The organism is Halostagnicola kamekurae (genome assembly GCF_900116205.1).
In the GTDB taxonomy this organism is placed as follows: Archaea; Halobacteriota; Halobacteria; order Halobacteriales; family Natrialbaceae; genus Halostagnicola; species Halostagnicola kamekurae.
In genome coordinates, this window is the sequence record NZ_FOZS01000005.1 from 1 (window position 1) to 92,418 (window position 92,418).

The following is a 92,418-nucleotide window of genomic DNA, read 5'->3' on the forward strand; positions in this document are numbered from 1 at the left end:
AACGCGCTGCTGGGATTGAGAAAGTCCGATCCTCACGAGTATCGCCATCGTAGTTTGCGAGCTCGTACGTGCCAGTGACTGTATAGCTGTAATCAATTTCGAGTGGGTCGCCCGACGAGACAGAGCCCTCCTCGAGGACTGTGATCCCGCCATCAATTCCGTTGAGTTGGCTCTGGTGAATCGCTAGACTCCGGCGACTTTCAACTCTATATCAGGTGCTCGATGCACTACTCTTGGACAATTCTGGCTTCAGTTTCCCCCGAATCTCTGCTGGCGAAACGATTGGACTCATTCACAGTGCCACTATGTAGGTCCAACCCAACGCCCTATGGCGATTCACCAGAGCCGAAAGTTTCGATCCTATACAGAAGAAAATAGGGTGTTAGTTGCACCCGGTTCGGCGAATCTCCGGGATTCGGAGAGTACAGCCCCCATAAGCAATGATCCGTTTCAACACGGGTGATTACTCTGTCGGGTGTATTTGGAAACAAATACCATAGAATAACTACGACGGCGAACTCGATCGGGTTCAGAACAGTCAAATCAGTACCCCTTGTGTAGCACATTGTTGATACGGAGCCGCCCTGCGATTCTGCGGCGAGTACGATAGATCGCGAACTTACATTTCAGTGGCTCTGCCGGACAGATCTTGACTCGGGCCTACGACCGGAATCTGTATCAACAATCTTCGCCACAAGAGCGTATCGGGTCAGATTACATTGTGACCAGCACTTCTTTCGTACATAAGCACACCTTAGCGTCGTTTCAATCCCGTTTCTGGGCGTGATTACGTTGTGACCGACGTGAATCAGAGTACCGTATCAAATTCTTCGGGCAGTACATGAACCGGCCAGAAAATGAAAAGATCCTGAATAAGCATACAATAGCATATGCAATTGATCACTGGGATGAAGAGGAGGAGCTGTGGAAGGAATGTGAGTTTCATCTTGGAACAAGTGAAGATCGAGAATGGTTCGATTAGCAAGAGCGCGTCACTGTTCGAGTAGCAATTGGAGAAGCACCCGGGTACGATCCAGAACGTGATTTCGCGGATCTGATCAGCACTGGCCTGTCGCCTGCAGAAGCCATTGACTACTGGATGGTTGATATCCAAAATAGATCCCAACAAGACTGGGCTGAGACGCGTGGGAAAACTCAACAAGCAATTTCAAAGAATGTTCGGAAGGGACGGGAAAAGCTTGGGAAAACCAACTGAGGGTGGGACACCAAGGCAATAATGCAAAAGAAGGCGATTAGAGTAGACCAAGTACTATTACCAGCCTATCTCAATTCAAGATAGAGACCCAGGATGCCATTTATTGCAGAACATAATAATGAACTAGTGATCCCTGAAGCAATGGATGATGGGGAGGATCTCATATGTACTGAATGTCAGGAAGTAATGCGGCCACGAGGCCCGTTCAAAGACGGAACAGCGCGGCATTTCTATCATCTTGGAGCAACCGATTGTTCTGGCGGTGAATCGGATACCCATCGGAAGTGGAAATCACTGGCTGTTTCAGCGCTCCGACAACGGTTCTCTGAGGAGCTCTTGTATTGTGCTCCAGAAGCTACACTTGAGTGTGAATGGACGCTCACAGTAGCTGATTCACGAAGGGCGGACGCACTCGTCTCCTTCTCAGAAGCAAATCCCTTCTTCGGGGAAGGAGTCATTGTTGAGGTCCAGTGGAAAAACGAAGGAAAAGACGTGGCGGCAGCTACGCACGACTATCTGGCTCTCGGGTACAGCGTGTACTGGGCAGATGAGAACGATTTCGAGTCAGACCGCTTCCTCATAGATGACATGCTCACCGCGTTTAACAACCGCTCAGATGATGCTTTTGCCCCATACTACGCGGACCCGCCGTCTGGATTGGAAGGATCAAGCGCTGAAGGTGGGTTGCTCAACTACATACTCACCCATGACTCTGATCGCGTCGTCTCGTACTTAAACCCATTTCCAGATCAAGATCACGACTGGATCAATAGAGCAGGATGGATGTGCCACCGCTGTGGATTAGAACGGTACAAGCAGTCAAATCTTGAACAACCGGTCTACACTTATGATCCAGAAGATACGGAACCACGAGAATTAGAGCGTATTGAACGTGGATTCCGTCCTACTGATCACTCGCATGAGTGGATTGGACGTCGAAGCGGATCTGAAGGTGAGCAGTTGGATTGTGAGTGCGGTGCGAAGCGAACCCACAAGGGAAACTCTGTCATTGTTGACCATGGCCCCAACGCCACTTGGGATGTCACCATCTCTATTCCATCAGAAGAAACCGAGCATTCTGAACGGTTCTGAATAGTCCATCCGGAGGGGATTAGAGGTCATCAGTTGACTTTGCGGTCTTTGCCTCGTACAATGTACTATACAGAAGCCCCTGCATTCGGTGAGATGACTCCCCAAGTGGAATCGTAGTTCTGATGTAGATAGATTCTTGACTTGGTAAGGCGCGGGTCGGATCACATCTTTGTGATCCACTGCTGTTAGGGCTCTATAAGTAGCTACGCTTGTCAGAATCCCGTATGATAATCATATCAAGCGTCTGGAATCGCTAGAGATGTCTCTACAAAGGGTCTGTCTTGGTTACACAGGTATCCTATCGGTTGTACTCGAGGAAAGTAATATTGATTTCAACATCTCGTTTCGCGTAGGCCACAACGAAGGCAACCAGGAGAAACAGACTGAAGACTGTAAATCCAATAAGCGCTGCTGTCGGTGGGAAAGCAGTTGTGAGAATCATTTCTGAGAAAGTACTACTCCGTGAATTCGTGATCGGACTCGTCGTCAATCTCGTTCAGTGCCTTTTCCGCTTCTTTCTCGAGTTCTTCCATTGAGGGTCTGTCTTCGTCTTTGGCGTCCGATTTACAGCCCCTTCTCTGAGCGTCTTCTTGATCGTCGTTTTCTTCATCCTTCCACGGTTCCCACTTCTGGAGCTGCTCGATACGTGTCTGATACTTGTCTGGCACCGCCTCCTTTCTCTCAGTCGGGAGATGTTCCCACCGCTTGGCCATGCTTTCCCAGTACTCTGCAGGCTGCTCTTCCCAGTAGTGGGTAGGACGCTTGTCCGGATGAGTTGGTCCAGGGAGTGCAGGATCCCGTCTAATCTTTTTCTTTCCTTGCGGGATCCTCACATCTCCTTCATCAAGTGCTTCTCTCACCTTCGATTTGATCGTCGATAGGTCGCTCATTGAGACCTCGTGTGACTCACACGTTGACTTGAACTCGTCTGACCAGGCTACCATCTCGTCGAGCGTCTTACAGTCGCGTATGCGTTCATCGATAACAACCGCAACAACACCGAGGATAACTCGAGGAACTCCTTTTTGATTCCCGAACTGCTCGAGGTCGAGATCCTGGACAACGGCCATCACCTTTTCACGCTCATGGGATGCCAGCGGTAGTGCTGAGCAGATTCCTTGGACGAAGCGTTTCTTATCCCGGTGATGCTCACGAATGCTGTGTTCACCGTCGGTTCGGTGACGTCCTTCGTTTAGTTTCCGAAGATACTCTGCCTCTTCGTCAGCAATCCTCTCATCGCCAATTCGTGTTGCTGCTGAACTGTCATACCCTGCGCTGTACAGATGTCCTTCTTGAGTACGTTCCCGCTGTGTGCGTGATGCATCGATACTATCGTCGTGACGTGTTCTACCAGCTGGTTCTAGTCTTTCGTGCCCTCGTCTCATTCTTCTTTCCTCCATTTGATTTTCCGGGGAAGGTGGAACAACATTGTAGTCTGACTCAACAATCTCTTCGGTAGTGATGTCTTGGTGCTCATCAGGTATCGGCTGCAGATTGCGCTCTTCAGAGTTGCTCGGTTCATTGCTTGGCATAGTTACGTCTAGTTAGTTCGTTTCTGTTGTCGATCGAGGGAGGAATTCGACAGCCGATGCTCAAAAATAGATGACCGTTGTTCCCAAAACGACAAGGCAACTGCTCGGAGCAATTACCTGCAGTAGAACGATGGGAACGCCATGGCGCTCCTCCCTTCATATTCACGTGTTGGAACCAGTCTCACTTAAAGGAATTCTCACCTAAGGGAATATCGACCACTAGCAATCAACATGGATGTCTCTATCATGCGGGTTTTGTTAGGGTTACTTGATGATTTTATCTAAACTCAAAGAAGGTGATGTTGATCTCGACGTCTCGTTTTGCGTAAGCCACAGTGAACAGCACTAAGAGAAAGATGCAGATCACTATGACAACACCAACTGCCACTACTACTGTCGGATTGGAACCCGCGAAAACCATTGTTGCTTGTGAAATTTGATTTCCCAATTGCTCTCGCTCAGAGCGAGAGTAGTTTCACGTCTGTACTGCTTGCTCTGCAACGTGGACCTCTAGATACACACTCGGCTCAAAGGGAGCTCACTGTGAGTCTAATAGCAAAAGCTGTATACCCGCCACCTCATCCACCATACTAGTGTCCGTAGTTTGAGCGTCCTTCGTGATCAACGACTGTGATTTACTTACCACTATCTCCCCCAGCATCGCGAACGATGTTGGGGATGTGCATGTGAGTTTACGCAACGCTTCTGAGCCGCCAACGCTTTCAACGTTGGGAGGACGTAATATTCGACTCACACGCACTGCTGGTTCCCCACGCCGCTATGAACGACGTCAGGACAACACAGTGCGTTCCCACAGACATACCTATTGAACCGACGCTGTCAACGCCGGCCTGTATACAACGGATTGATCGCCCAAGGTTACTGGGCAGTCGTAGGTCACCGGTCGTGGCTCTCAATCACCAGTCCATTACTAGGACCTGTCACGGAGAGTGGCGACCTCGTACGGCCATCATCAATCCGTTCCTATCGCAGTTGCTATGGTACAGACACAAGGGGATTACCCTTTGGCCGTTAGCGTTCTGTTCCACATTGTAATCGCTGAGAATGCACGTAGCTGCCAACTACGTACTAGCGGCCATTGCCGCCGCTTTGGGACTGACGCGAGGATAATCCCTCGGGTCATATGCAGCGATGCCGTGGTATCGCCTTACGTGAAATCTACCGATTCCCACTCAGACCGTGAACTATCACTCCTGAGTTTTCCTCTGTAGTGTTCCAAGCAAGACGGATCTTGCTCCGAGTGTGGTATCCCACATTCTATATTACTCCCTCAAAAGCGTTTTGGGGCCGTGAAGGTCTCATAGATCGATGCTTTCAAACGAACATCGAACTGAATACCGCCACGATCCAAATTGTTCTAGTGTTTAAGCGGGGGTTCGTGATGTCAAAACCGGGATGCACCGGTTTAGGGGGCGAAGTCTAGCCTGCTCGAAGAGCGCGCACGTTGCATCCAAAAACCGTCGGCGTGCTCGTCAACGGTGAACTCTTCAGCGTACCCATGGAGTGTTGACGCATCCGGCGCGCTAACGTCGTCGTCAGAGAGCCAGCCAAGGAGATCTGCCCCATTCGCCGGATAGTGATCTTCGAGAGCAGTGTGAACTCTCGTCGGTTTCGGTGACCACGCCAGCGTCTTCGTTGATCTCGAAGTGGGGGTGAAGGCTGATTACCACAGGGTACGGATCCCCGCCAGGCGGAAGCCGATCAAGATTGAATTGGCCAGCGCTGTCTTTGATCCGCTGGAAAAGCGTCTCGAATTGCTCACGTTGGAGTGGTCATTTCTCGTCAGTCTCGGCGAGTTCGATGATGACACGGTGCTCTTAGACATCGCCGATGCTGGGCTGACGCGTACGGCGCACCGGAATGAGTCACTGACCATATATAGCGAGAATAGGCGGGAATGGGAGTATACGGCCGCAAGTGATCTGGTTTTCGAGATTCGAGGGTAGGTTGAAGCGGGGAGACCGGGTTCCAGAGAGAGTTACGGAAGCAAATCGCGGAGGTCGTCCTCGTCCAACGCGTCATGATCTTCAAGATATTGGTTGACATCAGGGACAGTCTCCAGGGCAGTAACTTCCTCTGCTTTCCCCTCTGCGTTCCGACTGTACGTCGCTAATGCCTTGTGCGGATAGTCGTGATTGGGATCTATGAAGAAGAGATAGATGACGTGATACTCTGTATTCCCACGGGGGATTTCATCAACAACCTTGGTATACAATCGCCCTTGATCGCCGACGATGAGTATATCGAGGTTTGCGATGTGCTCATACACGAAGGAACTGGGCGGGGCCTCACTCGTTACGATATTCAGAAGTCGGTTGATAACCTCCTCCTGTTGAGAGGCCTCAAGTTTAGCAAAACCAGCGGCGGCTTCACCAGCAAAGATGACCCTCGTCTCTTCATCCGACAGGGAAACATAGCTCACGTCTATCTCAAAAAATCGGTTAGTACTTCAGTACAGACTCGAGATCCTCTTTGCTCGCTGTATTCCCTTCGGCGATATCCTCAATACCGCGAAGGACACCTTCGGGAACCTCGGGGCGATCCCCGTCCTCAGCGTCATCCTCACGGCCGTCGCCAGCTGGGTGGAGACTCATTGATAGAATATTAACGCTTCTCGGTAATAAGTCTGTGGACAGCTACACGGGTAGTGTTCAGATAAGCTGATTCCATGCGAAGGCGAACGACCTGAGCCACTGATCAGCAGTTTCTGCATAAGCGTTGCTAAAGCAATTTGAGAAGGAAGAGGTTCGTCTTTTTATCTCACGAAATATACGTTCAACACTGTTCCGATTTCCATGGCGTTCGTATCTGAAATCGAGGCCCTGTCGTTGACAGGCATAGTTCAGCGATTTATCGCCATCGACGAGAAACACGGCGTCATTGAGGTCGTGTTTCTCGCGTAATTCCGTGAAGAACGAACTGGCTATAACTTTGTTTCTAGTCGGTTCAAGCTTTGTATGGAGTGATTCGTTTGACTCTGGATCGACAGCGGCGTACAGCCAATACTGTTCATCGTTGAGACGGATCACCGTCTCGTCAACCGCGACGTGATCCGGGTTTCGACAGGAATTGGGCTGTAGATCTGCCTTGTGGACACAGTTATGTACTGTCGATCGAGCCCGGCCAACACCGAATATATCTAGAAGTCGAACAGTATTTGAAAGTGAGAGACCAGCAAGATGGAGTTGAATACTGAGTTTCATCAACAGTCGCGGTGTTGCTTCTCGCTCCACAAAATCCAAGTCGAACTGGCCGATACTAGGACTGAGGCGTGCGTTTTCGGGCATGAACTACTTTGAAAACGCCACGTCTCATTCCTTCAACCTTATCTGAACACCACCCTGCGGCTGGTTGGAGTGCGGTTTCCATCTTGATTGTTGTCGGGTAATCACTTATAATATTGGATTTGATATGGGTATGAATGAGTCAAATACATGTTCTGTGACTCATCCTTCAAAAAGGTCACAGAAGACTTTACAAGAGGGTATATTCGACCATTCTTTGGTGAATCAGACAATCAAAGCCATAAGATAACTAATTCTATTTAAAATGTTGAGAGGATACTCGTTAAGGTGTATCTTTCAGATGGCTTCCTCTTCTAGGGCCGAAGCCATATAATGTCCCATCCGTACTCGCTTCCAAAAGCGGAGATCTTCGGTATTCTCGTTATTGGCTCGTCGACAGAATTCGCAATGGGCTGGGTCCCATAGCTCCCAATCTTCTAACTCTTCGAAGGCGCTTGCATATCCATCTCCTCTAAACTCAAAAACCTGGGATTCAGTTGGGGAGTACTGTCTAATGATTCTGGTGTCGATATTGCCCAATGGTACAGGATTTGGGAACCGAACGTTGATAGCAAAATCACCAAATCCTTCTGCATCTAACTGCCTTGTGATCCGAGGTCCGAAGTTCTGATTCACGCCATCATACGAGCTAAACGCGTTCATGATGATCCTTTGATTTGCATCGAAGAGGTCACAGAGATAATTGAAGTTTTCGGCTCTGGTGAATCGCCATAATGCGTCGGCTTCGACCGGTAGAACTAGGAAGTTGAAGCGGGAAATCGCCGATGCCTATGTCGAAAATCTCCCGCTTCACGAGCAAAGTGGTTCAGTTAGCTCAAAATGCTGTTGGTGGCCGAGGCGAAGTCGCCGCCCCCGAAGGGGGTGGCGGCTTCGCCGACTACGCTGTTGTGTCGCTGCACTGTCTGCGGGTTTACCTAGAGAAATCGTATCGAGAAGCGCTCGATCTGCTGAGCGAGATGCCACATATTCTCGGGGAGATCGGCCTTGAGCCGGTCGATCTCCCTGACCATTCCACACTAGTCAAGTGGTTTGATAAGATTAAGACAGCACTCTGGCGAGTGCTGCTGCGCCTGTCGGCGCAGCTACACGAGCCAAGCGGACACGCCGCTATCGACGCGACGTTTTTCGACCGCGAAAACGCGAGCAAACACTACTGCCGGCGGACGAATTACCGCGTGCAGACGCTCAAAGCAACAGCTCTCGTCGATACAGAAACCCAAGCCATTCTGGACGTTCACTGTACGACAGAGAAACGCCACGACACACAGCTCGGCTGGCAGGTCGCCCGCCGCAACGCGGGCGACCTCGCCAGCCTCGCCGCCGACAAAGGCTACGATTGGATGGAATTACGCGAAAAACTCCGCGACAATGGCGTGAGACCGTTGATCAAGCATCGTGAGTTCCGGCCCATCGATCACGCGCACAACGCGCGGATCGATGGACCTCGCTACCGGCAACGAGCGATGTGTGAGACCGTCTTTTCGACGATCAAGCGCACGCTCGGCGACGCCGTGCGTGCGCGATCCTGGTACGGTGAATTTCGTGAACTCGTCCTGATGTGTACGGTTCATAACATCAAGCAGGCGGTGAAACAGTGAAATCACGCTCCGTCTGGCGATTCACCACGGCCAAGTTTTCATACCCTTGCTCGTCCTCCTCAATCCTACCAACCTCAACAAGATCAAAGAAAACGATATCATCGTCTCCAATCTCAGATTCGATCTTGGCGAGATCATCTTTCTGCTCATGGCTAAATTCTACCGGACGAAGGAAGAGTCTGAGTGCCACAGAATCATAATACGGGGAGACTTCGCGATACAATCGAAGATATTGACGGTAGGTGATCGGGGAACTAAGAGTACCCGATAAGACAGGAATGGGGATTCGATCTTTTTCCTCTTTGAAAAAATCTGCTACACTACCGAAATCGTTGATCACCCCTTCTACCCCCTCAGACAAGCTATTCTTATCTTGAGTGAGATAGCTCGGCAGATCAACAAGCACAAGATCTGCTGAGTTTTGGAAGACGGTCAGATTATTAAGATCGTCTTCATCAGTGATTTCAATAACCGTGTAGAGCTTTCCTTGTTTAGCGTCGGTAAATCGATTTAGACCGCCAAATTCTCTGACAACACTCCTTTCAGACGGCCCATTTCTAAGTATCGGAGCATAGGCTAACGGTTCGGTAGCTTCCTTTCTAGAATTGGAATTTTGTGTGTTCTTTGTCATTGATATGGGTCCTGTTGTTTTCTTCGATGGACCACTTTGACGCGGACAGCATGTCGTGGTGTACTATTGAAATGAACGTCTGACGTTATAAGTCTAGGGTTCGAATACTTCTCTACCCTAGAAGGATCCTCCGCTACAAATAGACCGTATTAGGCAAGTCAATGATTTTCTCCTTTGCTTTTGCTTGTGGCAATCTATGCAAACCCATATTAAATCTGAGTGGGAAAACAGACCGTCTCTAGAAAATATTCGTAGAATTTTCAATATTCCAATACTAGCACATATAGGAACAAGTATAATATCATCACAAGAATATTTACGGTACATGCCCGTATCACACAAGAACTCCAGTACACGCTCATTTGGTACTACTGTAGACTCGACAAAACGCCATCTGTAGGGTGATTTGCATGTAGCGATGTACCGTTCGGAACCCTCAATAGCTGAATTAAACAATGGATACTCATGAAAGGAGGTTGCTTATCGAACTGAACAGCAGGATCAATCAGTCACTGAGACTTCGCGTATGCAACAGCACCGACTGTGAGAACACCAAGAACCGCCACGTCTTTGGCATGGGAACCGGTCGTGACGACCTCGGGTTCACCGAACGGTGGTAGCAGGTCAATCTCGGTCTGGGTATGAGCGTGTCGTTTATTCATTGTTAGAGTTTACCTCAGTCTCGGCTTGTAGCGATGAGCTACTTGAGCAAAAGACTGTTTAATCTGATGAACTAATCCCACTAAAACTTTTTCATATTTATCATTATTAAGATGCTTAATACTTCCACAGATGTTCCGTTTCTATTCCATAATAGCCCTATTTCGTGAATTGATTGTATGAATTATTATATAACGCTCTTGCATAGATATCTGCCCTATTATTAGTCAATCTTAAGGGTGTTCTATACCGAGAGATCGATAGTAAATAATATTCCACTTTCACCATACTTTCTCAACGTCTATTTGTATTGCATGTCTGGAATGAGATATGGGCCAAGACCCATTTCGTGATCTGCATGAAGCATCGCTCTTTACAAATACTAACGTTGGTGCCTTTCGAGAGTTTCATCACCGACGTCTGGATGCTCTTCGAAAGCCCTCATGTGATATCAAGGCCGTTGAACACGGTGCTGTAATTGTTAATGTCGCTGCTCCAGAATTTCTTGAAAACTCGGCTGGAGACCATATCGACCCAGTTGAACTGATGAATAATCATGAGAAATGGCCAACAATATCTCGAGGAAAGCGGACTGGCGAGCATGCATCACTAGATCATTGTGGGATCATTGCAGTCAACAAAGCAACGCACGAGGGCAGGGAATCAGTAACCCGGATTGATCGCCATGGAATCCTCGAGTCGGTTAGTACGACCATTTTTTCGAATAGAAACCAGTCTGGTGATCGATCATTGTTATCTACAAGTAAACTGGAACAAGGACTTGTGGAGGTTGTTGGTACGTATACCGATCGAGTCCGTGATGGTGTGCAAGAAAACACACTTGTGATAGTTTCATACGTTAATTTGGAGAATGCAGGTATTTTCCAGAATAGTGGCCCTAACAGGCATCCTGACATAAAAGGATCAATTATTAGAACACCAGTCACATCGCTCGGAACAGCTAGTATTCGAGATGAATTGATACCCGTTATTAGACCTCTCTGGAACGCAGTCGGTGATCAACAATCACGTCATATGAATAATGGTGAGTGGGAGTACGAGCCGAAACAACAATTTGACTGGTAGTTCAGTAACCTTTACTTTCAGTCTGCTCAGAAAACCATTAAAAAGTACAAGTACAATGTATAAGGTATGGTAGACGATTCAGGCAAAACGGGCAACCCAGGTAATGGAGAAGGATCAGAGAGTGGAAAAGGCCGACAGAATTCTGAGCGGCACGAGCTCACTGGATCGGAATCTCGTAATATTACAGGGAACAGCGAACGAGTAGAAAAGGACAGTGAAGTCACCGACCCTGGAGACGTTCCTGATGGTGGATATACGGTTGCTCCAACCCGGAACAACCCTGACCGAGAACCTGACTCGCAAGACAGTGATGGTGGAGGAGACGACTAACGAACGCCATTATATATTTACACTTAGTAGATGGTTTCCGCAGAGACACTAACGATCGCAGCACTTCTTATAGCACCCGGCGTAATCGCTATTCTGATCGGCATCACATTGGGTGTTGTCGAGAAGGACGTTAGCCGTGATCAGCTCTATCTCACAAGTTTCGTCTCGAGCATCGGTATCGACGTTGTGTTCATTTGGATCGCGCAGTGGCGGTGGGGGATGACAATTACTGACCGGGTTGCAATAGAGACTGTGTTTTTTGGAGATGAACAGTTCAATGTCGGAGCAGCAGCCCTCCTGTTCGTTTTGTCTTGCTTACTTGGAGTTATCTATGGTATCGGTTTGACCTATAACGTATCACATTACTTTCGGGAGAAGATGGCTTTTTTTCGGAGCCATCGCCGAAATCCGTGGCAGCCGTGGGAAGGTAGCCTCAGAGATGCAGAAGAGGTCATGGTTGAACTGAAAAATGGGGACGATGTAATCGGTATGTTAGCTGAATATAGCCGTGTGGAAAAAGAGCGTCAGATCGTGCTACAATCACCACAATTTCTCGACTTCGAAGATAGTCCAAACCGAGAGAAAATCATCATTCCAGAAAATGAGATTGCGCTTGTCCATGTGATGACAACACAGGAGCGCAAAGGAGTCTGGAATCGTGGGAAAGCTTTCCTAAGCCGATCAAAGGGTAGTGTACAAGGGCTATTATTACAGTCGAATGATGATTATAGTGACGAGGGCTGAGTTATGTAGAGGCCACGCCGCTACATTCGAGCCTGTACGATGGAACGAAGAGTGCTGGTTGGTTGTCCAGCACATAACGGCATTATGAATTTAGGAAAAACAGTTAGTGATATGAGTGACTGGAGCCTGCGGAAATATGGTGTGGGGTACGGAACCTCCGGAAACGGTGGTGTTGTAGATATCCGGTTAGCCTGCGGAAACTAACTCCGAATCCGTTGAAGTCTGCCGGATTCCCCGAAGCAAAAACAACTCCGGGAGTCCGAATCTGACGGAGGATAGGAGTACCGAAGGCTTGGCACTCCCAGCAGTCCCACCCGCCACAGTCCGCGAACCCCCGTACGAATTCTCACCGCATTGGGGTTCGGTGGAACTACAAACCTGAAATCTCCAACGCTCAGGATTCCTCTGCGTGAACGCGGAGTGAATGTCAATAACTCTAGCGTTAAGAGAGAGTGAGAGAGTAGATTTCGTGTGCTTTCCATCTCAAAGGTGGCTAGTTTGCTCATGAAGGGAGAGATCGACACTTTCAGATATATGTAGATAGCAAACGAAGCAAACGAAGTTAGGTTTTAAGTAGTAAGAGTGAGTGTCCACTAGTATAGTATGTCAGGGCCATTTGCAGATATTACGGAAACGGTATTCGCTGAGAAGTCCGTACTCAGTGAAAGCTATCAACCAGAGGAGATTCTCGAGAGAGATGAAGAGATCGATGCCTTCAGCCATGCTCTTCAGGACGTTCTTTTTGGACGAGAACCGGAGAACCTTTTTCTCTACGGGAAGGCAGGACTCGGGAAAACAGCAGTGACAAAGTACATGATGGAGGAGTTGAAGTCTGAAGTGAAAACCCGCGACGAAGCGGATGAACTCCACGTCCACGAAATCAATTGCAACGGAAAGACGCTGTTTATGGTTGTTCGGCGTCTTACCAATAATCTCCTTCCTCCGGAAGCAAGTTCGTTTCCAAAGCGGGGGCTCGGAACTGGGGATGCATTTGAAGAGCTTTATCAACAACTCGATCGACTTGGTGGAACCCATTTGATTGTTTTCGACGAAATTGACCACCTTGACGATGTGAATACCCTTCTCTATGAACTTCCTAGAGCACGATCGAATGACCAAATTTCAGACTCGCTAGTTGGTATCATTGGAATCAGTAATAACTACACATTCAGACAGACGCTTTCATCCAAAGTCAAAGATACACTAATGGAGACGGAAATCTCTTTCAGTCCATACGATGCTGGAGAGCTCCGAACGATTCTCCACGATCGAGCTGATCGAGCGTTTGTTGATGGCGGTTGTGATGATTCAGCGATTGCGAAGGCAGCAGCACTTTCAGCACAAGATATGGGGAACGCACGGCAAGCTCTCGACCTCCTTCGAGTTGGTGCCGAAGAAGCTGAGCGACAGGACGACAACATTGTAGTTGATACTCATATTGAGGAAGCACGCACGCTTGTACAACGTGGACGGCTCCGAAACAAGATCCGGGACCAAACTGAACATGCACAGTATATTCTAGAGACGATTGCAAAGCTCGAGAACCGTGGAGAGGTTCCTGCTCGATCAAAGACCATTCAAGATGGCTACGAACAAGTTGCAGAAGCGTACGGAACAACGCCTTTAACGACACTCAAAAGTATTCAGGACCATCTATCAGATTTACATATGCTTGGATTCCTGCTTCGTCACGAGCGGAACCAGGGGCTTAGTGGAGGTCAATACTATGAGTACGAACTCGATCTCGATCCAATGATTGTTCTCGAGACTCGAGAAGATATCATCCAGTCTTCCGAGTGAAAGCACACGAAATGTACTCTCTCACTCCTTCAGTTTCTTGGTGGTTGTTCTCAAATTCTGCGAGAGCACACGAAATGTACTCTCTCACTTCATCTGTTGTTTGCGAGCCTTCACTAACTCTGAACTGAGAGAGCATACGAAATGTACTATCCATCATTGTGACTGATAGTAAATTCACTCATGCGGTTGAGCATGGCGAGTGCTGACTCGAAGGTCGCGTAGTGCTCGAGCATATAGGCGACCGTCTCCTCCCGTGGGGATACTGGGTATCCCTCGACGTGTTCGGTATCGATCGACGACTTGAGGATCGAGGACGACCTGCAGTGGCTCTGGAAGCTTTTCTCTGGGCTGACACCGAATGCGGTGGGGAGGTTGAACGAGTCGAAGAACGTCTCCTAGGCGTCGACGTCCTGCTCGCGAGGCGGGGAGAACGGGTAGTCATCGGGGTCGTGACCGACTTGATAGCCGCCCTGTGTCCACATGTAGACGGCGTCGGTCCGCGTGAACGCGAATGGCCAGTCGCCGAACTGCGGGATGACGGACACTTCGCCGATGGACGGTGGACTGACGCTGGCGCTTGCGGCCACCAGCACGCGTGCTGTTTCCCGCACACGACCGGACAGTGAGGCCGTCGTCATAGGTGACGTAGCCTGCGTCTTTAAGCCGATTGACGGTCTGTCTCACCGTCTCGTACGGTGTGTGGAAGTATTGGGTGACACGGCGGATGGAGTCACCACTGTTGATGGCGAGGATCGTCTGCGCCGCCGTGTCGTCGAGCACCTCGTACATCTGGGGTTACCAATAATCTGGTAACAGTTAAAATTCTCATTCCACTGGCCATGAAGCTACAATCTCTCCATTCGTCTCCAAGGTTGCCGTGGACCCTGTCGAAACAGTATAAACGGGCGATGGAATAAACGAACCAAACGAACGGAACGAGCAAAACGAAGGTAGTGAATGAACTCTTAGGAACGAACTGGTTGAGGATGAACTGGCTGACCCGTACTCAATGAACAGAACGACAGAAACGAACGTAACGAATAGAACGAACGAGCTGATAGCAACGAATGTGTTTGATTCAACGAGTGTAACGAACAATTGGTTTTAACATCATAGTGATCCTCTCACCGAGTGAAACACCCTCACCGAACGAAACGAACGGAACGACCTAAACGAACCCAACGAGGAAAACGAAGAAAATGAGCGACACCAATACCGCACGAATCACCGTGGCGAATCAGAAGGGGGGCGCGGGGAAGACAACCGACGTCATTCATACTGGCGGCGCGCTAGCTGCCCGGGACCACGACGTCCTCCTAGTCGATATCGACTATCACGGAGGACTCACTTGCTCGCTTGGCTACAATGACCTGTACTACGACACTGACCGCACAACGCTGTTCGACGTACTGGATTTCGATCAGATGGAGTCGGTGAATGACATCATTGTTGAGCACGAGGAATTCGACATCCTCCCCGCGAGCGAGAAGCTTGCGAACAACAAGAACATCCAGACATTGCTTGAGGCGCCGAAAAGTCGAGAGCGACTGGAGATGACACTCGACGAACTCGATGAGGACTACGACTACATCATCGTCGACACGCCCCCATCCCTGAACGTCCTCACCGATAACGCCCTCGTCGCGACCGGCAACGTCGTCATCCCTGTAATTCCCGAGAAACTCAATGCCAACAGCCTCCAGATTTTCGCGAAGCAACTGAGCTCCCTCGAACAGGCGTATGGAGACATCAATCGTCTCGCGATTGCCTGCAACCGTGTCGAACAGAACGCCGAGCACCGCGATACCATCGAGGAGATCAAATCGGCGTACTCCCTCCCAATTTTCGAGATTCCGAAGCGTACGGATCTCTCCCAATCGATCGGCGAAGGTGTGTCTGTCTTCGGCTTCGCCAAGGAGAACAAGCGCGTCGAGGATGCACGTGAACTGTTCAACGAAATTGCCGACCTGTTCGACGAGACGTTCGAGAAGACCGTGCCTGAGGAGGTGGAAGCATGACTGACGGCTGGGGCGATGCTTCCGGCATCGAGGGCAACTACGAAGAGGAGGACGATGAAACCGATTCCGGCGATACGAGTGAGGTGAGTGAAACGGTGGAAACCAGTTCACCGACTGAAACGGCCGAATCGACTTCAACGAACGAAACGAACGAAACGAACGAAACGAGCAAAACGAAGACAAACATCAAGGACGAGTGGAACGGGCGGACGATCTACATTCCCGACAATGTCCTCGACGAGATGGAGGATACCTACCTCGAGTCCCAGTTAAAGCTCCGCAAAGCGGGCCAGGACGAGTTCAAGAAGAACCGTCACTTCTACCCGCTACTCATACAGTTCGGTGTTGAGGCGCTCTCTGAGGCGGATGCTGAGGAAATTCAGACCCGGCTTTCGGAACTCGGCGAGGAGTGACGCCGCGCAGAGTGAGGCCGAGTTGAGTTGCGAACGACACGAAACGTTTACCGGAGGGCCACATCCTGACTTGCCACGTAATTATATCCAGATAGTCACTCGGCAGTTTGAGTAGTCATCTGATATTCAAGTCGTAGCTGATTCAGCGCTCGTTAGCCTGAGGCTTCACCGTTTTGACGTCATCAACTTTCCTCTGCAAATGAAATACTGGGCCGCGGTTCCATGGAATACAATTTCTCGAACGACTCGTTCTCGGAGCCTAACAGCTGATTACGAATAATTCGCTTGAGAAGTACCATCACTGCACCTTGTGTAGCGATCAGGTCTCCAATCGGCATATTTGGAGCGCCATGCGACACGTGATTGCGCGCGTCTCTCCAGAAATACTCGGGTATATTCAGGTTGCTTGGTTCTGAAACGACCATTTGGGCAAGATCATTCGTCTCTACATCCAGCTTCGTGATTAGATGCTGGATTTTTTCGCCGGTCGCCTCTGAGATCTGCTCTTCCCGAGCATGCCAGAGGGCAAGCAGTTCGATTGCGCTGCACACGCTGAGGAGTTTGCCCTCTACTGGCCGGTTCGGATCTCGCGCATCAATGTAGTACCCGAGTACCTGTCGAAGGTGAAGATTCTCCCGGACGTACGGCGTATAATTGTCATATGCTTCTTCGACATATTCGGAGAAGTTCGTCCAGATGACTTTGTCTGGGAAGGGAGCGAATGCGGCACTAACATTCGATGTTCCTCCTGATTTTAACACCTCATAGTGAGTATCCATATCGTCAGATGGTGTATTGTCTATCGCGGTGATCTTGGTTCGGATGTATCGCGGGGCCGTCTCTTGAACGAGTTGCGACACTTCGAGAATTTTGGTTACGATCTCTGCTGCGCGCTCAACGCGGTGGGACAGATCCCCCGCCCGCTGTTGTTTGACTCTGATTTTACCGGTTCGAACCGGGCGCTCGGTGTTTTTGATATAGTCAACGCGGTCGGTGGTATCCGTGAATGGGACGCCGAAAACATCAGCAGTGTCTGTCGAGATGTAATGGAACTCTTTCTCGTCAGGGATGTCGAGGGAGGGCCGGTCACCTCCAGAGAGGTGTTCAACAGTTGCTCGTGTTTCGTCGTCAATCTGATTGACTGGCGGGATTGAAGGCTGGAAACAGATCAGATCGAAGTCAATGACGAGTTCTGTCTTCTGTCCGGGTGCGAGATCGGCATTCTTGGTGATAGTGACTTCCGGGGTACTAATCTCGGTGAGAGAGAAATTGTGAAGATTACTGACGGTCGCACGTTCGATAGTCACGTTGTTTCCGTGCACATCTGATCCGTCGATTTGAGCCCAAGATTCGTGTAAGTTCGTATACGGTTCCACTGCCCCGTCGTCGAATCGAACGCTCAAGTCACCACCCTCCGTCAGCACAACCGCCCCTTGGCAGGGGTCATTATCTAAACCAAGATTGAGTTCACACCCTCTCTGGACGAAGAGATCGTCTTTCTCGACCATGTGAAGTGAGTAGTGATTCAGACTGGCTCCACTTAGTACTCAGAGACATCTCTGTTCAATGAGTCACTGCACAACTGTTCCCGCGACTATGCACCTGGGTTATGGAATCCAAATAGATCGTACGCGGCGACAAGGAGTGAAACGGTTGTATTGTACAACTCGATAGCAGTCGGTTGATCAGGGTGAGCGAGTTCTGAAGCCGTTTCTGAGTGAATTATCGTATCACGTTCTTCGACAACTTCGCTAAAATCCTCCCAAAGATCGCCATGGGGCCCATTAGTGAGTCGGGTACCGGTTGCTTGCTCTAAGCCATGCTTTGCGATGGTGATCCGGTTCGGTTCATAGCTGTCCTCGAGGTCCTCAATCCATTCACGTGCGCTATCCTGATCGTGGCCCTCCCAGATCTGATAGATGTACATCTGACGAATCAAGCAGTTATCGACAGCAGATCGAAGGACCGGCAGCGCAGCAAGTGTATTTCCCTGCCTAATTGCCTCCTGTGCTTCTTGGAGGAGGTCAATCCACGGAGGGTTCGTGACGCCGTCTAACTGAGTGGTTGCAGCATAGACAACCTCGAGAGTATCCCCGAACCCAATCGGGAAGCTAGATTCACGATTCTCTTGGAGCGTCGCATTTATCGCAATCTCTGTAGCATCTGTCCTGAGTAGACTAATGAGAACGCTATCACCCAACAGAGCCCGATTCTGGGCGCCTGCCGACTCGAATGACAGCCAGTCGTCTTCGTCAACGCCGTCTCTGTGCGCCCCGAGAAGATAGATAGAGTCATACTCGTATCCGGGTTCAAGCGAGTGCATCTTGACGGGGCGATGCTCTCCGGCCTCAACGTGATTGAGATCTCGTTTCTGTGTCCCTCCGAGCGAGAGTGGCATACCAAAATACTCCTTTTCGACCTTGCCATCTCCGTAGAGTGAGTGCAAGAGTCCGATTTCAGGGTAGTACCACGATGAACAGTACGGACACTGAAAGAGAGCGTCGGGTGTGAGGTTCGACGCGTTGACAGCGCGCATTTCGAGTAGATCGAGGGCAGTATCGCAATGGCGGCATGCGAGGTTTGTACTCCCCATTTTCGCGCCCGAAGGGATGATACTCATCGAGTCGGGATTGTGGCTGATGGTATAATTATGATTCGTACTGGGCAATCTCAAACCGCTTGTCCTAACAAATCCTAATTTAGGACTCGCTAAAATAGATATGATGTCAGGAGGTATAACTTGACACACGATGCCTAAGTCTGGTTCCAAAGAGTCTCTGCGAGCGTTCCTGGTTGGATACAGAGCGGCTTGACCAGCTCCGAGTTCTGCTTAATGAGACTCCGCTTGCGCTCCTCCAGCAGAATTCCCCTCTCACCTCTGAACTCCACGCCCGAGAATTCTATATTGCGCTATATGATTTATAAAATAGTGGATTGGCGGTAGAACGTTCTATACTTGCAGATACAGGCGATAGAGCTGGTACTGATTCTACTTCGTTAAAGGGTAGTTTAACCAAGTGATTTTATGTGGGTCGACACTGTACCCCACAAGTGAATGTCTGGATCCACTGATCGTCGGGCTGCTCGCGGGGGGACGACCGTCGAGGAGGCGGTTTCGCGCTATCTCGGCTCGCTCGACTCGGGTGGCTCTCGGTCGACGATGCGATCGCCCCTGAACGAGTTCGCAAATTTCTGTGACGGCGAGGGTGTGCAGCAAATCGATGCCCTCGAGACGAATACGCTCCGGGAGTACGGGATGTATCTTCGTGAGCGTGCCATCGACCAAGAGCTGGCAGCGTCGACGGCGAATACATATTTCAACTACGTGCGTGCGTTTCTCTCCTTTTGCGTCCGCGACGAACTGCTAGACACCAACCCGGCGAATACACAGCGCGCAGAAGAGTTTCTCCCCGAGGACAAAGGCGATCGCAATCGCCAGTTCTGGGATCCTGAAGACCGCCAGCAGCTCATTAACTACGTCACCGAACGTGTGGATATGGCGCTCGAGGGTACGATTGATGTCTCTCGCAAGATCGCCTATCGCGATCGGGCGATCGTGGTTTTGCTCGCCGACGCCGGCGTTCGTGGCGCTGAACTGTTCCGCGATCCGCGCGACGACGCCCGCAACGGCGTGACTTGGGGCGACGTCGACCTCGAGAATCACTCACTCGAGGTGTTCGGGAAATCCCGTCAGTACGAGCGCGTTGGGCTTCCATCGGCCGCTCGAGAGGCGCTCGAGCGGTATCGTCGCGTTGTTGAGCCGCCGACTGACGCGTGGCCGATCTTTCCAACTGGGCACGCCCCCTCGAAATATGCAGTGTATCGTGAGGTGACTGGGGAAGATCCGGATAAGAATGTAGATATTGACGATGTCCTCCGAACCGCTGAAATCCCACCGCCAGCACTCACGAAAGCTGGCGGCCGGTCAGTGATGAAACGGCTTACGAAGGAAGCTGGTATCGACTTCGAGGATGGCAGCTATCTGAAACCGCATGGCGCGAGGCGAGCGCTTGGAGCTGAACTGTACAAAAAGGGTCATTCCGAACTTGCCCAGTCGGCACTTCGACACAAATCCATCGAGACGACTCACGAATCGTACTCCGATATTCAAGCAAAAGACGTTGCAGAGGGGATTGATGAGGTTCGAGAGTGAAATTACCAATCAGAAACTTCGGCTCTGGTGAATTGCCATCGGGCGTTGGGTTAGATTTTTCTAGTGGCGCTTCGAATCAGCCCAATCGTCTCACCATCGGAGATTAGGCGGAAACCGAACCCAGAATTGCCCGAGAGTAGTGCATTGAGTTACCTGCTATAGAGTCGGAAGTCACCGTCGTCTAGCGATTCACCAGGGCCGAAACTTCGAATAATCATGCTTATCGAAGGCAAATGAATTTGATTTCCATCAGGTGTTGTATGTATTATCATTCCATTCCCTGTTAAATACACGTTCAATTGGTCTGTTCATTAGATTAGATGACGGATTTTCCAAACCTCATGTCTATTACATTCATACCGTTGTAATTTATGACTGGAGATATTATAGAGGAATATATGTGAATGTATGTCTTGGGCTCATATATAACTATAAATTCGATAGAAATATGGGTGTTAGATTAGACCTCTCTAATGGTACTGCGAATGAATCGGCTTTAGTGGCGGATATCGGCCTTGAGAAGGCCTATCTCTCTGCTCACTCGACGCTAGTGAAGGCGTTTGATAGGGTCAAGATGGCTGTCTTGGGGGTGCTGATGCGCCTGTCGGCGCAGCTGCATGACCAGAAGAGTCATGCAGCAATGGACGCGACGTTTTTCGACTGCGAAAACGCGAACAAACACTACTGCCGTCGGACGAATTATCGTGTTCAGACGCTCAAAACTACCACATTCATCAATACTGAGTCACAAGTTATCCTCGACGTTTCCTGCACAACCGAGAATCGCCAAGACACCCAGCTCGGCTGGCAACTCGCCCGACGCGACGCTGGCGAGTTGCACAGCATCGCCACCGACAAAGGCTACGATTGGCAGCAATTACGCGATAAGCTGAGTGAACACGGCGTGAGACCGCTAATCAAGCATCGTGAGTTCCGTTCCCTCGATCACGCGCATAACGCGCGGATCGATGGAGCTCTCTACGGCCAGAGAGCGTTATCCGAGACGGCTTCTCGGCGATCAAGCGCATGCATGGCATCGCCGAGTGTGCGCGATCTTGGCACCGCGAGTTCCGTGAAATCGTCCTGATGTGTGTCGTCTATAACATCAAGCGTGCTGTGAACTAGGAAAATCCAACACCGTATGGCGATTCACCACCGTCAACCATTGTGGCTGTATCCTATTCCTTCTATTTATCATTTATAAAGTTCTCCTCTCCGGAAACTACTATTATTGTCCCGATCCGACCACTGTGCCGCATATAAGCGATATTCGGAGGGTATTCGCAGTATTTCGCATCGAACTACCTATATGATCTCGAGTAAGATTTCTTGTCCTTGTGTGTGAACTACCTTTGTTAGCTAAACAGTCAGTCTTTCTCCTTATTTGCACCTAAGTATTCTCTCCCCAGCTTATTATTGGACGTCTCATATTTTATTCTCTCATGACTACAGTATCGTGAACGTAGCAAATTTCCCCAGAGGCGAATTTACCCTATAGTGAATAACTTATCAAACCTCATCGACAGAAATGTGTCATCGATGACTTTTACCAAAATACTCATTAGATCTCTTTCCAATAACCGTGGTATGGATTTCCAACCGTTTGACGAAAAGCAGTTGATATATCAAAATGCTAGTGAGATTTCGGAAAACAAGTTTGCGGAAGATGCCTTTACGTGGGAGAGCGAGTTCCCCTATCAAATCAAGAGGTCCTTGCTGAACAGGATCTACTTGGAATCGGTCTCCCAATGGAGTATGGCGGCGGTGGCTACTTTCCAGTCGAAGTACTACTCGCTCAAGAGGCAGTTGGTCGTGTCTGCCGGATACGGCTCACATCCTCTCCCGTTCGTCGATGGGACCGCCTCGCGTAATCGCCGAGTTGGGCAGCGAGTGCTTGAAGGAAAAGTACTTGCCGAAGGTTTGTGATGGTGACGCGATTCTTTCCGTTGCTATTTCCGAATCGCAGGTTGGATCCGACGCAGGCAACATGCAAACGAGTGTCGAGTACGACGGTGGCGACCTCGTCCTCAACGGAAGAAAAATGTGGGTGACGAAAGCAGAACACTGCTCTGCATTCCTCGTATACGCACGTTTCCCTGACGATAACATCGGTACGATTGTCGTCGATAAAGACACGGATGGGCTCACGCTCGATAACGGAACGACGAATATGACAGGACATACCCAAAACGAGCTCTACTTTGACGACTGTGTCCTCTCACGAGAGCAGGTGCTTGTCCACCAACCGGAAGCGTTCAAAGAGCTGATGATCGAATTCAACTTGGAACGGTGCCACAATGCAATGATGTGCGTGGCGTGTGGATTGAACTCGATGGACCGAGCGCTTGAGTACGCACAGGTGCGTGAACAGTTCGGTCAACCGATTGAGATTTCCAGGGGATCGAGTGGAAGCTCGCGGATATGGCAATAGAACTGGAAGCTGCTCGTCTTTTGACTTATCGGGCGGCGGCGAACGCACAGGACGGTGATCCATCGCGGTTGGAAACGTCGCTCGCGAAGCTAAAAGCCAACGAGGTCGCACAGAAGGTCGTCGACGAGGCGCTACAGATTCACGGTGCGATCGGCTACATGAAAGAGTCACCGCTGGAGTACATGTATCGGTGCGTTCGCGGGTGGAAGATTACCGGCGGCACAGTCGAAGCGCAGCGCGACGGGGTCGCTTCGTATCTCAAAAAGTACGGGCTTGATACGCGATAGCGAGTTACCTTGTGGGAGGACGAGTAGTTATATTGCGGCTGATGATCCCCTGAATTGCCCCACACAACGTTGCTGCCGAACGGGTGCTCGGTACGGCAGGCATCGATCTCCGGCAATATTTTCTAGGGTACGTAGGTTGATGAGACGCACTCGCGAACGCTCGCGTAGGCCGATCCCATAGATCATGATGCTTGTTTCGAACATACAGCATATCGCGAAAGTACTCTGGAGCGATGGCCGGGGCCTCGTCCTCGTGACCATCGCCGCGGGATGGTTCCTCTCGCTCGGCGTTCGAATGGTCTATCCCGCGTTGCTCCCTCATATGCGCTCTACGTATGGAATGAGTCTCTCAACGGCCGGACTCCTGTTGACGACGCTCTGGTTTGCATACGCGATCGGACAGCTCCCAGGTGGATTGCTGGCCGACTGGATCGGTGAAGGGAGAATCCTGATGATCAGTACGCTCGTTTCCGCGGGTATGATCGGGCTGATCGTCACCGCACGTTCGATAGAGGTCCTCTTCGGTGCGACGATACTGTTCGGGCTTACGACCGCACTGTACGGGGTTGCTCGGTTCTCGTCTATCTCTCATCTATACCCGGAACACGACGGTACTGCGATCGGAGTTACGTTGGGTGCTGGTGATATGGGGAGCGCATTGCTTCCGCCCGCTGCCGGGTTCATCGCAACTGTTTCCGTATGGCAGTACGGGCTGGGACTAGCGATGCCGATATTCGCTATTACCGCGGTCAGTCTGTGGGTCTTTGTTCCGACGAAAACTTCTGAGAAGACGGCTGCAGTCAACTCGTTGTCGGTAGATACCGCTCGCTACGTACTCTCGAGAATAGCCAAACCGACGATTCTCGTCATGGGGGTCGTTCAGGTCCTCCTATATTCCGTATGGCAGGCACTGACCGGCTTTTATCCGACATATCTCATCGAGATCAAGGGAATTCCATCGACTAGCGCGACTGTTCTGTTTGGACTGTTTTTCGCGCTCGGAATCATTGTCAAGCCTATATCTGGATCGCTGTACGATCGATTCGGTCCGAAAAAACCCCTCTGGACTATCATTCCAGTATTGATACTTTCGTTAGTCGCACTCCCCCTGATTGATCGGTTCTGGGTGCTTGTCCTGCTGACGATCCCGCTAAGCTGTGTTCTCGGATACGGAACGATTACACTTACGTATATGACTGAATCGTTCCCGTTGGATATGCGGAATACCGGACTCGGTTTCCTCCGAACGGCCTATATGGGGATCGGGGCAATGAGTCCGGTTCTTTTCGGCTATCTCGCAGACCGTGGATACTTCGACGAGGGATTCTTCCTGTTAGCTGGTCTCGCGGCAATTGCGCTCCTCGTCTCCACAAAAATTCCCGATTATTACTGACTGGGGCTCGCGCGATCGGTGCCGCGAGTACGGACGACAAAGGCACTGACCCTAGTTTGAATACACGATCTCGAGTTCTAATTCGTTCGTCATCGCGAGAACCATATCAGCGAGTTCGTCCCGCAGGATCTCTCTGTTGAATCGTTTCGCCGGCCCGGAGAGAGTCAACGCGCCGAGAACACCACCGTTTGGCTCTCGAACCGGTGCTGCCACGGCAGAGATTCCTTTTTGTGTTCCTCGAAATTGAACGCAATTCCTTGATCGCGAATATGCTCTAGTTCGTCGAACAATTCTTCGCGGCTCGTAATCGTCTGGGTGGTCTCCAACTCGAGTCCGTGTTTGTCGATGATTTCTTCGATTCTCATACCGGGTAATCTGGAGAGGATCGACTTCCCGCCTGCGGTAGCGTGGAGTGGAAACGTGTCCCCGTTCGCGTGAATGTTTCAACTGCGAGATCGCCTGTCTTCGAGTACAAGTATCGCCCCCGTCCGTGCTCTTCAACAACGAAAATGATTCGTCCACCGGTTTCGTCTGCGAGCGACTGAACTCGCACTTGAGCCATCCCCGGGTTTTCGCCGGCGGGCGTATTCGCTGATTCAGAGGTACTGATCCGACAGATAGTATAGCCCGCCCTTGTTCAGGACATATCCCTCGGAGCGGAGTGTCTGCAGGTGATCGTATGCGATGCTCGGTGCAACATCGAGTGATTCGGCGGCCTCCGCCACGCGAGCGCCGTCGGCTTCGACTAGCGTCTCGATCACCCCGAGGTTGATTTGTATCGTCTTGATTCCCCTGTTTTTGATCCCATAATGTGGAACTGTGCGTGGAAGCACTTAAAATTCGTGAGCGGAGAAACAACGGCGATTTCGTATTCGCCAGTAAAATCGCTTGACTCGATGGAACCCTGCTATCCCATGAGAGTGTGAAGCTGCTCTGTCGTACACCGATCTAATTAGCCGATATCACTGAATTAGGAGGATGAGGCCGAGGAATTCTGCTTTGTTGAAGCCAATGATGGCATCGGTATCACTGTTTGAGCGCTTGTTCGAGGTTGTAGACAGTGACAATCAACACGAATTCCATGAACTCGCGGTACCATGTGTGAGGGTGTACAGCGGGGCCGGGCCGACGCTTGATGGCCGAAAAGGCAATTTCGGCCATCCAACGCTGGCCGTATAATTCGCTATCCAACCGTGCGTTGTGTGTGTAATCGTAGTGTGCGAAAAGCCGGTGGCGCAGCAAGGGCCGAATGTCCGCTGAACGAAGGGCGTCCCAGAGCGATTGGTCGTCATAGTCTTTGTCGTCGGTGTATCCGTCTTTAGCTAAGAGACGAACCGCGTGACAGCGACGGCTTTGATACCGAAGTCAAAGCTGTCTATCCTGATCGCGGATTCTACAACGGCAAGTGTCTCACGCTGCTCCAAGTACACAACCACACCTATATTGTCCCCGATCATCCAGTGGATGAGGCGATTCATCTGGAACTCTCGAAATGGTGGAGTCGCATCATTCAACACGACTTGACAGGGAAACTCAACGGTCCCAGCTGGACCATGGATTTCCCGTCTATATCGACTGTACGTACCTGAATGGACGATATAACAAGCACGGCGTGGGGTGTTCAGCGGTGTAGCCGTGACGCGCCATTCATCGAGGCTTCACGCGACGCTCGACACCACTACAGCAAATGCTTCGGTATAGAATCGAGTTATCGCTTGTCTGATCAGGTGATAGCGACGACAACGACACGAGACGCGGCGGTCAGACTATACTGTTTTTCGTAGTGAGTTTGCGCTACAGGACGTTTGGCGCTATCTACACTACGAATATGTGACGACGCCCCGCGGAGGCGGGCGTCGCCTCTGGTGGTGGCCATACAAGGAGTTCGTCAACATGATTCGCCGGGCTACGTGGGCAGCCCTCGCGGTGCGTCGGGTCGTCCCTGAAAACTGGCAACCTAACGACCGGTTCTACCGGTAATCACTGACCGGGGACGACGCCTTGTGAGTGGCTACGCTATCGTGCCGGCGGCTGACCGACGTCGCCGACAGCTCCGTCTTCGATTAGCGTTGTTCAACCGCTATAGACAACTCATCGCGACAGAACAGGTGGCTCAGGTCAGGCTAACTGGCGATGCTTTGTGAGGTACTGAGAATGGGTGATTGATCAGAGGCCACTGGAAATACGGATTCCCGGCTCTGTTGAAATCCTTAGTGAGTTACAGGTTCAGTCGGTAGTTTGAGTAGATGCAGACCCTCCCAAAGTCTCGGTTGCTCCGATTTGTCGAGGAAGCATTTCAGTTAGCGAAACGTGCCGTAGCTCGATACTCCTCGAAGTTCTCGAAACAACGCTACACGCTCCATCAGCACATCGTTCTCCTCTGTCTCAAGGTTCGGAAGAACACGACCTATCGTACACTCCTCGACGAACTCATCGAGATGCCCCGTATCCGGAACGCGATGAATCTCACTGAACTCCCTGCGCCGTCTACGCTATGCAAAGCGTTCAACAGACTTGATATGGCTGTCTGGCGAGTGCTGCTCAATCTCTCTGTTTCACTGCTCCCGACCAACGGCGTTGCGGGGATCGATGCTTCGGGATTCGACCGCAGTCACGCCTCAAAACACTACACGAAACGAACCAAACCCACGATTCAGCAACTCAACACTGCTGGTCGGTTCCAAAGTGAACGCAGTCCTTGATTTACACGTGACGACGACACGAAAACACGATAGCCAGATCGCTCCGTCGTTGATCAAACGTAACCCCGAAACTATCGACATCCTGATTGGGGACAAAGGCTACGACGACCAGAAAATCAGACGGCTTGCCCGCCAACACGAGGTTCGCCCACTGATCAAGCATCGTGAGTTCCCATCGCTCCACAAGGCATGGAACGCACGCATAGACGCTGATCTCTACGGCCAGCGGAGTCAATCCGAGACTGTCAATCCCACGCTCAAGCGAAAGTACGGTGCATTCGTCCGCTCACGACGCTGGTGGAAACAGTTCCGTGAACTCACCATTGCCTGTCTCATTCATAATGTAGACCGATCACTTTGAACGGTCAATACAGATGGTGGAGTTATCCGGATGTGCTAAAACTACGTATACACTGTCAAGAATGTCTCGCTGAACACAGGGTAAAGGTTGCTGAGGTAAATTTCCATCTCTCTATATAATCTCAGAAGTCAGATGGTAAATCCATGATAGTTCGTGCTACATGGGGTTCAAGGGCCCATTGATCAATCCCCGTTGTAGTCGTTATCTGGGGTGCAGAGATCGTCTTCCAGCCGTTCAGAGAGGGAATTACACCTTTCAAACCACAGTCGAATTCCGTTGTTCGGAGTCAAATCAGCAACCGCAGCGTAACAGTCAATCTCTTGCTCCGCTTCTTGCTCTTGGTCGGAAGACCGAATCGCATCGCCGTTACCAACCAGCACAGAAGCCGTACTCTCGTGGCCTTTTAATTGTACTTCTATGCGATACTGGCCCGGCTTAGATGGCCAGCCACAATCGGTAGTCGTATCGGGGACGACTCCTCCCCCCACTTCATATGCATCTAATTCTTCAGTTGTCGAGAAGACCGACTCCTCGTTGTCATACACCTCAATGTGAGCAACTTGGGGTTGTTGAGTCTGATTCGTCACCGCGATGCGACCCAGATACACGTCCTGTCCGTCAAAAAAGGATAGACATCCTCCAGTCCCTCCGGCGAGAGCCGAAGAAACAACAGCAAGCATTACGCGCCGTCTCATAGTTGTCACATTGACTGTCCTATGGAAAGATGAGCTTTGTGACTCGTCTACCCATGTGGATGATAGGTTCTACTGCCTTCTACGTTGCTGTCGTCGTATTAGATGCGCTTGTATTCAGTCCACCTATGAATAGTACCTCTCTGAGGATTCGTGTGCAACGGAATAGTGTTCGCTCTCACCACTATATGGCTGTGTGAGCGCACCTGAGTAGATGATACACCTAGAAGAGTCCAGGATTTCATTGACCGACAACTATTGAATTGACGATAAGTGCTTTCTGGGATCTAAGTGTTCAGTATACAGCTCTCATTGACCGGCTGTTTCAGGCGGAAATATATCTGAAGAATAGGATTTCAACAGAGCCAGATTCCCACATCTCCTGAAACCAGTGCTGTGGGCGTCATTACTGGCTACTTACCGTCCCATCCACTCGGGTTCGATGTCTTCCCGAAATGCTCGGACTCCCTCTTCGTGGTCGTCTGTGTAACGGAGTGCGCGAGATGTCCGGTGTTCGTATAATCGCCCGAGTTCCCGGTCCGTCGCGAATGAGGCGTTTACGGCGTCTTTGACCGCCTGAACGGCGAGTGGTGGTTTCTCAGAAATGGTCCGTACGAATTTTATAACATGGTTGTTCAGGTTGTCTGCTGGGACACTTTCGTTTACAATACCGTCTCGTTTGGCCTCCTCGGCACTGATATGCTTACCGGTCATACACAGCTCCTTCGCACGGCTTGGTCCGGCCAACTCCGCTAGTCGTTGTGTTCCACCACCACCAGGAATAATTCCGAGATCGATCTCTGGCTGTCCGAGCGTGCTCCGCTCGCTAGCAAATCGGAAATCACAGGACAGTGCCATCTCAAGTCCGCCACCAAGACAGTAGCCGTCAATCTTCGCGATAACGGGACGCGAGAATTCCTCGGCGAGCTCGTATTCTCCACCGGGTTTGGATACGCCGGCGGGAACGTCGTGCGAGTCGTTCACGTCTGCGCCTACGGAGAAGGCCCGATCCCCCGCTCCGTTGACGATAACGGCACGAATGTCGTGTCCTTCTTCAATCCGATCCTGCAGTTCACGAAAACAGGTCGCGTACTCGCGTCGAAGCTGCTTCGAAAGCGCGTTGAGCGACTCCGGTCTATCGAGTGTGATTGTTCCGTACTTTAGCTCTTGATCGAAAGACCAGCGAATGGTCTCGAAATTAGTATCCAGCATCTGAATTATCGTTTACGAGAAGCGGAAAATAGCATACCGATTCCTCCTATATTTTCCGTGAAGGGTATACTTAAATAATATAAATCTCTCCATGGAGGACTTTGAATACCAATGCAGAAAGGTGCCAAAGGTTTAATATATCCATCGATCATCGGTGTATATGGCGTATCAAGAAGCGGCTGTCGTCGACCAGCTTGCTGATTTTGTAGCCGAACTGCACTTCGAGGACCTGTCTGAAGACACTGTACATACCGTGGAGCGGGCGTTCGTCGATACGGTCGGTGTGGCGCTCGCCGGTCTTGAGGAACCGGCGGGTGAAAAGGCGTGTGCTGCGTTCGGTACGACCGCTGCACTGTTTTCAGATGTCCGCTCCGCAAACGAGCGTGCGCTCGCGATTGGTACTGCGAGTCATGCGCTGGACTACGACGACCTCTCGTGGTCAATGGATGGGCATCCGAGCGTGACGCTTGTCCCGCCGCTGCTAGCAGTCATTCCCGAGACAGTGGCATCCGGTCGTGACATTATCACAGCATTTGTGGCCGGTTACGAAACGGAGTGTGCGATCGCATACCCGGTCATCCCGACACACTATAAGTCGGGATGGCACGCCACGGCAACGTTTGGGGTCTTCGGTGCGACTGCTGCAGTCGCAAAGCTTCTTGATCTTGGCCGGACGGAGATGCGAGAGGCAATCGCAATCGCGGCCTCAATGGCCTCGGGAACGAAGGAGAACTTCGGTTCGATGACAAAGCCCCTCCATGCGGGTCTCGCGGCTCGGTCCGGTGTCACTGCTTCCAAGCTGGCGGCGAACGGATTTACAGGTGGAGACTCCGCCTTCGAAGGCGATGCAGGTTTCTGGGCGCTATATGCTGACGGCCCAGAAGCCGAATTTTCGATCGGTGACGGACTTCAACTTGAACAGTATGGTTTACAATTGAAAGCATACCCTTGCTGTTACTTCACTCACGCCAGTATCGCTGCCACGGAAGAGTTACAAGAGAACCATAGCATCGATCCGAACGACATTGACACGGTCGAGGTCCTGACGTCGGCCGCTGCAGACGATGCACTCCAGTATGACAATCCGGACGTCCCAAGTGAGGGAAAATTCTCGATGCCGTACGTCATTGCGAGTACGCTGGTGACCGGTCGGGTTACTCTCTCAACGTTTGAACCGGAACACTTTGGGAACGAAGCGGTTCGAGAGATGATGGACCGTGTCGAGTTCATCGTCGATGAGAATCTACCGTACAATGCGAACAGCGGTACGGTCCGTATTACAACCGCGAATGGAACGTACGAGAAGCATCGAAAATATCCTCCTGGGACGTATCACGATCCGCTTTCCAAAGCAGAACTGCATGAGAAGTTTTACGAGTGTACCGAACGAGTTATCCCCCAGGAAACTGCTGACGCGGTCTACGAACAGTTGGTATCGCTTTCGGAACACTCTTCGGTCACCGGGTTAGCGATTGAGTCTACCGGCTGTGTTGAATCACTAGGTGACGACGGGATAGGTCGATAAATCAAAGGTGTTGAAGCGGGTGGCTACGAGTGTCTATGGCAGCACTGTTTAGATATGAGTTTGAGGAATGAGCAGGTGGTGGCGAGAAGTACTCATGCAACTCACCAACCTGGTCAGAGAGAGCTTAGACGTGGATTGTGATGAGATTTGGGAAAATGAGCGCACCCCAACCACCTTGACGGGTGTCGAGGTGCGCCTGTATTCGATGGGATTGTCTGTTCGGAAGGCCGTCGCAGTCCTCGAATTACTCGGTATTGGTCGTTCTCACGATGCAATTTGGAACTTGACGCACAAACCGTCGGCGGGTTGCGGTCGATGAGAAACAGATCGAGGTCAACGATGAGAACAAGTGGTTGTACACCGTGATTGACACAGAATCGAAGCCCTTCTCCAAAGCGACGTGTTTAGCTGTCCCCAGAACGTCTCGCGTTCTGGTGTGCGAACGAGACGCACAGCGTCTCGCCAACGCCGCGGGGTCAGTTCCGCGGCGGCGTTCTTGCATCGACTTGCCGAGAAACACGAAATTGACGGACAGAGTTTCTCGTTGATGCTGGCGGCTATCTGACTGCCCTCGCGCGTCATGGATTGACCGGTCAGCTCAACTACAGCGATCGAAACCACGTCGAAAAGTGGTTTCAGACTCTCTCAATGCGGATCGACCGCTTTCACTCGTTCTGTCGGGGAAGTTCAGTCAGTGCAAGACACTGGTTCAGACGCTTCAGACACCACTATAACCACAATCGCCCGAATCAGGCACTCAATGGTCGAACACTAGGTGAGGAGGTGCTGAACTAGACAGTGCCAACCGGACCCTTTAGTATCGAAAGCAGTTATAGAACCTCCTCATGTTCATTACCGGTTGACTATGCGATATTGATAAACGATCGTAGAGAGCCCATCGTCGTGAATGTACTTTTCTACCTCCAACCATCAACATGTTAATGTATGCTCTCTCATAGACTATTAATAGTTCGGTAGATCCGATCGGCTAGAGTTGAGCAAGCTCGGTCACCGGTTTTCGGCCCCGAAATAGAAGTCGATACGAATATTAGCTACTATCCTCTCAATTGATCTGTGAACGCATTCGGTAGGACCGACTTTGAGAAAACATCAGCGCTGGGACTCACTTGCGCCATCGCAGTGCTCGCAATCGGTGTTCTCACTCCCTTTGAGATCCTCGAGTACGAAGTGCAACTCGTCTTCTCGATTTTCTTTGCAACAGTGTTACTATGGATTACGAAACCAGTCCCGTACACGATCTCGAGCGTTCTATGTGTAATTCTACTCTACGCGCTCGGCGTGACATCGTCTTTCGAGGAGGCGACAGTCGGATTTGCGTCGACACTCGTGTTTTTCATGGTCTTGCTCTTGCTCATTGGCAAGAGCGTCCCGAAAGTCGGGCTCGATAAATGGATTGCCAATCTTCTGGTGTCTCCCGGGAGCACGCCCCAGAAGTCGATCTACCGACTTGCTGCTACACTTCTCTTTCTGGCGTTCCTCATGCCGTCTGGAACAGCGCGGACAGCGACATTCTTCCCTATTGTTGATCAGATAAACAAGTTGTATAACATTGACGATGACAGCTCGTTCCGTCGGTTAGCGTACTATGTACTCGGTCATCTGAATCCGGTCGGTTCACTGGCGCTGATGACTGGCGGTGGAATGGCGGTTACGACTGCCGAGCTGACCAATTCGATCGTCCGTCCGATCACGTGGGTCGAGTGGGCGTTCTACATGATTCCGCCGATTATCCTCCTATTCAGTATTAGCATTGCCGCAGCGAGTTTCACGTACGATGTCGATGACGATCACGAACTTCACATGTGTGAAGTCCGGGCTGACGGTTCGACGAACGGTATCGACGGCAATACGAAATCGCTCACGAACGATCAGCTAATCGTTGTCGGAACACTCCTCGTTGCAACCTGTCTTTGGATCATCGGCTCGTTCGTCGGTGTCCCGTCAATCCTCCCCGCGATGCTCGTCGTCCTCGTGTTCTCGCTACCGGGCGTTCGTATAATCACTGCCAAGGAAATTCGTAACATCAACTGGGGAGTTATCTTTCTAATAGGCGCGATGCTCTCGCTGCTCAACGTCATGCAGGACCTGAACGCATTCGATTTCCTCGTTATCAGTCTCGCGTCTTTCCTGCCGATGGACGCATCGACTTCGGTTGTCCTCTTCTTACTCTTCCTCGTTGCCGTTCTCATTCGGACGGCGTTCTCTTCGGTCTCTGCGTCGTTCCTCGTGATGTTTCCGATTCTTCTCGAGTTCGCATCACTGCTAGAGATAAAACCGCTGTATCTCTCATTCGGACTCTCAATTCTCCTAATGTCGGGCACATTTCTCCCGTTCAATAATCCGACTGTACTGATAGCGTACGAAAAAGGACCGCTCACAACGGCCGAAGTCGCCTTGCTCGGAGCGTTCACATTAACATTCGGATTCGTCGTCGTCGCGCTTAGTTGGACAATATATTGGCCGCTTGTAGACGCCGTTGCGCCCATGTAGGCTGATAGTTCTCGGAGTGCTGGAATCGCCGTGTTATGACAACTGCAGCACTTCACCGTCAGGCCGAAGTTCAATACGTTCAGCACGCACGAGAGTAGCCGTCATTTTGACGAACTACCGGTCGGTGAACTGATCGACCGCCATTCGGTAGGTGTCTGCATCAACGCTATTGTTTCGAAACCATCCCGGTCCATAGTCGACAATTATTGACGTCAGTGGACTCGGCAGTATTATTGTCCGTCGCGATCATACTGATCGCTGCCTTCCGAACGCCTTCGTCGTGTGAGGTGTGTTCACGAAACCGCCCGAAAGCGACTAAAACACCCTGAAAACCCCTCCTCTCAGATTATTGTATAATCCCACCTGAACAGGACGCTGACTCCCTCTACTACGAGCCCTACAACGAGTCGTATCCGGTCATCTGCTTCGGCGAGTCCAGCAAGCACTTCGTGGCCACGAACGCAACCCGTATCAATCATCACTACAAACGCAACGGGAACTGCGGGTACATCTTGCCACAATACCGTTGATTAGGTGAGCGAACGTCGAAATTACCAAGCAGAGACGTATCACGAAGTGACCGATCGGATATGTGATTTCTGCCGGCCACCTCGACACCGTGACCATATAGAGGTTGGAGAAGTCTACCTTAGCGCCTTCGGAGAACTACTCGTCCGAACCCTACATAAACCGATAGGGTTTGATCTTTGGCTCGACGACTTATGAATGCGGTTGTCAGTGCACAGCGCCTGGTACGGGAAGAAACGATTCTCAACCGCCCTAATCGCTGCTCGTACGGATGCGTTCGCCGTCTTCCCAGACGTAGTAACCCTCGCCGGTCTTCTTGCCGAGTTTGCCCGCGCGGACCTTTCGGCGCAACGACTGCGGCGGCTTAAATCGTTCGCCGAGTTCTTTGCGGAGGTATTCGGCGATGTGCAGGCGGACGTCGAGTCCGACGTGGTCGGTCAGTTCGATGGGCCCCATCGGATGACCGTAGCCAATCTCCATCCCTTCGTCGATGTCCGCTGGGCTGGCGACGCCCTCCTCAACCATCCGGATCGCCTCGAGGCCGAACGCGACGCCCAGCCGAGAGGTCGCGAAGCCGGCCGTGTCGCAGACGACGACGTCTTCCTTCTCTATTCCCTGAACATAGTCGACGGCGAACTCTTCGGTGTGGTCGTTGGTCTGCTCGGCGACGACGATCTCAACTAGATCCATGATATGGGGTGGATTGAAGAAGTGCAGTCCCACCGCGCGCTCGGGAAATTCAAGTACGCTGGCCATCTCTGTGACCGACAGAGAGGAGGTATTCGAGGCGATTACGGTGTCCTCGCTGGTCGCCGCCTCGACATCCGAGAAGACCTCTTGCTTCAGGTCCATATCCTCGGGGACCGCCTCAACTACCAAATCGGCGTCATCGACCGCTGCCTCGAGATCAGTCGTCCCCTCGATGCGCCCAAGGGTTTTCTCCATCTCTGCCTCGGTAAACTTGTCTCTGTCGACGCCGCCCTGAAGGTTCTCGCGAATCCCCTCAAGGCCGTCCTCGACGAGGTTTTCCTCGATGTCTCGCAGGACCATATCGTGGCCCGCCATTGCTGAGACCTGTGTGATTCCGTGGCCCATACTCCCGGCTCCAAGGACTGTGATTCGCATACATCAGAAAGCATTGTATACTGTGAAAAGGATTCCCCTTCTCTATCGGCGAGATGCACATACGCAAAAAATTTATAATGTATACTCTGGTAATATATTCAACCTATAAGGTACGAACCTTAAACCCGTACCGCGTCACACCCTCCTGTGTGTAGATACGACGGATTGTGGTCTCGATCCGTTCGCCGACTTCGAATGCGTCAGGGGTAGCATCGGTCCCCATCGCCACAATGCTTGCAGTTTCGTCGCCGCTCTTTGTCTCGAGGGCCACGATCATCGCCGCGTAGTCGCCTGAGCGGGCCTGTTGTTCGGTAAACTCCGGTGGAGCGCCTCCTTGAGAAATAGTAGTTACGGCCTCGATCGTACCCTCACCGGGGAGTTCAACAGGTTCGTAGTCGACGAGCGATTCACAGTCAGCACATGCTCCCTCTGGTGGGAACGAGAGTGCGCCGCAGTTAGGGCAGCGGCCAGCCTCAAGGCGGTAGCGCTGGGCGATCGATCGGCGCCACGATGGGACGCTGACGTATGCGCCACCGCCGGAGGGTGGTCCGGTCGTGACGACGCCGCGCTGGCGCAGATACTCCACGTAAGAGAGGTTTCCGTCGCCCTCAAGCGTGGTGTTCGCCGGAACGTCACCACTAGTTTCTACGACGAGTGCGTCCGCGCCCGCGCCGCTACCGTGGGAGACCGCAAGAACGGAGTTAGCGCCGCCCGCGAGCACCGTCGCTAGCGAAACCGGGACGCTCGCAGCGCCCAGATCGCCCAAGTCGTGGACCGTTGCGGCTGCCCGGATCTCATCAGTACTGACGCTCGCCGCGCTCGCTGCGCGGTAGGGGAGTTTGCCATCGGGTGCCTGGATCGCGGCTGTTTCTGGGTCCAAACTGACCTCAAGGCCGTCGACGGCACCACCGATCGTCTCGAGGAACGCTTGCCGATCGTACTGGGTGATACCCAGTCCTTGTGTCTCGTCCTCACCGCTGTTGCGGAACCGCGTTCCCGGATACGGCACCGAGTACTCGGCACGGTCGATGATCTCGGCTGGCCCATTGCGCTCGAGGACGAACGCAGCACTGCCGGCACCGGCAGCGTGGTCCATCCCGCCGTCGGGGTCGCCCCTCGGCGCATCGGCCGCAATTACGAGTCCGGTGGTTGCGTCGGCGCCGACGGCGTCCATTCCGGCCCAGAGCGCGCGCGTTCCGGCGCGCGTACTTCCGGTAAAGAGCTGACGAGTCGCCGAATCGGGGAGTGCGAGCATCGCACCCAGTCGCACGGTTATGTCCTCCTCGGCTGCAGGCGGTCTCGAGGAGGCAAAGGCGAGCCAGTCGACGGCTGCGGGACCGATGTCGGCGGCTTCGAGGGCCCGTGTGGCAGCCTCATAGCCCATCGTCAGGGCATCCTCGTCGGCTGAGGTGACTGCTTTCTGGGTTACACCGGCAGCGTGAAACTGGCCCCACGCTTCCTCAAATGCTTCGGACGTAATACGGAAGCGGGGTGCGTACGCGCCTACGCTAGTGATTGCGGGCATCACGCGCTCACCTCCGCCTCCTTTTCAAATACATGAACGACGGCTGCACCGCCGCTCCCGCCGACATTGTGAGTAAGTCCCCGAGTCGGGTTTTCGACTTGTCGCTCTCCCGCCTCGCCAGAGAGTTGTTTGAACACCTCGACGACCTGGCCAGCACCGGTCGCGCCGATTGGGTGTCCCTTCGATTTGAGGCCACCGGAAGTGTTGACGGGGAGGTTGCCGCCGAGTTTGGTCGCGCCGGACTCAATGAGGTTGCCCGCCTCCCCGCGTTCGCAGAAGCCTAAGTCCTCATAGGCCAGTAGTTCGGCGATCGCAAAGCAGTCGTGGACCTCCGCGAAGTCGAGATTGTCGGGTCCGACATTGGCCATCTCGTACGCTGACTCGGCTGCCTGCTGGCTCGCCGGTACGCCTGTGTACGTGTCGCGCTGGTAGAGGCCAACGCTGTCGCTACCGGCACCGACTCCGGCAATCCGAATCGGGTCATCCGTGTAATCATCAACAACATCCTCGCTGACGATCAGCGCACAGGCCGCACCGTCCGAGGTCGGACAACAGTGATAGAGATTGAGCGGGTCTGCGACGACCGGTGCAGACTGGGCGTCCTCAAGCGAACACTCGAATCCTAATTGGGCATGGGGATTCTTCGCGCCGTTCGAGTGGTTCTTGACGGCGACACGGGAGAGGTGTTCGCGTGTGGTCCCGTACCGTTCCATATGGACGCTGGCCATTTGGGCATAAACGCCGGAGAACGTGGTGCCGGAGAGGCGTTCCCACTCGGTCTCACCCGAGACGCCGAGCCAGTACTTTGTGGCGTCGGAGCTCATGTCGGACATGATCTCGAAGCCGCCCGCCAGCACAACGTCTGCCATCCCCGATTTGACGGCTTGGACAGCCTGTCGGGTCGCAAATCCGCTGGCTGCACAGGCGTTCTCGACGCGTGTACAGGGGATGCCACCAAGACCGACGTGTTCGGTCACTGCGGGCCCCGAGAGGCCGAGTTGGCGACCACCGACACCTAGGTTACCGATAAACGTCTCGTCAATGTCATCGCCGTCGATCCCGTTTGGAACACTTTCCGTCGCCGCTTCGAATGCCGTCCGGAACAGCGACCGGTAGCTCTTCTCTGGAAAAGCTCCATAGTCCGACTGCCCCGCACCGACGAGATACGTGTCTCGCATATCTATTACTCCTGTTGAATTCATATAAGGATACTGTTATTGAGGAGAATGGCCACTGTCTATTAGATGTGGCACCATCACTATCTAGATATCATACGCTCTTGTGTAGCCCATTGTTGATGTAGAGCTGTCTTGCAATTCTATGCTGGTTTTGTGGAAATAGACTTTGAGAACAAAGTTACTTATAGGAATAGTTTTGTCCTCACCGTAGTAGTCGCGTCTGTATCAACAATCTCCTACGGAAGAGCGTAAGTCTATTACATGTCTATCGGTTCGTTTCGGGGAAATCAAATCGATTTCAATAGTAAGATTCGTCTGTGGAGTGGTGGGGAGATTTGTTTGATATTGTGGGTTAACGTCGAGTATCGGATTCAATTATTTGATTCTTACCGTCACTGAACACTATCTATCCCCACTCATTCTCGAAAGGGCATATCATTAATAGGGTGGAGCGCTGATATGTGAATTGAATGGTAATCGTTGCAGCTGTGGATCGATCCGATCCACACGAAGGCGTTGTCGAAGAGGCGAACAAATTAGCGGTCGCGTTCGAAAAGCCGTTACACGTCGTTCACGTCTTAAACCGTGGTTCATTCCTCAAATTAGAACGGGCAAGTGTCGAGAAGGAGGGTGAGTCAGTCCCAGTGGATAAAGTACGGTCGATGGCGAAAGAAATCGCGGCGGACGCCACCGACGGCATCACGCCCGATGCAGAAGCAGTCGGATTAGTCGGTGATCCGGCCGATAAAGTGGTCGAGTACGCTGATCAGAACGACGCCTCGTACATCGTCGTTGGAGGTCGGAAACGATCCCCAGTCGGAAAAGCGCTATTCGGCAGTGTAACGCAGTCTATATTACTCGACACATCGCGACCGGTGGTTACTATCACGGACGGCAGTAGTTAGCATCTGTGCTCGGCGAGTGGACAAGGTATACTATACCATTGTCAGGCCTGCTATTTTTAGGAATATAATGGTACTCTCGCGAGATGAACCCCTCGATTTGAGGCAGTTAGTGGCGGATCGTCGCGTCGCCGTCAAGAACAACCGTGCCATCAGCGTTCTCGACGGAGATATCCACTTCAGCCGTCATTTCACCGTTATCACTGTCTATCTTGGATACTTTACCGGTTACAATCAGGCTATCACCAGGTCGAACAGTGTTCACGAAACGAGTACGGAATCGCGTCACTGTCCGTACTGGCACCCACTGCGTGAGCGCAGATGATGCGATTCCGGCAATGAGCATCCCCGGCGCAATTACTCCATCCTGACCTCCTTGTTTAACGAACTCGTCACTGTGATGAAGTGGATTAAAGTCACCACTCGCACCGAGATACCGAACGATTTCTGTTCTGCTGAGTTGATCGATCTGAAGAGTGGGCATAGCGTCTCCAACTGAGAGGCTATCGCAATCTAGTGCCTTCATATGTTGTCACTTCCCCGTTCAATTCGGGTTCGCCGTTCAGTAACGACGGTTTCATCGTTTTGGTTCGTGTAGGTCGTCTCTAGCACCGCAAACGTAAGCGTTCGACCGTCACCACCGGTTTTCTGATAAACGTCAGTAAGTCGCGTGACTCCATCGATCGAATCGCCGACGGTTACGGGTCGTCCGTATTCGTACTCCTGCTCCCCGTGGACGGTCCGCTCGGGATCGAAGCCGAGATCGAAACCGAAGGAGGAATCATCGTCACCATGCCTATAACGAGGGAAGTAACCTACTCGTGTGAACGTGAGCGGCGCCGGGATGTCATTGTAACCAGTTTCTTTCGCTGCTTTACGTTCATAGAATACTGGGTTCTGGTTCTTCGTCGCACGTGCAAACTCAGCTACTTTCCCAGCCTCAACATTAAGCCCAGTTACCGTCTGACGTCTCTCTCCGACGAGTTCTTGAAGTTCCTGAAGAGATTTTTCGGGCATGGTGTTCAGAGTTCCTCGTGGTTCTCGATCCTGCGTCGCCAAGCAGACGGGATTGATTTGGAGTGTCCCCCTGCACGATCATATACTACCTGTATCGTCTCAGCTCTCGCTACGGTTTTTCCGTCCAATTGGAAGGAGTACTCCATCGTGATACTAGAGGCGCCAAGATTAGTCACCTGTACTTCGATATCTACGGTGTCATCACGAGTAATTTCGTCGGCATAGTCGATGGACATGTGGACGATAACAGTGTTGGCTTCTCTGAGGTCGTACTCTAATACTTCCTCGTAATAGCTCGCACGCGCCTCTGCGAGAAAATTTGGGTACTTAGTATTGTTAACATGGCCCGTCGAATCGATATCTTGAAACCGAACGGGTATCGAGGTGATGTGTGTATCACTCATCACCATGTAGTACCTCATCGGCGAGTATAAATACCGCGGATATAGGGTGAAAACGGCGGCAAACTATCTACAAAGATCCGGAAGCAGTATTCCTATAAATTACTACGCCGTCCCGAGACGATATCCGTCTATGCGGCCCACTTTTCGCGTTGTTTCTTCACAACCGGTCCAAGGGTCAACGCTATGATTGCGATGACGATTAGCAACGAGAGAGGTTGGTTTACGAAGACCATTAGGGATCCATCGGACAAGACGAGAGATCGCGCAAGATTTTCCTCGGCGATCGGACCGAGGACGATTCCCAACACAAGGCCGATGATCGAGTAGTTATACTTCTTCATATAGTAGCCGATAATCCCAAGGAGGAACACGGAGAATACATCAAGCCAGTTCACCCTGAGCATATAGCTACCAACGACACCGAGAACGATAATCGCGGGAATAATAATATCAGTGTCAACTTTTGTCAGATATCCCATTCGGCTGATGAACGTTAACCCGATCCCCAGAATGATGAAGTTCCCGAGGAAAAGCGCGAGAAACACCGTGTACGTGGTCGACAGGCCTGAAGAAAACAGGTTCGGTCCCGGTTGAAGGCCATGCATGATGAGCCCACCAAGGAGAACTGCAGTCGATCCGCTTCCGGGGATACCGAACGAGAACGTCGGAATGAGCGATCCGGGGATCGTCGCGTTGTTCGCGGACTCTGCCGCGATAACTCCTTCGTGACTTCCCTCTCCAAACGAATCCGAATCCTTCGAAGAGCGGAGTGCTTCCGCATAAGAGACGAATGTCGATACTGTCGAACCAGCGCCAGGAACGGCACCAATACCCATCCCGATGAGACTGGACTTGGCAACTAACAACGGCCGTTCCAACACGGATTTGACTCCAGACTTAATCGAACCACTGAGTTCCGAGGATTCCTTTGCGACGGTACCCTCTTCACCGGCTAGGTTAATCATTTCTGCAAGTGCGAAGAGCCCGATAAGGGCGGCGACGAAACTTATACCGTCGTAGAGCTGGTAATAACCGAAGGTATAGCGTTGCTGGGGCACCATTGGTGCGATGCCGACCGTCGCGATGAGAAGGCCGAACATTCCAGAAACGATGCCCTTAGCAAGCGAACCGCGTGCAACGATGGCAATCATCGAGATACCTAAAAGCGAGATCAGGAAGTACTCGGGCGACCCAAACAGTAACACCATCCGAACGAGGAACGGAGAAATGAGAACGAGAATAATGATGGTGATGAAGCCGCCGATGGTCGACGAAACAGCCGACATCGCAAGAGCGGTCACTGCCTCTCCCTTTCTGGAAAGAGGATACCCGTCAAGTGTCGTGGCTGCGGCGGCCGAGGTTCCAGGAGCATTGAGCAGAATCGCCGCGATACTGCCCCCGTACATTGCACCGCTGTAAATGCTTACGAGTAGGATAATCGCATTTACGCCGCTAAGCGGTAGTGTGAGTGGAAGAACGAGCGCCATACCGAGCGATCCACCGATGCCTGGGAGCGAACCGACAAAAATTCCGAAGAGCACCCCAACCGTCAGCCAGAGGACAGGCTCTCCTGTGGAGATCGTCTGAAGCGCCTCAACGAATGCTGTTGACATCGACATGGTTTAACCTACGAACACCCCTGTATTGAGTCGAATATTGAGGATCAGTATAAACAAGTACACAATCGCATAGGACCCAAGCGTCAATCCGATCGTTACGTACCACTTGTGCCTCACCGCCAACGAATACGCCAGCGCAAATATTGGCGACGCAAATAGGAATCCGATGAGATATGATAACAGCACGTATCCGGCTGTCAGGACGACAAGGATGAACCGCTTACTCCGTATTGTACTATCAAGAGAATCAATCTCAGACGGGCCAGTTGTTCCAGCGTCTGAATCTACTCTTGAAGCTTCATTGGCTGTCTCGGTGGCTTCTCGCTTATTACTCACTTCTTCGACCTCCTCTTCATGCGAGCCAAATATATCTCCGGAATCGTCTGTAAATGCGCGAAGGGGAGCTGGAAGGTAGCTGCTGAACAAGATCAGGAAAGCGCCGATCGCTGTGGCTGCAGCGCTGAACCTGGGGAATAATCCCGATGGATCTCGAAATGAGGTCGCTTCAATGAACATGTATGTCGAAGCCACTATCAGTCCGACAAGGAATACATGCTCACCAGTTATTTTTCGAAACGGGTGATCTGGCTGATTGTCAATCATAATCAAGCACACTCTATCACACAGTCTCGCTTTGATTACCTTATACTTTTTCATACCACGGGGAACACATCATGATATCTATTAGTACTCAGTGGAATTGTTTCATGGTTGCCAATCCGTTCTTGATAAAGGAGATGTGGTTTGTCCAGACTCGCAATATAACCCTTCGTGTCTGTCCTCATATCGGGTAAGTTTTCGTGGAGGATTGCCATCTCCGCGAGGGTCATTGCCTGATAGTTGGGATCAGTAATGATCGTACCGACCTTCCCTGAAGGCTGTAGATCGGCCATTTGGATCCAGTTATGTACGGTTGTGCGACATCGCTCCCATGCCAGCGAGGATTGAGACGGTATCCGCCAACGGCAGTCCCACAAGATAGTGTTGAATACTGAGTTTTATCGCAAACTTGGGTGTTACCTCTTGCTCTATAAACTCCAACTCTGGGAAACCGCTATGTTCTGTGAGGCGGACGGTTTCTTGCATGGACATTAAGAATTGATGTCCGCTTCATCCCTCAACTTATCTGAATACTATCAGCTACGAGAGGATGAACATTCATGTGACCGTCCAAAATACGGTATTCGATGGCTCAAAGAAAGTCGAAATCGGTAACTCATGTAGCACGGCGTCTACCGTTCACGACGACCTTGTCTTGTATAAGACAGGTTATTACTCGCGGAGTTCGTCTAGATCAATTCGATCGTCAATGCTGAATGCATCTTGAATAGCCTGAGTCGTCTCTTCAGGACCGCGGAAGAGGACTTCGTTACCCGTTTCATCGGACCACTGTTGGACTTCGTCCGAATTGATGGCCGCTTCGTATGCATCTGCTAGGGTTTGCACGCGTTCATCGGGTGTCTCGGGCGCGACACTCGCTGTTCGTGTGATTTCCCCAGCGAAGTCCACGTCAGCCCATCCCGCATCCGATGTGGTGGGGAGATCAGGGAAAACAGTAGATCCCTGTGTAGTAAGCGCTGCGACCATATCGATAGTCCCTTCGTCGGCGGCGCCTGCCGCTGCCGAGTCAGTCGCAACACCGGCAGGTATCTCGCCTGATGCAGCCGCCTGTATGGTCGGCCCAGAACCGTCGTAAACAACCCATTCTCCCCACTCGATGTCTCCCTGATTGCGGAGTTCAATCATCGCAGCATGGTTCGCGGCGCCAAGAGATCCCCCAAAGTCGGACAGTTCTCCGTTCGCGTATCGGTTAGCCAGGTCTTCTGGCCCTTCTATTCCGAGTTCCGGGTTTGCGAAGATAACATACGGTGTTCGCCCATACTGACAGACTCCCTTGAGCTTAGAGAGATCCTCGTTTGTGGGATTAAGGAGCCAGGAGATTCCTGCTGTCGGCAACGTGTGACCGACATGAGTGTATCCATCTGGTTCGGCGACGAAGGCCTCTGTGATACCAGCTATCGATTCAGCACCGGGGACGTTTTCGATCTGTACGTTGACACCCAGTTCTTCACCAACTGTCGGGAGAATTGCCCGGGCGTAGGTGTCAGACCCGCCACCTTCACCGTACGGGACAATATGCCGAATATCTTGACTCGGAAATTCTCCGCCACCACTGCCGGAACTCGGTCCGCTAATGCAGCCTGCAAATCCAATTGTTGTAGCCGCACCCATACCCCTAATGAGCATTCGCCTGTTGTAATCTACCATGCAATGAAGTCCAATCAGCGTGTGGTATTAAACATTATGGATATTCATGTATGATATCGTAATATTCTGTCCCCTTCTTTATATTACAACATTCAGCACTTTATCACCCCGAAATCAATAGTCACAGGATCCAGCAATGTGTTGTAGGGTCTCACCTATAAAGATTATATGACTAGGATATAGTGATGGGGGTCTCAAGGACTGTGTGGAATCATTAGATAGCTTCGGGGAAGATCAGTAAATCGAAGGAGTTGAAGCGAGAAAATTTGGTTGTCCATGACGCAAATCTCCCGCTTCACCAAGCGTTGTGTCTCGGTTGCTCAAAGCGTTACGTGAACGAGGCGAATCCGCCGCCTCGCAGGGTGGCGGATTCGCCGACTATGCCCTCGTTTCGCTGAATTGTCTCCGGATTTACCTTAATACTCTTATCGAATGACGATCGATTTGCTGAAAGAAACGCCACAAATAGCAGGGGAGATCGGCCAAAGCGGCCGATCTCCCCGTACCCTCCACGCTGTGTAAGGCGTTTGACCGGATTGAGATGAGCGTCTGCCGAGTGCTGCTGCGCCAGTTGGCACAGCTGCGCGTTCTCTCTGAGCATGCTGCGATCGATGCAACGTTCTATGAACGAGACCGTGCCAGCCGCCATTACTGCCATCGAACGAATTATCGCGTTCAGACGCTCAGAATTACAAAACTCGTCGATCAGCAACGCAAGCTGTGCTCGATCTTCACTGTTCGACGACGTTAGAAGGTAGCGACGCGGCTCTTTGTGAGCAGATCGCCCGCGTTCTGACGGGCGATCTGCGGTCTCTAGCCGCTGATAAGGGCTATGACAAGCAACAACTCCGCGACCGACTCCGTGACCTCGACATTCGACCGCTGATCAAACGCCGGACCTTCGCGCCGTACGATCACGCACACAACGCCCGCATTGACGAAGATCGGTACGCTCAGAGGTCAATGACCGAAACCGTCAACTCCGCCGTCAAGCGCTCGCTCGGCTACGCCGTGCGAGCGCGTAGCTGGTATCGAGAGTTCTGTGAAATTGCTCTGATGTGTGCCGTCTACAACATCAAACGCGCTTGTCAAACAGTGAAATACACCGCCTTACAGCGATTCAACAGAGCCGTCTGAAGGGATTAGTATTCCCGATCGAACTCGGGATCACGTCCCTCAATGACTGCATTCACCGCCTCCGTATGCTCGGGATCATTCACACAGTCCCACTGTGCCTCTAACGCGGCTTGTGTATAGTCCTCGAAACTGTGATTCAGATCGATGAGCTGCTTCGTGTTTTGCATCGCAATCGCCGGTTTGTCGCGGAGTTCGTTTGCCAACTTCCGAGCTCGATCCATCGTTTCACCGTCACTCACTGCCTCCACAGCCAACCCTAGGTCGACGGCCTCTGCTGCCTCGATATCACGGCCGGTTAGAATAAGTTCTTTTGCCTTACTCTCGCCTACGAGTCGAGGAAGTAGCCACCCTCCACCGTCGCCCGGGACTAGCCCGATATTGATGAATTGTTGGCGAAGGAACGTCTCCTCGTTCATTATTCGGAGATCGCATGCAAGTGCGAAGTCGCATCCAGCCCCAACTGCCGGGCCATTCACCGCTGCGATGGTGGGTTTCTGTCCGAAATAAAGCAGTCGGTTGACGTTCTGAACAAGCCACAGATGTGACCCATACAGGTGTTTTTCTTCTCGATCTTCTCGCCCATCCATCGACGTAACATCTGCGCCACTACAGAATCCCTTTCCGCGCCCTGAAAGTATGACCGCGTACACCGAATTATTTGTCATGGCCGACTGAAGTGCTTCGTTCAGCTCAAGTAGCGTTTCTTCGTCAAACGCGTTCATGAGATCAGGCCGATTGATCACTACTTCAGCACGACCGTTGACGATATCGTAGTCAATCTTCGTATATGCCATCGTGAAATATACGGAAACTTTCCGTATTAAGCGTTACTGTTTCGGTTATACGACCCGCAATATTGGTCAGTTGTCTGCGTGAAGACTATCGATTTCTTCTCTCGAATACCCGCCGATCTCCTTGAGGACTTCATCCGTGTGTTCGCCGAGCTTCGGGGCTGGCTGAACATCAGGACTCTCGCTGTTGGAGAATTTGATTGGCATTCCAGGCACGGGAATTTCGTCCCGCCCTTCACTCCGATTCGGAAGATAGTTGAGCATATCTCGATGCTCAAGGTGAGGATCTTTGATGATCTCCTCGATCGTCTGGACTGGTGCGCACGGAACATCCTCAGTGAGGAGTACATCGACAACGTCGTTCTTCTGTTTTCCCTCCAGCCAATTTTCAATAGTACTATCAATTTCGTCCATTTCCTGTGCCCGCTTGACCTTCGAGCCGTACTCCTCGCAAATCATGTCCTCACGTCCCATGAGCTCTGCGAGACTCTTCCACTGATGTTCAGTGATGCAAATAATGGCTACGTAGCCGTCTTCGACCTCGTAGACGTTGTAGGGAGAGATAGCGAGACCGGAATGTTTGTTGCCCGTCCGTGGGGGCGCGTCCATCTCCGACACCCACGACGAGACGGGGGAAGCTAACGTCGGATACATGCAGTCGAACATACCCACTTCGACGTATTGGCCCTCACCAGTGAACTCCCGTTCGAACAGCGCAGCCATCACACCGACGACGAGATGAATTCCCCCGAAGAAGTCGCTAATAGCTGGCCCAGCCTTTACGGGATCCTGATCCGGGAAACCAGTCGTGTGGATAGCACCGCTCATGGCCTGTATCGTCAGGTCCATCGCAGGGTACTCGGCGTACGGACCGTCGTCCCCGTAGCCAGAACCGTGGGCATACACCAATTCTGGATTCAACTTGTTCAAATCCTCGTATCCCAAGCTAAGGGAATCCATCGTTCCCGTCGAGTAGTTTTCGATGATGACGTCTGCCTTTTCAGCCAACCGCCGAAACGCTTCGCGGCCGTCCTCATCTTTAAAATCGATGGTGACCCCCTTCTTATTCGGGTTTAAGTATTGATACTGAGGGGGCTTGCCGTCCTCGGTGCGTGTCCGAATGTTTTCTCCCCAGGGTGGCTCGATCTTGATTACGTCTGCACCAAGATACGAGAGGATCATCCCGCAGTAGGGGCCTTGATAAATTTGACCGAGATCTAGCACTCGTACTCCGCTTAATGGTTGCCGCATAGCAGATATAGGATAGGCAGGGGTCAAAAAAGTATCTCCTGCAGCGGGATTAGTCGAGACCGTATTTTTTCAACACCCCCTCCGATTGTATTCCGCTGTACCTCGACCGTTCCACCGGCGATTTTCCATCCACGGATCCACCGATAGAGATACTCAAGCGGCAATTCTTTCATGTATCCAGAGGCACCATGAATCTGAAGCGCCTCATCGATGACCGAGTGGCCTACTTCGTTGGCCTTCACCTTCGCAATGGATGTCTCTAATCGGGACGGCTCGCTATCGATAGCGTTCGCGGCCACAAGGTAGATGAGGAGACGAGCGGATTTCAACTCGATCACTGTGTCAGACAGTTCTCATTCGATCCCTTGATCCTGTTCCTCGGACAGCTAAAAGCTCATAGCTGGCTGTCATTAGTCTCCTATATGTGGATTTTGGATTGTCGAATGATTTGTTCGCAACGGCAACCACCATGCAGAAACTCCTATTTTCACTTTGGTAACTGCTTACAGATTGCTTCGCGGGATGATCATCGAAATAGACATCACAGCCGTTGGTAACGGGATAAATTCATACTACTACTATTAGAGTTATTTTCCCCTAGAGAAAGCCACACACAGATCGACGGGGACTCAGTTAAAGTGGGGAATATCGCGATAAGCGAGTCTGTATGTAGATATAACTCTCCGGTTGAATAGACGAGCTCTCGTCCGACAGCGAATCTAATTTTTGCCTTGCCAAATTCAGCCTCGAAATCGCAGGCTTGAGAAAAACGTTGGAAGGAATTTACTGAGAATACATGATTCCAAGTTCGAGTTCGTTCACCGCCGCAAGGAGATTATTTGATAGCTCTTCTCGGATCGTCTTTCCTTTGAAGCGTTGCGCTGGGCCGGATATGGAGAGCGCGCCGAGTAGGAACCCGTTCGGATCTTTGACTGGTGCACCAACAGCGTTGATCCCCATATTGTGTTCCTCGATATTGAAGGCGACACCACGCTCACGGATCTGCTCTAATTCCTCGAGCAGTTCACCTTTGTCCGTGATACTGTTGGAGGTCGATGCTTCGAGCCCGTATCGTTCAATTATCTCGTGAACGCGTGATTTCGGAAGTTCCGCCAACATCGCTTTTCCAGCCGATGAAACATGAAGTGGAAAGCTACTACCAGTGCTTGAGAAGGTCTCGACGGCGAGATGGCCAGTACTATTGTAAACATATCGTCCCCGTCCATGTTCCTCGATTGTAAAATGGGTGCGTCCACCCGATTCCTCTGCGAGAGCCTTGACTTGCTCCTTCGCCTTTCGATAACCTGGAGTATGCGTTCGAGCGTATTCCCCAATCCGTAGAAATTCCATACTCGGATAATAGATACTTCCTCTGTTGATCACATACTCCTCGTTAAGCAGGGTTTGAAGGTGATTGTACGCAGTACTCGGGGCGATATCTAATGCTTCAGCTACCTCTGTTACACGAGCGCCATCTCGTTCGATGAGTTCCTGAACTATGTTTAGGCTGATGGTGACCGCCTTGATATTTTTTTGATTTGCTGGCATAAGCGGTTATTTGCATCGAGGGTACTTAAAATTCGCCTATGGAAAATCTACTGGCCAAGACCTCCTATACTGTTAGAAATATAAGGGAACGATGTGAACCATTCAGTTTGCATTCCTCTCCAATTAGCAGTTTGACGAATCTAAGCTGATCGTTCTATCTGGCATTTACATTCACACATGTTTAAATAGGGGCCGTGGGGGATGATCCGGTACTTACGAGATCGTCAGGGGCGCTGAACCGGCTGTCGAATGGGCTGCGTTCCGGGAAGATCGGTTTCGAGACGAGTGACGTGGGTCGACAGCGATGAGTTCTTCTTCGATTCGGCGCTGTAGGTGATGACCGATCTGGCTTCTCTGATTGCGCTTCCGACCGGTAATTGGTGTACCGCGCTCACTTCTGTTCCAATACGGACGACGAAATCCTTCGCAAGCATACGATTCGTATGACTAGTTTCTACAGAAGCGAACTTTAAATAGTAAGGGCTGTATGTAACAGATATGGAATCCAACCACTCGAACATCAGGGCGGTGGAAATCAGCTTCGGAATAATTCAGCAACTTGTCGAACGGGACGGAGCTCGAGTAACCGAACTCGCGGAGGAACTAGACATTGCGCCGAGTACGGCACATAACCATTTGCGGACGCTCTTGAACAACGGGTTTGTGATCGATGAAGGAAGCGTCTACTATCCCAGTCTTGAGTTCCTCCACGTCGGGGAATACGCTCGCCAGCGGAAGGTCGGGTATCAGAAGGCCGAACAGCACGTAAAGGCCCTCGCCGAGGAGTCGGGTGGCCGGACGCACTTTACCGTCTTGGAACACGGTCGCGGGCGGTACGTCTACACTAAAACGGGCGACCTTGCCGTTGAGACGTTCTCTCGGTACGGCAGTCAGTTTCCACTCCACGTGACTGCAGCTGGCAAGGCGATACTCGCCGAACTGCCGGACTGGCAAATTCAGGAGATCGTCGACCAGCGCGGACTAAAGGCATCGACGGACCAGAGTATTATCGATGAGGAAGAACTCTTCGCGGAGTTGGAGACAATCCGCGAACGCGGTGTTGCGTTTAACTTTGAGGAACACAACAAGGGAATCAGCGCGGTTGCAGCGTCGGCACAGGAACCCAATGGCTCGCTCCTCGGTGCGTTAACGATCTCCGGCCCGACCCAGCGGTTCAAAGGTGACCTCATCCGGAAGGAGTTCCCCGATCTCCTCCTCGCGAGAGTGAATGAACTGGAATTGGACATAGTCTATTCGGACTGATTATATACATTCATACTGTTGTAATGAGCTGTGCTCGATGCCCTATAGAAATCACTACACCTTACCGTAAAATAAATAACAAGCATTCAATAGTCAACCCAATATACGAACGTACTTCTGTAAACAGTTGTTATCTACATCTCCTATCAATTGCACTCGAATATTTTTATATATAAAAATATCTATTAATATTCTAGACTGATGATACGATAAAATTATATAATGGGTGATCTACGCTTGCAGATTCAACCTCACACAAGACAGATATTTGCCTTGGTACGATTCGGTTCCATGTTTCGGCAGAACAAAACTTAGTGATACGGATTGTTCACATAGCACGATAACCACCGGTCATATTAGCGGCTAATATTCGGTGTTTGCACACATTCGGGCCATACCGGCCCTGATCCATCGATACCTCGAACGTCATCTCTGCAAAAATACTTCTGCCTGTAGTAAGGATACAGACTCGTAAATGTTGAGTGAACCGGAGGTCGCGGTACCAAAACACTCAAATGGAATCCAGCCGACCCTCAGAACATGGACTTTCGACGATCCGATGAACAGAAGTTGATATACCAGACAGCAAACGACATCGCGACAGACCAATTCGCGGAGAAGGCGTTCACTTGGGAGGACGAGTTCCCGTACGAGAATCAGAAGATTCTGGCGGAACAGGACCTTCTCGGGATCGGTTTGCCGATGGAGTACGGCGGCGGCGGCTACTCAGTCGTCGAAGTTCTCACCGCGCAAGAGGCAGTCGGACGCGTCTGCCCCGACACCGCACACATCCTCTCGCGATCATCAATGGGACCGCCGCGGGCGATCGCGGAACTGGGAAGTGAGTATCTCAAGGAGAAGTACCTCCCAGCCGTCTGCGACGGGAACTCAATCATCTCTGTCGCGATTTCGGAAGCTGAGGCGGGATCCGACGCTAGCAACATGCAAACGAGTGTCGAGCGTGCCAGTGACGAACTTATCCTAAACGGCAGCAAGATGTGGGTAACCAAGGCGGCCCAGTGCGACGCGTTCCTCGTTTACGCGCGGTTCCCAGACGGCAATATCGGTGCGATCGTCGTCGACAAGGAAACTGATGGCCTCATGCTTGACGACGGTTCGGTCAACATGGCCGGCCACGTCCAACACCAGCTGTACTTAGATGACTGCACCGTCCACGAAGACCAGGTGTTAGTCCACGAGAAGGACGCATTCAAGCGACTGCTGATCGAGTTCAACGTCGAGCGGTGCCACAACGCCATGATGTGCGTCGCCTGCGGTCTCAATTCGTTCGACAAGGCCCTCGACTATGCGAAGAACCGGGAACAGTTCGATCGGCCGGTCGCCGATTTCCAGGGGATCGAGTGGAAATTAGCCGATATGGCGATGGAACTCGACGCCGCCCGGCTACTGATCTACCGTGCGGCCGCCAATGCCCGCGAGAGCGATCCCTCACGACTGGAGACCTCGATGGCGAAAGTGAAGGCCAACGAGGTCGGCCAGGAAGTGGTCGACGAGGCAATGCAGATCCACGGTGCGAACGGCTACATGAAAGATTCGCCGATCGAGTACCTCTACCGGTGGGTACGTGGGTGGAAAATTGCCGGCGGGACGGTTGAGGTCCAGCGAAACGCGATCGCCAGCGAACTGAAGAAGTACGGACTTGACTGATAGGGATTAGCAGAGATACTCATAGATTCGCGGTAAGTGCAGAGTTGGGAGTTTGCTCGTGAGATACGCTTTCAGTTCGGGCAGCGTTCGATAAAGTTGGTCGCTCTTGTGTAGCACTTTGTTGATTTCACAGCGTCGCTTTGATAGCGTGTTTGAGCGCTTCTCTTCCTGGTCTCCGTAGTAGCTTCCGTCGAAGTTGAAACGCTCGGAGATATTGTGTGAGCTTATCTTTTGAGATGCCTTGATGAGGCGAGAGCCATGGTCGCTGTAGTACGTGAGAGAAGTTTGGGGCTGGAGGGAGATAATTGACCCACAGGGAGTGTCGATTGTCGAAAGGACGTTGTTCGCCATCTTTCTGATGAAGAGCTTGATCGGCTCCTGGCCGAGGCGGACGATCCAAAGGTCGTCCGTCGTCTTACCTTCGTAAAGAATCTCTATGAAGGAGACACGCTTGAGGAGGCAGCAAACCGGGTTGGGAAGTCTGAATCAACCGGAAGTCGGTGGGGTCGCCGCTGGAATGAGGGTGGACTCGGTCAACTGACGCCGAGCTTCGGGGATGGATGTCCCCCGAAGCTCGGCGAAGATGAACAAGAAGAGCTTCTCGAACTCCTGCATGAGAGCCAACCATAGAAACAACAGGAGATCTAACTTCTTCTCAACGACGAATTCGATATTGAGTATCATCCAGATTATCTGAGCACGTTCCTCCGTGAACTCGGGCTTTTGTACTCAATACCACGAACAAAGCGTCCGTCACGGTCTGATAACGCTGAAGAGATCCTCGACGAGCGCCTTGATAAGACGTTCGACGAGGACGACAACCAGCCTCACAACAAACACGAAGCCGATGAGGACGGTGGTTTGGGAACCTGACAACGAGATCTGTACAGACGGCGGGACTGTTGTTGGATCCTTCGACGCATCACATCCCCAACCGTGGGATAATTCGCGTCGGACGTGGTACGTCGATAACCTACATATCAAGCTACCGCTAGTTCGAACCGATGAACCAGCGGTCGGCTTCTATGCACTCAACGGTGAGAATACCGTCTTATTCCTGGAAGATCAGACGAAAGAACAGATTTGCGAATGTCTCGAGCAATACGCGAGCAGAATCTCGACAAGCAGGTTCTGCTCGTCTTAGACAATCTTTTCTCGCATACGTGCGAGTACACGCGTAAGCGAGTGTCCCAACTCGGTATTGATCTTGTATTCTTGCCGGTTGGATCACCGGATCTCAACCCAATTGAATCAATCTGGAAGAGCTTGAAGTGGGAGATTTCGCCGTTGATCATTGAGAGCGCGGAGGAGTTCCGCACTCTCGTCAGTACTGTTTTCGAAAAATCAACTTGCCGTGTGAGCTTCGCTGGAAACTGGATCGAGCAGTTCCTTGACTTGCAAAAATCATCTTGAGTACTATTAGTCCGCCCGAGGCCGCGTCCACGCACGGGCACAGGCGTTTCTTGCCCTGTGCCTTCGTCTTGTCGTCGCTACCACCAATCACGAACGCGAAGACAATCCAGAAAGTACGATCATCACGGTGTGAGAAGAGTTCTATGACTCCCTCGAGACAAAATAATAAGTTTTAGCCCGAGCGCACCGACGTTCAGCGCGGCTCCAGCAGGATGCGTGGCGTCTCGAGCGTCATCGTCGCGATCTCGTCTTCGCTCAGCCCGGCGTTGACGAGTCGGTCGGCAAACTCCAGTAGTCCCTCCGGTGGCGAAGGGTTCGACGGTTGACCGTAGTCCGTCGAGAGAACACAGCGCTCGGCGCCGACCGCGTCGACGGTCGTGGCCATCGTCTCGACGTCGACATCGCCTTTCGTCACCGGAAGGTAACACTTCTCGAGGTACGCGCCGCGCTCGGCGAAGGCAACCTGATCCTCGTGGGAGAGGTCCATAAAGGCCGATTCGGGGTGCGTGATGAGATAGGGCACTTCGGCGCCCATCGCCTCGAGTTCGTCGAGGATGACGTATGTCTCGTTAGGGCCAAGGTGGCCGTTCCCGAGCACGACGTCACGACTGGCGTCGGCGACCGTCTCGAGCACGGCGCGAGCGTCGGCGCGGAGTGCACCATCGTCGGTAAGCGCGGTAAGGTCCTGCCCTTCGAAGGGGAAGTGTCGTCCCGGGGTGTAGTTGGCCGCGCTGAAGGTCGGCAGCCAGACGACGGAGACGCCCATCTCGATCGCTAATTTGACCGCACTGGGATTGAAGCCGCCGACAAACGTGTTCAACGCGATCGATGAGTAGATGTCGACGTCGGGAACCTGTTTAGCGGCCATCCGCGCCATCGGTGCGGTGTTCCAGAAGTGGCTCTTCAGAACGAACCCGCCCAGGTGAGACTCAGAGACTCGCCCCGCGAGCTCGACCGTCCCGTGCTTTCGCTCCCAAAGCGACGGAGCTGCGTGAACATGGAAATCGATTGCATCGTCCGGCAGCATCGATCAGACCTCCTCGTCGATGCCGACAGTAATCGATCGCGTCTCGCCGAACGAGTGCAGCGCCATCGAGTGCTTGCCCGCGCCGCCGGCAACAACAACGGTGACGTCTTCCGGTGTCTCGACGAGCGGGATCCTCGCGTCGTCGTTCTCCACCTCGAACCGATGGTGCCAGGTGTAGTTGTCGGTGATACCGGCCGTCTGGAGCGTCTTGAGCTCGTTTCGGGCGTTGTCGTAGAGGAACCACTGAACGTCCTCACGGCTCCAGTTGTTTCGGGCAATGGTATCGGCGTGCTCGGGACCCAAAACGATGCAAATCTCGCCGTGCGTGTGGTGGGAGTTGTTGTTTCCGACGGTCGCGAACACGTCCGCCGCGACCGTCAGTAGCTCTGCCGGCTTTTCGTTGACGTGGTCATTGATCTCGTGGGGAGCTTCGACGCCCATGACCGTCACGGCGCTCTCATCCTCGTCAAACCCGCGCTGGACGTGGAGTGGGTCCCACGGATTCTTCTTTTCATTCTCGGCGATACAGAAGCTGTACTTTCCGGGATGACCGTGCGTGGCGCGGTCCATATCCCCTGGCGTCCCACCGCCGAGGTTGACGAGGAGCAGACGGACGGTACGTCCGATGGTCGCGTTCGCTCGGTAGCCCTGTCCGAAGACATTGTAGCCGTAGTTGAGGTTGATCTCTTCAACGATTGGTCCGTTGACGACGAGCATCGGCGCGGCCGGGTGCGTCGTCGCGTTGACACCGTAAAGGTTGAATTTTTCCTCGGTCATCGCCTCGACCGCCGCGATCAGAACAGGCATGTACGCCGGTTCACAGCCGGCCATTACGGCGTTGATTGCGATCTTTTCGACCGTTGCGACCCCGTACTTCGGCGGGATCGTTCCCAACTCCTCATCTGGCTTCCGCGAGGTTCCCTCGAGCATCCGTTCAACGCGTTCGGCTGTGGGCGGGACGACCGGGAACCCATCGGTCATCTCACGTTGGTAGAGGTAGTCGTTTACGTCCTCAAAGTCGTCGTCGATCGAAATCGTCTCTGAGTCGAACGTCATAGGTCAATCGGGCAGTAGAGGCTCTCATCGCTCAGTTCCTCGTCGTCGGCCAAATAGCGCTCCGCGTACTTGTCCTCGAGTTCGTCGCGGTCAGTGGTGAGGACGGCGACGATCTCCTCGAGCGCGTTCTCGGCCCGATCGAGGACCTTCGGTTCCTCGAGGTCTCCCATCGGATGCGAGACCATGACTAGCGGCAGACCCGGCATGCTGAGCGACTGGGCCTCCGACTGGCCGAGCTTGATGAATTCGTCGCTGTTGATCGTTGCGACCGGTATTCCCTTCTTTTCGATGTCGATACTGTCGTAGACGCACCATGACGTGCACGAGCCGCAGTCGCCATAGGCATTGACTACGGTGTCGCACTGCGAGACCAGCTGGTCGGCGATCGCGTCAGCGGGGATCGGACTCTTGTCTTTCCGTCGGTAAACGACCTCATCGACGCCGTACTCGGATTTAAGCCGATTGCCGACGGCTTCGAGAAAGACATCCGCATTGCTCTTCGAGTTGTCGAGCAGGCCGACGGTCGCCCCCTCGAGCGAGTCGAGCCGTTCCGCGATCGGCGTCGCGTCGTAGTTCACTTCTCCTCGGGGGTCGAGAATTTCAATACTCGCTCCGTCGTCTGTACGTGTGCTATTGGCGCACATATACAACTATTCCACAGCCACGGAGTAAATAAGTTGCCCCGAGTCAGCCGCTACGGCCACCTCGCGATGTCGATTATCAGCGGCTGGCAGGCGATGATCCGCGGTGAGGGCGAATTCGTTCATTGGGGCGCAACCAGCCAGGACGTCATGGATACGACGACCGTCCTCAGGTGCGAGACGGACTCGACGAACTGCTCGAGCGGCTCCGGACGATCGAGCGGTTCGAACGGTTCCTCGACGCCGGATGCGAGGTGATCTACTGAGAGGGGATGGTCGTTCGGAACCTCATCGGCCGCGACCTCGCGTATCGGGAGGGAAAGAGGGCGTTACTGGAGGTTGTGGAGGCCGTCAGCCCGGAGAATATAGTCTTCGATATTTAGAGTTCGACGATGGATTTTTTCGAGTATGCGAAGTTCTGGTTCTGGCTGGTCTATCAGGTCGATCCGTCGGTCAATCGAGAACATCCCCCGCGGCGCGTCCCTCGACTCGAAAACATTCGACGCGGAACGACGTTCGACATGGACCACATCTACATCCGCTGGCTCCGGGAGAGGAAACCGACGAGTGGTGGCGAATGGAGGCCCTTCCCTACGATATCGGCCTGGAATGGGACTGATTTCATCCGTGTTCGGAAACCGGGTGGTGTTGGAACGCCGTTCTCCGGCGATGCGCTCGGTTCGCCCGTCTGTCTTCAGACCCTCGGAAACAAACTTATATTACACCCCGCTGCCCTTGTTGTTCGTACGTATGTCCCAAGGACCGTTACGTAGTCTTCGCGTCGTTGACTTCACGACGATGATAAGCGGCGGCTTCGCCGCCTCGACGCTGGCTGACTTCGGCGCCGACGTCATCACTGTTGAACATCCGACGAAGACGGACCCGATCCGCGAGTGGAAGCCGATCAAGGACGGCGAGTCGATGTGGTGGAAGTCACTAGGTCGCAATCAGCGCTGTGTTACGCTCGATCTGTCGTCGGACGAGGGGCAAGCTATGGCGCTCGAACTGGTTGAGGACGCCGACATCGTCCTGGAGAACTTCCGATCAGGAACCATGGAACGGTGGAATCTAGGTTACCAGGAACTAAAAACAGTCAATGAGGCCATCGTCATGGTACGCATCACCGGCTACGGCCAGACCGGCCCGAAATCCGATAAGCCGGGCTTCGGATCTGTCGCCGAGGGAATCTCCGGGTGGGCCCACAGTAACGGCTTCCCGGACAGCGACCCCCTGCTTCCGCCGATTCCGCTCGCCGATCTCACGGCGGGACAGTACGCCGCCCAGTCGGCGGTGTACGCGGTGTTCGACCGCGAGATGACAGAGGGGAACGAAGGACAGGTTGTCGACGTGAGTCTGTACGAACCCCTGTTTCGTCTGTTCATCGGCAAGGTTGAGGCCTACGATACGATGGACTACATTTCCGAGCGTACAGGCAACCGATCGGAGAACTCCGCGCCCCGAAACATGTACGAGACCGCTGACGGCTATATCGCGCTCTCTGCGTCGTCACAGCGGATCTTCGAGAACGTGATGGCGGCGATCGGTCGCGAGAACCTCATCGACGATCCGCGTTTCGAGACAAACGCCGACCGACTGGACAACGTCGAGGAACTCGACGCGATCATCGAGGACTGGACCAGCGAGCGGCCGACCGACGAGGTTATTGAGGTGATGGAGGCTTCCGACGCCATCGTCGGACCGATCTACGACATGGCCGATATCTTCGAGGACATCCACTACCAAGTGCGGGACAATATCGTCTCCGTCGAGGACCCAGACCTCGGCGAGGTGAAGACCCATGGCATTGTGCCGAAGTACTCCAAGACGCCGGGCGAGGTGTCCCACCTCGGCCCATCCCCGGGCGAACATAACGAGGAGGTGTACCTCGAGGAGGTAGGGATCGACGAGGAAGAATACGAGCGGCTTTCCGAGGGTGGAGTGATCTAAATGGACGATCTCCCTGAGGACGTCCGGATCGTCGAGATGTTGCCGCGTGACGGATTTCAGAGCTTGGATGGGTTCGTTCCGACGGAGACAAAGGTCGAACTGATCGATCGGCTTTCCGAGACGGGTGTCGACGAAATCGAGTTCACTTCGTTCACCCACCCCGACGCCGTGCCGAATCTACGTGACGCCGAGGAGGTCGCCGAGCGGATCGATCGCAGGTCGGACGTCAGTTACCGGGCGCTCGTCCCCAACTCTATCGGCATGGAACGGGCCCTCGAGGCTGGCGTAGACAAGGTCAATGCGCTCCTCGCAGTGAGCGAAACCTACTGCGAGAAGAACCAGAACGCAACCCGCGAGGAGTGCATCGCGGAGATCGAGCAGATCGTCGACCTCGCGGACGGGACCGATGTCGCGGTCGAGGCGGGGATGGCGACCAGCTTCTACTGTCCCTACGAGGGGCACATCCCACTGGAACAGACTCTCTCCGTGGTCGACGCGATGGTCGAAGCGGGCGTCGACGAAGTCACGCTAGCGGCCACAATGGGGCTCGCTGATCCCGCACAGATTTCAGAGAGTCTCTCGGCCATCCGGGAGCATTGGCCCGACCTCGACTGCGGCCTCCACCTTCACGACACCAATGGCATGAGCCTCGCGAACACGCTCGTCGCGATGCAACATGGCGTTGACCGGTTCGATACGTCGGTCTGCGGAGTCGGCGGTGGCGTCGTCCTTCCCGACGAACTCGAAGGCGTCGGGAACACGCCTACGGAGGACCTGCTTCACATGCTCTCGCGGATGGGGAATAGCTCCTCGGAACAGTTCCAATCCGTTTCGACGGTTGCTGACGACGTTGCTGACGAACTCGACGTTGGCCATAACAGCCACGTTGTCCGGGGCGGTACCGCTGAATACGTCCTCGATGTAATGGGTCAGGACGACTGAGTCGTCGCAGGTACGGTTACGCATCTCGACCTCATACCGAGAGCCAGGTTACCGCCTCACTCTCACTGTCACTCAGGCTCTCGATCCTCATGGAACGCCCGTTGCCCCCTTGTTCGTGATCGCGCGTCTCTCGAAGTGCACGAGACGCTTGGTGTTCGTACCGGATCGCCGTCTCCTGATCGGTACCGAGTCCCGTATCGATACTGTCCTTCGCAACGCGGATCGCGAGCGACGCGCCGGTCGTGATCCGATCGATGAACCCGTCGCTCTCCGCCGAACGAGCGGAGACGCGCTCTCCCGCCATCACCAGTTCCTTGGCGAGACTCGAGCCGACCTGTGAGACGAGCCGCTGGATGCCACCGTTGGCTGAACGGATTCCGAGCCGCGACTTGGGAAAGTCCAGTTTGCTCTCCGGCGTTGAGAGGCGAAAGTCACAGGCAATCGCGAACGCGAGGCCGGCGGCCAGACAGTGTTCATCGATCTCGTCGACGACCGGTATCGGGAGATTTGGGGAAGAACGAGTTCGTCTCGGAACTCATTCACGGTGAGCTGGGGAGCATCGCTATCGGCGTTGACGTCGGTACCTACGTTGAACGCCTGCTGGCCGGCTCCTTCGACGACGACCGTGCGGATGTTCGGTTCGGACTCGTCCCGATCGAGCGAGTGGATCTTCTGGAGACAGTCGACAGTCTCTCTAAGTGTCGGAAAGAATTCGTTTAGCGACTCGGGTCTGCCGAGAATTACCGTCGCGATGCCGTCCTCTAGCTCGCTCTTGATAGTGTCGTACTGGATGATCACGGATCATACCTGTCGGGATCGCAATAAATCCGGCCCCGCTTTCGCTGACCTGATCGAATCCGATACCGTTCCCAGTGGATCACGGAATGCACACGGCGACCACAGTGGTTCAGTCAGACTGAATCTACCTTCGAGGGAGACTGTCCCGATCCGTGGGCGCTGTTACCCTCTTCCCGGTGAGAGATCGCCTGTGTGTCATCCTACCGAGAACGACTTCCGATGAACAATCGGGATCTCTTATATCAGATATATGATTTAATATAATACATTAGATGCCGGTCCGTGTATGAGGGATTTTAACATACACTACTTCGTGAACTGTGGGTGTACAGCAACTATTGTCGGTCTCGTCGGCTGTATCGGGGGTAACAACAGGGACGGCGAATTTCCGAGTGATAACGTTCGTTACATCATTCCATACGATGAGAGCGGCGGTTTCCGACACGTACGCGCGAGTCATAGCTTGTGGGGGAGAGCTCAGTGTCGACGTGCAACTCGAAAACATTCCCGGCGCCGAATCGATTCAGGGCATCACGCCGAGCCAGATGGTTACACGCACGTCGACGCTACCGACGGCCGGCATCACATGGCTACTCAACTAGACCAACGACGACCTCTCTCAGCTGAAGGGAATATGTCAGTACAAGCAAACGACGTACGTCATCTTCGCGTACCCTGACAAGGAGATTGAGGGGATGGAAGACCTCGCGAACAGGTACGAGGATGGCGATTTCACGGAGTTCGGCGAGTCACTTGGTACCGCGAATCACGTCGCCATAATCCAGCTCCGCAAAGAGGGTGATGTCGCTTAGGAGGACTGGATCGTCTACGACAGTTCCGGTCCGATCGTGCAGGCAACCGCGTCCGGCGAGATCCCCGTGGGCACCGCAACCGACTCCTCGGCCGCCGGTGCCGTTGAGGAGGGGAACATCGACATCGCTAGGGTGTTAACCTTCGACGGATCCAGCTTCTTCCTGGACACGCCGACCACCGAGGACGCCGGCTGGACGAACGTCGACGAGCTCGGAGCAATCATACGACCCCCTCTTGCGCACCGGACACGCCCGGTGGTCGTGTTCAGACGCTCGCCGACGCCTACGAGGCGGCCATCAATTCCGACGACCAGGGGAATGGTCCGAAGAGACGGGCAACGAGGTGCTGCTCAACGGTCCCGATGAGACCAACGCGGCCATCGAGTAGGCATTTAGCATCGACGAGCAGGTCGACCTCGACTAACTACAAGAGATCCCATTCGACGACATGGTCATTCGATTTTATTTAGTGTCGAGATTGGATTATCTTCCAGTGGCCACGGACGACGGATAACAGCTTTGGGACTACGGGCCGCGGTGTCAACCGGCTCTCTGAAACGGTACTGGGAGCGGGCGTTCTCTCAAAGATCGGGGATCACACGGCGACCGAACAGGTCGACGGCCTTCATGACGTCTTCATGGTCGGTCGTCGGCGTCGCGAGCCGCAACACCGCGTGATCGACGCCGAACGCCTCGCGGTACCTTTCGAGCTGAGCTGCACACTCAGACGGCGTCCCGTAAACGAACAGATCCTGCGCGAACTCGTCTATGTCACCCTCGAGCGCGCTCACCCACGCCTCCGGAACCGTCGACCCCTTCGCCCGGTACGATTCGACCAGTTCCGTCAGCAGGGCGCGAAGTTTTTCACGAGCGACGTCTCCGTCCTCGTCGATACAGGCGATTCGGAGCAGCGGAACCGTACGCTTCGAGCCGTCGGCATTGTCTAAGAACGATTCGTACGTCGCATACTTCTCCTCAAGAGCGTCGAACGGTTCGCGCCAAGACGGCAGCCAGGCATCCCCCAGACATGCGGCCCGCTTCAGTGCGGGCGTTGATCCGCCGCCGACCCAGATCGGCGGTTGCGGATCGCGGATGGACTCGGGGGCAAGGTCGAACTCCTCGAACGACACGAATCGGCCGTCGTAGGACGACGGTCCGGGTTCCCACAGTTTGTTGAGTGCGCATAAGTGGTCGGTCATTCGCGGGCCGCGCAATTTGAAGTCGTACCCGAGATTCTCCATCTCGTCGCGGCGCCAACCGGTTCCGACGCCAAGGATAAAGCGACCGTCCGAAACGACGTCGACCAGATTCGCCGCGCCTGCGAGCGAGACCGGGTTCATCTGTGGGAGGATCGTAACGCCGGTTCCGAACTCGATTTCATCCGTCGCGGCTGCGAACCCGGCAAGTGCGATATAGGAATTCGGCCACTTTGCGTCCCAGCCGTGGTGTTCGGCAACCCATGTCGAGTCGAAACCGAATTCCTCGGCACGTTGGACCTCCGTCAGTGCCTCGTCGAACCGCTGTCCGCCTTCCGTGCATCTGAATCCGATTTTCATACGTATACTTTCCAGTGCGTTCGCTTACTGGACCTCTGCTCAAACATACAGCCACACCGGTGGAAAAGGTACCGGTGCTCGCGGACTGGCCGAAACCGTGTCGCTGTCCCGGTCGAACAGTAGAATTGTGACGCTGCCCGTCTGTACCCCGTTACCGCAGTAATGCGTTGTGACCGTCTCCGGAGTTGAGTATCGCCCCGAAGTGTGGCGATCTCCCTCGTCACCAATCCACAAGAGGACTTATGAGCTTACGCTCTTGTGAAGCAGATTGTTGGTGACGACTGCACAGTTGATTACAGGTTGAGCGACCCCTTCCTCCAGCCAGTTTCACGTCCGTTCTGCTAGGGTGGCTACCGTAGTCCCAAGTTGAGAAAGTCGCCAGACATCTCTCCACCAACAATGTTCTACACAAGAGCGTATAGTAATAGATATATGGGAAAACACGACCAATCTTGTCTATGGTTATCTAAATCAATTTTCCGCACTAAGTTGAAAGAGCAAGATATTTATAAATCGCCAAAATCGCCTATTAGGTGTATGAAGATTCTCGTTACGGTCAAAGAAGTCGCGACCGTCGAAGACGAGTTCGAGATCGAGGGAACGGCGATCGCCGACCAGTACCTCGGTGCCGATCTCAACGAATGGGACGACTACGCCGTCGAGGAGGCCGTCCAACTTCAGGAGGCCGGCCTCGCCGACGAGGTCGTCACCGTCACAATCGGGCCCGAAGACTGCGAGCAGACCATCCGCCAGGCCCTCGCGAAGGGCGCTGACCGCGCCATCCGCGTCTGGGACGACGCCCTCGAGGATGTCGACCTGTTCGACGTCGGCGCGAAGACCGATATCCTGAGCGCCGTCGTCGAGGCTGAAGAGCCGGACCTCGTCCTCTCGGGTGTGCAGTCCGGCGACGACAGTTTCGGCGCCACCGGCGTCTCGCTCGCCAGCGCCGTCGGCTTCCAGTGGGGCGCGGTCGTCAACGGCCTCGAGCACGACCTCGAGGACGGCGTCGCGTCGGTCCGGCGCGAACTCGAGGGCGGCGTCGAAGAGCTGACCGACGTCGACCTGCCCGCGGTGCTGACGATCCAGACCGGGATCAACGAGCCCCGCTACGCGAGTCTGCGTGGTATTCGCCAGGCCCAGCGTAAGGACCTCGATGTCCAGACGCTGGCCGATCTCGGCGTCGACGAGAGTGCGGTCGTGGGTGATCTCGAGCTCACCGAGATGTACGAACCCGAGACCGAGAGCGACGTGACCGTCTGGGAGGGCGGAGCCGACGACACGGCCGGACAACTCGCTGAGTTGCTCCGCGAGAAGGGGGTGGCACAATGACGGACGTACTTGCCATCGCCGACCACCGCCGCGGTGAACTCCGAGACGTGAGCTACGAGATCATCACCGCCGGGCGCGAACTCGCCGACGAGACCGGCGGCGACCTCCATCTGGCGATCATCAGCGGCCCCGTCGAGGAGTTCGCCGAGAAGGCGAACCGCGAGGGCGTCGACGCGATCCACACCGTTTCCCACGGCGAGGAGTTCAACCACGACGTCTACACGCAGGCGGTCACGCAGTTATATGACGACCTGGTAACGCAGTACGTGCTCACACCCAACAGCGTCAACGGCCTCGACTACGCCCCCGCCGTGGCGGACCACCTCGGCCTCCCGATCGTTACGGATACGGTCGGCCTCGAGACCGACGGCGAAACCCTGCTCGCCAACCGCGAGATGTACGGCGGTAAAGTCGAGACCACCGTCGAAATCGACGCCGAATCGGCGGTCGTCACCATCCGCAGCGCCGAGTGGCCAACCGCCGAGGGCACCGGTGACGCGTCGATCGAGGCCTTCGATGTGGAGATAGACGAGGACGCCATCGGCTCGAGCGTCACCGGTTTCGAGGAGGTCGGCGGTGGCGACGTCGACATCAGCGAGGCGGATGTGCTGGTCTCGATCGGCCGCGGGATCGAAGAAGAGGAGAATCTGGACATCATCCGCGATCTGGCCGACGCGCTCGACGCGACGCTGTCGTCGTCGCGGCCGATCGTCGACAACGGCTGGCTCCCCAAGAATCGGCAGGTCGGCCAATCCGGCAAGGTCGTCACGCCCGATGTCTACATCGCCATCGGGATCTCCGGCGCAGTCCAGCACGTCGCCGGGATGAAAGGCTCCGATACCATCGTCGCGATCAATACGGATCCGAACGCGCCGATCATGGACATCGCCGACTACGCGATCCACGACGACCTCTTCGATGTCGTGCCCGCGCTGACCGAACAGTTCCAGTAGTCCGCTACTTCTCCGTTTCTGCGATCGTGACTTCTACCGCTGAATACACCGACTCTACTGGCCAGTGTGAGAAGAGTTAAGTTCTACCATTCACCCTCATAATATATGGAAATCGTTGCACAGGCGGACGCTTCCAGAGAGATGTACCTGGGGCTTCACGGTGTCGAGAAGCTCCTGTTTTACTTTCTCGTCTCGGTCGTCCTCGCCGTCTTCGCCTACGGCGTCTCTCAACGAGTGAGTCGGTACACCGACGGCGACGACGACCCGTTCGAGCGGCTGAACGCCCTGCCGACGCGGATTATCAGCGCCGCGAAGATCGTCCTCTCGAACGAAAAACAGTTCAACCGCGATCTCTACGGCGGGTTGATGCACTCGTTTATCATGTGGGGCTTTCTGACCCTGTTTATCGCCACGAGCATCATCGCCTTCGAGAGCTACGGCACCGACCTCCTGCTGGGCATCCAGTTCTGGGAGGGCGAGTTCTACCTGGCCTACCAGTTCATGGTCGACGCCATGGGGCTGCTGTTCGTCGTCGGCATCGGGATGGCGATCTACCGGCGCTACTGGGTGCGAAACGAACGTCTCTGGGGCCGTCATACCTCCAACGAGGACGACATCTTCATCTGGACGCTGTTCGGACTGGGCGTCGGCGGCTTCCTCCTCGAGGGCCTGCGGATTTACATTACGGGGATGCCCGATCACGAGATCGTCAGCTTCGTCGGCTACGGCCTGGCCATGCTGTTCGGCGCGGTCGGCGTGCCGACGACCGACGCGGCCACGAATCCCGGGACCTATCAGGCGGTGAGCGTCTTCGGCGCGAACGCCGAAACCCTGCACTGGCTCACCTGGTGGAGCCACTCGCTGCTCGCGCTCGGCTTTATCGCGTGGATTCCCTACGCCAAGCCCTTCCACATGCTCTCGTCGTTCGCCAACGTCATCACGCGCGACGAGAAGGCCGGTGCGCGGCTTCCGGGCGTCCCGTCGGATCTCGACGCGACCAACGCCGAAGACATCGACGACTTCACCTGGAAAGACATTCTCGATCAGGACGCCTGCACCAAGTGCGGCCGCTGTTCGTCGGTCTGTCCCGCCAAGGCTTCTGACCGTCCGCTCGATCCCCGAAACGTCATTCTCGACCTGAAATCCTATCGTGAAGATCTCGCGGCCGGCGGCGAGGAGAAACCGATCGTCGCCGACGGCGGGATATCGGTGATCGACACGGAGACCATGGAGTCGTGTATGGCCTGTATGGCCTGCATGGACGCCTGTCCCGTCGAGATCGAGCACCTCAACTCCTTTACCAAGCTCAACCGCCAAATGACCGACCAAGGCGACGTCTCCGCGTCGATGCAGGACGTCTTCCAGAACGTCATGCAGGACGGCAACACGTTCGGCAACAGCCAGCGCAACCGCGCCGACTGGGCCGACGATCTCGCGTTCGACATCACGGACGCCCGCGAGGAGACGGTCGACTACCTCTGGTACGTCGGCGACTACCCGAGTTACGACGAGCGCAACAAGCAAGTCGCTCGCTCGCTGGCCACGATTCTGCAAGAGGCCGACGTGAGCTTCGGCATCCTCTTTGAGGACGAAAAATACGACGGCAACGACATTCGCCGAGTGGGCGAGGAGTTCCTCTACATCGAACTCGCCGGCCACCACGTCGAAAGCTTCGAAGCCTGCGAGTTCGAGAAACTCGTCTGTACGGATCCCCACTCCTACAACACCTTCAAAAACGAATATCCGGAGGTCGACTTCGAGGAGTTCGCCGACGACCCCATCATGCCCTTCGAGTACGACGAGCACTGGAACGCAAACGGCGAGGTCGACGTGCTCCACTGGACCCAGGCCGTCGAGGAGTTGGTCAACGACGGCGAACTCGAGCTGTCGGGCACCGAACTCGACCATACAGTCACCTACCACGATCCGTGCCACCTCGGGCGGTACAACGACGAGTACGAAGCTCCACGTGAACTCATCCGCGCCACGGGCTGCGAACTCGAGGAGATGCCGCGCAACCGTTCGAACTCGTTCTGTTGTGGCGGGGGCGGGGGCGGCCTCTGGATGGACTTCGAAGAAGAGCCCAAACCCAGCGAGGAACGCCTCCGCGAAGCGCTCGAGGACACCGACGCCGGCGCTGGCGTCGAAAAGTTCGTGGTTGCCTGTCCGATGTGCATGACGATGTACGAGGACGGGCGCAAAACCGGGGGCTTCGAGGACGAGATCGAGGTCGTCGACGTGGCCGAACTCATCGTCGAGGCGATCGGCGAGGAAGAGCAAGCGGATCTCGAGGTCACGGCAGACTAACCCCATGTACAGGAGAACTTGAAATCATCCACTCACGAACTATTGCAGTAGTTAGTGAATCACCTTGCTGGATCTCTATCGAAGAACGCCTAGATATTCTCGAGAATGTGAAAAGAAGAAGGCCAGCAGAACGGCTATTAGCGTGATCGTTGTGATGAGGGTGGAAGAACGAACGTATCCTGACGGACGTCAGGATGCTCAAGATGCAGCTATACTCGACGGCCTGTTGGTTCTCGGAAGGTCCTCGCAGTACTTGGATTACTCGGCGTTGACCGCTCTCATAGCGCGATTTGGAACTAGACACGCACGTCTTCAAAGGTACAAAGCAATCCGCCGTATCCACAAGGGAAGGTCTCTCGTGCGCCCCATCAGAACCCTCCGAGTTCTGAGGACGGTAGAGCCATCGCGAGTCTAGAACACATAAACCAGCCGATTCACTGATACCAAATTGCTTGGTGAGAGAGGTCTACACCGATCAAGTGAAATAGATAGGTTTCTGAAACGACAACCGAGCACGTGCAGGTGGACGGCGAATACCCTGACAGGTGTCGGGGTGCGCTCGGTCTCCCAAACCTCATCACAGTCCACGTCTAAGGTCTCTCTGAGCAGGTTGGCGAGCTGCATGGACACTTCTCGCCACCACCTGCTCGTTCCTCAAACTATCATCTAGACAGTGCCCCTTGATGAATATTATCTACAACATTAAACGTGCTATGAGCTAACCAAATCTAACGCTGTATGGCGATCCCCCACGAAAACTGAGGTATGATCACTTAAAACGCAAATTCGGCGCGATTTGTTTGCGCCGATCTGCGTGATGTTCGGCAGTTAGTGGTCACATTTGGGAGGATGACCATACTGCTAGTGTTGGCGCTTGCCAACAAAACTTTATCGTGTACAATCCATGTTAAGTGTTTATTTTTTCGTTGAGAGAGTTGTGCACAGATATTCTAATTTGTTCGGAGTGATTGTTTGGAGGGCATTGATGGGATGAAAGCCTGCTAAGCCCCACGCATGGATGAAGGAGTGGGATGGCAAAGGCCGACAACTATAGAAAAAGTTAGAATTATTTTCTCGTAGAGTGTTACAACAGGCGGTGATCACTTCGTCGCAGTCTCAGTCGAAGAGTTGCAAGATGCTCTCGACAGCGTGGACGAAAAGAAGTCGACACAACAGCTCTTAGCCGCGATAGCGTATAAAAACGGCGTCACACAGACTGAACTAGCCGAGTGGTACGGCGTGCAGCAGCGGACGATCTATAGCTGACTCAAGCGGACTCGATATTGATGAGTCGCTTGAGCAGGCCGTTGCTGATGCTCTTCGATCTGGGAAAAAACACCCGGAAAAAGAGCAAGATAAGTCCAAAACAACTGTCCACGGATCTCCTAAGGAAGTTGGGCTCAACGCACCGGCGTCCACGTCAGCGCTCGTTCAGCAGTATCTTGACGAAACCTACGATGTCGAGTACTCAATCCCGAGTTGCCGGCGGTTGCTCAAAGAAGCGGGATTGAACTATCAAAAAACCACGCCGTACAGCCGTTGAATCCGGTGCTGACGAGCAAGAAACGTTCCACGAAGAGTTTAAAATCGGCAGGAGATGGACGCCACCGTAGTCTGTATCGATCAAACCAAGAAATCCATGCAAGTTGAGCCGCGTGCCGCGTGGTTTCCCCGCGGCACGCAGCTGTTCGTCGAATTATCTGGCCAACGCGACTGGACGTGTCTCTTGGGCGCGATCACCGAAGACGGTGATCGTTTTTCGCCCGGTTCGAAGAGTACGTAACCGCCGAACACGCCAAACATTCCATTCTTGCATTATGCAAAGAGTTCGAAGATGATCTGCTGATCGTGCTGGATGGAGCGTCGTATTTCCAGGCGTCGGCCGACACGGACCTGGCGGCCCGTGACGACCTCGCCTTTGTCACGTTACCGGCGTACTCACCAGCGCTAAGTCCTGTCGAGGAGTGCTGGAGACAACTTTAAGCTGCTCTCAGTAACCGCTTCTTTGAGTCACTCGACGATCTAACAACGGCGATTGATACAGCTCTTGACTAGCTCTCTATGCCAACAGTGAGTAACCAATTATAATTCTCACTATTGCTCTGATAGGGAAGGCAGTGGTTCATTCAGCCCCAGCATCTCGATCTGCTCTTGATAGCGATTGCGGATAGTTACCTCGGTCACTTGTGCAACATCTGCGACTTCCTTTTGTGTTCGTTTCTCGTTACAGAGCAGCGCAGCCGCATAAATCGCAGCCGCCGCGAATCCAGATGGACCCCGTCCCGACAGCAGCGGATCTGCAGTCTCTTCGATAATCTCACTGGCCTTCGCTTCCACTTCTTGGGGGAGCTCGAGCTTCGAACTGAATCGCGGAACGTACTGTTTCGGATCGACCGGGAGGAGTTCGAGACCGAGTTCGTTCGAGATGTATCGATAGGTGCGGCTAATTTCGATCCGTTCGACACGTGAAACGCCGGCTACTTCCTCCAAAGAACGTGGGATTCCTTCCTGGCGGCATCCTGCGTAAAGGGAAGCGGTGGCCACTCCTTCGATCGACCGTCCACGGATCAGATCCTCGTTCAGTGCCCGCCGATAGATCACACTGGTCACCTCACGAACGGCGCGTGGAACACCGAGTGCGCTCGCCATCCGATCGATTTCGCTGAGCGCGAACTGGAGGTTCCGCTCACCAGCATCCTTCGTCCGGATGCGCTCTTGCCATTTCCGGAGGCGATGCATTCGCGAGCGCTTTTTCGCCGAGATGGCACGCCCGTAGGCGTCTTTGTCCTTCCAGTCGATTTTCGTGGTCAGTCCCTTATCGTGCATCGTCTGGGTAGTCGGGGCACCGACGCGGGACTTACTCTGTCGTTCTTGATGATTGAACGCCCGCCACTCCGGACCAGAATCCACGAGTTCGTCTTCGAGAACGAGCCCGCACTCTTCGCAGACCCGTTCACCGCGACTAGAATGGTGGCGGATCTTCGCTGATCCACATCCTGAGCAAGTCGTGGTCGCAGTTTCATCACTCGAGTGCGTTGTTTCGTGCTCTTCGTCGTCGAGCCGGACAGACCAAACCATTGGTTTTCACCAGAAGAACCGCTGGAGTATAAAGTTTGAATTATGAATATGATACTTCCGATTGTAGGTTCTCGGTCCAGAAGCTCTATAACTTGAATGCCCCCGCCACAAGCAGTGGGAAGACGAGTGTTGCCTCTGCTTCAATCTGGGTGTAGTTACCTCGCTCTTCTTTAATTTTGCCCCACGAAACCGCCTCGTTCGGTGGGGCGCCCGACAGCGACCCATCCCCCTCCATCCCCGTTGAAATGTAGACGACGTAATCCGCCCCACCACGGAAGAGATTCGTCATAATCGCATGATGTTTCGGGACACCCCCACCAACCGCGATTAGCCCCGTCGTTTCTGCGAGTAATCCGTCCTCGATGAGCGAGTCGTAGTCATCCAAAATCTCAATTCCGACGTCTGAATCGTAGCCCTGTCGGTAATAGTAGAGGAAGTTCCCAACCTCGGCGTCGGTCAGTGCTGGACAGTACACTGGGACGCCATTATCCGCCGCCTGCTTCAAGACTGAATCCTCGTCGTCAAGCGTTTTCCCTAATTCACGGGCGAATGCCGTCGGTGTCCGAATTTTCTCCTCCGCGAAGAAATCATCGAAGAAATCGTATAGATATTCCTCGAGCCACACGTACCGATCAGAAGGAACGAAGAGATTACCGAGTCGGTTGATGCCTCGCTCTCGAAGTGCTGCTTCATCTGCGTCCCAATTCCCCATCTTGAACGGTTTCGCAGTCTTGATGACGTCCTCTGTTAAGGATCCGGACGTCGTGATGAGAACGTCTACGTACCCTTCTCGGATCAGGTAGGCGACGGTCTCGCGCAACCCCGACGAGATGATATTCGATGTGAACGTGAGATAGACTGTCGCATCCTTTTCCTGCATGCGTTCTGCAATATCGATGGCTTCTGCGAGTTGGGTCGCCTGGAATCCAGTCGTCGCGTACGACTCGAGCATTTCTTGCAAGTCGAATTCTCCTCGAAAGTCGTAGCCACGAACATCTGGGGTACGAAGTTCCTCATCACTCCCGGGGACGACGTGGTCATGAGCGGCGTCGTTATCCATACTATTGGATAACTTTCCGAAGGATTTGAAGAACTCGAAATTGGTCGTCCGCTCTCGATACACCCAAGGCCATCAACGATGGAGTATTACTATGCCGAAGGTAGCTGTCCTTCGCCCTGACAATACTCGTATTGACGAGGCTATCACTTATCTTCAATCGCTGGATGTTACGCCGATCTCAGATCCGATGTTGACTATCTGTCCGACAGGGAAGCGACCTCGCCAGGCGGAGTTTTGTGTCTTCACCAGTAAGACCGGCGTCGAACTCGCTGTAGAGCATGGATGGCAATCAGATGAGGAGACAGTGTGTGCTGTCGGTCGTCATACTGCAGCCGCGTTACGAGATTACGGATATTCTGTGGATGTGATTCCTTCGACGTTCACTTCCACGGGCCTCGTTGAGGAGTTGACAGATGTGGTTGAAGGGGAGACTGTTGAGATCGCTCGAAGTGCACACGGGAGTGATGTCCTGATTCAGGGATTGAAAGAAGCAGGTGCAGACGTCCATGAAACCCATCTCTATTATTTGGAGCAACCGAGTACTGCAGGGCGGTCGGTCTCGCTCGCTGTAGAGGGCGAACTAGATGGAATACTGTTCTCATCGCCAAAGACGGTCGATCATTTCTTCGGAATCGCGGCTGAACGTGACGCTACCGGTCCACTCCAACGTGCGGCTGCGGAAACGGTTATTGGTGCAATTGGGGAACCGACAGCGCGAGCTGTCCGCAAAAATGGAGCCTCTGTTGATGTTCTCCCAGACCAAGCTAGTTTCAATCGGTTCGCTCGTACCACAGTCAACCGTATACGAGAAATACAGCAATAGGGAAACTCCGTTTCTAACCGAGCAGTTACAAACGATATTGCGATCACTTGATTGTAAACCAAGTTACGCCGAAGACGAAAATACCGGCACCAGAAAGTAATAACGTGTGTCGATAGCCGAACACGGTTGCAGCCCCGACTGTGAGCGGCGGACCAATCGTCGTCCCGAGTCTGAGAACGCTCGTTCGAATGCTCATAATACTTCCGCGAAATTCGTCCGGTGCCCGTTCATTGAGCGCGGTATCCGTAATCGGTTCTGCGAGCCCCTGACCGAGACCGAACAAGAAGAGTGCGCCGGCGATGACGTAGATAGAGTCCGCGATGGCGACGATCACGAGGCCGATTCCGTAGCTCACGAATCCAAGCGCGATCGATTGGAAACTCGTGAGCAACTGAAGCACGCGGTCCCCCTGCATTGCAGTCACGCCCATCGTAACTGCAGGTAGTCCAAGGAGAAGGCCGATTCCTGCCGACGAAAGCTGGAATTCGTTAGCGAGCAAGAACGGAACGGCGGTGAGTTGGGCACCATAGAGGATGACGAATATACCGAGGATTGCAAGATAGAGCATCACGAAGGGAGTCATCGGTGTTGGTCCGGCAAGGAACTCGCGGATACTCGAGTTCGAGTTGTTCTCGTTTCGGTGTGGCTCCTCGAGCAAGGTTATCCCGGGAACAGCGACAAGCAACGCGAGAGGGAAACACGCAAAGGGAACTGACCAAGAGAGTGTTGCGAGCGCACCGCCGAGGAGCGGATATCCAGCAGCCCCAACCGCGAGAATCGCCGCATTAGTCCCGATCAACACCCGCCGTTGTTCACCGGAGTAGAGATCTCCGAGGAGTGTAACCGTGAGCATAATTATCGCACTGCTCGCCGCGCCCTGGATCGCTCGAAGTGCGAGAATATGCGTGAAATCGGAGATAAAAATAATGCTGCCTCCGCTGAGTCCGAAGACGATGAGCGCAGGGATCAAAATCGGTTTTCGACCGATGCGGTCGGTCAGCAGTCCAATCGGGAGTGTAAGAAAGATCCCGGGAAGTGTGAACGCAGACAATAAGAGGCTAGCTTGGGCCTCCGAAATGCTCCATGCCTCCTGGACCGCTGGCAGTGCAGGACTAATGAGCGAAACTCCCATAACAGCGACGAGTGTACTTGCGAATATCACCGCTACTGCCGGGGAATTTCGAAGTGACCGTATCCATTCCATTCCTATCTATTCATACTTCAGCAGTTGAACTCTGTAAGTCATCTGCTATTGAGGGAGCGTGCCATAGAAAGGGTCATATTCCCTTCAGCGCGTTAGTAAACGACCAGGACAACCTGTTCACATTCGGCATGAAACCACATACTGAACGGCCGGGCAAAAGGGAACTATGTGTCGGAGTAATCGGCCGATGCACTATCAATATGTGGTCCCGATCCGTAACCGTTCGGTTAAGCTGACACTTGTAGGAGTTCTTGTTCAAATCCGTCGTCCTCACGCCAGCGCCACGAACTCACGTACGGATAGCCGTCAAGCGAAACGATGACGTATGAGTACTCCGGCCAAGCTGCTTGTTCGGCATCAATTTCAGTCGGCTGTGTCGGTCCAGTGGGATGGGAGTGATAGAAACCGACGATTCGATCACCGGCTGCCTCAATCGTCTTCATAAGCTCCAGTTGCTCTTTGGGGTCGATGGAATAGCGAATTTTCGGCGTGTTTGCTACGTTTTCCGCAGTATATACTGATTCGACAATCGATTGGTCTTCCCCGTACGTTCCACCGAGGATTCCACAGATTTCCGCTTTATCTTTATTACACGCTTGCTCAACTACGCGGTCATACAGTGGTCGAGAGAACTTGATCATACTCAAAGTAGCAGACTCAGTATAAAGACTAAAAGATATAGTCTAACCAGATGCAACTGTCCACAGATCACAATTGAAAGACGATACAAGACAGTGTTGGGAAGTCGATTTGCTATGTACCAGGAACCACCATCACCTCGTTCCTTCAAGTTCTAATTTGAACATTACTTCGTCATCGTCGGTAGCGAGCAAGGGTGAGCGCCGATAACGCGATGATAGCAGCGATTAGTCCGAATCCGGATGTCATATCAACATCCTCTACCTTGCGATCGTCATCTGACTCCATTTCGGTACCACTATCGGTACTCTGGGCATCGCCGTCGTTGGCTTCTACTTGACCTTCCGCCGCGTCCAGTTGGAGTACAGCGACGACTTGACCGTGTAACCGCTCGTGTTTCTCACTCCGATAAGTCCAGTTACCTCCGACCTCCTCGTACGGTTCGGCATCGGCTATCGGATCGACGCTGGTATTCCAGTCGTCGTTTGGCTGTTCGACGTATCCCACGAGTTCGATGTCGTCCGCGTGGTCGCCCTCGATCTGTACGTCACCGTACTCGACAGTGGTGCCCTCCGAGTGACCGTGGAACTCAATGCAGTGGGAATCCATGTATCCATCTCCCTGCGGGAGATCCGCATTCGTCCCGAACTGATCGGCGTCGAGTGGCCACTCGTAGTTGTCGGTCAGTGGGTACTCAACGGTCATCGGATCGGCGTACTCGTGCCACGTGAGCGCATCGCCGGTGGGGATCGTCACCGTCGTGTTCGGAACGCTCTCGCCGACGACCGGCTCACCCGCTTCGTTGAGCAACGTGACGCAGATTTTCCCGGAGCCATCGCCGAGATACGGGCTGCGATAGTTGTCACGCGGATTCGTGTAGCTGATCCAGTTACCGTTCGGATCGGCCGCCTCGAAGTACTGATCGCCTCGTTCAGGTGCCGGCTCCTCGTAGGCCGATTCGGAGACGTTAGCCTCAGGCGACACAACGGACGCATCGACGGACTGTGGTACTTCGGCACTCGAACCAACGGGTGGAATAACACCCGTGATGAGGACGACACAGAGAGTGATTACCAGGACGGTACGTGTGGAGGTGAGAGAGAATTCACCGGTCATGCATATCACTGGCTGATACTCGTGTCGCCGCGTGGATTCGAGAGAAAGGGTACTAACATACCGAGCGACCGGTCGATCCACTGGCCGTCCGTGTCAAGGCGAGACCGTGACCAGTCTCGATTCGTTTTTACAGCCCGTCTGGTTTGATCTGGTGACTGTGATGGGATACTACTAATCATCTGATCGAACTTTCGAAATGATCACCGTATACTATGCGCCGTCTACTTGATGGTATTCAGCAGTTACTTACGCCGTTCTCATTCAGAAAGCGACGAGAACTCTCTCAGGACAAAGCATCGGCAGGCATCGCGTAGTGGTTTGGTTAGTGATGGTTATCGATTTCTTTCAGTTGATTCGGTGGCATTCTCTTCAGTGGACGGGAGTAGCTGGGGTCCACCTGTCTGTCGACTGTAGAGCCACTCCGCCCAGGAAAGTTTGAGTTGACTCGGATCTCGGTTCGGGAACTGCCGCTCTGCCGTCTGACTATAATTGAGCAGCGCGACCAACAGGACACCTCCGACTATATTGCCGAGCGTGACCGGTACGAAGAAGGCTGCAAACGCCGCCCAGAGGCTAGCGTTCCCCTGAAAGACGAAATAGAGAACTTCGCATGCGCCCGTGATGCAATGGAACAGATCGGCCGATGGAATCAGAAACATAAGGAAGATGACGAGCAGCAATCGCGTCGTCGTATCTCGACTTGCATGCACCAGCCAGACCATCGCTGCGACGATATTCCCAGCGAATATCCCCTTAAAGAAGAGGTCCCACCAACCAGTTTCGAACGCGTGTTCGCCGAAGCCCAAGGCAACTTCCGCAGCCTGAGGGGTAAAGACGCCCGTCGTCGCCAGGACGAACGCACCGAGAGCCGCGCCGAGGACGTTCGCGACGATGACGATTCCCCAGAGTCGAAGCAGATTTCGAACACTCGCAATACGCGTCAATACGAGTGTGACGGGTGTGAGCGTATTCTCGGTGAACAGCTGATACCGCCCCATCACGATGAGGATGAATCCGACCGGATAGAACAGGTTCCCGATCAGTGGCGCCGACTCGAGTGGAACGGCCGCGGTGACCGCAGATCGTGCGAGAAACGTCAACGTGATTGCGAGTCCGGCAGCTATCCCGCTCATGAACAACTGGCGCCTGCTTCGGCTGAACTCCTCGTCCGCGGTGGCGACAAGTCGCTGAAAAATTTCGTCCGCCGAGAAATAATCGCGGATTGCCGCTCCCGCAGCCGGCGCTCCGCTTCGCGACCGTTCGATCGTCTCGCGCATCGCCCTGTCACGGTGTCGAATCGAAGCCTGGATCGCGCTGAGATCGCCCGCCTTCACGATTGCCTCGAGCAACGCATCGTACTCGAGGGGACCATCGTACCGGTGGCCGTTGATGAAGAACGTTGGTGTGCCGTCGACGCCGCTGTGCGCTCCGCTCGAGACGTCTTCTTCGATGCGCTTCTCGTGCACCCCGGCATCCAACTCTCGGGTGAACTGTTCGGTATCGAGTCCGAGTTCGTCGGCGTATCTAATCAGGTCCTCGTCGGTGAGAGCGTCTTGGTGCTCGTAGAGAACGTCGTGCATCTCCCAGAACATCCCCTGCGCAGCGGCGGCTTCGGCAGCTTCCGCGGCACGCAAGGCGTGTGGGTGAGCCTCCGTGAGTGGGAAGTGCCGGAAGACGAACCGAAGCCTGTCGCCGAGTTGGTCCCGAATACGTTCGAGTACCGGGTAAAGCCGGCCACAGGACGGACACTCGAAGTCACCGTACACCACCAGCGTAAGCGGCGCATCGTCGGACCCACGTACGTGATCGCGCTCCGTGACTGGGGCCGCGAGCGTCGAAACCGTAGATCGACTCATGAACAACCGCAGTAGACCACGGCGCTCAAACCCTTATTTCCCCGGATTCCTGTCTCCATGGTGGACATGGGTTCTTGTTGTACGTGTTTGTTGTGACAGTCAAAACGTTCGTTCGAGCAGTCGTACGATATTTCCGTGAAGACGGCTTGAATCGCGGGACATTGAACGTGAGCGGGGAGTACATACCCCCTGCCTCTACCGAGGCATAGAACGGGAGTCCACGCGAAAGCCTCGGGGCTCGACTCCGAGGAAATTTACCATGTACCCAATTCTTCTCTGAACTACTATAGCCGTGCGAGCACGAACCTAGTATCGAGAGTTCCGCGAAATTGCTCTGATGTGTGCCGTCTACAACATCAAACGCGCTGTCAAACAGTGAAATCCACCGTCTTAGAGCGATTCAACAAAGCCGAGCAGGACGAGTCCAACATCATGGACGAGCTCGTAGACGTATCCCACCCGATACGGAGAGTCGATGTAGCCGTAATTAGACCCTCGAGACGCTCTCGAGTATGGGCCTCTACGTGGACGAAGAGTGTGAGCGAAGCATTCGCGCAGACCAGCCGGATAACTTGCTGGACCCTCGAACATGGAGCATCTCGAGCAACCGTTGTTCCTGCTCGGCCACGGCGTCGAGAATCCTGCCAATGGAATTCACGGTGACGAAGAGTATCTCTACATCGTCGAATTGCCAACGCGAACCCCATTCGATGAACCGGCAGAGTAGACGGTCAAGGTGAGCTGCCACGCCGGCTTTCCGCGGTGGGATGGGCCGACAGACAACGCGTCGAGCAACCCTCGTGGCAGTTTCAGGGGTCGCTAGAAGCCGCTCTCGAGGATCTGAGAGTCGAGTCTGCGTAACGACTGACTCAGAATACCAGCAGACTTTTGCGAACAGCCCTGTAACTGTGTATTATGAGCCTCACCACTGATGACTTCGCCAAGTTCATGGCCGGTGATCCAGAGGACAACGAAGAAGTTCCCCTTGGTGATGCGTTACAGGAACTGGCTATCGACATTGAGGTTGATTCTGTCGAAGAGGTCCGCGACGTCCGCGAACGGCTATGAAACTCTTTCTCGATACGAACGTTATACGGTGAGCAGGCGTAATACCACGGCCTTCAGGCCGTGGATACACGCCGTCACTCCGTGGAACAGACCGCCGTTCAAACGCCTGCCCCGAGTTTCCATGGTGACGTTTAAGTGACAGTCGGATCTACTGTAGTGTAGGAACCGGTCGGAACGGAGCGGATTCCGAACCGTCCTGCGGAGGCGGCCTGTCCGCCCACGCAACGAGGCAATATCCGAAAAGGCAGTCGGTGAACGCCCATTCCAGAAGAGTGGGTCTATGCTGACTGCTCAAAGCACGCAACACGATACCCCCGGCTCTGCTGACGTCTGCCGGCGTCCCCGTGGCAAAAACAACACGTGGACGCCGTACACGGTCGAGGATAGGGGTAACGGCGGTTTGGCACCGTCAGCAGTCCACCACTCCGATGCTGTGGGACTACCTGTGCCCGAAAGGTGTGGTAGTCCGGTGATTGGATTGCGAACCTGAAACTCCCACCGCTCGGGATTCCTCCGCATTTACGCGGAGGAGGATGTCAATGTCGCCGCTGTTACCAAGGACACTGACCGATCTGAGGTAGCCGTTCGTCTTCTCAACGATTTTGATGACAACTACACATCTGTCTTAAATCTCATGGAGCTACGGACTGTTCTTGCGAAGAAGAAGACCATCGAACGAGATCCAGTTGAACAGATCGAGCAGCGCATCAAATCCCGAACGATCGTCACATTCCCGGATGCCTCGGATATGGTCGAAGCAAATCAACTCCAAGACGAAACGCTTCTTTATCCGATGGATGCTCTCATTCTTGCCGCAGCCAATTCTGTCAACGCAACTCTCGTCTCGTTTGACAGTGAATTACGAGAACACGGTGCGAAGCGACCGCAAGATCTCATTTAACAACTTGAAGGTGTCATAGAACCCATCTCATACCGTGCTCCCTGGATTGTCTCCGTGTTCGTCGTTGGTGATTGCGACGACGAGTCGTAGAGACAGTACAAGGAACACCTGTGCTCGTGTGTGGACGCGGCCTCGGGACGCTAGTTACCAGTGCAGGCGTCTCTGTCTCTGCCAGCGTGCCGTCTCGGTCATCAAGTTCGAACCGGGGATGCAGACTCAGTACGGTCGCGTATGGTTCGGCATCTGTTGGCAGTCGGTCCAACTCGAAGCCGTTGTGACCGTCTTGCACACGCCGAAACAGTGTTTCAAACTGCTCACGCTGGAGCGGGATGGTACCGTCGTCACCACGGTACTCAATGTGGATCCGATGTTCCTGAAGAATTGTTAGGTGAAAGGGCTTGCGCGACAGTGGCGTGAGCAGCGTTGCATCCACTGGCAGTTCCTCAGCGTTATCGAGGAGATTATGACAACTGTGGTAAATGACCTAGGTAGTCTTTATCGGTACAGACCAATAGCCACTTGACGCCAGAAGTGCTACTTTCGCCCTTACATCGTTCAGTACAGTGGGATTAGAGAGCGGTCGATACAAGGTGCAACGGTATCATCATAGATAGACGCCACAAATGAGTGAACCAAACGTTCAACGAGCGACAGCGGCTGTTGCCGAGCAACTTGCGGAAGTCTACCAAAGTGCGTATCAGGAAAACCGTCGGCTAGGACTCCCCAACAACGAAGCAGAGTCTGTATCAAAGAAGAGGATAGCTGGTTTGATCCGGAAAAGTACGGTCTACGTTGCTAAAAAAGGCGACGATGTGATTGGCGGTGTCTGTCTTGAAAACACAGATTCAGACCGTGTGAAACTCAGGCGACTTGCCGTACACGAAGATTGGAAAGGGGAGGGTGTCGGAAGACAATTATTGGACTACGCAGAGGAACAGGCTCAGTACCATGGGTACGCTACGATTTGGTTGATCACTCCGAAAGCGCACCCATATCTCCCGGAGATGTATCGCCAACGTGGGTATGAGGATGTCGAAACAGTCTCGCAGGAAAACTATGACTTTGAGTTTCTTGTGATGGAAAAGAGGATGTCATAGAACGAGCCTCACGGCGTTCCTTTCATCCCGTGCGGGCTGAACTATCCGTTCACTACACCTGCGCACTTATCGAAAATGATTACATAAAAACGGCTAATGATATGCTATGGACGATACTCGGATTATTCAGGTAGCAACTCTCTGGTTTGTTGTCCTCATCTACATACAGACAGGCTCTGGTGGCGGTGGCGCAGTAAATATGGCCATCGGTTTTATTGCTCTTCTCCTCATATATATTCTTCCGCTCACTCTCGTTATTTTCGTCATCCTACAGCTCGTCGATAGATAGATCACCTGTACTTGCCGTTTGTCAGATAGCGGTGGGAAGTGTGAGAACTGTTTTCTGATACTCTGACGTTGTATTCCAAAGCTCTCCGCTGAGTTTATTGTCTCCCCAAAGGGGTGAGGAGTTCAGAAATGACTGCAATCGCCCAGACAGTGACCACCGCATTGTAGTTGGACGAACTAAATGAGAGTGTCAGCATTATTAATTATGCTGTTATGTTTGCTAATCTCTGCAATGGGCTTTTCTGTGTTATAGCTATCTCCAATGGAAACTATTATGTGATCCAAATAATGAGTCATCACTACTGAAAGTTAAAATAGAAATAATGACCCGAAATACCGTTAACAAACTTGCTTCAATTATAGTCACCGACGTGTTGGGTTTGCTGTGGGTGGCCAGCATCAATGCATTCGAAAATTCTCGTGAAACGCTGACTAGGTGGATGATCCCGCACGATATTGGCCACCGGAACCCCGAGCGCCGCTGCAACAACCCGTTTTCAGATAGTTACTAGTATGAGTAACAAACCCTCCGACAGTCCGTCTGATTGCCCTGCTAACCACCCCGATGAGTCACCGTCAGTACTGACTCGTACTCGACAGCAGTTCATTCGCGTCTCGCCACAGCTACTTTCGATTGCTGTCTGGCTGGTCTTTATACTGGTCGTCACTGGCTCGGCGACAGCCCAGTCAGATGTCGGCGACGTCTATTGTGGGACTGGCGTTGAAACGGGGATCACTATCGTTTTCGGTGCGATTGCTGGTCTTGGGCTCCCCGCGACAGGCTTCTATGTCTGTCGAGCAGGCCTCTCGTACATGCGTGCGGGTGGCAACCCTGAGAAAAAGAACAACGCCAAAGAGCGGCTGGTGATGTCGGGGCTCGGGTTCGGGATTATCGTCCTCGCACTCATCTCTCCCGAACTCATCGACAACATTGGGAGTCAGATGGGATTCGACTTCTCCAGTTGTGTGCGGCCCTTCTGAGACTTTACACAATTGAAACCGACATCCCCTCACCCCTGTCGATGGCTACACTCCGCCCGGTGATCGTCGTCGCCCTCCTCGTTACGAGTAGCCTCGCCGTTGGGTTGATGGGCACCGCAGCAGCCAGCTCACCAGCTGCGAACTTGAGTACCGCACTCCCTGCGGACGGGCCTGATTACGGCGTCAACGAGTCGCGGTTTCAACTACTCTGGTCGGAGGATACTGACCAGGAAAATCTCTCGAGTGCCGATTTCACAGAGAATGCGTCCTCACCGGCGGCGTTCTCTCAGCGCCTCTCGAGGTCTACGGACTACCTGTTCGACGAGCCAATTGAGGACGTCGAACGCTGGAATAGCGGTGACTTCGATGACTATGCTGCTGGTGATGAAGAGACATCGGTCCACCCTGAAGCAGCAGCCCTCGAGGATGGACGCTTCATCAAAGACGCCCACGCCACCATCTTCACAGTTAATCCGTCGACGGTCCTCCAATCGGGTACTAACTCGACCACGTATATCGCGCCAGAAGGCGAGGTCCTCGCGATCTCCGATTACCGAGTTGAGGTACCGGACGACAGTGAAACTGGACCAGTACGCGACGAGTGGTCCCTCGAGGAGACAGAACTCGAGAGTGTCACACTCCAAATCGACGGACAAGCAGTCGATTCGAACACGAGCCATCAGTCGACCCTCAAGTACAGCAGTCTGTCAGGAGCCCCCACGTTGACAGTTGAAGCAGACATCTCCGCTCAACTCCGCCAGAAAGAGCAGACGTGCGACGAGTATAATCAGAGCACGGACTCCTGTGAGGGCTCGTGGGAGACGGAGATCAACCACCCCTCCGAACACCTCACAGCAACTGACTCACTCGAGACTACTGTCAACCGAGTCGATACCGCCGATGGAAATCAGACGGCGTTCGAAGCCGATGATAACCGCACCGGTGCAGTCGTTCACCCGGGCACCGTCTGGTCGGGGATCGGTATCGACGACGAGACACGGGTTCGCGGGAACTGGCGCTTCTATTCCGCAGGCGCAGACGGCTGGCATACAATGGTCTCACAAACCGAATCAGGCGCAACTCGAGTGAATTCCACTGTTCGTCCGGCACAGCTCTACGCGGTCCCAATGCAGGCAGAACCAGAGGTGGCGGGTGGTGCGACCGATACTGTCGCACCACCACTCGAAATCGAAGCAGCCTGGGGAAGTGAACATGAGGGTCCATCCCTCGATGACGAGATTGACGTCACCCCAGCCGATCAGTACGTGAACGCGACGTCTATCGCGCTTCGATCAGATTCACTCTCAGCAGATTCGTTCGACACAGTGGATGTCCACGGAATCGTTCGTGGCCAGTCACAAACAGTCTCGCTCGAGGACGAAGGCACCGTTCACGAAACGAATCTCGAACTGACCGTGCTCGAGGCCAATTCCTCGGGGGCGGTCGTCGAAGCAACAGTCACCGAAAACGCAACTGGCGAGCCAGTGACGACTGGGCGCGTCGAAGTCGGCAACCAGTCGGCTCCCCTCAACGCCAGTGGCATGGCTCGACTCCATCTCGAGGAGCGGCCATCGCTACTCGTTGATGGGAGGTACGTTGCTGCAGATTGGTGGGATGCGGAGACGATGTACGCTGGGGCCGAAGACAGAGCGAAGATTCCACCGAAGTATCCGAAGTTCGCCCAGCTCGTCCAACTAGCGCTCGTGACGCTCTTGTGGTTCCTGCCAGTTTCCCTGGCCGTCTACGGGTTTGACTACCTGTCTGGCGGCACGTTCCTTGGACTCACAGACAACAATGACCGATAACACCCCTACTCACGAGAGTCGTATCGCCCGCCGATCAGTCCTTGCGACCATCGGGCTCAGTACTGTCGGACTCGCAGGCTGTACGTCGAACACAGATTCAGAGCCCTCCAACAACAGTTCGGAGGATGGCTCTGGACTCGACACCGAAGACAGCGATGTCTTCGCGAACGTCGAAATGAACGACAAGAACCTCGAGGTCGAAGTAACTGAGGAGAGCACGACCGAGGTCATCACCCTCCGGGACCCGGATGGTGAGATATTCGACCAAGATAGTCTCGAGGGCGACACCGAGGTCGCGTTCGAGATCCTTGGCAGATATGAAGACGATATCGCCACTGGCGAGTACGAACTCGTTGCCCTCGAGAGTCGTGGGAGCGACGACCCGATCGACTCGACGACGATCACGCTCGATGCAGAGTGTACAATCACCGACGTATTCTGGGCGGCAGAGAACCCGGATATGGACTGGGAGAAGAGATCCTCTGCTTGGGATGCTCATGCGGCTATCATCATCGAAAACAAGGGAACGATTCCTTCCCTACTCACCGAACTCGAGTGGGCTGGCGCTCCAGTGGCTCACCTTCAATCGAAGGACGCCCAATCGTACTACCACGAAGTACGTTTGCCGCCCGGAGAGACAACTGTCTATTCAGAAGGCCCAGTGTACCGGACTCAAAACTCGATTCAGTCGCTTGACTGTAGCGAATATGACACGGAACCGATGACAGTGACGGCTGTCACCCAGGTTGGACCCGATCCGTCGTATACTCAGCAAATCGAGTACGGTGGTGAGCAGTCATGTGAACTTGCCATTGTTGAAAGTAGCACTGATGGAGGTGAGAACTGAATGCCATGGCTTCAGGACCAAGTTGAGGACGGGATTGAGAACATTCTCCGGGACTTCTCTGATGCACTTCTTGGACTGGTAAACAGCATCTATGAAGCGCTTTTAGAGCCGATCGTCGGCGTTCCTTCACCGCGATCTGATTCTGGGTATATGGTCGTTGGAGCGCCGGATAATTCTCCATGGAATGATCTCTATCAAGACGTCTACTTGGCGTACATCATGCCCTTAGCGATCATGTTGATCGTGATCGCGTTTGCGTTTGTTGGGCTTCGGGCAGGCTCGATGAGTCCCTACCGACGAAAACAGCTCTTGAGACGGTTAGGAATCGTGTTTATTGGGACGTTCGTCTGGTTCCCCTTGGTCTCGATTCCGCTCCAATTTGTTGACGCTATTGGAACGACGATCGCCCCGATAGACGATATGTCTGCAGGACTTGGTGAGCTTATCCAGTCCTCGCTTGGAGGAATGTTTACGGTTCTGGCGATGGTCTCCATCTCAAACATTTTCCTCGTTGTTGCAGGATTCGTCGTAGCTCTTCGCTGGATTGCAGTTCTAGTGTTGACTCCCCTGATGCCGTTACTGGGTGTTCTCTGGGCGATGGAAATCTGGCCGTTTAATTCAGCTTCGAATATGGCCCGTCGTGTTGCCGGGATCTACCCTGGAATTGTGCTTGCTGGAATTCCGCCTGCAATCATTTTCAGGTTTGGCTGGGAGATTGGCGGGATCGAATCGACGGCAGACGGCCTGTTCGCGCTATTTGTTGGATTGATGCTGATCCCAGCAGCGATCATCGCGATGATCCTAACCGTCTACTGGAGTAGTCCTGCAGTCCGTACCATCGCCCAGAACAGTGTCATCGCTGCGAACCCATCGTCGGCTGCTGCCGGTGCTCGCAAAGCAAAAGCCGCATCTGGAAAGACCGTGCGTGGCGCTCGAAACGTCCATCGGGGCTACGCCAACGGGAAGTACGGACCGATGGCTAAAGACGGGCAGACGAAACTCGGGGGTGGGAACTCGAAAGCGTACAAACTCGGCAAATCAGCGAACTCGACGAAATCCCATGCACGCCAGTATAACAACCTCCGCAAATCGGATACGGGCCGGATGCGCGACAAAGCCAAAGACGACGCCAAACAGGTCACCCGCAAAACGTCGACCAAAGCCAAGCAAGGGCTCAGAAATACGAAAGAAAAGGTCTCGAGGTGGTGATTCGTATGAGTTCGAATACAGCAGACAGCGAGTACAACGCACGAAAAATCCATCAATCGCTGGGTGGAACCACGGCATTCTTCCAGGGCTACACGATTGGCGAACTCATGCTGTTTCTCACAGTTGCGTTCGTCACCGTTATCGCAGCGACGTTCGTTCCGTCTGCCCTGACGATCCCGATCCTTGGATTCGGGATCATGCTCACGATCCTCCTCTTCTTACTTCACAAAGTCAAGCCAGATTACCTCTGGCTCACTGAGTGGCTCGTCGCCCGATTTGGCTGGGCGCTCAAAAACAAGGAGTACACGCACGGTGGGGAGGATAACAGCGAAGTCCGATATCTAACCCGTCTCAACCGTGTCTATCCACACGCGATCGAACGAACTGATGGCGCACTCGTTGGGGCGATGAAAGTCGAACCAGCGAACATGGCCCTCGAGGACGACGATGCCTGGGCAAAAGCCGTCCAATCACTCTCGGAGTTCGTGAATTCGACTGTCGACTTCCCCGTAAAGGTCTATATCACTAGCCGCGAGGTTGATCAAGACGACGTCGTTCGCGAACACCAGCACCGGCTTGGCGACGCCGACGTTCGGTCACGCCCAGTTCTCAAACGCCTTCTCGAGGAGTACGTCGCTTCCAACACGAACGAAAACGGGGATGTGGACTCTGAAACGACCACAGTTCGAGAGTATTATCTCATCACGTCAGTGACCGACACCGACATCGAGCAGTTCGACGAAACCGGAGATAGTGTTCTGGCGTACCTCGCTGAAATGCCCATTCTCGGTCGATTGTTCGGTCGGTTTCAGTCTGATGGGCTGAGCGAATCCAAACGTGACCAACTCAAAGAAGAGAAACTCGAGTCGCGACTCTCCCAGCTTCGGCGTGGTGGCTCGTCGCTCTATCGGTGTTCGATTAGCCCCGTCGACGCATACGACCTTGCACGGATCACGAAGGAGTACTGGACGTGCCAGCCAGAGGAGTACGACGATATCTCGAGCGCACTCGGGACGTTCCCAGTCGTCTCTCACGGAATCAGCGACGGTGTGCCAGCTACGCCAGATCCAGCGGATGTCGTCAGTGCGATGGACGACTCGACTGCGACCCAACGGAAGACAGACATAAGCAATGAAGAAGCTGAGGACTGGGAGTACTCCCTCGAGGAGCTCGATTCAGATGAAACTGTGGAGGGAGATAATACCTCATCAGTGTCCGAAGAAGACCGTCTTCCGGACACGTCGACGATGCACCAGTCGGTTATCGCGCCGTCGACGGTCGACTGGGAGACGACCTACGCCGTGATCAACGACGAAACGTTCGTCCGCACCTTCTGGATCGAACAGTTCCCCGAAGAACCATCGGATGGACTCCTCGAGCGATTACTCCTCGAGACTGACTTGCAGACGGATATCAGCATCCACCTCAACCCATTCGATAGCCAGTCGGCGCAGGACATGATGGCTGACTGGATTTCGGATCTGAAGATTAACCAGCACGACTCGAATAGTCTGAGAGCCGAAGACCTGCAAGAGGACATCGATCAGGCGAAGTACATGCGCTCGCTCGTTCGGGCGAACAAAGCCTCGTTCTATCGCGGCGGCGTATTCATCCGCCTCGCTGCCGAGAGCCAGCAAGAACTAGAGAATCAAACGACTCGACTACGTTCGATCATCAAAGACGCACCAGCGAACTGTACGCTCAAAGTCGCGAGTCGGTGGCAAGAACGAGGGCTCGCGACCGTCTCGCCGCTCGGACGGAACGAACTCGGTCGCGATCGAATGTCAACGCTGACGAACCAGGCTATTGGGGCGATGTTCCCCTTCTCGTCGAACTACCAGATGATGGACGACGGCATCGAATACGGCTATCACGGCCATAACGGCTCTCCCATTCGAATCAATCCCTGGGAGCTCGAGACGGGCCATAGTGAACTCGTCGTCGGGATGCCCGGGGCTGGAAAGACGTTCGGCGGGATCTTGCGCCATCTGCGGATGATGAAACGGCGCAACGATACGATGCTCGTGCTCATCGACCCCGTTGGGGGTTTTCGCGGGATCGCCGACGCGCTGAATGCGAAGACGATCACCGTGGGTGGCGATACGAAACTAAACCCACTCGAGATCCGCGAGACACCACAACACGTTCTCGACTCGAATGACGGAGCCTCGCCCCTCTCGGCGAAGAAAGACGAGGTCTCCGCCGTGCTCGAGAACTTCCTCGAGGCACGTGATATCGACCTGGGGACGGAGACGGGCGTGCTCTCGTATGTGATCGACGAAGCCTATCGACAGGCTGGCATCGTCGAAGACGACGTCTCGACGCACACGTCGAAGAACTCACCGACGATGCAGGACGTCCACCGAATCCTCTGTGATATCGCTGAGAATCCGGATGAGCACAACATTGCAGAATCCGAATCCGCTCGCGAGCGTGCTGCCCAGTACGCTGACGAACTCGCGATCGCCTTCCAGCCCTTCCGCGAGGGTGGCTCCTACGAAAACCTCTCTCACCACTCGGAGATCGATATCCTCGAGGGTGACAACAAGGTCGTCTATATTGATCTGGGTCAGATCGAGGGCAGTGCTTCAGGAATCGATCGCCAGACGTTCTTGATGCAACTGCTGTTGTCGACGATCTACCAGCAGGCGAAAAACACACAGCGGAACGTCGAACTCGCGATCGATGAAGCCCACTATCTCTTCGACGATCAGGCCAACCTCGATTTCCTCGAGACGGCATTTCGTCACCAGCGCCACGCTGGCCTTCGAATGGTATTGCTCTCGCAGACCGCTCAGGAGTTCTACGAAACTGAGCAGGCCGAGAAGATCATCGGGATGTGCCCGATCAAAGTCTTCCACAAACTGCCCGAACTCGACGACTCAACGGCAGACAAAATTGGACTCACCAGAGAACAGCGCCAGTACGTCAGAGGAGCCGACGCCGGGAAGGAAGACCTCGGCTATAGTCAGGCACTCGTTCGTGTCGAAGAACACGGAACGTATCCCCTGCACGTGGTTGCAGACGACTTCGAGAAACGCGTCATCGACTACGAACCTGCGGACCAGGCCTTCCTCGAGCAGGCGATAAGCGACGAACCTGCGGAGTTGCTTGCCTTCGAGGAGTTCGTCGAGAACGAAGCACAGCAAAACGCACTTGCGACCCGCCTCAACATCAGCGCCGAGACGGCGAGTCAACTTCTTGATGAGGATCTCACGAAAGCGGAGGTCCTCGATGCAGTCGTCGAACAGGCTCTCGAATTGGATACAGACACCGAAGAGGCGCCGATCCAGACTGACGGTGGAACTGAACAGCGAACAATCGAACCTGAATATGACAGCTAAGACCATGACTACGCTCGATCGTTTCACGAAGGTGCTCGGTTCGTCGCCCCAGTACGAGTCGACACAACTCGAGTTTGGAGAGCAGGAATCGTTCGTTCAACACCAATCGGACACACCAGGCACACTCCTGCGGATTCGTCCCTACAAAGAGAACGATGGTGTCGTGGATGGGGCAGGTGTCCTCCAATCAGTCCACGACGTGACGACGAACTTCCGCGGGAAGAATACGAGTGATCACCACTCGTTCGAAGTCTGGTTCGACCAAGGGAAGATCAAATTCTACATGCACGCTGCTACCGAGGCAGCAGCCGACAAATTCCGCCGTCGCGTCGGGAACAACTACGCGAATAGCGAAATATTCCGAGTTGAGGAGGGCCACGCATTCCCGGTTATCGATTCTAACGAGTACGTCGCCGGCGCCTGGCTCGAGATGGAGAAAATCCCGTACTACCCGATCCGCCATCACAACAGCGAAGGCTTCGAGACGGATCCGTACGGCGAAATCACCAGCGAGATGCTCTCGCTCGACAACAGTACAGTCGTCACGCAGGTTGTTTTTCGACCGGCGAAACAGTCGTGGACCGAGGGTGATCGGTTCAAGCACAACAGCGTCGACGAACTCGCGCACGCACTCCGGCAAGGGACCTCTGTGGGATGGCTCAACCCTCGGACCCGACCGGCAAGCGAGAAGGACAAGCAGGCTGCGAAAACGATCGAACAGCAACGCGGCCAGCAGGCGTTCCACGTGAATATTCGCGTTCTCGCCGCATCCTCAGAGAAGGACGAAGCTGAAGCTCGAGCCCGCGGTGTCGCAGGGATGTTCAGGAAGTACTATAACGCGATTACGGAACAGGGACTCGACGATAACCCGGTCTGGCATCGCAAAGAGCGAAAGCGAGCTGAACGACTTCGACGATTCCTCTATCGAATGCGCGATCGCGAATGGATCGATCGCCGTATGATCATGACCGTCGACGAACTCGCCGGCGTCGCGCATATCCCCAACGCGGAGATTGAGACACCGAAGATCGACTGGCGTTACACTCAGCGGGGTGACCGGCTTCCATCGGATGGGTCTCAATATACAACTGATGATCCGCCGATTGAGGAGCAGACATCAGAAGCTCCAGATCAGACAGCAGTTACCTTTGATGGCTCTTCTCGAGAGCCGGAGGGATTCGATGGTATTTGATCGGTTCTTCGGACACGGTGGAGAGGACTCGAGTGACGCCCAAAGTAGTGAGTCCCCATCAGGCGATGAAGCATCCGGTGACGACCAGACAGAGAACACGAAGAGCACTCGGTTGTCGTCTGCCAAGCAATCAGCCGCTGGTGAGCAATACCAGATCGCTGACCAGGACACAACTCGCGTCGGTGGCAAACCGATCCTCACGGACACAGCCAACGAAGGCACGGTTGCAGGCCCGTACGTTCGAGAGATGTTCGAAGCCGAGATGTACAACGCACCTGCCCCACTCTGGGTTGGCTACACGGAAGATCCCCAGACTGGCTTTCGTGAGGCCCCGCTTCGGTTTGACTCGCTGTTTCGGCACAACTGGATTGCAGGGACGACCGGCTACGGGAAAACCACCCAACTGTTGAATATGATGGTGCAGTGGGCGTATTCGGGATATGGCTTCACGTACTTCGATCCAAAAGGCCAAGACTCTCGTGAACTCCTCCGGATGCTCCCCAAACACCGTCTCGAGGACGTGGTCTGGATCGAGCCTGGATCGACCACCCACGACAACACGGTCGGGATGAATTTTCTCGAAGTCCCCGAGTGTGAGACGACCGAAGAACTCGAGAACGAGATCGAAAACCGGGTCGAGAACCTGAAAGCGGTCTTCGATACGTCCGACTACTGGGGGATCAACATGGAGGCGATTACCGAGTCGATGGCTCGAGCGATGATGAAGTCCGAGAAACCATTCTCCATCATCGATATGTACTTCATTCTCCTCAACGCTGACCGACGCGAAGATTTCGCACTCGATGTCGAGGATCCCTATATCCGTGAGTTCTGTCTCGAGATTGCGGAGATGGAAGAGGAGACGGTTCGCCCTCTCTTGAAGCGGATCAAATCCTGGGTCGAGAACTCAGTGATTCGCCGGATCATCGCCCATCGCGAGAGTACGATCAACTTCCGCGATATCATCGACAACGACCGGATCGTGATCGTTCGAACGCCGGTTGAGAATACGGATATCAAGAAGATGGTCACACTGGGTGTGATGCGGAATCTCTGGAGTGCTATTCAGCGTCGTTCGTACGAACTTGATACCGAGCCGGATCCCTACTTCGTTCTCTGTGACGAGTTCGACGATATCGCGAGCGATAATCTCGATATCGAGTCGATGCTTGCTCGAGCCCGATCGATGCGGTTGTCGGTGACCTTGGCCTCGCAGTATCCCTCTCAGTTCGAGGAGGACACGCTGAAAGCGATGCAGAACAACTGCGATAACCTCCTCACGTTCTCAGTCAACGACAGCGACGATGCTGAGTTGTTGATGAAACGGTTCCGTGATTATACGGCAGAAGACCTCATCACGACCGACCAGTTCAAAGTCTGGACGCGGATTCCGCTCTCAGGTGGACGCTACTCTGAACCCGTGTTGATCCGGACGTTTCCGCCGTATCCGCCCCTCCGGGGGACAGATACTGTCGATCAGATCATTGAACAGAGTCTCAAGCGGTATGGGACTGACCCGCTGACGGATAACGAGATCCTTCGCAATCTCATCTACCGCGAGTACAATGAGGCGGCAAGTCCCGCTGCGCTTACTGTCGACCGGGTGATGGCGGAAGCGATTCGAACTGTCCAATTGCGGGAGGACGTTCGCGAGCAGAACGGCTGGGTTCCCGTGACTGACATCGACGCAGAAGTGATCGAGCGCTTGGAGGGTGAGGACGGTGATACCGCTGAAGGCCTCACTACAGAGACTCCACTCGAGGAATTCCCTGATGTGCGTCGGGAGTCGCCCCTGATCGATGTCGATCTCAGTGCACACGATGATACGGTCGTCGCTCGGTTGACTGACGAGGGTGAAGATGTTGCGGCACCCGAAACTGGAGATGTGCGCTCTGCAGGTGGCTCGGAACATGATTCTCTCCTGTTCGATCTCGAGGCCACCTTGACGAAGTGTGGCTTCTCTGTCGAGATCCTCGAACAAGATGGGAGCGAACAACCCGATGGGACGGCCACCCATCCTGACTACGATGGTGAGTTTGCTCTCGAAGCCGAAACAACGACGCCGAATAGGCCAGCGAAAGTTCTGCAGAACCTCAAACGAGCGCAAGAGGATGACCGGACCCCACTCTTCGTTGTGCGACCGGGGGAAGAGAGTCTCGCTCACTCAGCGCGTCGGCTCGAGAGTATGCTTGAGGCACCAGTTCGAGAGCTGGCTGATGGCACTGAGCAACTCTACAATATGGATGAACTCGTCACGTTTGGTGATGGAGCCACCGCCCTCGGTGGTGTGACGGCTGTGCGACCATCGACTGATGAGTCAACACGAACGGTCTGGAAACGTGAGGGAGATGAACGCGTTCTCTCGGATGGTGAAACAGAGTTCATTCGTACGCCATCTTCGACTGCTCTCTCGAAAGATAGTATACCAGCCTATTACAGCTTCGACCGTGAGACTGATCAGTATACTGTCTATGAACAGGGGGAAACAACGGTCTACGAGACAAAGGACGCGTTCGAGGCAGACTGGACGCCAATCAAGCGCCCCTTTGTTCCTGAGACTGATTTGCCGAACCCAGAATATGGGCGAGATAGCTATGCCATAGTAATCCAGCCCAAAGACGCAATGCCACAGCTCTATGTCGACGGTGATACGGTTCCACTGGCAGAGAATCGTGAGGCGCTCCCGAACGCAGATCACGACCCTCTACTCGGTGACGAGACGGATACCCCGTTGGCAACTCCTCAAGAGCAGCAGCCAGTAGATGAGGCTCCCGAACTGAATCCTAGTGGTGATGGTGTTGATGTCTTCGTTGAACAATTCCTCGTTGCCGATACCGATGGGTCAGTCTCGAAGAAGGATCTCTACCAGGCCTATGTAGCGTGGGCGAAACAGCATGACCTTGACTACACGAACGACGTCTGGTTTGGACGGAAATTGAGCGACCATCTCGAGATTGGTAGTGATCGACGACGGAAGGATGGAGAACGTATCACTGTTCATACTGGAATTGCACTGACTGAGACAGGAACCCGTCTCCTTGAGGGGGTGCAACAATCAGAACAATGATGGGTGAGTATACGGTTCCAGATTGGGTTCTGTCCAGGGTATTCCCAAACCAGGGTATACCCATAAACTCGGTCTTGAGGCGCTCTTCTCGGTATTTGGATTTTGGTGTCCAGGGTATTCCCAAA

Annotated in this window: 74 protein-coding genes and 17 pseudogenes; 48 read left to right on the forward strand and 43 right to left on the reverse strand. The window is 53.6% G+C overall.

All coding sequences use genetic code 11. The features are described 5' to 3' along the window. Nucleotides 1-841: 841 nt before the first annotated feature. Together BM348_RS21525 and BM348_RS20805 are read left to right on the forward strand one after the other, a co-directional pair. Nucleotides 842-982 (forward strand): hypothetical protein, encoded by a 141-nt coding sequence (locus tag BM348_RS21525; RefSeq protein ID WP_175507248.1) that lies wholly within the window; start codon nt 842-844, stop codon nt 980-982. 327 nt (nt 983-1,309) lie between these two features. Further along, nucleotides 1,310-2,308 carry a hypothetical protein gene (locus tag BM348_RS20805; RefSeq protein ID WP_139231233.1) on the forward strand — a complete coding sequence of 333 codons (999 nt, stop codon included), beginning with the start codon at nt 1,310-1,312 and terminating at the stop codon, nt 2,306-2,308. Nucleotides 2,309-2,763: 455 nt separating this feature from the next. Here the strand turns inward: BM348_RS20805 and BM348_RS18370 are convergent, their stop codons facing one another. Beyond that, complete coding sequence (locus tag BM348_RS18370; RefSeq protein ID WP_092907260.1) at nt 2,764-3,378, reverse strand: hypothetical protein; 615 nt, start codon at nt 3,376-3,378, stop codon at nt 2,764-2,766. Nucleotides 3,379-5,513: 2,135 nt separating this feature from the next. On the opposite strand from BM348_RS18370, the gene BM348_RS22320 reads away from it, so the two are divergent. Beyond that, the gene (locus BM348_RS22320) at nt 5,514-5,807 is read left to right on the forward strand and encodes a hypothetical protein (RefSeq protein ID WP_175507249.1); all 294 of its coding nucleotides are present in this window, start codon (nt 5,514-5,516) and stop codon (nt 5,805-5,807) included. Between the two features lie 32 nt (nt 5,808-5,839). Here BM348_RS22320 and BM348_RS18380 read toward each other — a convergent pair whose 3' ends face one another. Genes BM348_RS18380 through BM348_RS18385 form a run of 3 tightly spaced genes read right to left on the reverse strand, consistent with a single transcriptional unit; the run spans nt 5,840 to nt 7,148 of the window. After that, nucleotides 5,840-6,283, reverse strand: a complete 444-nt coding sequence (locus BM348_RS18380) for a hypothetical protein (RefSeq protein WP_092907262.1) — start codon at nt 6,281-6,283, stop codon at nt 5,840-5,842. 19 nt (nt 6,284-6,302) lie between these two features. Further along, nucleotides 6,303-6,455, reverse strand: coding sequence for a hypothetical protein (locus tag BM348_RS21535; RefSeq protein ID WP_175507250.1), 153 nt, complete (start codon nt 6,453-6,455; stop codon nt 6,303-6,305). A 57-nt stretch (nt 6,456-6,512) separates the two neighbouring features. After that, the gene (locus BM348_RS18385; RefSeq protein WP_092907264.1) at nt 6,513-7,148 is read right to left on the reverse strand and encodes an IS6 family transposase; all 636 of its coding nucleotides are present in this window, start codon (nt 7,146-7,148) and stop codon (nt 6,513-6,515) included. 788 nt (nt 7,149-7,936) lie between these two features. Between BM348_RS18385 and BM348_RS18390 the strand changes: the two genes are divergently transcribed. Next, complete coding sequence (locus tag BM348_RS18390) at nt 7,937-8,764, forward strand: IS5 family transposase (RefSeq protein ID WP_092907393.1); 828 nt, start codon at nt 7,937-7,939, stop codon at nt 8,762-8,764. On the opposite strand, the gene BM348_RS18395 is transcribed toward BM348_RS18390, so the two are convergent. Then, complete coding sequence (locus BM348_RS18395) at nt 8,742-9,395, reverse strand: hypothetical protein (RefSeq protein WP_092907266.1); 654 nt, start codon at nt 9,393-9,395, stop codon at nt 8,742-8,744. The two genes, BM348_RS18390 and BM348_RS18395, sit on opposite strands and share 23 nt — an antisense overlap. A 990-nt stretch (nt 9,396-10,385) precedes the next feature. Here BM348_RS18395 and BM348_RS20810 point away from each other — a divergent pair. From BM348_RS20810 to BM348_RS18405, 4 genes are all read left to right on the forward strand, one after another. Beyond that, entirely contained in the window at nt 10,386-11,141 is a 756-nt protein-coding gene (locus BM348_RS20810; RefSeq protein WP_139231234.1) for a hypothetical protein, read from the forward strand. A 66-nt stretch (nt 11,142-11,207) separates the two neighbouring features. Continuing rightward, a complete protein-coding gene (locus BM348_RS20815; protein ID WP_139231235.1) occupies nt 11,208-11,471 on the forward strand; it encodes a hypothetical protein in 264 nt (87 codons plus the stop codon). 30 nt (nt 11,472-11,501) lie between these two features. Further along, nucleotides 11,502-12,215 (forward strand): DUF6338 family protein, encoded by a 714-nt coding sequence (locus BM348_RS18400; protein ID WP_092907268.1) that lies wholly within the window; start codon nt 11,502-11,504, stop codon nt 12,213-12,215. 603 nt (nt 12,216-12,818) lie between these two features. After that, nucleotides 12,819-14,015 (forward strand): orc1/cdc6 family replication initiation protein, encoded by a 1,197-nt coding sequence (locus tag BM348_RS18405; protein ID WP_092907270.1) that lies wholly within the window; start codon nt 12,819-12,821, stop codon nt 14,013-14,015. Nucleotides 14,016-14,161: 146 nt separating this feature from the next. Here the strand turns inward: BM348_RS18405 and BM348_RS22475 are convergent. Continuing rightward, nucleotides 14,162-14,804 (reverse strand): annotated as a pseudogene (locus BM348_RS22475) (RNA polymerase subunit sigma-70). 410 nt (nt 14,805-15,214) lie between these two features. Between BM348_RS22475 and BM348_RS18415 the strand changes: the two are divergent. Together BM348_RS18415 and BM348_RS18420 are read left to right on the forward strand one after the other, a co-directional pair. Further along, nucleotides 15,215-16,033 carry a ParA family protein gene (locus BM348_RS18415; RefSeq protein ID WP_092907272.1) on the forward strand — a complete coding sequence of 273 codons (819 nt, stop codon included), beginning with the start codon at nt 15,215-15,217 and terminating at the stop codon, nt 16,031-16,033. After that, nucleotides 16,030-16,446, forward strand: a complete 417-nt coding sequence (locus tag BM348_RS18420; protein ID WP_092907274.1) for a hypothetical protein — start codon at nt 16,030-16,032, stop codon at nt 16,444-16,446. The genes BM348_RS18415 and BM348_RS18420 overlap by 4 nt, the downstream gene beginning before the upstream one ends. Nucleotides 16,447-16,628: 182 nt before the next feature. Here BM348_RS18420 and BM348_RS18425 read toward each other — a convergent pair whose 3' ends face one another. Further along, a complete protein-coding gene (locus BM348_RS18425) occupies nt 16,629-17,954 on the reverse strand; it encodes a hypothetical protein (protein WP_092907276.1) in 1,326 nt (441 codons plus the stop codon). Between the two features lie 86 nt (nt 17,955-18,040). Further along, the gene (locus BM348_RS18430; RefSeq protein ID WP_139231236.1) at nt 18,041-18,844 is read right to left on the reverse strand and encodes a hypothetical protein; all 804 of its coding nucleotides are present in this window, start codon (nt 18,842-18,844) and stop codon (nt 18,041-18,043) included. Between the two features lie 657 nt (nt 18,845-19,501). Here BM348_RS18430 and BM348_RS18435 point away from each other — a divergent pair. The 6 genes and pseudogenes from BM348_RS18435 (at nt 19,502) to BM348_RS18460 (ending at nt 24,710) form a co-directional block, all read left to right on the forward strand. Then, nucleotides 19,502-20,599 (forward strand): tyrosine-type recombinase/integrase, encoded by a 1,098-nt coding sequence (locus BM348_RS18435; RefSeq protein ID WP_092907280.1) that lies wholly within the window; start codon nt 19,502-19,504, stop codon nt 20,597-20,599. A gap of 496 nt (nt 20,600-21,095) precedes the next feature. Next, nucleotides 21,096-21,724: pseudogene (locus BM348_RS18440) on the forward strand (IS5 family transposase); the annotation flags it as partial. A 462-nt stretch (nt 21,725-22,186) separates the two neighbouring features. Continuing rightward, nucleotides 22,187-22,525: a hypothetical protein gene (locus tag BM348_RS22590; protein WP_245779537.1), complete on the forward strand. Its 339-nt coding sequence runs from the start codon at nt 22,187-22,189 to the stop codon at nt 22,523-22,525. After that, the gene (locus BM348_RS22255; protein WP_217642043.1) at nt 22,494-23,030 is read left to right on the forward strand and encodes an acyl-CoA dehydrogenase family protein; all 537 of its coding nucleotides are present in this window, start codon (nt 22,494-22,496) and stop codon (nt 23,028-23,030) included. Before BM348_RS22590 ends, BM348_RS22255 begins: the two co-directional genes overlap by 32 nt. Further along, nucleotides 23,021-23,317 carry an acyl-CoA dehydrogenase family protein gene (locus BM348_RS22260; RefSeq protein WP_092907286.1) on the forward strand — a complete coding sequence of 99 codons (297 nt, stop codon included), beginning with the start codon at nt 23,021-23,023 and terminating at the stop codon, nt 23,315-23,317. The genes BM348_RS22255 and BM348_RS22260 overlap by 10 nt, the downstream gene beginning before the upstream one ends. Nucleotides 23,318-23,501: 184 nt before the next feature. Continuing rightward, the gene (locus BM348_RS18460) at nt 23,502-24,710 is read left to right on the forward strand and encodes an MFS transporter (protein ID WP_092907288.1); all 1,209 of its coding nucleotides are present in this window, start codon (nt 23,502-23,504) and stop codon (nt 24,708-24,710) included. Nucleotides 24,711-24,761: 51 nt separating this feature from the next. On the opposite strand, the pseudogene BM348_RS22485 reads toward BM348_RS18460, so the two are convergent. The 3 genes and pseudogenes from BM348_RS22485 to BM348_RS22490 form a co-directional block, all read right to left on the reverse strand. After that, a pseudogene (locus BM348_RS22485) lies at nt 24,762-25,150 on the reverse strand (IclR family transcriptional regulator). Nucleotides 25,151-25,306: 156 nt separating this feature from the next. Beyond that, a complete protein-coding gene (locus BM348_RS20820) occupies nt 25,307-25,471 on the reverse strand; it encodes a helix-turn-helix domain-containing protein (RefSeq protein WP_175507252.1) in 165 nt (54 codons plus the stop codon). A gap of 265 nt (nt 25,472-25,736) precedes the next feature. Then, nucleotides 25,737-26,000: pseudogene (locus BM348_RS22490) on the reverse strand (transposase); the annotation flags it as partial. 56 nt (nt 26,001-26,056) lie between these two features. Here BM348_RS22490 and BM348_RS18470 point away from each other — a divergent pair. Further along, a pseudogene (locus BM348_RS18470) lies at nt 26,057-26,690 on the forward strand (ISH3 family transposase); the annotation flags it as partial. Between the two features lie 266 nt (nt 26,691-26,956). Then, a pseudogene (locus BM348_RS18475) lies at nt 26,957-27,773 on the forward strand (IS5 family transposase). 182 nt (nt 27,774-27,955) lie between these two features. Here BM348_RS18475 and BM348_RS18480 read toward each other — a convergent pair. Next, nucleotides 27,956-28,453, reverse strand: coding sequence for a hypothetical protein (locus BM348_RS18480; RefSeq protein WP_092907292.1), 498 nt, complete (start codon nt 28,451-28,453; stop codon nt 27,956-27,958). Between the two features lie 429 nt (nt 28,454-28,882). Further along, nucleotides 28,883-29,677 (reverse strand): enoyl-CoA hydratase/isomerase family protein, encoded by a 795-nt coding sequence (locus tag BM348_RS18485; RefSeq protein WP_092907294.1) that lies wholly within the window; start codon nt 29,675-29,677, stop codon nt 28,883-28,885. 160 nt (nt 29,678-29,837) lie between these two features. Here BM348_RS18485 and BM348_RS18490 point away from each other — a divergent pair, with 160 nt between their 5' ends. From BM348_RS18490 to BM348_RS18500, 3 genes and pseudogenes are all read left to right on the forward strand, one after another. Next, a complete protein-coding gene (locus BM348_RS18490; protein ID WP_092907296.1) occupies nt 29,838-31,202 on the forward strand; it encodes an MmgE/PrpD family protein in 1,365 nt (454 codons plus the stop codon). Nucleotides 31,203-31,296: 94 nt separating this feature from the next. Next, nucleotides 31,297-31,997 (forward strand): annotated as a pseudogene (locus BM348_RS18495) (IS6 family transposase). Nucleotides 31,998-32,276: 279 nt separating this feature from the next. Then, a complete protein-coding gene (locus BM348_RS18500) occupies nt 32,277-33,713 on the forward strand; it encodes an SLC13 family permease (RefSeq protein WP_092907298.1) in 1,437 nt (478 codons plus the stop codon). Between the two features lie 780 nt (nt 33,714-34,493). Here BM348_RS18500 and BM348_RS18505 read toward each other — a convergent pair. The 3 genes from BM348_RS18505 to BM348_RS18515 all read right to left on the reverse strand — a co-directional run bounded on the left by BM348_RS18505 (nt 34,494) and on the right by BM348_RS18515 (nt 38,069). Next, on the reverse strand, nt 34,494-35,366 hold the full coding sequence (locus BM348_RS18505) for a 3-hydroxyacyl-CoA dehydrogenase family protein (RefSeq protein WP_092907300.1): 873 nt from the start codon (nt 35,364-35,366) through the stop codon (nt 34,494-34,496). A 103-nt stretch (nt 35,367-35,469) separates the two neighbouring features. Next, complete coding sequence (locus BM348_RS18510; protein WP_092907395.1) at nt 35,470-36,891, reverse strand: zinc ribbon domain-containing protein; 1,422 nt, start codon at nt 36,889-36,891, stop codon at nt 35,470-35,472. Then, nucleotides 36,891-38,069, reverse strand: coding sequence for a thiolase domain-containing protein (locus BM348_RS18515; protein ID WP_092907302.1), 1,179 nt, complete (start codon nt 38,067-38,069; stop codon nt 36,891-36,893). The genes BM348_RS18510 and BM348_RS18515 overlap by 1 nt, the downstream gene beginning before the upstream one ends. A gap of 470 nt (nt 38,070-38,539) precedes the next feature. Here BM348_RS18515 and BM348_RS18520 point away from each other — a divergent pair, with 470 nt between their 5' ends. After that, complete coding sequence (locus BM348_RS18520) at nt 38,540-38,974, forward strand: universal stress protein (protein WP_092907304.1); 435 nt, start codon at nt 38,540-38,542, stop codon at nt 38,972-38,974. Nucleotides 38,975-39,080: 106 nt separating this feature from the next. Here BM348_RS18520 and BM348_RS18525 read toward each other — a convergent pair whose 3' ends face one another. The 7 genes and pseudogenes from BM348_RS18525 to BM348_RS18560 form a co-directional block, all read right to left on the reverse strand. Continuing rightward, nucleotides 39,081-39,455 carry a MaoC family dehydratase gene (locus BM348_RS18525; RefSeq protein ID WP_175507253.1) on the reverse strand — a complete coding sequence of 125 codons (375 nt, stop codon included), beginning with the start codon at nt 39,453-39,455 and terminating at the stop codon, nt 39,081-39,083. Nucleotides 39,456-39,493: 38 nt separating this feature from the next. Then, on the reverse strand, nt 39,494-39,988 hold the full coding sequence (locus BM348_RS18530; RefSeq protein ID WP_092907308.1) for an FAS1-like dehydratase domain-containing protein: 495 nt from the start codon (nt 39,986-39,988) through the stop codon (nt 39,494-39,496). A 5-nt stretch (nt 39,989-39,993) separates the two neighbouring features. Beyond that, nucleotides 39,994-40,392: an acyl-CoA thioesterase gene (locus tag BM348_RS18535; RefSeq protein WP_175507254.1), complete on the reverse strand. Its 399-nt coding sequence runs from the start codon at nt 40,390-40,392 to the stop codon at nt 39,994-39,996. Between the two features lie 128 nt (nt 40,393-40,520). Further along, nucleotides 40,521-42,005: a tripartite tricarboxylate transporter permease gene (locus BM348_RS18540; RefSeq protein WP_394328115.1), complete on the reverse strand. Its 1,485-nt coding sequence runs from the start codon at nt 42,003-42,005 to the stop codon at nt 40,521-40,523. A gap of 9 nt (nt 42,006-42,014) precedes the next feature. Then, a complete protein-coding gene (locus BM348_RS18545) occupies nt 42,015-42,614 on the reverse strand; it encodes a tripartite tricarboxylate transporter TctB family protein (RefSeq protein ID WP_175507255.1) in 600 nt (199 codons plus the stop codon). A gap of 272 nt (nt 42,615-42,886) precedes the next feature. Beyond that, nucleotides 42,887-43,097, reverse strand: a pseudogene (locus tag BM348_RS22040) (IS6 family transposase); the annotation flags it as partial. Nucleotides 43,098-43,283: 186 nt separating this feature from the next. Then, a complete protein-coding gene (locus BM348_RS18560; protein ID WP_092907321.1) occupies nt 43,284-44,279 on the reverse strand; it encodes a Bug family tripartite tricarboxylate transporter substrate binding protein in 996 nt (331 codons plus the stop codon). 276 nt (nt 44,280-44,555) lie between these two features. Between BM348_RS18560 and BM348_RS18565 the strand changes: the two are divergent. Beyond that, nucleotides 44,556-45,416: pseudogene (locus tag BM348_RS18565) on the forward strand (IS5 family transposase). Nucleotides 45,417-45,421: 5 nt separating this feature from the next. Here BM348_RS18565 and BM348_RS18570 read toward each other — a convergent pair. The 4 genes from BM348_RS18570 to BM348_RS18585 form a co-directional block, all read right to left on the reverse strand. Further along, entirely contained in the window at nt 45,422-46,210 is a 789-nt protein-coding gene (locus BM348_RS18570) for an enoyl-CoA hydratase/isomerase family protein (RefSeq protein ID WP_092907323.1), read from the reverse strand. Nucleotides 46,211-46,276: 66 nt separating this feature from the next. After that, nucleotides 46,277-47,458: a CaiB/BaiF CoA transferase family protein gene (locus BM348_RS18575; RefSeq protein ID WP_092907325.1), complete on the reverse strand. Its 1,182-nt coding sequence runs from the start codon at nt 47,456-47,458 to the stop codon at nt 46,277-46,279. Nucleotides 47,459-47,481: 23 nt separating this feature from the next. Beyond that, the gene (locus tag BM348_RS18580) at nt 47,482-47,796 is read right to left on the reverse strand and encodes an acyl-CoA dehydrogenase family protein (protein WP_175507256.1); all 315 of its coding nucleotides are present in this window, start codon (nt 47,794-47,796) and stop codon (nt 47,482-47,484) included. 445 nt (nt 47,797-48,241) lie between these two features. Continuing rightward, nucleotides 48,242-49,006, reverse strand: a complete 765-nt coding sequence (locus BM348_RS18585) for an IclR family transcriptional regulator (protein ID WP_092907329.1) — start codon at nt 49,004-49,006, stop codon at nt 48,242-48,244. A gap of 498 nt (nt 49,007-49,504) precedes the next feature. Here BM348_RS18585 and BM348_RS18590 point away from each other — a divergent pair, with 498 nt between their 5' ends. Both BM348_RS18590 and BM348_RS18595 read left to right on the forward strand, forming a co-directional pair. Next, nucleotides 49,505-50,269, forward strand: coding sequence for an IclR family transcriptional regulator (locus tag BM348_RS18590; RefSeq protein ID WP_092907331.1), 765 nt, complete (start codon nt 49,505-49,507; stop codon nt 50,267-50,269). Between the two features lie 540 nt (nt 50,270-50,809). Then, complete coding sequence (locus BM348_RS18595) at nt 50,810-51,937, forward strand: acyl-CoA dehydrogenase family protein (RefSeq protein WP_092907333.1); 1,128 nt, start codon at nt 50,810-50,812, stop codon at nt 51,935-51,937. A gap of 127 nt (nt 51,938-52,064) precedes the next feature. On the opposite strand, the pseudogene BM348_RS20825 reads toward BM348_RS18595, so the two are convergent. After that, nucleotides 52,065-52,208, reverse strand: a pseudogene (locus tag BM348_RS20825) (IS1595 family transposase); the annotation flags it as partial. A 107-nt stretch (nt 52,209-52,315) separates the two neighbouring features. Between BM348_RS20825 and BM348_RS18605 the strand changes: the two are divergent. Then, nucleotides 52,316-53,350 (forward strand): annotated as a pseudogene (locus BM348_RS18605) (IS630 family transposase). A gap of 13 nt (nt 53,351-53,363) precedes the next feature. Continuing rightward, nucleotides 53,364-53,483, forward strand: a pseudogene (locus tag BM348_RS20830) (IS5/IS1182 family transposase); the annotation flags it as partial. Nucleotides 53,484-53,543: 60 nt separating this feature from the next. On the opposite strand, the gene BM348_RS18610 reads toward BM348_RS20830, so the two are convergent. The 3 genes from BM348_RS18610 to BM348_RS18620 are packed head-to-tail and all read right to left on the reverse strand — an operon-like array spanning nt 53,544 to nt 56,077. Continuing rightward, entirely contained in the window at nt 53,544-54,377 is an 834-nt protein-coding gene (locus BM348_RS18610; RefSeq protein WP_092907337.1) for a DUF6282 family protein, read from the reverse strand. Nucleotides 54,378-54,380: 3 nt separating this feature from the next. Beyond that, nucleotides 54,381-55,433: a hypothetical protein gene (locus BM348_RS18615; RefSeq protein WP_092907339.1), complete on the reverse strand. Its 1,053-nt coding sequence runs from the start codon at nt 55,431-55,433 to the stop codon at nt 54,381-54,383. Beyond that, nucleotides 55,430-56,077: a UGSC family (seleno)protein gene (locus BM348_RS18620; RefSeq protein ID WP_139231238.1), complete on the reverse strand. Its 648-nt coding sequence runs from the start codon at nt 56,075-56,077 to the stop codon at nt 55,430-55,432. The genes BM348_RS18615 and BM348_RS18620 overlap by 4 nt, the downstream gene beginning before the upstream one ends. A gap of 33 nt (nt 56,078-56,110) precedes the next feature. On the opposite strand from BM348_RS18620, the gene BM348_RS20835 reads away from it, so the two are divergent. The 3 genes from BM348_RS20835 (at nt 56,111) to BM348_RS18630 (ending at nt 58,963) form a co-directional block, all read left to right on the forward strand. Next, nucleotides 56,111-56,332: a hypothetical protein gene (locus BM348_RS20835; RefSeq protein ID WP_139231239.1), complete on the forward strand. Its 222-nt coding sequence runs from the start codon at nt 56,111-56,113 to the stop codon at nt 56,330-56,332. Between the two features lie 492 nt (nt 56,333-56,824). Next, on the forward strand, nt 56,825-58,021 hold the full coding sequence (locus BM348_RS18625; RefSeq protein ID WP_092907343.1) for a CaiB/BaiF CoA transferase family protein: 1,197 nt from the start codon (nt 56,825-56,827) through the stop codon (nt 58,019-58,021). Beyond that, nucleotides 58,022-58,963, forward strand: coding sequence for a hydroxymethylglutaryl-CoA lyase (locus BM348_RS18630; protein WP_092907345.1), 942 nt, complete (start codon nt 58,022-58,024; stop codon nt 58,961-58,963). Nucleotides 58,964-58,994: 31 nt separating this feature from the next. On the opposite strand, the gene BM348_RS18635 is transcribed toward BM348_RS18630, so the two are convergent. Then, a complete protein-coding gene (locus tag BM348_RS18635; protein ID WP_092907347.1) occupies nt 58,995-59,462 on the reverse strand; it encodes an enoyl-CoA hydratase-related protein in 468 nt (155 codons plus the stop codon). 8 nt (nt 59,463-59,470) lie between these two features. Here BM348_RS18635 and BM348_RS18640 point away from each other — a divergent pair, with 8 nt between their 5' ends. After that, nucleotides 59,471-59,683: a hypothetical protein gene (locus BM348_RS18640; protein WP_092907349.1), complete on the forward strand. Its 213-nt coding sequence runs from the start codon at nt 59,471-59,473 to the stop codon at nt 59,681-59,683. Between the two features lie 904 nt (nt 59,684-60,587). Here BM348_RS18640 and BM348_RS18650 read toward each other — a convergent pair. After that, nucleotides 60,588-60,797 (reverse strand): hypothetical protein, encoded by a 210-nt coding sequence (locus BM348_RS18650; protein WP_092907353.1) that lies wholly within the window; start codon nt 60,795-60,797, stop codon nt 60,588-60,590. Between the two features lie 357 nt (nt 60,798-61,154). Continuing rightward, complete coding sequence (locus BM348_RS18655) at nt 61,155-62,129, reverse strand: LLM class flavin-dependent oxidoreductase (RefSeq protein WP_092907355.1); 975 nt, start codon at nt 62,127-62,129, stop codon at nt 61,155-61,157. Nucleotides 62,130-62,666: 537 nt separating this feature from the next. On the opposite strand from BM348_RS18655, the gene BM348_RS18660 reads away from it, so the two are divergent. From BM348_RS18660 to BM348_RS18670, 3 genes are all read left to right on the forward strand, one after another. Continuing rightward, nucleotides 62,667-63,458 (forward strand): electron transfer flavoprotein subunit beta/FixA family protein, encoded by a 792-nt coding sequence (locus tag BM348_RS18660; RefSeq protein WP_092907357.1) that lies wholly within the window; start codon nt 62,667-62,669, stop codon nt 63,456-63,458. Further along, nucleotides 63,455-64,411 carry an electron transfer flavoprotein subunit alpha/FixB family protein gene (locus tag BM348_RS18665; protein WP_092907359.1) on the forward strand — a complete coding sequence of 319 codons (957 nt, stop codon included), beginning with the start codon at nt 63,455-63,457 and terminating at the stop codon, nt 64,409-64,411. Before BM348_RS18660 ends, BM348_RS18665 begins: the two co-directional genes overlap by 4 nt. 105 nt (nt 64,412-64,516) lie before the next feature. Then, complete coding sequence (locus tag BM348_RS18670) at nt 64,517-66,718, forward strand: (Fe-S)-binding protein (protein WP_092907361.1); 2,202 nt, start codon at nt 64,517-64,519, stop codon at nt 66,716-66,718. Between the two features lie 443 nt (nt 66,719-67,161). On the opposite strand, the pseudogene BM348_RS22045 reads toward BM348_RS18670, so the two are convergent. Beyond that, a pseudogene (locus BM348_RS22045) lies at nt 67,162-67,342 on the reverse strand (IS6 family transposase); the annotation flags it as partial. 504 nt (nt 67,343-67,846) lie between these two features. Between BM348_RS22045 and BM348_RS18680 the strand changes: the two are divergent. After that, nucleotides 67,847-68,773 (forward strand): annotated as a pseudogene (locus BM348_RS18680) (IS630 family transposase). A gap of 39 nt (nt 68,774-68,812) precedes the next feature. Here the strand turns inward: BM348_RS18680 and BM348_RS18685 are convergent. After that, complete coding sequence (locus BM348_RS18685) at nt 68,813-69,796, reverse strand: transcription initiation factor IIB (RefSeq protein ID WP_092907363.1); 984 nt, start codon at nt 69,794-69,796, stop codon at nt 68,813-68,815. Between the two features lie 85 nt (nt 69,797-69,881). Further along, entirely contained in the window at nt 69,882-70,856 is a 975-nt protein-coding gene (locus BM348_RS18690) for a deoxyhypusine synthase (protein WP_092907365.1), read from the reverse strand. A gap of 91 nt (nt 70,857-70,947) precedes the next feature. Between BM348_RS18690 and BM348_RS18695 the strand changes: the two genes are divergently transcribed. Then, entirely contained in the window at nt 70,948-71,679 is a 732-nt protein-coding gene (locus BM348_RS18695; protein WP_245779539.1) for a uroporphyrinogen-III synthase, read from the forward strand. A 43-nt stretch (nt 71,680-71,722) separates the two neighbouring features. On the opposite strand, the gene BM348_RS18700 is transcribed toward BM348_RS18695, so the two are convergent. From BM348_RS18700 to BM348_RS18715, 4 genes are all read right to left on the reverse strand, one after another. Next, nucleotides 71,723-72,883, reverse strand: coding sequence for an MFS transporter (locus BM348_RS18700; RefSeq protein WP_092907367.1), 1,161 nt, complete (start codon nt 72,881-72,883; stop codon nt 71,723-71,725). 227 nt (nt 72,884-73,110) lie between these two features. After that, the gene (locus BM348_RS18705; RefSeq protein ID WP_092907369.1) at nt 73,111-73,524 is read right to left on the reverse strand and encodes a desampylase; all 414 of its coding nucleotides are present in this window, start codon (nt 73,522-73,524) and stop codon (nt 73,111-73,113) included. Nucleotides 73,525-73,696: 172 nt separating this feature from the next. Next, complete coding sequence (locus BM348_RS18710; protein WP_092907371.1) at nt 73,697-74,638, reverse strand: PGF-CTERM sorting domain-containing protein; 942 nt, start codon at nt 74,636-74,638, stop codon at nt 73,697-73,699. 332 nt (nt 74,639-74,970) lie between these two features. After that, on the reverse strand, nt 74,971-76,494 hold the full coding sequence (locus BM348_RS18715; protein ID WP_092907373.1) for a formate/nitrite transporter family protein: 1,524 nt from the start codon (nt 76,492-76,494) through the stop codon (nt 74,971-74,973). Between the two features lie 494 nt (nt 76,495-76,988). Here BM348_RS18715 and BM348_RS22050 point away from each other — a divergent pair. The 3 genes and pseudogenes from BM348_RS22050 to BM348_RS18725 all read left to right on the forward strand — a co-directional run. Then, nucleotides 76,989-77,355 (forward strand): annotated as a pseudogene (locus BM348_RS22050) (hypothetical protein); the annotation flags it as partial. A 54-nt stretch (nt 77,356-77,409) separates the two neighbouring features. Then, a complete protein-coding gene (locus BM348_RS21545; protein ID WP_175507257.1) occupies nt 77,410-77,562 on the forward strand; it encodes a hypothetical protein in 153 nt (50 codons plus the stop codon). Between the two features lie 517 nt (nt 77,563-78,079). Then, nucleotides 78,080-78,463 carry a type II toxin-antitoxin system VapC family toxin gene (locus tag BM348_RS18725; RefSeq protein ID WP_092907375.1) on the forward strand — a complete coding sequence of 128 codons (384 nt, stop codon included), beginning with the start codon at nt 78,080-78,082 and terminating at the stop codon, nt 78,461-78,463. Nucleotides 78,464-78,490: 27 nt separating this feature from the next. Here BM348_RS18725 and BM348_RS20845 read toward each other — a convergent pair. Together BM348_RS20845 and BM348_RS22495 are read right to left on the reverse strand one after the other, a co-directional pair. Next, nucleotides 78,491-78,601, reverse strand: a pseudogene (locus BM348_RS20845) (IS5/IS1182 family transposase); the annotation flags it as partial. Further along, nucleotides 78,579-78,944: pseudogene (locus BM348_RS22495) on the reverse strand (hypothetical protein); the annotation flags it as partial. The pseudogenes BM348_RS22495 and BM348_RS20845, both read right to left, overlap by 23 nt. Before the next feature lie 142 nt (nt 78,945-79,086). Between BM348_RS22495 and BM348_RS18735 the strand changes: the two are divergent. The 9 genes from BM348_RS18735 to BM348_RS18775 all read left to right on the forward strand — a co-directional run bounded on the left by BM348_RS18735 (nt 79,087) and on the right by BM348_RS18775 (nt 92,293). After that, entirely contained in the window at nt 79,087-79,560 is a 474-nt protein-coding gene (locus BM348_RS18735) for a GNAT family N-acetyltransferase (protein WP_092907377.1), read from the forward strand. Between the two features lie 106 nt (nt 79,561-79,666). Continuing rightward, the gene (locus tag BM348_RS18740; RefSeq protein ID WP_092907379.1) at nt 79,667-79,849 is read left to right on the forward strand and encodes a hypothetical protein; all 183 of its coding nucleotides are present in this window, start codon (nt 79,667-79,669) and stop codon (nt 79,847-79,849) included. Nucleotides 79,850-80,361: 512 nt separating this feature from the next. Next, nucleotides 80,362-80,829, forward strand: a complete 468-nt coding sequence (locus BM348_RS18745) for a pilin (RefSeq protein ID WP_245779541.1) — start codon at nt 80,362-80,364, stop codon at nt 80,827-80,829. Between the two features lie 41 nt (nt 80,830-80,870). After that, complete coding sequence (locus tag BM348_RS18750; RefSeq protein WP_092907381.1) at nt 80,871-82,634, forward strand: hypothetical protein; 1,764 nt, start codon at nt 80,871-80,873, stop codon at nt 82,632-82,634. A 175-nt stretch (nt 82,635-82,809) separates the two neighbouring features. Further along, complete coding sequence (locus tag BM348_RS18755) at nt 82,810-83,481, forward strand: hypothetical protein (RefSeq protein ID WP_092907383.1); 672 nt, start codon at nt 82,810-82,812, stop codon at nt 83,479-83,481. Next, complete coding sequence (locus BM348_RS18760) at nt 83,482-84,690, forward strand: hypothetical protein (RefSeq protein ID WP_092907385.1); 1,209 nt, start codon at nt 83,482-83,484, stop codon at nt 84,688-84,690. Between the two features lie 5 nt (nt 84,691-84,695). Then, nucleotides 84,696-88,034, forward strand: coding sequence for a conjugal transfer protein (locus BM348_RS18765; RefSeq protein WP_092907387.1), 3,339 nt, complete (start codon nt 84,696-84,698; stop codon nt 88,032-88,034). A gap of 4 nt (nt 88,035-88,038) precedes the next feature. After that, nucleotides 88,039-89,226, forward strand: coding sequence for a hypothetical protein (locus tag BM348_RS18770; RefSeq protein WP_092907389.1), 1,188 nt, complete (start codon nt 88,039-88,041; stop codon nt 89,224-89,226). Next, a complete protein-coding gene (locus BM348_RS18775; RefSeq protein ID WP_092907391.1) occupies nt 89,216-92,293 on the forward strand; it encodes a type IV secretory system conjugative DNA transfer family protein in 3,078 nt (1,025 codons plus the stop codon). Before BM348_RS18770 ends, BM348_RS18775 begins: the two co-directional genes overlap by 11 nt. Nucleotides 92,294-92,418 lie beyond the last annotated feature (125 nt).

What these genes read in the sequence shown, in the direction of transcription:
- BM348_RS18540 (WP_394328115.1), bottom strand. Translation starts at nt 42,005, where the DNA reads ATGTCAACAGCATTCGTTGAGGCGCTTCAGACGATCTCCACAGGAGAG.
- BM348_RS18770 (WP_092907389.1), top strand. Translation starts at nt 88,039, where the DNA reads ATGACTACGCTCGATCGTTTCACGAAGGTGCTCGGTTCGTCGCCCCAG.
- BM348_RS18520 (WP_092907304.1), top strand. Translation starts at nt 38,540, where the DNA reads ATGGTAATCGTTGCAGCTGTGGATCGATCCGATCCACACGAAGGCGTT.
- BM348_RS18700 (WP_092907367.1), bottom strand. Translation starts at nt 72,883, where the DNA reads ATGGAATGGATACGGTCACTTCGAAATTCCCCGGCAGTAGCGGTGATA.
- BM348_RS18750 (WP_092907381.1), top strand. Translation starts at nt 80,871, where the DNA reads ATGGCTACACTCCGCCCGGTGATCGTCGTCGCCCTCCTCGTTACGAGT.
- BM348_RS18610 (WP_092907337.1), bottom strand. Translation starts at nt 54,377, where the DNA reads ATGCTGCCGGACGATGCAATCGATTTCCATGTTCACGCAGCTCCGTCG.
- BM348_RS18590 (WP_092907331.1), top strand. Translation starts at nt 49,505, where the DNA reads ATGGAATCCAACCACTCGAACATCAGGGCGGTGGAAATCAGCTTCGGA.
- BM348_RS18735 (WP_092907377.1), top strand. Translation starts at nt 79,087, where the DNA reads ATGAGTGAACCAAACGTTCAACGAGCGACAGCGGCTGTTGCCGAGCAA.
- BM348_RS18490 (WP_092907296.1), top strand. Translation starts at nt 29,838, where the DNA reads ATGGCGTATCAAGAAGCGGCTGTCGTCGACCAGCTTGCTGATTTTGTA.
- BM348_RS18570 (WP_092907323.1), bottom strand. Translation starts at nt 46,210, where the DNA reads ATGGCATATACGAAGATTGACTACGATATCGTCAACGGTCGTGCTGAA.
- BM348_RS18650 (WP_092907353.1), bottom strand. Translation starts at nt 60,797, where the DNA reads ATGATTGCTCCGAGCTCGTCGACGTTCGTCCAGCCGGCGTCCTCGGTG.
- BM348_RS18530 (WP_092907308.1), bottom strand. Translation starts at nt 39,988, where the DNA reads ATGCCCGAAAAATCTCTTCAGGAACTTCAAGAACTCGTCGGAGAGAGA.
- BM348_RS18745 (WP_245779541.1), top strand. Translation starts at nt 80,362, where the DNA reads ATGAGTAACAAACCCTCCGACAGTCCGTCTGATTGCCCTGCTAACCAC.
- BM348_RS18480 (WP_092907292.1), bottom strand. Translation starts at nt 28,453, where the DNA reads ATGCTTGCTGTTGTTTCTTCGGCTCTCGCCGGAGGGACTGGAGGATGT.
- BM348_RS18390 (WP_092907393.1), top strand. Translation starts at nt 7,937, where the DNA reads ATGTCGAAAATCTCCCGCTTCACGAGCAAAGTGGTTCAGTTAGCTCAA.
- BM348_RS18525 (WP_175507253.1), bottom strand. Translation starts at nt 39,455, where the DNA reads ATGCCCACTCTTCAGATCGATCAACTCAGCAGAACAGAAATCGTTCGG.
- BM348_RS18370 (WP_092907260.1), bottom strand. Translation starts at nt 3,378, where the DNA reads ATGGCCGTTGTCCAGGATCTCGACCTCGAGCAGTTCGGGAATCAAAAA.
- BM348_RS18710 (WP_092907371.1), bottom strand. Translation starts at nt 74,638, where the DNA reads ATGACCGGTGAATTCTCTCTCACCTCCACACGTACCGTCCTGGTAATC.
- BM348_RS18615 (WP_092907339.1), bottom strand. Translation starts at nt 55,433, where the DNA reads ATGACGTTCGACTCAGAGACGATTTCGATCGACGACGACTTTGAGGAC.
- BM348_RS18430 (WP_139231236.1), bottom strand. Translation starts at nt 18,844, where the DNA reads ATGCCACTCTCGCTCGGAGGGACACAGAAACGAGATCTCAATCACGTT.
- BM348_RS21545 (WP_175507257.1), top strand. Translation starts at nt 77,410, where the DNA reads ATGAGCCTCACCACTGATGACTTCGCCAAGTTCATGGCCGGTGATCCA.
- BM348_RS18515 (WP_092907302.1), bottom strand. Translation starts at nt 38,069, where the DNA reads ATGCGAGACACGTATCTCGTCGGTGCGGGGCAGTCGGACTATGGAGCT.
- BM348_RS18545 (WP_175507255.1), bottom strand. Translation starts at nt 42,614, where the DNA reads ATGATTGACAATCAGCCAGATCACCCGTTTCGAAAAATAACTGGTGAG.
- BM348_RS18765 (WP_092907387.1), top strand. Translation starts at nt 84,696, where the DNA reads ATGAGTTCGAATACAGCAGACAGCGAGTACAACGCACGAAAAATCCAT.
- BM348_RS18510 (WP_092907395.1), bottom strand. Translation starts at nt 36,891, where the DNA reads ATGCCCGCAATCACTAGCGTAGGCGCGTACGCACCCCGCTTCCGTATT.
- BM348_RS18740 (WP_092907379.1), top strand. Translation starts at nt 79,667, where the DNA reads ATGGACGATACTCGGATTATTCAGGTAGCAACTCTCTGGTTTGTTGTC.
- BM348_RS20810 (WP_139231234.1), top strand. Translation starts at nt 10,386, where the DNA reads ATGGGCCAAGACCCATTTCGTGATCTGCATGAAGCATCGCTCTTTACA.
- BM348_RS18425 (WP_092907276.1), bottom strand. Translation starts at nt 17,954, where the DNA reads ATGGTCGAGAAAGACGATCTCTTCGTCCAGAGAGGGTGTGAACTCAAT.
- BM348_RS18715 (WP_092907373.1), bottom strand. Translation starts at nt 76,494, where the DNA reads ATGAGTCGATCTACGGTTTCGACGCTCGCGGCCCCAGTCACGGAGCGC.
- BM348_RS18485 (WP_092907294.1), bottom strand. Translation starts at nt 29,677, where the DNA reads ATGCTGGATACTAATTTCGAGACCATTCGCTGGTCTTTCGATCAAGAG.
- BM348_RS18625 (WP_092907343.1), top strand. Translation starts at nt 56,825, where the DNA reads ATGTCCCAAGGACCGTTACGTAGTCTTCGCGTCGTTGACTTCACGACG.
- BM348_RS22260 (WP_092907286.1), top strand. Translation starts at nt 23,021, where the DNA reads ATGGCAATAGAACTGGAAGCTGCTCGTCTTTTGACTTATCGGGCGGCG.
- BM348_RS21535 (WP_175507250.1), bottom strand. Translation starts at nt 6,455, where the DNA reads ATGAGTCTCCACCCAGCTGGCGACGGCCGTGAGGATGACGCTGAGGAC.
- BM348_RS18575 (WP_092907325.1), bottom strand. Translation starts at nt 47,458, where the DNA reads ATGCGGCAACCATTAAGCGGAGTACGAGTGCTAGATCTCGGTCAAATT.
- BM348_RS18755 (WP_092907383.1), top strand. Translation starts at nt 82,810, where the DNA reads ATGAACGACAAGAACCTCGAGGTCGAAGTAACTGAGGAGAGCACGACC.
- BM348_RS18660 (WP_092907357.1), top strand. Translation starts at nt 62,667, where the DNA reads ATGAAGATTCTCGTTACGGTCAAAGAAGTCGCGACCGTCGAAGACGAG.
- BM348_RS18560 (WP_092907321.1), bottom strand. Translation starts at nt 44,279, where the DNA reads ATGGTAGATTACAACAGGCGAATGCTCATTAGGGGTATGGGTGCGGCT.
- BM348_RS18435 (WP_092907280.1), top strand. Translation starts at nt 19,502, where the DNA reads ATGTCTGGATCCACTGATCGTCGGGCTGCTCGCGGGGGGACGACCGTC.
- BM348_RS22590 (WP_245779537.1), top strand. Translation starts at nt 22,187, where the DNA reads ATGGATTTCCAACCGTTTGACGAAAAGCAGTTGATATATCAAAATGCT.
- BM348_RS18630 (WP_092907345.1), top strand. Translation starts at nt 58,022, where the DNA reads ATGGACGATCTCCCTGAGGACGTCCGGATCGTCGAGATGTTGCCGCGT.
- BM348_RS18415 (WP_092907272.1), top strand. Translation starts at nt 15,215, where the DNA reads ATGAGCGACACCAATACCGCACGAATCACCGTGGCGAATCAGAAGGGG.
- BM348_RS18535 (WP_175507254.1), bottom strand. Translation starts at nt 40,392, where the DNA reads ATGAGTGATACACACATCACCTCGATACCCGTTCGGTTTCAAGATATC.
- BM348_RS18400 (WP_092907268.1), top strand. Translation starts at nt 11,502, where the DNA reads ATGGTTTCCGCAGAGACACTAACGATCGCAGCACTTCTTATAGCACCC.
- BM348_RS18665 (WP_092907359.1), top strand. Translation starts at nt 63,455, where the DNA reads ATGACGGACGTACTTGCCATCGCCGACCACCGCCGCGGTGAACTCCGA.
- BM348_RS18685 (WP_092907363.1), bottom strand. Translation starts at nt 69,796, where the DNA reads ATGGTTTGGTCTGTCCGGCTCGACGACGAAGAGCACGAAACAACGCAC.
- BM348_RS20805 (WP_139231233.1), top strand. Translation starts at nt 1,310, where the DNA reads ATGCCATTTATTGCAGAACATAATAATGAACTAGTGATCCCTGAAGCA.
- BM348_RS18585 (WP_092907329.1), bottom strand. Translation starts at nt 49,006, where the DNA reads ATGCCAGCAAATCAAAAAAATATCAAGGCGGTCACCATCAGCCTAAAC.
- BM348_RS18670 (WP_092907361.1), top strand. Translation starts at nt 64,517, where the DNA reads ATGGAAATCGTTGCACAGGCGGACGCTTCCAGAGAGATGTACCTGGGG.
- BM348_RS18505 (WP_092907300.1), bottom strand. Translation starts at nt 35,366, where the DNA reads ATGCGAATCACAGTCCTTGGAGCCGGGAGTATGGGCCACGGAATCACA.
- BM348_RS18760 (WP_092907385.1), top strand. Translation starts at nt 83,482, where the DNA reads ATGCCATGGCTTCAGGACCAAGTTGAGGACGGGATTGAGAACATTCTC.
- BM348_RS18420 (WP_092907274.1), top strand. Translation starts at nt 16,030, where the DNA reads ATGACTGACGGCTGGGGCGATGCTTCCGGCATCGAGGGCAACTACGAA.
- BM348_RS20815 (WP_139231235.1), top strand. Translation starts at nt 11,208, where the DNA reads ATGGTAGACGATTCAGGCAAAACGGGCAACCCAGGTAATGGAGAAGGA.
- BM348_RS18775 (WP_092907391.1), top strand. Translation starts at nt 89,216, where the DNA reads ATGGTATTTGATCGGTTCTTCGGACACGGTGGAGAGGACTCGAGTGAC.
- BM348_RS18595 (WP_092907333.1), top strand. Translation starts at nt 50,810, where the DNA reads ATGGACTTTCGACGATCCGATGAACAGAAGTTGATATACCAGACAGCA.
- BM348_RS21525 (WP_175507248.1), top strand. Translation starts at nt 842, where the DNA reads ATGAACCGGCCAGAAAATGAAAAGATCCTGAATAAGCATACAATAGCA.
- BM348_RS18620 (WP_139231238.1), bottom strand. Translation starts at nt 56,077, where the DNA reads ATGTGCGCCAATAGCACACGTACAGACGACGGAGCGAGTATTGAAATT.
- BM348_RS18460 (WP_092907288.1), top strand. Translation starts at nt 23,502, where the DNA reads ATGATGCTTGTTTCGAACATACAGCATATCGCGAAAGTACTCTGGAGC.
- BM348_RS18395 (WP_092907266.1), bottom strand. Translation starts at nt 9,395, where the DNA reads ATGACAAAGAACACACAAAATTCCAATTCTAGAAAGGAAGCTACCGAA.
- BM348_RS18695 (WP_245779539.1), top strand. Translation starts at nt 70,948, where the DNA reads ATGCCGAAGGTAGCTGTCCTTCGCCCTGACAATACTCGTATTGACGAG.
- BM348_RS18705 (WP_092907369.1), bottom strand. Translation starts at nt 73,524, where the DNA reads ATGATCAAGTTCTCTCGACCACTGTATGACCGCGTAGTTGAGCAAGCG.
- BM348_RS18385 (WP_092907264.1), bottom strand. Translation starts at nt 7,148, where the DNA reads ATGCCCGAAAACGCACGCCTCAGTCCTAGTATCGGCCAGTTCGACTTG.
- BM348_RS18405 (WP_092907270.1), top strand. Translation starts at nt 12,819, where the DNA reads ATGTCAGGGCCATTTGCAGATATTACGGAAACGGTATTCGCTGAGAAG.
- BM348_RS18690 (WP_092907365.1), bottom strand. Translation starts at nt 70,856, where the DNA reads ATGGATAACGACGCCGCTCATGACCACGTCGTCCCCGGGAGTGATGAG.
- BM348_RS18655 (WP_092907355.1), bottom strand. Translation starts at nt 62,129, where the DNA reads ATGAAAATCGGATTCAGATGCACGGAAGGCGGACAGCGGTTCGACGAG.